We start from the raw sequence: 114,829 nt of genomic DNA on the forward strand, positions 1-114,829 counted from the left end.
CAGAAGAAGCACTACACATGGAGGAGATGAGCATGGCGATGGAGATCGAAGGCCAGGAGCGCATTGAAGCGCCGGTCGAGAAAGTCTGGGCGGCACTCAATGATCCCGACATCCTCAAGGAGTGCATCCCCGGCTGCCAAGAGCTTGAGAAGAAATCCGACACCGAATTTGCCGCCACCGTCTCGCTCAAGATCGGGCCCATCAAGGCCAAGTTCAACGGTGCGGTTGAGCTGACCAATCTCAATCCGCCGCACTCCTACACCATTTCCGGCGAGGGCAAGGGCGGTGTTGCCGGCTTTGCCAAGGGCGGTGCGGATGTCTCGCTTGAAGAGGATGGCCCGGAGGCAACCATCCTGTCCTACACCGCCAAGGCGGATGTCGGAGGCAAGATGGCGCAACTCGGCAGTCGCCTGATCCAATCGACTTCAAAGAAACTTGCAGCCCAGTTCTTCTCGGACTTCAACGAATGCGTCAGCGGCAAGTCGGCGGAAGAGGCTGTTTCTTAGGACACGCCCTGCATCGGGCCAGCTGTCACTTCACTCGAAAAGGATGGCCGGAGCCTGGGCGGCTTCACCTTCGAGGGCAAGCTGCTCCAGCACGCCGCGCGCGATTGACCGGTAGGTTCTGGCCTGTGCACCATCCGGATTCGAGTGAACGACCGGGTCGCCTGCATCGGAGAGTTCACGCACGTCCATGGTGAGCGGGACCTCACCCAGGAAGCGCACGCCAAGGCATTGCGCCTCCGAACGAGCCCCCCCATGGCCAAAGATGTCGTAGCGCTTGCCCGTGTCAGGGGCGATGAAGTAGCTCATATTTTCGACAATGCCGAGCAGCGGCACTTCGACCTTGCGGAACATGTTGAGGCCCTTTCGGGCATCGATGAGCGCCAGATCCTGTGGCGTGGAGACGATGACCGCGCCTGCAAGCGGCACCTGCTGCGCCATGGTGAGCTGCGCGTCACCCGTTCCCGGCGGCATGTCCACCACCATGACGTCGAGCTCACCCCAGGCGACATCCCGCATCATCTGCCTGAGTGCAGACATCACCATTGGCCCGCGCCAGATCATCGGCGCTTCTTCCTCGACGAGGAAGCCGATCGACATGACCTTCACGCCATATGCTTCCATCGGCTTGAGCGTCTTGGAATCGACCATCTCCGGCTTGCCCTTCAACCCAAGCAGGCGCGGCATGGAGGGGCCATAGATATCGGCGTCCAGGATGCCGACCTTCAAGCCTTCGCCCGCAAGCGCAAGCGCCAGATTGACCGCAGTGGTGGACTTTCCCACTCCGCCCTTGCCGCTGGCAACCGCAATAATCTTTTCGACACCGGGAATGCCCGCCTTCTGGCTGCTGCGTGGCTGAGGTGCAGGTTTGGGGTCGGGCCTGCGGGCAGGTTCCGTGCCCATGCCTCCGCCTTCCTTCTCAGCAGTCAGCGCGACCATCGCGCCCTTCACGCCCGGAATCTCCTTGACCGCATCTTCCGCAGCCGCCCGCAGCGGCTCGAGCTCCTTGGCACGTTTGGCAGGGACGGTGATGGAGAAGAAGACTTTTCCATCCGCGATGAAGATTTCCGAAACAAGCCCACGCGAGACGATGTCGCCCTCAAGACCGGGGTCCTTGATCGAGGACAAGCGTTCCAAAACTGCTTCGCGTGTGGGCTCAGTCATCATCCATCTCCTGCGTTGTCCTGCCAGATAAGGAGTTTTCACGCCGGAACCAAGCCTTCCCGCTGATGTGCTGAGAAAAATGGAACTTGATCCGGCTGCAGTCATTGAGATGGAAGGTGAGACTTGTACGGAGGGAGGCAGTTGTTTCGTTTCTCACGTCGTAGACTGCTGCTCGGCGCATCCGCCGGCATCTTGGCCGGTGTAAGCCCCGCCCTGCTTTCAAGCCGGGAATATTCGGGCGAGATGCCCTATCGCCCCGCACCCTTTCCCTCCCCCCGCGGATATGATCCGACACTTCGCTTTCTCACAGAGGAAGAGCGCGCATTTCTGACAGCCGCCGTCGATCGGTTCATTCCGGCCGATGAATGGCCGAGCGCCTCGGAGCTTGGGGTGGTGAACTTTATCGATCACCAACTGGCAGGCCCATTCGGGCGCGGTGCGATCTACTACACGAAGCCCCCATTCCTGAAAGGCAGCGAACAGCAGGGTTACCAATCAGGCGAACCCGCGCGGCTTTACCGGACCGCCATTGCCGAGATCGAGCAACGCGTTGTGGATAGCCACGGCGCGCATTTTGCGGAACTGGAGCCTGACCAGCAGGACGATATCCTCAGGCAGCTGGAAGAAGGCGAGATGGAACTTGGCGAAGCCAGCGCCACGGACTTCTTCACCATGCTTCTGCAGAACACGAAGGAAGGCTATTTCGGCGATCCCGTCCATGGCGGCAACCGCAACATGGAATCATGGCGCATGATCGGCTTTCCCGGCGCGCGCTACGACTACCGGCCATATGTCGACTGGTACAACAGGCGTGTCGAGCTCGAACCGGTGTCTGTTGCAGGCTTCACCCGATTTACCCCCGAAAGCAGGGAAGACTAGAGCATGGCACGCATAATGCCGCGCAAGGATGTGGTCATCGTTGGGCTTGGCTGGACCGGCTCCATCGTCGCGCAGGAATTGACCGAAGAGGGGCTTGAGGTTCTAGCCCTGGAGCGCGGCGTCTGGCGGGCAACCTCCGAAGATTTTGCCGTCACCAATGCGCAGGACGAAGTGCGCTACCGCTTTCGCCATGAGCTGTTCGAGTCGTTGAGCCGCGAGACTTTGACCTTTCGCAACAACACGAACGAGATCGCCCTGCCGATGCGTCAGCTGGGCTCGTTTCTGCCGGGAACGAATGTCGGCGGGTCCGGCGTGCACTGGAACGGGCAGACCTGGCGATTCCTGCCGTCCGATTTCGTCGCGCGCTCCCACAACGAGGAGCGCTACGGGGCACTCCCGGAAGACATGACGGTCCAGGACTGGGGTGTCACATATGACGACCTGGAGCCGCATTTCACGCAGTTCGAGTATCTGTGCGGAATTGCCGGCAAGGCGGGCAATATCAAGGGCGAAATCCAGCTCGGCGGCAACCCGTTCGAGGGCTGGCGCTCCACCGAGTACCCCACGCCGCCCATGGACATGGTCTATGGGCCGACGCTTTTTGCCAAGGCATCCGCGGAACTCGGCTATCACCCGTTCCCCGGTCCCTCGGCCAATATGAGCCAAGCCTACACGAACCCGCTCGGCGTTTCTCTGGCACCATGCACCTATTGCGGCTTTTGCGAGAAATTCGCCTGCGGGAATTATTCCAAGGCGACAGCAGAAACGACCATCCTCCCGGTTCTGATGGAGAAGGAAAACTTCACGCTGCGCACCGAGTCCATGGTGCTTCGAGTGCTGACCGACAAGCAGAAGACGCGCGCAACCGGCGTGGAATACATCACCGCGGAGGGGGAACTGGTCGAGCAACCGGCCGATATCGTTATCCTCGCCGCCTATATCACGCACAATGTTCACCTGATGCTCGTGTCGGGTATCGGGCAGCCCTACAATCCCCGCACCGGTGAAGGGCTCGTCGGCAAGAACTACGCCTATCAGACCATGTCAGGTGTGACGCTGTTCTATGACGACGATACCTGGTTCAACCCTTTCGTCGGCGCCGGTGCGCTCGGCATGTGCGTGGACGACTTCAACGGCGACAATTTCGATCACACCGGGCTCGGCTTCATCGGGGGCGGCTATCTTGCTCAGTGGCAGACCAACGGACGACCCATCGAGCACCAGCCGACACCAGAAGACACACCCTCATGGGGTGCTCGATACAAGAAGGCCGTCCGCGAGAACTACCAACACTCGATCAGCATCGGCGCGCATGGCGCCCAGATGAGCTACCGGCAGAATTATCTCGATCTCGATCCGACCTATCGCGACGCCTATGGCCGACCGCTTCTGCGCATGACCTTCGACTTCACCGAAAACGACTACAACATGTCGAACTTCCTCACCGACAGGTTGGTGGACATCGCCAAGGTGATGAACCCGAAGAGCTACAAGGTCAGCCGCCGGGAGGGCCCCTATTCCATCGTGCCCTATCAGACCACGCACAATACCGGAGGGCATATCATGGGCGCGAGCCCGGCCGACAGCGTCACCAACCGCTACAATCAGAGTTGGGACCTGCCCAACCTGTTCCTGATGGGTGCGGGCAATTTCCCGCAGAACCCCGGCTACAATCCGACAGGCACAGTAGCAGCGCTGGCCTACCATTCGGTGCAGGCCATTCGTGAGCAGTATCTGAGCAATCCCGGACCGCTGGTGCAGGCATGATGGTTAGATCAAGCAGCGTCATCTTTGCAGGAACAACGCTCGTTGGCCTCATGGCTTCCACCGCCGCCATGGCCGTCGATGCCAATGACTGGACCATGCGTCAGCGCGGACAGTATCTGACACGTGCCGGTGATTGCGCTGCCTGCCACACGGTCGACGAGAGCAAGCCGATGGCAGGCGATTACGCGTTGCCGACGCCGTTCGGCACGATCTACACGGCCAACATCACGCCGGACGAGGAAACGGGGATCGGTGCCTGGACCGCTGAAGATTTCTATCGCGCGATGAACGAGGGCATCCGACCCAATGGAGAGCGGCTTTATCCGGCCTTTCCATACACGCATTACACGGTCGTTACGCGCGACGACAGCAATGCGATCTTTGCCTATCTGAACTCGTTGGAACCGGTGCGCCAGCAGGTTCGCGAGCCCGATTTTCCCTGGCCCTTGAGCATGCGCTTTGCCCTGCGCGGATGGAACATGCTCAACTTCGAGGACAGGGAATTCGAACCGGATCCGGAGCGATCCGAAGCCTGGAATCGCGGGAAATATCTTGTGGATGGATTAGGCCACTGCGCCATGTGTCATTCGCCGAAGAACATCATCGGTGCGGTGAAGGAGGGCGACGATGCGTTTACCGGTGGCTATGCAGAGGGTTGGTGGGCCCCTTCCCTGACCAGCTCCGCTGACGACGGCATCGGCGACTGGAGCGACCAGCAGCTCTTCGAGTTCCTCAAGCACGGACGCAATGATCGGACCGCGGCCTTCGGTCCCATGGCCGAAGTGATCGAGATTTCGACGAGCCACATGACCGACGAGGATGTGCAGGCCATCGTCGAATATATCCGCTCGATCCCCGCGCAGGACACGGAAGAGCACGAACCTCTGGATGAGGATGAACCGGAGATGCTGCTCGGCCGCACCATCTACGAGGCACAATGCTCTGCCTGCCATGCCCCTGATGGCATGGGCATCCCCGGCCAGTTTGCGGCGCTTGCGAAATCCTCGCTCGCACAGTCCTCAAACGCCACGTCTCTGGTACGCATCATACTCGAAGGTGCACGAGCGGCGCAGACCGAACGCTACCCCACGCGCCACGTCATGCCCGCATTCGAGTGGAAGCTGAATGACGAAGAGGTTGCGGCCGTGGCGACTTATGTGCGCAATGCTTTCGGCAATGCTGCGACAGCCGTGTCTGAAGATTTCGTCGAAGACACGCGTGAGGATATCCGAAAGGAGCGCTGAGTTCCGAGGGATGCCCGATGCAGTAGTTCTCGGTGCTACTTCGAGGGCGCACGAGGCGTCGGTGCACGCAGCGGCATGCGCAGCGTGAAGCGGGTTTCCATTTCGTCGCTTTTGACACGCAAGGTGCCGCCATGCGCAACCGCGATCTCGCGTGCGATGTACAGGCCAAGGCCGAGACCCTTGTGGGTTCCCCCCGGCTCTCCACGCGAGAAGGGATGGAACAGCCTTTTGCGCACCTCCGCCGGAATGGGTTTGCCGTGATTGATGACGCTGAGCACCAACCGACCGTTCTCCTCGCGCGCCTCCAGCCTGACAGGACGTTCGGGATCGCCGTGAATGACAGCATTGCCCAGCAGATTTGAAACCATCTGTGCCAGGCGATGGCGATCACACTCCACGTCGCTGCTCAGTTCAAGCTTTACAACTATCTCCCGATCGGGATTGCTCGATGCGATCTCTTCGATGACCTGCTGCAGAACCGGTGTCAGCGGCCCTGGCGGACTCCGGTCCACGGGAATGCCCTCGCCCAGGCGACCGCGCGCGAAGTCCAGAACGTCGTCGATCAGCTCGACCATGCGGTTCGTGCTCTTGCCCACCAGGCTCAGCACCTGCTCTCCGCGATCGCTCAGCTGCTCGCGAGACAATACCCGCAGGCCCGAATCGATGGCCGCAAGCGGGTTTTTAAGGTCATGCCCTAGCACGGCTATGAACTGCTCGCGCAGGTCTCCCTGCTTTCGCTCACTCTGGAGCGCCCGTTCCAGCTTCAGCCGTTCGGCGACGGTTTCCTCAACGCGCCGTTCCAGCTCATTGTTCAGCTTTCCCAGCGCTGCATGGGCCTTCTCGGCGGCACGCCGTGCCTCCACCATTTCCCGCTCGTAGCGACGCCTCTCGGCGGCCTTGAAGACTGTAATGCGCGTGAAAAGCAGATTGCCCTGCGCATCCCGTCGCTCCATCGCATTGGCAAGCACGGGCAGGCGTTCGTCGTTGTTCGCCACCAGATCGACGGCAACCTCGTGGAAAAAGCCCTGCATGCGCAGCAGAGGGGCGAAATGCGTCTCGAAGAACATGCGACTCGGCACGCTCAGCATTTCATGGAAGGGTCGCCCCAGGATCTCCTTTGCCGACCTGTCCAGCCAGGTGCAGATGGTGGTGTTGACCTTCACCACGCGAGCGTGACGGTCCAGCGAAACATAACCGCAGGGGGCACGCTCGTAGAGATCCTCAAGATCTTCAGTCAAGCCGTCCGCCAATTGCCCGGTTGCGCTCAAAGGAAATTCCTCATTGCACTGATGACCTCATCGGGTGCGCTCAGATGCGGGCAGTGACCTGTCGCCTCGAGCAGCGCAAACTCGCTGTTTGGAAGCTTCTCGTGCACATATTGACCCACATGCGGAGCGGCGATCACGTCTTCCTCGCATTGAAGGACCAGCGTCCGGGTATTCACGCGCGAAAGGTCATCCCTGTTGTCGGAGGTGAAGGTGACGCGGGCGAAATGACGTGCAATATCGGGATCGGTCCTGCAGAAGCTGTTCACGAGTTCCTCGGAGAGTTCAGGCCGATCCGGATTACCCATGATCGTCGGTCCCATCGCTGCCGACCAGCCCATATGGTTGTCGTCGAGGAAATCGAGAAGCTCTTCGATCTGAGACTGCGAGAAGCCGCCCTTGTAGTCCCCTTCGTCGATGTAGCGAGGCGAAGGCCCTACCATGACTATGCTCTCAAACAGTGCGGGCGCCTTTATGGAGGCGAGAGCGCCAATCATGGCGCTTACCGAATGGCCAACGAAGATGACGTCATTCAGTTCCAGCTCTCGGAGGATCTCGACGACATCGTCGGCATAGCCTTGCAGATCAGCGTATTTGTCGTGGTCATAGGCGGAGAGATCCGACTTCCCGGCGCCGACATGGTCGAACAGGACGATCCTGTACTCGTCCTCGAATGCTGGATAGACCAGCCGCCACATGTTCTGGTCGCAGCCGAAGCCGTGGGCGAACATCATCGCCTTCTCGCCAGAACCGCGGACAGCCACGTTGTTGCGATGCAAAACCGACATAGGTGCCCCCTCGGCAGGTATTTGGAAAACGGTACCACGCAGGTTCCCTTAAAGCTATTATCCACCTGGATGAAGACGAAATCGGCAGGCCGTCCCCTCGATTTCCAGCCGCAGAACGGCTTGACAATCTCTCGTTCGAATGTTCACCATCGCGCCATTCCACCAGGGGTGCCCCGGCAAGGGGCTGAGATACTGTTGGCGGGGCTTGAAGCCCAATGCGCACAGTGACCCGTCGAACCTGATCCAGTTCATACTGGCGTAGGGACGGTGCAGATTGCCGATGCTGCCAATGCGGCAGAACCGACGCGGCCAATCCTCATCATTCCAAGCAGTACTGGGTCTTCATCGCGAGCGCGAAGGAGCCTCAACGCATGACCATCCACCAGAAAAGTGTGTCCCCCACGGTCACCACCGGACCACTTCCCGCCTCCACCAAGGTCTACAAACCGGGCAAGCAACACCCGGATATCCGCGTGCCGATGCGCGAGATCGCCGTTCATCCAAGTGCGGGCGAGCCGCCCGTGACGGTCTATGACGCTTCCGGCCCCTATACCGATCCGACAGCGGAAATCTCCATCGACAAGGGCCTGCCGCGCCTGCGCCAGAAATGGATCGAGGCGCGCGGTGACGTGGAAGCCTATGAGGGCCGCCACGTGAAGCCGGAGGACAATGGTTTCGTCTCGGGCGAGCGACTGACGCCGGAATTTCCCATCCGTCACCAGCCGCTGAAGGCAAAGGACGGCAAGGCCGTCACGCAACTTGCCTATGCGCGCGCCGGGATCATCACGCCGGAGATGGAATTCATCGCGATCCGCGAGAATCTGGGCCGCGAAGAAGCCAAAGCAGCCCTACAGCGTGACGGCGAAAGCTTCGGCGCGCATATTCCCGATCACGTGACACCGGAATTCGTGCGGCAGGAAGTGGCAGAGGGCCGCGCGATCATCCCCTCCAACATCAACCACCCGGAAGCCGAGCCGATGATCATCGGGCGGAACTTCCTCGTGAAGATCAACGCCAATATCGGCAATTCGGCTGTCACCTCCTCCATGGCTGAGGAAGTGGAGAAGATGGTCTGGGCCACCCGCTGGGGTGCCGACACGGTGATGGACCTTTCGACGGGCCGCAACATCCACAATATCCGCGAGTGGATCATCCGCAATTCGCCAGTACCGATCGGCACGGTGCCGCTTTACCAGGCACTGGAGAAGGTTGGTGGCATTGCCGAAGACCTGACATGGGAAGTCTATCGCGACACGCTGATCGAGCAGGCCGAACAGGGCGTCGATTATTTCACCATCCATGCAGGGGTGCGGCTTCACTATATTCCGCTGACCGTCGACCGTGTGACCGGCATCGTCTCGCGCGGCGGCTCGATCATGGCCAAGTGGTGCCTGCACCATCACAAGGAAAGCTTCCTCTACGAGCATTTCGAGGAAATCTGCGGCATCTGCCGCGCCTATGACGTTTCGTTCTCGCTCGGCGACGGATTGCGCCCCGGCTCCATCGCCGACGCCAATGACGCCGCGCAGTTTGCCGAGCTCGAAACGCTGGGTGAGCTGACCAGGATCGCGTGGGCGAAAGATTGCCAGGTGATGATCGAGGGCCCCGGCCATGTGCCGATGCACAAGATCAAGGAGAACATGGACAAGCAGCTCGACGTCTGCGGCGAGGCGCCCTTTTATACGCTTGGACCGCTCACGACCGATATCGCGCCTGGCTACGATCACATCACGAGCGGCATTGGTGCAGCCATGATCGGCTGGTTCGGCACAGCCATGCTTTGCTATGTGACGCCGAAGGAGCATCTGGGTCTTCCGGACCGCGATGACGTGAAGACGGGTGTCATCACCTACAAGATCGCGGCCCATGCCGCAGACCTTGCGAAGGGTCATCCGGCGGCGAAAATCCGTGATGACGCGTTGTCGCGCGCGCGCTTCGAGTTCCGCTGGGAGGATCAGTTCAACCTCTCGCTTGATCCGGAGACGGCGCGGAACTTCCACGACGAGACGCTTCCCAAGGAAGCGCACAAGGTGGCGCATTTCTGCTCCATGTGCGGGCCGAAATTCTGCTCCATGCGCATCTCGCACGACATTCGTGCCGAAGCGCAGAAGGAAGGCATGGAAAAGATGGCGGAGAAGTTCCGCAAGGGCGGCGATCTCTACATGCCGCTCGAAACAGCCGGCGCGATGAAGGAATAGGCGCCATGCGTGTTCTGGTACGCGGGGCCGGTGTTGCCGGCCTTGCGACCGCCTGGGAGCTGACGCACCGGGGCGCAGAGGTCACTGTGGTCGAACAGGCTGCCGACCTCACTCAGGCCGCATCCTGGAAGGCAGGCGGCATGCTGGCACCCTGGTGCGAGAGCGAGAGCGCGCCGGAGATCGTGGCTCGGCTCGGGGTCCGCGCGGCTGATTGGTGGGATGCAGCACTGCCCGGTCAGGTGAAGCGTTGCGGCACACTGGTGGTCGCGCAGCCGCGTGATGCGGGCGAACTGGAGCGCTTTGCTCGACGCACCGGCAGACACCATCAGTGGCTGGATGCGGACGGCATCGCGCGGCTGGAGCCTGCTTTGGGAGACCGGTTCCGTCGCGGCCTCCACTACGCGGACGAAGCCCATCTTGATCCGCGCAAGGCGCTTGAAGGACTGGTTTCGCAGCTGAAGTCTTTCGGTGTGGCCATCAATTTCGGTCAGGTTGAGGTGGCGGGACACTTCGATTTCGAGATCGACTGCACCGGCTTGGCCAGCCGCCAAACGGGCTTGCGCGGCGTGCGGGGCGAGATGCTGCTTCTGGCCACGCACGAGTTGGAGCTTACCCGCCCGGTTCGCCTCATCCATCCGCGCTTTCCCCTATACATCGTGCCGCGCGGCGACGGGCGCTTCATGGTTGGCGCGACCATGATCGAGAGTGCTGCGGATGGTCCGGCGACCGCGCGCTCAATGATGGAGCTCCTGAGCGCTGCCTATGCGATTCATCCCGGATTTGGCGAGGCTGGTGTGATCGAGACGGATGCGGGTGTGCGACCGGCCTATCCCGACAATGTTCCACGCGTCACGCGCGATGGCAAAACGATCAGCGTCAACGGGTTCTTCCGCCACGGCTTCCTGCTCGCACCCGCAATAGCGCAGCAGGCGGCGGATATGGTTTTTGCGACAACTCAGGCAAGGAGGCTTGCCCATGAAGCTCATCATTAACGGATGCGAGGCTCAGGTTTCGGCGACACGGCTGGACGCGCTCATTCGCGAACTCGACCACCAGGATCAATGGGTGGCAACGGCGGTCAACGGCACGATGGTGCCGCGCGACAGGCGTGACGCCCATGCGCTCAAGGAGGGTGACCGGGTCGAAATCCTGTCGCCCATGCAGGGAGGGTGAGATGCTGACCATCTACGGCAAAACACTGTCCTCGCGGCTTTTCCTCGGCACGGCGCAATATCCCTCGCCCGCCATTCTGGCCGATGCTGCACGGGCTTCGAATCCGGCAATGCTGACCGTTTCGCTTCGCCGCGAAATGGCGGGCGGCCAGACCGGCAGCGGGTTTTGGGACGTGGTGCGTGAACTCGGCATCGACCTGTTGCCGAACACGGCCGGATGCCATTCCGCAAAAGAAGCCATCACCACCGCGCAGATGGCGCGGGAGCTTTTCGGGACGGACTGGATCAAGTTGGAGGTGATCGGGCATCACGACATGCTTCAGCCAGACGTCTTCGGCCTTGTGGAGGCGGCGCGTGCGCTGAGCGCGGAAGGCTTCAAGGTCTTCCCCTACACCACCACCGATATCGGCGTGGCGGAGCGGCTGCTGGAAGCCGGATGCGAGGTTTTGATGCCGTGGTGCGCGCCCATCGGCTCGGCGCGCGGTCCGCAGGATGTGCAGGCATTGAAAAGCATGCGCGGCTATTTCCCCGATGTGCCGCTGGTGGTGGATGCCGGCCTTGGTCGCCCCTCCCATGCCATGACGGTGCTGGAGCATGGCTATGACGCCGTGCTTCTGAATACCGCGGTTGCAGGTGCAGACGATCCGGTCGGCATGGCGCGCGCCTTTGCACTGGCCGTCGATGCGGGCCGGCTGGCCTTTGAGAGCGGAATGCTGGAGCCACGCGACATGGCCGTGCCCTCCACGCCCACCTTCGGCATGGCGGAGTTCTCATGAAGCTCGACCCTTTTTATCTGATCGTCGACAGTGCCGCATGGGTGCGTCGGCTCGTGCCGCTCGGCGTGAAGCTCGTTCAGCTTCGCATCAAGGATATGGATGAGGTGCCGCTGCGCGAGGAAATCCGCGAGGCGCGGGAAATCTGCGCACGCCATCAGTGTCAGCTGATCGTGAACGACTATTGGCACATCGCCATTGAGGAGGCTTGCGACTTCGTTCATCTGGGCCAGGAAGACCTGGCCGATGCCGATCTGGACGCGATCCGCGCGCACGGGCTGAAGCTTGGAGTCAGCACCCATGATGATGCGGAGCTAGACACCGCGCTTGCCGCCAAACCGGACTATGTTGCACTGGGACCGGTCTACCCCACCATATTGAAGAAGATGAAATGGGCGCCGCAGGGGGTCCAGAAGATCGCCACCTGGAAAGCAAGAGTCGGCGACCTGCCGCTTGTGGCCATCGGCGGCTTGCGTCCGGAACGGCTGCCCGGCGTGTTCGCCAATGGTGCCGACAGCGCGGCGGTGGTGACCGACATCACGCTGAACCCGAACCCCGAGGCGCGCACGCGTGAATGGCTGGCGGCGACGGCTAAATGGCGGTGAAGCGGGTTCTCGTAATTGCCGGCAGCGACCCATCCGGTGGTGCCGGCATTGCACGCGATGTCGCCACACTGGCTGCGATCGGCGTCGAAGCAGCACCTGTCATCACGGCCATCACCGCACAGACACATGAGCGTTTTGCGGGCTTTGAAGCCGTGCGGCCGGAGATGGTGCGTGCACAGATCGACGCTGCGCTGGTCAGCGGTGGGATCGGTGCGGTCAAGATCGGGATGTTGGCAACGGCAGAGATTGCCGCGCAGGTGAGCGAAGCGCTCGCGAATTGCGAGAGACTCCCCGTCGTCCTCGACCCCGTGCTGGCCTCTTCATCCGGCGGCACCCTGCTTGACGAGGAAGGGCGGCAGGTGCTGCGCGAGCGCCTGTTGCCGCGCGTCTTTCTGCTCACGCCCAATCTCGGGGAGACCGCCATTCTGACCGGCATGCCCGCAGCCCCGACAGCGGCTGGCGCGAAGGCGCAAGCGGAACGGCTGCACGCGCTCGGCTGCCGCCGGGTGCTTGTGAAGGACGGACATGGCAGCGGCGAGCAAAGCAGTGATTTGCTTTATGTAGAGGGCGAACAGTCGGTCGCATTCTCGGCGCCGCGACGCAGTGGCAGTGCGCGTGGCACCGGCTGCACGCTTTCCAGCGCAATTGCCGGCCAGCTCGCCCGCGGCATGGCGCTGGAGGATGCAATTCGTGCGGCGCGCGCGCAGGTTCTGGCACGATTGCAGGCGGTCGCGCCCTAGCGCCAGATCGCGACCTCCTGCGGCTTCAGGCTTTTTTCGCCGAGAATGAGTTCTGCCCCTGATGGAACATCCCAGGCTTCCGTGCCGTAGTTGAAGGCGAATGTCAGCCCTCCCCTGCGCCTGATGCGGATATGCTCGGGCAGTTCCAGAAATTCCAGTCTAGCCTCCTGTGCAAGGTTGCGCATCAGCGAGGTCAGCAGAACCTCATCCGGCCAGCAGGCGAGATAGTAGACATTGCCCTTCTTTGTCAGTGCAGGGTCGCCCTTGGCAAAACGGGCCAAAACATCCGCGTCACTTTGCAGATATTCGCGCCAGCGAACCGCCCCACCCTTGATCGCACCTGAAACGTTCTCGCGCAGTCCCGGTCGCAAGGTGGACACCTGGGTGATGCGGTTGCCGGTCAGCTCCTGCAGGACGCCGGGTGCAAGATTTTCGGGGAAGCGGAAATTGCGATCACGCGACCCGCTGCGGGGTCCGACGAGCAATTTCGCATTCGTCTTTCGAAGTGCAGCGAGTGCCTTCTCGTCCACAATGGAAAGACACGGCACCACGACCAACGCATAGCCATCCAGCACTTCGCCGGGTCGCACGAAGTCGACATCCAGCCCCAGACGCCGCAAGGCCTCGTACCAGCGGAAGGCGAGCTCCTCATAGCGAAAGTCCTTGCCTTGCGGTTGAATGCGGGAGGTCCAGTCGGTCTGGTAGTCGAACACCATGGCCACGGGAGCGCGCTTGCTTGCCGGCAGATCGCCAAGCTTCCGGAGTTCGCGGCCAACCTGCTCTGCCTCGTGCCCGCCGACCGAAAGCTCGTCACCTTCCGGCAGATTCAGACCGGCATGCATCTGCTCCTGCGCGAAGGGCACCTGACGCCAGCGGAAATAGCTGACCACTTCCGCACCGTGCGCCAGCGCTTCCCACGTCCACAGACGCACCATTCCCGGCTTTGGCACCGGGTTCCACGGCGCCCAGTTCACCGGTCCGGGTTGCTGCTCCATCACCCAGAAATGTCCGCGCCCCACACCGCGATAGAGATCGTGGTGGAAGGGTGCGATATCAGGATGCGAGGTTTCCGCCCAGCGGTTTCGCTCCTCCTCGGAGAATGGAAACTTCTCGACGAAGCCGATGGGATAGCTGTCCCAGGAAGCGAAATCGAGATTGTCGCCCACCGCCCAATGGTCGAAGTCGAGCACGAAGCCCATGAAATTATGGGTGATCCAGCGCCCCGGCGAATGCTTGCGGATGATCTCGCACTGCATCCGGTCATAGGCCGCAATCTGTTCCGACTGGAAGCGCCAATAGTCGAGCCGCGCGGCGGGGTTGGCTTCGGTGACAGTGCGGACGGGGATCTCCACCTCGTCAAAGGAGCAAATCTCCATGGACCAGAAGACCGATCCCCATGCCTCGTTGAGCTGGTCGGGCGACTGGTAACGCAGGCGCAGCCAGCGGCGGAAAGCCTTCAGATCTTCCGGGCCATAGGAGAGCGCGGTGTCGTGGCAGCCATATTCGTTATCGGTCTGCCAGCCGGCCAATGCAGGATGTTCGCCATAGCGACTGGCGACTGCCTCGACGATGCGTGCGCTTTCGCGCCACCAGGTCTCGGAGGAAAAGGTATAGTGGCGGCGTGAACCAAAACCACGCACCTGCCCTTGCTCGTCATGGGGAAGAATGTCCGGATGCTCGTCCACCAGCCATTTGGGCGGTGTAGCCGTCGGGGTTCCCAGCACGATCTTGAGACCGTGACGCGCCAGCACATCCATGGCGCGGTCGAGCCAATCCCACTCGAAATGATCGCGGCGCGGCTCGATGCGCGACCAGGCGAATTCGCCAATACGCACATAGCGAATGCCCATTTCCGCCATGCGCTGCGCGTCGCGCGCCCAGACATCTTCGGACCAGTGTTCCGGATAGTAGCAAACGCCAAGCATCAGCGGGTCAGGTCTCCGGAGATGACGGCATTGCCGTCGCGGTCGAACAGGTGGCAGGCATTGGCAGGAATGCCGATGCGCAGGCTGTCGCCAGCGCGTTGCGGCGCCAGACCATCGGTCTTGACGACCATTACCGTCTCGTCGCGCAGAACGACGCGGAACATGGTTTCGGAACCGAGCCTTTCGCCCAGATCAACGCGACCTTCCACAACCGCGTCGGCTTTGCCGGAAAGGTCGACATGTTCGGGGCGGATGCCAAGGGTCATCTCGCCCCCGGCGATCTCAGCACCATGCGTGTCGAGCGTGAGGGTGGCTCCTCCGGGCAGCGCGACATTCACCTTGCCTGCCTCCGCCGGTGTTGCGCGCACGGAGATGAAGTTCATCTTCGGCGAACCGATGAAGCCGGCCACGAAGAGGTTCTTCGGACGGTGATAGAGTTCCAGCGGCGAGCCGATCTGCTCGATGCGGCCAGCAGACAGAACCACGATGCGATCGGCCATGGTCATGGCTTCGACCTGATCGTGCGTGACGTAAATCATCGTCGCGCCGAGGTCCTGGTGGAGCTTGGATATCTCCGCGCGCATCTGCACGCGCAATGCTGCGTCCAGATTGGACAGCGGTTCATCGAACAGGAACACCTTCGGGTCGCGCACGATGGCGCGGCCGATGGCGACGCGCTGGCGCTGGCCACCTGAGAGCTGACCCGGCTTGCGTTCAAGCAGCGGCTCAAGCTGCAACATCTTCGCCGCCATTGCGGTGCGCTCGGCGATCAGTTCCTTCGGATGACCGGTCATCTTGAGGCCGAAGCCGATATTCTGGCGAACCGTCATGTGCGGATAAAGCGCGTAGGACTGGAAGACCATCGCCACACCGCGTTCGGACGGCCCGATTTCCGTCACGTCCTCGCCGTCGATCAGCAGCGACCCGGAGCTTATCTCCTCAAGACCAGCGATCATGCGCAGAAGCGTGGACTTACCGCAGCCCGACGGGCCGACAAAGACGCAGAACTCGCCATGCTGCACGCCCAGATCAACGCCCTTGATGATCTCGACGCTTCCAAAACTCTTCCTGATCCCGCGCAGGCTAACCTCGGCCATATCTCAATCGTCCTCCCGGTCCAGTTCAAGAAGCAGTGCGCTTTCCGGCATCATCATTGGCAGCGGCAGCCCACCGCTTATTGCTGCATCAAGCGAGAAACTGATTTCGCCTGCGAGCAGCCGCCTCTGGTCGTCATGTATTCGGATGAAAGCCGGATGGTCCGGCATTTTGTTTGTGATGCGCCAGGCGCCACCGATGGTGCGCAGCTTCTCCGGCAAACGCAGTGGCGCAGGTTGCTCGCTCACTGCCTGCGTGGCTTGTGCGATGAACAGCACGATTTTCTCTTCACTTGCCGCCCCCCAGAGATACCGACCATCCAGCGGTTCGCAGAAGAAATTCGCACCACTTTCGTGAAGCACCGGGCGAAGCCTCTTGTGCGCCTCGATGAAGCCCGCCATCTCCGCGCGCTCGCCGTCGGTCATCTCCAGCGGATTGAGCTCCACCCCGAAATGGTAGGCCATCGCGACAATGGCGCGGAAGCTCAAGGAATGCCTGCGTCCCGTCTGGTGATTGGGCACGGCGGACACATGGGAGCCGATGATTTCGGGCGGCAGGAAACGGGAGATGCCGCGCTGGATCTCCAGCCGCTCCAGCGCGTCGGTACAATCGGAAGCCCAGACACGATGCGTGCGCGCGAGAACGCCGTAGTCGACGCGCCCGCCACCCGAAGCGCAGCTTTCGATTTCCACATCGGGATGGGCTGCGCGGATACTGTCCATGAGCGCATAGACCGCACGGATTTGCGCATCGGTTCGCGCGCGACCGTCACGACCCGCCGCATGGGTCAGATCGCGGTTCATGTCCCACTTGATGTAGGAGATATCATGCGTCGAGAGCACGGCATGCATCTTGTTGAAGATGTAGTCGGAGACCTCGGGCCGCGTCAGGTCAAGCACGAGCTGATTGCGCGAGAGCAGGAGCGGACGCCCCTCCGCCTGCAGGGACCAGTCGGGGTAAGCGCGGAAAAGCTCGGAATTCGGGTTGATCATCTCTGGCTCGAACCAGATGCCGAATTCCATGCCAAGGCCCGTGACATGGTCTACCAGTGGCTTGAGCCCCGATGGATATTTGCGCGGGTCGATATCCCAGTCGCCAAGGCTCGACGTGTCGTCGTCGCGGCGGCCGAACCAGCCGTCATCCAGCACGAAGCGCTCGATCCCCAGTTCGGCTGCAGCGCTCGCCTGCGCCTTGAGCGCATCCAGCTTGTGGTCGAAATAATTGCCTTCCCAGGTGTTGAGCGTGACCGGCCTCGGCTTCATGGCTTTGCCCGGCCAATCAAGCAGTTCCTCACGCACGAAGGCATGCAGGCTTGCAACATCCGCTCCCGCATAGGCGCGCGGGCTCTCGTATGTGTCGCCGGGGCCAAGCAGGCATTCGCCCGGCTCGAACAGTGCACCGAGATGGACAAGCCGCGCACCGTCATCCGCACAATCCACCGCAATCTGATGGTTGCTGCTCCACGCAAGGGTCAGTCCGAGCTTCAGCCCGCCGCTTTCAACGAAGAGCATGGGCGGCCGGTCATGGGAAGTGCGCCCGCGGCGGTTTTCCTGCACCCAGAGTGCCGTACCCAGCTTCTCGCGCCGTGTCTGGAATTCGCGCCCCCAGGACCCCGTGAAGTGCTCGATCCATGCCTGACCTGCCGGAAGGCGGAAGGTGCCTGCCATGCAGCGGTCAAGCTGGTAGGGCAAGGAGCCTTCGTTGGTCAGCCGCGAGGCCATTGATATCACGCCGCCGGCGTGGCTTGCGATCTCGATCTGGATCGCGATTTGCGCAACGGTATCTCGCGCAGACAGCCGCGTCCGGTTGCCCGTCTGCAGCATTTTCCAGTCGGAAAAATCGAGCAGGAAGTCACGCCCCTGGCGATGGCCTGTGATAGCCGGCCAGCCGAAAAAACCCATACCGCCGGTTGGCAGGATGACATTTGACGGCACCGCCTCGTCCATACCGTTGATGCGGCTTGCGCGGGTGATGGCTGCCAGAGGCTCATGCGCCTCGACGGCGTCGCCCAATGCGATGATTTCGGGCATTCCTGCCTCGTGCAGGCGCAGATTGAGCGCGAAGGGCGCTTCGCCCACGGTAATGATCTGGTTCATCCCTTGGTTGCCCCAAGTGTCAGCCCGGCGATGAAATGTTTCTGCATCAGGAAGAACATGGCGACCGGTGGCAGGGCGGCGATGATCGAACCTGCCGAGACGAGATGCCATGCGGCCACCCACTGGCCATTGAGCGAGTAAAGTCCTGCCGTCACCGGCATTGCGTGCTGGCCCTGCACAAGCACGGTTGCCCAGAAATAGTCATTCCACACGAAGGTGAAGACGAGGACAGCGAGTGCCGCGATGGCGGGCCGCATGAGCGGCAGAACGATATGCCTGAATATCTTCCACTCCGACACCCCTTCCACCCGCGCCGACTCGATCAGCGCAAAGGGCAGACCCTTGATGAAATTGCGCATGAAGAGCGTGCAGAAGCCGGTCTGGAACGCGATGTGGAAGAGTACCAGGCCGAGGGTGGTATCATAGAGCCCGGCGCGAAGCGTCATGTCACGCACCGGCACCATGAGGATCTGAAAGGGGATGAAATTGCCCGCCACGAACAGGAAGAAGATGCCGAGATTGAAACGGAAGCGATAGACCGCAAGTGCAAAGCCCGTCAGGCAGGACAGAGCGATTGCACCGATGACCGTCGGCACCGTCACCTTGAACGAGTTCAGGATATAGGTGGCAATCGGCGAGTTGGTCAGCACGGCCGTGTAGTTCTCGATGCCAGCAAAGCCCGAGGGGATGCCGAAATAGTTGCCGGCGGCGAGATCGCCCTGCGGGCGCACCGAGGTGAGCGCCACGCCGATCAGCGGCAGGAGCCAGAGAACGAGGGCCACGGGCAGAAGGACCTTGTAGGTGAGCCGCGCCCACGGGGCCGACTGCTGAATGGGTTTCGGGAACATGGTCAGATGTTCCTTTCCTGGTTCAGCATGCGGGTGATGAAGAAGGTGATGAACACCATCATGATCAGGAAAAGCACCACCGCGATCGACGCACCGTAGCCCATGCGGTAGCCATATTCGGACAGCGCCTGCTCGTACATGAAGTAGGAAAGCACCTGGCTCGAGCCATAGGGGCCACCAGCCGTCATGATGGACACGAGGTCGAAGGAGCGCAGCGATCCGATGACGGTGACGACAAGGGCAATGAAGGTCGCGGGGCGCAACTGCGGGAGAATGACATGCCACAGCATGGAGAAGCCCTTGGCGCCGTCCATGCGCGCAGCCTCCACCTGCTCTGAATTGATGTTGTTGAGGCCCGCCAGATACAGGATCATGCAATAGGCGGTCTGCGGCCAGAGGCCTGCCAGAATGATGCCGTAGGTGACGTAGCGTTCATCCGCCAGAATGGCGATCTCGTCGCCGGTCAACCATTCCAGAAAGACCGAGAGCGGCCCGAAGCCCGGTGCATAGAACCAGGTGAAGATGAGGCCCACCACCACCTGGCTGATGACGAAGGGGAAGAAGAACATCGACTTGTAGATGCGGATACCCGCGACGTTCTGGTTCAGGAACAGGGCAACCGCCAGACCTGCCGGGATCGACAGGAGATAGAGCACCAGCCACAAAAGGTTGTTCCACAGGGAAACATAGAAGGTGTCGTCGTCCAGAAGCTCGACATAGTTGCCCATGCCGATCCAGGACATCGCGCCCAGGCCATCCCAATCGTGAAAGCTGATCCAGAAGGACTCGACGATGGGAACGAGGACATAGATGAGAAACATCAAAAGCCCGGGGGCAAGGAACAGCCAAGGCGCCAGCTTGAGCCGGTTCGGCCTGCGCGACACGCGCTTGTGAGCAACGGCCTCAGTCACGACAACACCTGCATGATGGACATCTGGTCAAAAAAGCCCGGGCACTCATGACTAAGCATGAGCGCCCGGGTGGGAGGAACCTTACTTGTAGACGCGGGCGCGGATCTTCTCGAGTCGCTCGAGAATGTCGTCCACCTTGTCCGGCTTCACCATGAATTCCTGGAAGCCTTCCATGCCGGCCTTGGCCATTTCCGCAGCCGCATCGCGGTCGTAGAACTGCGCCAGCGCATGGGCTTCAGAGAGCATCTCGAAGCCCGCTTCAAGGAACGGGTCTGCAGGCTTCTCGGCCTTGTTGTTGACCGGAAGCTGCCCGAGGGTCTCGTTCATCTTGGTTTGCGCTTCGGGTGAAGCGAGATAGGCCAGGAATTTCTTGGCGTCTTCCTTGTTCTTCGCACCCGATGGAATGTGGAAGGTGTCCGTCGGCGCCTCTTCCGACATCGGGATGTCCGGATTGATCTGCGGGAACTGCAGGAAGCCGATCTGCTCTTCCTTCAGGCCGCCATCCTTCATGGTCGCGACCGCGAAATTGCCCATCAGATACATGGCAGCCTCGCCCTGCACGAGATGAGGGATCGCGTCCTGCCAGTCGATGGCCGCATGATTTTCGACGAAATAGCCAGGCTCAATCAGCTCTGCCCATTTCTCGAAGACCGCCTTCACGCGCGGGTCGGTGTAAGGCACCTCGCCCGAGGTAAGATCCATGTGGAACTCGTAGCCATTGACGCGCAGGTTCAGATAGTCGAACCAGCCGCCGGTCGGCCACAGTGCCTTGGTGCCGATGGTAAACGGCGTGATGCCCGCTTCCTTGAGCTTTGCGGAAGCTGCAAGCAGCTCGTCCCAGGTCTTCGGCGGCTCGATGCCCTGCTCTTCGAAGATGTCCTTCCGGTAGTAGATGCCCCACTGGTAGTAGGTATAGGGCACGCCCCACTTCTTGCCGTCGATGGTCATGGAGGCGGCGGCCGATTTCAGCTCCTCGTTCAGGCCGTTTTCTTCCCAGACATCGGAGACGTCTTCAAACAGGCCTGCATCGACGAAAGGCTTCATGCGGTTGCCGGCATACCAGGCGGCAACATCCGGCGGATTAGCGGTCAGGAAGTTGCGGATGGCAGACTTGTAGCCCTCGTGGTCGAAATTGTTCCACTTCACCGTGATGTCGGGATGAGCTTCCTGAAAGTCGGCGATCAGCTCTTCCATCGCCTTTTTCGGCGCCGGGTCAGACTGATCGGAATTGAGCACGATTTCACCGGCGAGCGCGGATGTCGACAACAGCGCCAGCGACAGGGCGAGGCCGCCCAGTTTCCTGATAGGGGTCATATTTTCCTCCCATGACCATGGTCAGTCACGAATGCACGAGCCGGAAGCACCTTGATGTCTTCCTCCTCTGGCTCTCATTGATCTTCCATCCCGATACCGTATAATTCTCCCGTTCTTTTGCCAAACTTTTCCGGGATCCTAAGATGGCGCCAGCAACTGCCGCACAACCACCGGACGAATCGGTTCCTATACATCCCGAACTCCATCCACGACATCCCGCGGTCATCTTCGGCGACCACCGATTTTGTGCAGGCGAAAGCCTTCATGTCCGGCTGATGGATGGCCCGCACATGCACAGCCAGGTGGAGATGAACCTGGTTCTGGACGGGGCGATGACCTATTGGTTCGACGGGCGGGAGCTGACAGTTCGTGCCGGCAGCCTGTGCATCTTCTGGGGCATGATCCCCCATCAGGTGATCGGGCGCCCGGAGGGCACGCGCTTCGTGTGCATCTATGTTCCCATGTCGATCTTCCTCGGATCGCCAGCGCTGCAGCGTTTCAGCGACGCTGTCTTTCGTGGCGCGGTGATCGAGACCTCAGAGTTGCGAACCTATGAGGAAGACATATTCCTGCGCTGGCGCGAAGAGCTCCTGAGCGGTGACCATGCGCTTGAGGAAATCGTGAAACAGGAGCTGACCGCCCGTCTCCTGCGGCTAGAGCGCGATGGCTGGCGTGATCTGCGCGAGGCCGGCTCTGCTCTCGCCAATGCGGGCGGCGCAGATGCAGCGCGCATCCAGCGGGTCGAAAGCATGCTGCGCTTCATAGCCGAGCACGCGACCGATGACATTTCTGCCGAAGATGTCGGGCGCTATGCCGGTCTTCATCCGAATTACGCGATGAGCATCTTCAAGGACACGATCGGTCACACGATCAACCAGGCGATCGTGCGCCACCGGCTGGACACGGCGCAGTCGCTGCTGATCTCCACCGATCTTTCGATCACCGATGTCGCCTTCGAATCCGGCTTCGGCTCCACCTCACGCTTCTACGAAGCCTTCGCCACCCGCTTCCGCGAAAAACCTTCCGCCTTCCGCAAACGCATCAGGGCCCGTGCAACGAAATCGGTGGAGTGAAGAAGCAGGCTCTGCGCTGGCGCACTTTGCCGGGTGAAGATGACAACTATATCTACGCTATAGCCCTCTAATCGAAGCACGAGTGAATGGCTCCAATGGGGTGGAGACGGGACTGTCTGCTTCCGGCTAAGACGACAGGATAGCTGACAGTCCTCGATTGGCGGCTTGGGCGCCAGCGCTGCCAGCGGACAGCCAGGGCAGTGGGCTCAGCTTCAGGCGTAGTTCGGAAGAGTTAGGGTCGCCAATGCGCTGGCAGGGCCGTCGAGTGAAGCGATAGCAGAGGGCCAGGCATCCACATCAACTGCAAGAGCGGTGCGAAGCCAGGCGAGGCTGAGCCGTCGCGTCGCCTCCAGAGCGTCGGGTGCTTCAGTTTCGGTTTCCATTGCATCCAACCCGGCAATGCCGCCCAGTCCGTGACCAACGCCATGCACAATAGCAAGAGCCTGTGCCCCCGGGCTGTCATGGAAGGCGTCAGCATGCCACTGCGGGCCACGTGATGTAAAGTGCGGGTTGTCGTCGGCGCCGCAGACCACAAGATTGGGCGATGTCATATGCGCAAAATCCACGTCGAAAAACGGAAAGCGTGCCGCACTTTGTTCGGTGAGTTCACGGCCACCACGACCAGGGGCTGCCAGCAGAACGCCCGCAGATATGCGCGGATCGGCAAAGCTCTCGCCAGCAAGCTGCGCTCCCAGAAGTAGACTGACTGTGTGGCCACCAAAAGAGTGGCCGGCGGCCGCGATACGCCGGTGATCAAGGCGACCTGCTAGTGCCGGCGCCTGCTGCTCCACCTCATCCAGGCGGTCGATAATGGCCGTCATCTCGGACACACGCTGGCGCCAGAAGTAGGGTGCACCGGGGGCATCATCTGGCAGGCCCGCGACCGGAGAATTTCCATGGGTTGGCTGGATCACAGCGAAACCGCGTTCGGCCCAGAATTGGGCCAGGGGGGCGTAGCCGTCCTTGGAGGGAACATATCGGGAAGGCCCGGCTCCGTGCGACAGCAGCACGATTGGCAGGGCAACGCCGCTGGCGGGTGCCGTCAGGCGCAGTTCAAGCGGTGTCCGTCCAGCCATGGGCAGGATGATCGGCGTGTAGGCCACGGTCAATCCGGCTCGGGGCGTGGGAATGGAACGCGATAGATTGATTAGATTATTCACGGTGTCATCCTGGTTGACGGCACTGCAAGCGGTCGACCCAAGGCTCGCTCCCTCAATTGCTGGTGCGGGAAGTTGATTGGCTGACGATTGTTTTGGCGTCGGCACCTGCGGGCATGCGCATTGGCGCATTTGGATCCGAAACCGCCCGCCACACAGCCTGCGCCACGTCGTCGGGCTGTGTTTTTTCGGTCGCGCTGCGCATCGTTGCTAAATAGTCCTGCACGAAAGCCTCATATGACGCCGGAACGTCCATGCCCATGCGCGCTACGGCATTCTTGCCAAAGGCGGTCGTCGGGGCTGAACCCGGCAAAACCAGTCGCGTCCGGATGCCAAACTGGGCCGTTTCGAGGGCCAGGCTTTCCGTGAACGCATTGATTGCGGCCTTGCTCGCGCTATAGACCGACAGCGCTGGGAACGGGCGCAGCGTGACGCTGGAACTGATGTTGACGATGACTCCTGCCCGGCGCGCGCGCATGCCAGGCAGGACAGCCTGGGTCATCGCCATCGTGCCCAGCACATTGGTCTCGAACAGTTCGCGAGCCTTGGCCATGTCCACGCCCTCCAGCACGTTCAACATGCCGACCCCGGCATTGTTGACCAGCGCATCGACAGCACCGGCGTCTGCGACGGCTTGCGCTATGCTGGTTTGGTCGGTGACGTCGAGCGGCAGGATGTGCAGCCGTTCATGTGCCGCCATTGCATTTGCGGCGGGCGCGCGCATCGTCGCAATGACGTCCCACCCTTGAGCAAGGAAGAGATGCGCGGTGGCGAGACCAAAACCCGTGGAAGCGCCGGTGATCAGAATACTGGGCATTGAGATATCTCCTGTCGTTGCTACGACGACAGATGGACAAGGAGCGCCGGACTTTCTATATTTCAAAGTCCAAATTGCTTCATCGAAAGTCCGAATTGAATAATTCTACGACAGATCCGCTTGGCAGCGTTGTCGCGCTGCTCAAGCCGCAGCCCTCCATCGCCAAGCTGGTCAGTGGCGGCGGGCGCTGGCGCGTCGAGCGCACGAACATGGCCAACCCGTTTTACTGCGCCATGTCGGAGGGGACCTGCCTTCTGACCATCCGAGACGGCGCGCCGATTGTTCTTGAGGCGGGGGACTTCGTGCTGGTGCCGGAAGTCTTCGATTTCACCATGACGAGCATCGACCCACCCCCAAGAGGCGCCCCAAGCCTGAGACTGGAAACCGGCCCAGGCGTATTCCAGCTCGGCGAACGGGACGCACCGACCGATGTGCGGTGCCTGGTGGGCCACTGCAGCTTTGGCTCGCCTGACCGCGAACTGCTGGTCTCGCTGCTGCCAACGGTGATCCATGTGCGCGCTCAGAGACGGTTGATCGCGCTGGTCCAGATGATTCAGGAGGAGACACAAAGTCAGCTTGCAGCACACGACATGGTGCTGCGGCACCTGTTGGAATTGCTGCTGATCGAGGCCCTTCGCTCCGTCGCTAGAACCACTGCAGAACCGGGCATGCTCCGCGGTCTGGCAGACCCTCAGCTTGCTTTGGCGCTGCGGCAAATTCATGCCAACCCCGCTGCCCACCTATCGGTCCAAGCCCTCGCCTCTGCAGCGGGCATGTCCCGCTCGACCTTTTTTGACCGCTTCCACCGCGAGGTCGGATCCGCGCCCATGAAATATGTAGCGGGGTGGCGCATGGCGGTGGCAAAGGACATGCTGTTGGACGGCAAAATAGCTATGTCAGAGCTGGCGCAGCGCGTTGGCTACGGGTCGGTCAGTGCGTTCAGTATGGCCTTTTTGCGCCATGTCGGCACCCCACCGGGCGCATTCGCCGCTAGCCGCCAGGCTGCATACGTCGCACCTCAATCAGTGCAGGGCCGATCTGCGAAATGATGCGCATTGCTCCATGGTGTGATGACGTCCAATGGCAGCTTTCCGGAACTGGAGATTTAGCTTTGTGTAGCCGACATGGGGTCGTGAGTTGCCTTTCGCTTGCCGTCAAGTTTTATCGGGCATTAGCTTGGTATCGGCGGTTTTGCATGTCGCTTGGTGGGCGGGCGGTGATTGGGGCCAATATCGCGCAGTGGAGGGCAATCGACGAAAGTTGGCGCACCCGACAGGATTCGAACCTGTGACCTCTGCCTTCGGAGGGCAGCGCTCTATCCAGCTGAGCTACGGGTGCATTGGCCGCGGGGGCGTTACGCGGCTTTCATAGCGGATGCTTGGCGATCCATCAATGCGGAAATGGCGCTTGCATTCCTCTTCGGACAGAGGGGAGCGATGCGGTCGTTTTTCGCGAGGCAACGTCGTGCCGCAATTTGCGGTAAGGCAACACGAAGGGCGTTGGAACGATTGGCCTGACTGCAAGGCGTCCTCCGTAGGCGCGGTGAAACGGTCTCGGCGGAGAACGCCTGCATGGTGAGAAGCCAGACCTATGGGGTGAGGTCCAGTGCCTCCACCACCTGGCTGTAAGGCAAACCCGCCTTGTCGTTAAGCCGCCGGACCTGCTCAATGTCGTTGCTTTCGAACAGGCACATGCAGCGACCATCCTCGGGAGCGAATGTCGAGCGAATATATGCGATCCGCTCTCCGTTAGCTGACATGTCGGCCGCTGTTGCAATTGCCGCCCTCTGCGCTCCTGCCAAGTCCTCCATACTGATACCCTTGAGGTTTCGTTCAACCATATAGACAGTCATTTTCATTCCTCCTCATGCTTGCGATGGATCGGATTGCACCACGTGTTTCGCCATGGCGGAAATGGCGTTTTCTCATTGATCCATAACTTACGGTTGGGTTCGGCTGTGATAAGCTCCTCAAGCGGTGGGATCGACCGAGGAGTTGATCATGGAGATGGCACAGATCCGATATGTGCTGGCGGCTGCCAAAAGCCTGAATTTCACCAAGGCTGCCGAGGAATGCTGTATATCCCAACCGGCTCTGACCAAAGGCATCAAGGCACTCGAGAACGAACTGGAAGCGGAGCTTTTTCATCGGGAGGGGCGCCGGATATTGCTGAGCGAGTTCGGTCGATCAATGCTCCCCCACCTGCAGCAGATCGTGGAGGAAACGGAAGCTGCGCGCGCGCTGGCGCAAAATTTCCGCCTGCTCAAGAAGATACCCATCCGCCTCGGCGTGCTCTCGACGGTTGGACATGTGCGGCTTTCCCGATTTCTCGCTCGCTTCGACAAGGAGAACCCGGGCGTTGAGCTGTCGGTAATCGAGGGCTCCGCATCAGGACTTTCCGACCAGTTGCTTGAGGGCGAACTGGACGTCCTGATCGCGACCAGGACAGCCGAACTGGAAGACCGCTTGCGCACACAGGATCTTTACAGGGAGCGATATGTTGTCGTTTTCCCGCCCGATCACCGACTTGGTGCACACGACGCGGTGAGTTTGGCTGATCTTGATGGAGAAGATTACGTGGATCGACTCTCCTGCGAGATGCGGGAGATGGTGATGTCCGCATGCCAGAGCGAAGGCGTCGAGCTCTACGCACGCTTTCGTTCCGAGAGAGAGGACTGGGTACAGGCCATGGTCCTTGCAGGGCTCGGATTTGCCTTCATGCCGGAGTTTTCGGTCAGCCTGCCGGGACTCATGCAACGCCCGCTGATCGAGCCGGAGGTAGAACGCCAGATAGCTGCCATGACTGCCCCGGGTCGAAAATTCTCGCCGGGTCTGGAATCCTTTTTCAGGGTGGCTAGCCGTTTCTCGTGGCCGGGCTGAACGAGGGTTAGCCGGGAGCGCTTTGGCTTTAACCAACAGCCAGATCGAGGGCCTTAGCTGCTTCTCTCATGACGCCCACGAGACGCTCGCGGCTGTCGTCGAAGGTCCGGTTGTCGGGGAACATCAGGCTGATGCCCCGGTTTGCGTCGGTCATGACCAGCGGCCTGACAACAACTTCCTTCCTGTGCACGGCCTGTCGGCGCGCGAACAGATCGGGGAGTACGGCTATGCCGGCGCCCGTGGCGGCCATCAGCAGGATTGAGTCGAGACTGGTGCCCTCATAGTCATCCGACACGATACCGCCGCTTAGGCCGGCCAGGCCGTAGACGATCCGCGCGAGGCGGTGCCCCGTGTCCAGGGTGAGCAAGCGCTGGCCAGTCAGATTGGCCGCCGTCACCTCGTCCATGGAAGCAATGGCATGGTCGGGCGAGGCGCACACCCAAAGCGGCTCCGTGAACAAAGGATACTGACGGGTGTTCGGATGATCCTCAGGGGTTGAGATAATGGCATCAAAGCGCCCGTTGCGGATGCCCTCATCCAGGTTCAGCGTGTTTTCCTCACGCACGATCACACGCAAGTCCGGCTCGTCGCGATGCAGGGATTGCATCACCTGTGGCAGGAGGTAAGGGCCAATTGAGGGAAGTGCACCCAGTCTCAGCCTTCCGCCAAAGGGCAAATCGGTGGCCATGACACTGCGAAGGCTCTCCACCTCGCTGATGATGCGCCGCGCGCGGTGAACGAATTCCAGTCCCTTGGCCGTTGTCTGGGCTCCGTTGCGCCCTCGCTTGAAGAGCTGCACGCCAAGATCGGCTTCCACTGCGGCGATCTGGCTCGACAGACTTGGCTGACTGACATGCAACGTCTCCGCGGCAAGACCAAACCCGCCGAGCTGGTGCACGGTGACGATATATTCAAGCTGTCGGAACGTCGGCCTCATTCATAGTCTCAAACTATATTTCGAGAGATAAGAAAGTATTTTAACTATGAATTGAGTTGCGGCAATAGCGCGGCATCGAAATCTGGAGCCTGCAATGTCTGCCGTCATCGACACGCTAACCGGTAACCTGATGGTGCCGACAATCCTCTTCTTCGTGCTGGGCCTCGTGGCTGCGGCCATACGCAGCGACCTTTCCATTCCGGAAGGTGCCGCGAAGTTCATGTCGCTCTATCTCCTTCTCGCGATCGGCTTCAAGGGCGGGCACAGCCTGGCGCAGCACGGGCTGCATGCCGATCTGCTTCTCGCCATCATGGCGGGCCTGGTCTTGTCTTTCCTTATCCCCTTTCTCGCCTTTCTGCTGTTGCGTGTCACGACCCGTCTCGACGCCTTGAACGCGGCTGCGGTGGCGGGACACTACGGCTCTATCTCCATCGTGACCTTTGTGGCGGCATCAAGCTTGCTGGAGCTCGCGGGGGTGAAGTTCGACGGCTACATGGTCGCGGTTGCCGCGAGTATGGAGGTGCCTGCAATTCTGTCGGCATTGTGGATCGCTCACCGCTTTTCTGGAGAAAGGGAAACGAAGGGGGTTCCTGCACGCGAGCTGTTTGCAAACGGGTCGGTACTACTGCTTACAGGGGCATTCCTGATCGGAGCCGTGACCAAGGAAAAAGGCATGGAGATGATCGCGCCATTCGTCGTCACGCCCTTTGTCGGCATCCTCTGCCTGTTTCTCCTGGACATGGGAATTTCTGCCGGACGGAGCCTCTTGCGCAACCGTCACATGCTGAATGCCGGGCTCTTCTCCTTCGGCCTGCTCATGCCTCTGATTGCTGCACTTTTCGGGTGGGCTGCCGGCTGGGCCATCGGCTTGCAGACCGGGAGCCTGTTCCTGTTGATGGTTCTCGCTGCCTCCGCTTCTTATATCGCGGTACCCGCAGCAATACGGATTGCGCTTCCAAGGGCGGAGTCGGGAATTTACCTGACGCTCTCGCTGGGTGTGACATTTCCCTTCAACATCACGGTCGGACTGCCGCTCTATCTGTGGCTTGCGGGCCTTGGCGCGCCGAGCTGACCACCCAAGGGTGCGAATTTCAGGGAGGCGGAAGAAGTGCGCCGCCTCTCTGTTGCAATTTTGGAGGGAGTAGCTCCGGCAGTCTCAGGCAGGCTCTGCGGACTTCCAATCGAGACGTTCGAGCTTCTCGCGGAAGGCAAATCGGACGAGATGGCTCTCGATCACGCCTTTGCCCCGGTCAAGGCTCTCTTCGTCCGGGGCGCTGAGAGCAAAGCGGATGCCGGTGTCGTCCGCGCTCATTTTGGCTGCAGCAGGCCCGAACGAACAGCGGCCGTTCCCGCCGTGCTCCGCGTCATATTCCACATCGATCTTGTGTGCGAAATGCTTGCAAAGCTGGATGAGGTATCTGCGCCCGTTTTCGGTCTGATAGCTGGCAGTGGCAGTAGGCATTTCGTGTGTCCGCCTTATTGTTGAGTAAGCAAATCATATTATTCTGGACTCGCAAATTGCAATGGGCTAAGCCGCGTAAAGTTGAAATTTCCAATCAAGTATAACGCTGACCCCGAAGGAGCTTGTCCATGAGAAGCCTCGTCCAGATTGCTGCCGCTGCAGTTCTTTTCGCAGTACCGGCACTCGCCGATACGCTGACGGTCGAAACGGCGCGAGGCCCTGCAGAAGTGCCCGCATCGCCGGAAAAGATCGCAGTCTTCGACCTTTCGGCGTTCGACACTCTGAACGCACTGGGTGTTTCGGTTGCCGGTTCGGTGGACAAGGCCTATCTGGGTCATCTCAAGGACGCGCATGAAAAGGCCGAAGTGGTCGGCTCGCTCTTCGAGCCGGACTTCGAGGCGATCAACGCGATGCAGCCGGACCTGATCATCGTCGGGTCGCGTTCCTCCGAACAGCTCGAGCCGCTTTCCAAATTCGCTCCGACCATCGACATGACCGTTTGGGGTGATGATCTCCTGGGTCTGGCGAAAGCCAGAATCGAAGCCTATGGCAAGCTCTTCGATCGTGCCGACAAGGCGAGCGCCCTCAGCGCGGAACTTGACGAAAAGCTTGCGAAAGCACGCGAGACCGTTGCCGGCAAGGGCAAGGCCATGATCGTCATGACCAACGGGCCGAAGGTCTCGGCCTATGGCAAGGGATCGCGCTTCGGCTGGCTGCATCAGGCACTTGAACTTCCCGAAGCGGTTGAAACCTCCAGCGAAAATTCGCATGGCGAAGCGGTTTCCTTCGAATTCATCCGTGATGCCAATCCCGACTGGCTTCTGGTAATCGACCGCTCGGTGGCAATCGGTGCGGAAGGTGCCCGCGCCGACGAAACGCTGGACAATGCCCTGGTGGCCGAAACCACCGCCTGGAAGAACGGTCAGGTGATCTATCTCAATGCTGCCGATCTCTACATTGCCGGCGGCGGTGCGCGCTCGATCATGAACACGCTCGACCTGCTCATCGAAGGCTTCAACAAGCCCTCCTGATCCATGAGCCTTCCCGTCCGGTCAGCAACGCTGCTCGCGCTTCTGGGGCTGGCAGCAGCCAGCCTCTTCGTGGGCGTCATCGACATGGCGCCCTCTCAGCTCTTGCGCGACAGCGAGGCACTCAAGCTGATTGCGATCAGCCGCCTGCCGCGCACGCTCGCGGTTATACTGACCGGTGCCTCGCTGGCTGTTGCAGGCGTCATCATGCAGATGCTTGCTCGCAATCGCTTCATCGAACCGACAACGGCCGGCACGGGGCAGAGCGCGGCATTGGGCATTCTGCTTGCCACGCTTTATGCGCCGGGCGCACCACTCGCTCTGAAAATGGGTCTTGCCAGCCTGACAGCACTTCTCGGCAGCGGCATCTTTCTTCTTATCGTGCGACGCCTGCCTGTCACCCAGCCGCTGCTCGTTCCGCTCGTCGGACTGGTCTATGGCGCGATCATCGGCGCAGGTGTCACGTTTCTCGCCTACCGGGCCGATCTGCTTCAATATGTCAGCATCTGGCTCAATGGCGAGTTTTCCGGCGTGATCGCCGGTCGCTACGAGTTTCTCTTTGTCAGCGGGGTTGCGGCGGTGATTGCCTATTTGGCTGCCGACCGTTTCTCCATTCTGGGGCTGGGCCGTGATGCCTCGATCAGCCTCGGCCTCAACTACAACCAGATGCTTCTTCTCGGACTGGTCGTGGTATCGGTCATCACCGCGCTTACGGTGGTCAATATCGGCATGATCCCGTTTGTCGGGCTCGTGGTGCCGAATATCGCAAGCCGTCTACTGGGCGACAATCTGCGATCAAGCCTGCCCTTCGTTGCGGCCTCTGGTGCGGGCCTTGTTCTTGTCTGCGACATTGTCGGTCGCATCGTGCGCCACCCCTACGAGATCCCGGTTGGCACGGTATTCGGCGTTGTTGGTGCCGTGATCTTCCTCTGGCTGCTTTATGCCAAAAGGCCTTCCCATGGCTGAGCGTCGGCTGGTCTGGCTTGCTGTTGGTCTCATCGTCGCAGTCCTCGTCTTCATGACCTGGGGGGCGCGCGGGAACTGGGGTTTCGTGTTCACCTTCCGCGGCACGAAGCTTCTGGCTCTTCTGGTGGTGGGCGCGGCGATTGCCGTATCGACGGTGCTGTTCCAGACCATCACCGCCAACCGGATTCTGACGCCTTCCATCATGGGGTTCGACGCGCTGTTCCTCCTGTTCCAGGCAGGGCTGGTCTTCGTGCTTGGCGGCTTCGGCGTGACGCAGCTTTCAAGCGGCCTGCGCTTCGCAATGGAGTTCGCGCTCCTGATGGGTGCTGCACTTCTCCTGTTCGGGACACTCATCGGTGCCGCGCGTCACGACATTCACCGACTGGTACTCACCGGCATCATCTTCGGCGTACTCTTCCGCAGTCTCACATCCTTTATCGAAAGGCTGATCGACCCGAACGAATTTGCAGTCGTCCAGTCCAGCAGCTTTGCAAGCTTCAACAGCTTCGATGCGGATCTTCTGCGCTATTGCGTGCCGCTTTGTGTGCTGGGAATTTCAGCCGCATGGCATTATCGCCGCGAGCTCGACGTGATTGCGTTGGGGCGCGACCATGCTGTCAATCTGGGGCTGAACCACAAGCGCGCGGTGCTCATCATCCTGATCATCATTGCGCTGCTAGTTTCGGTATCCACCGCGCTTGCCGGGCCGGTCACCTTTTTCGGCCTGCTGGTCGCCAGCCTCGCGCATCTGGTGGTGAGGTCGCACCGCCATGCCACGCTGCTGCCGGCCGCCAGTCTTTGCGCGGGCATTGTCCTGGTCGGCGGACAGGCCATCACCGAGCGCGTGCTGTCGCTTTCCGTACCGCTTTCAGTCGCCGTCGAATTCCTCGGCGGCCTCGTCTTTCTCACTCTTATCCTGCGGGGCACACAACGATGATCGAGATCGAGAATGTGAGCCATCACCACGGCCATCAGCAGGTGCTTCACGATATCAATCTGACGATTCCCAAGGGCGGCGTGACGGCGCTTGTGGGTCCGAATGGCGCTGGCAAATCGACGCTTCTGTCTTTGATGGCGCGCCTGCAGACCTTGCAAAGCGGTCGCATCCGCTTTGACGGGCTGGATGTGAGCAGAACGCGGGGCGAGGCGCTGGCACGCAAGCTTGCTATCCTTCGGCAGGATACACAGCTTGGCTCGCGGGTCTCCGTGCGCGACCTGGTCGGTTTCGGGCGTTTTCCGCATTGTCGCGGACGCATGGGCGCTGACGACCACGCTGCGGTCGATCAAGCTCTTGCCGCCTTTCAGCTCGAAGGGCTGAAGGAGCGCTTTCTGGACCAACTTTCAGGCGGGCAGCGCCAGCGGGCGATGGTGGCGATGAGTTTCGCGCAGGCGGCAGACTATCTCCTGCTCGACGAGCCGCTGAACAATCTCGACATGTCCTTTGCGCGCGGGCTGATGCATCAGCTCCGCACGCTCGCCGATGAGCACGGACGGACGATCATCGTGGTCATCCACGAGATCAATTATGCGAGCGCTCACGCCGATCGCATCATCGGGTTGCGAGACGGTCGACTGGTGGCACAGGGCACGCCGCCGGAGATCATGGAAGCCGACACGTTGAAGGCGATCTTCGGCGCCGAGCTTCGCGTTCAGGAAGTCGAAGGCAAGCGGATGGCGCTCCATTACGCGTGAGGCGGCTCGACCGGGCTTCATATCACCATTATACCGGTGTCATCTGCCGGTAACACAAAGCCCCTAGCTCACACGCATCCATCCAACAGACGGAGCGAACAGATGAACTCCCTTGCCAAGATCCTTATTGCCGGCGCATCGCTGCTCGCGACCGCTTCGGCTGCTTTCGCCATTGAGGGCAAGCTCACCCTCTACACCTCGCAGCCGAACGATGATGCGCAGCAGACCGTCGATGCTTTCATGGCAAAGTATCCCGATGTCGAAGTGACCTTCGTTCGAGACGGGACCACGAAAATCGTTGCAAAGCTGCGCGCGGAACTGGAAGCGGGAAATTCGCCCGCCGATCTGCTTCTGATCGCTGACAGCGTGACGATGGAAGGTCTGGCCAAGGATGGCTATCTGAAAGCTTATGAGGAAGCCGATGTCTCGGATTATGCCGACGAGATGCAGGACCCCGAGCGAATGTGGTTCCCCACCAAGCTGATAACCACGGGCATCATCTACAACACCAATGCACCGATGAAGCCCACCTCCTGGAAGGATCTCCTTGGCGAGGAAGCCAGGAACCAGGTTGCCATGCCCTCCCCGCTGACCTCCGGTGCAGCCCTGATCCACACCCATTCGATTGTCGAGACTCTCGACACGGGCTGGGACTATTACGAGCAGCTGGCGGCAAACGGCGCACAGGCTTCCGGTGGCAATGGCGGTGTTCTCAAGGCCGTTGCGGGCGGCGAAAAACTTTACGGCATGGTGGTCGAATTCCTGCCGATCCGCGAAAAGGCCAAGGGTGCTCCCGTTGACTTCGTCTTCCCCGAAGAAGGCGTGTCTGCCATTTCCGAACCCGTAGCCATTCTGGACGGAACGCAGAACGAGGAAGCCGCGCAAGCATTCGTCGATTTCCTGCTTTCCGAAGAGGGCCAGGAACTGGCAGCAAAACAGGGCTACATGCCAGCACTTGCCGACGTGGCGCCGCCGGAAGGATTCCCGTCTCTGGCAGAAATCAGTTTCCTGACGATTGACCCGGCCAAGGCACTGGAAAGCGCGGAAGCCGACAAGGAAAAGTTTGCCGAAATCTTCGGCCAGAACTGATCCTCTCGAGGCACGTGCTCGATGGCATTTCTCACCGATACGCTTCCCCTCCGTTCAAGACGGCGCAGGGCTGAAAGCTGGTACGAAATGGAAGGCGGCACGATCGCGATATTCGTGATCGGCGCCGTCGCCATCCTGTGCGTCGTGCCAATGCTGCAACTCCTGTTTGCTGCCGGTGGAGTGCTGCGGGACGGTTTGCCCCGTGCCGCGGACCTTCTGGCGAGTGCTAGCGTGTTGCGTGCCACTGGGAACAGCCTGCTCATTGCTGCCGGCTCCACGGTGCTCGCGATGGTGCTTGGCGTGGCCGTTGCGGTCATTCTCACATGCATGGAGATGCGAACCCGACGGTATCTCGGATTCCTGTTCGTCCTTTCGCTCATGGTGGCGCCACAGGTTTCAGCGCTGGCCTTCAAGACCCTTGCGGGACCCTCATCACCGATCCTGAACACGCTCGGCCTGGCTCCCGCGCCCGGCACTCCCAATCCGATGCTGGGTTTCGGCGGCATCATTCTCGTGATGGGCCTGCATCATGCGCCGCTGGTCGCGCTGACAGTCGCTGCGGGGCTTTCGCGTGTGCCGAAATCGCTGGTGGAAGCCGCTTTGCTGGACGGGGCCGGCGCTTGGACCGTGGTGACGCGGATCATCCTGCCGGTTGCGCGACTTTATCTTCTCTCCGCGGCACTTCTTGCCTTTGTGGCGGGTGTGGGCAATTTCGGAATTCCTGCGCTTCTCGGGCTGCCCGTGGGCGTCACGACCTTGCCAACCATGGTCTATAGGCAACTTGCCAGTTTCGGTCGCGGCGGCATCGAGAATGCGGCTCTGGTATCCATGCTCATCGCGCTCATAGCTGGCGCGGCGGTAATAGCTTCCGCCTGGATCATGGCGCGACGCGACGTTCGCACCGATGGCGAGCGTGGCCTCGAGCCCTTCATCGAAGACTTGAATGCGCGTCGGATATGCGAGGTGGCATTGTGGGTCATTTTCACCTTCGCGATCATTTTGCCGATAGCCTCGCTGCTCGCCACCTCGCTGGTTCCCGCCTATGGCGTTACACTGAACTTCGAGACGCTCACTTTCAGCCAGTTCACCGGGACGCTGTGGGATCAGGCGCTGGTACGACGGGCATTTGCCAATTCGCTGATCTTTTCAGGGTCGGCCGCCGTCATCCTGTCGGTTCTGGCGCTCTTCCTGGCCTATATCGTTGATCGAAGACTGTCGCGGATACGGCTGGCGATCATGCCTATTGTTGAAATGCCCTATGCCCTGCCCGGCGTGGTCGTGGCGATTGCCTGCATCCTGCTTTTCGTCAATCCGCTTCCGGTTGTCGGCTTTACGATCTACGGGACCGGCTGGATCATTCTCTTCGCCTATCTCGCATCGTTTCTCGCCATTGCGGTAAAACCCGTGATGGCGGCGGTCTCTTCGCTGGAACGCAGCGTGGAGGAAGCCGCAATCCTCGACGGAGCCAGTGTGGCGGATCGGCTGACGAAGATTATCCTGCCGATCGTTCTGCCATCGGTTGTTGCAGGCGGTTTGATGGCCTTTCTGATCGCCTTCAACGAGCTGACGATATCCGCGCTCCTGTGGTCGGCGGGTACGGAAACGCTGGGAGTGGCGCTGCTCAATCTCGAAGATGCCGGTCTTGGCACGGAGGCTGCCGCGCTGGCTGTTGTCGCGACATGTGTCGTTGCCGGACTGATGGCTGCACTCGAGGCAGCGCACCGCTTCTTCCCCGATAATGCGCTGCCCTGGCACCAGCTCTGTCCGCGCAAAACCTCCTGAGCCTGGCGGCGGGTCGCAGCAGGGTTAAGCAACTGTTGCCGCGCATTCCGGATTTCTAAATTTGCTCGCGGTCGTATCTTAATTTCCCAAGACTATACCTGTCGCTCTACAGTGAGTGGTGGCGTATGGGGCATAAACTGCAAACCATGATTTGGGGCTTGCACGGCAGGCTGGTTGACTACGCATGTGCGTCCGGGCGAGCAGACGAATATGGCCGCGAGATCGCGGGACGTTTCGTCACCCTGTTCCTTCTCGCGGCTCTCCTGATACCCTGGTTCATCTTCCAGTATTCCTATACCGGTTTCAATGAGGCCGCCTTGTCCCTGGCAATCGCCGGGATAGGCATGATGTCATCGTTTTGGGTCTTCAAATATACCGGCAACGTCGCCTTCACCCGGGACACTTTCCTGGGTGCATTTTTCTGCTTTCTGGTCTGGCAATCGTTCTATTTCGACGGATTGACACCGCCGGGTTCGGTCTGGCTGGTCGTCATGCCGGTGGTCAGCGTTCTTTTGGGGTCGCGACGTTCCGGCACGATCTGGCTCCTGATCTGCATCGCAGCGCTCTTCGTGTCCTATCTTGTGACCGACCAGTATCGGTTTACCGCGCATATCTACACCAGTCGCTACCAGCTCCTGCACACCATCAGCATCAGTTGCATGATGGTCGCGATATTCCTGTTCGTCAGCATGGTCGATGCCGCCCGGGCGAAAGCGTACCAGGCACTGGAAGAGACCGCGGCTTCGGTCCGGCTGCTGGCCGAAAGGGACGAGCTGAGCGGGCTGCACAACCGACGCTACTTCTATGAACGGCTCGAACAGCGACTGGCTCAGTATCCGCTCCAGGCCCATGCAGTACTCCTGACCGACCTCGACGGCTTCAAGGAAATCAATGACACGCACGGGCACCTGGTCGGCGACGAACTGATCAAGGCAGTCGCCAGCGCCTTCAGCGCAATCAGTGAAGGCGAAGATGCGGTTATTGCGCGTCTGGGCGGTGACGAATTTGCCATCCTGGTTTCAGGCGGGAATCTGGAAAATCGCGCTTCCCTGCTGGCACAGGCCCTGCTCGACCGCGTGCGTCACCCCTTCTATATGGCCGGCCACACAGCGCAAATCGGCGTCAGCATCGGCATTGCGGCGGCAGCCGAAACGGTGACCGCCTCGGAGCTTTTGCGGCGGGCTGATGTGGCCATGTATGCCGCCAAGCAAGGCGGCAAGAACCACTTCGTCATGTACGAGAACCGCCTGGACGCGCATCGCAGCCATCAGCTGCAGATGGCACAGGAGCTGGTTGAGGCAATGTCGGAAGGGAGGATCGAGGTTCACTACCAGCCGATCGTGGATGCCAAGACGCATGAGATCACGGCGGCAGAAGCCCTGGCACGGTGGACGCGCGCGGACGGCTCGAACATCTCGCCCGCGGAGTTCATCCGTATCGCCGAAGAAAGTGGCCTGATCAACGATCTTGGAGTTTACATCCTGAGACGCGCCTGCCGCGACGCGGTCGGATTCGGTAAACTGAAACTGTCGGTCAATCTGTCGCCGGTGCAGTTCACAAGCGAAAACCTCGTGGGCGACATCCTCGAAACGCTTCGCGAGACGAACTTCCCTGCCTCACAGCTTGAGCTGGAAGTAACCGAAACCTATCTCATCGAGCACCCCGAACGGGCGCAGCCGGTCATCGAGAAGCTTCAGGCCGCCGGCATCACGGTCACACTGGATGATTTCGGCACGGGTTATTCGTCCATCGGTTATCTGCGGCAGTACGGCTTTGACCGCATGAAGATCGACAGATCGCTGGTCAGCGGCATTGCTGAAGACGAATCCGCGCGAAGCATCATCCAGGCAGCCGCCATTCTCGCCGAGAGTCTTTCCCTCAAACTCACAGCCGAGGGTGTGGAAAGCGAGGAAGAAGCCGTGCTTCTGCGTCTGGCAGGCTGCAGCGAGCTTCAGGGATATTTCTTTGGACGTCCGCAGCCGGTGGAGAATTTCACGGCGCTCCTCGAGGCATCCCCGTCCCGGCGAAGCGACCACGCTGAAAGCCACCTGGCCTGAGCATCAATCTTCTTCCTTCAGTTCCCTTGCAATCTGTCCGTGATTGAGCACTGCAACGAGGAGCACGCCGCCGAGGACATTGCCGAGCAGCGTTGGCAGGAAGAAGTCGAATACATAGGCACCGAAGGTGGCGTCCTTCATCACGACGAGATAGGCGGCCTCCACCGACCCGACAATGATATGCGCCAGACCGGCTATGCCCACGACATAGGTCACGAGAATGATGACTAAGGGACGGGCGGCACCTGCAGACGGCAAGAGCCAGACCATCAGCGCGATAAGCCAGCCGGCGAATCCGGCCTTGATGAAAGTGGCTTCGAAGTCGTTTTCCAGCGCGTGACGACTGACCTCGAGAAATGCAATTCGCTCACTGGAATTGAAGGCGGGTGCTTCAGCGAGTCCGAGTGCGAACACCCAGGTGGCCGCGATATTGGCTGCAAGCACAAGCATCCATAGCGTCAGAACCTGACGAAGAGTCTTCAGATTCGGGTGATGCAGAAGGGGCAGTATCGGTGTGAGTGTATTCTCGGTGAACAATTGCTGCCGTCCGAGAATGACTATGAGGAAGCCGAAGGAATAGCCAAAGCTGGTCACAAGATCCCGCCAAGACGCGTCGGGGAGTTGCTCATGCAACAGACCTTCGGTCAGCAGGGACAGGCCCATGGACAGGCCGGCGGCGAAACCTGAAGCGAGCAAGGCGGAGACGGGTCGGCGGAGTTCGCTCTCCCCTTCCGCGCGAATGGTTTCGTGGATGAGCGCAGCGCTGGGACGGCCAGCCCTGTTTACGCTTTCGATTTCCTGCGGAGAGAGCCCCTCGAGAGAGTGGACCGAGAGTAGCCGGTCGGGCTTTGTTTCGCTGTTTTTCGCCATTCAGTACCGCGCCCCGATAATGCGGGGTCAACACCGCCTGGCGCGGTTGGTTCCCCGGAGCTCAACTTCCCGGCTCGCAGAGAGGGCAAGGCGGCATCCAGAACACCAGATCCGTAAGATGAACGCGCGCACGAACTTCCCAAACCGCAAATAGTTCGCATCGTCGGATTCACACTAGCGTGAGAGCGGATGTGAACGATTTTCGGGAACGTCGACCCATCCGTTTCGTTGTCCAGCCCGAGGGAACGGCGAACACCAAACGCCAAACAGATGAAACGGAGTTAGAAAATGAAAACGCTTGTTTATTCCACCGCCATTGCAGCACTTATCGGTGTTGGTAGCGCTTCCGCACAGACGTTCGAGCCAACCAACATGAACGACGATCCGACACCTTACACGCAGGAAATGGACACCACTGTCGGCAATACCCAGACCATGGGTGCACGCGTTGGCTTCTCGGCAGCATCCGGTTTCGGTCCCAGCGACCAGAATGACCAGCCGACCCCGCGCATCTTCGCGCATCAGAACGACGGCTATGCCGCCACGTCCGGCATGACGACCGCTTCGGTCAGTGCGCAGCCTTCTGTTGCCGAGCGCAATTTCGAGCCAACCAACATGAATGACGAGCAGACGCCGTACTGATCCGGTAAACGCAGATATCATTCAAAAAAAGCCGGGCGCATCGCGCCCGGCTTTTTTGCTGGCTAAGCATCAGGAAGATGCTGATTTCACTTAATTATTTTTCACAAGAACACAAAGCGTGACCAAATTTCCGGAACATCGTTGGAGTGTAATCGTTGGGGCGGCAGAGGGACAGCGAAACCTCAATGAGAGGAGACAAAGTCATGAAAAAGCTTCTTATGGCAACCACTGCAATGGTCTTTGCTGCCGGTACTGCGATGGCACAGGACGCCAGCAATCAGAACGATGAGCAGCTGCCGGATACGGTCCAGACCAATAGCACCCAGTCCGGCCAGAAATCCTTCGGTGCTGCGGCCGGTGGCACGACTGGTGCCGTTGCCGGCGCGGTTGTCGGCGGTCCGATCGGCGCCATCGTAGGCGGTTTTGCAGGTGCGGTGATCGGTGCCGAGACTGCAGTTCCGGAGCCTGCCGTGAATTACGTTGTCCAGAACCCGGTCAACCCGGTGGTCATTGATGCGGACATTTCCGCTGGTGCAACGCTGCCTGAAACGGTAAGCGTCCAGCCGATCCCCGAGCATCCGGAATTCGCCTATGTCTACACGGACAGCCGTCCGATCATCGTGAAGGCTGACACCCGCGAGGTCGTCTATTCGCCGGGTTATTCCGTACCAGAAGAGACGATCGCCTGGGTAAAGCAGAACCCGGCTGATCCAATCTCCGTGGATACCGACATCACCGTCGGCGCAACCCTCCCGGCAGAGGTGGAGCTGCGGACCATCCCCAATAGCTCGGCATACTCCTATGTCTGGCTGGATTCCGGTCCGGCTCTGGTAGACGCCAAATCCCGCACCGTGGTCTGGGTGCAGTAAAGTGAATTAGCATCTCGCCTCGAAGGAGATGCGGCCAAAGGCCCTGCTGCCCGGCAGCAGGGCCTTTTTCTGATCGATTGAAGTTCCCTCCGGAGATTGACCGCTCCTTCGCCACATGGTCAAACCTCACGCTACAATAAGAGTGTTTGGGAGGCCCAAATGGTGGAACGTGTCGAGATCAATGGACTGAAGGTTGCACGGGAGCTGCACGACTTCGCGGTGAACAAAGCGATGCCTGGCACCGGAGTGGACGTGGAAACGTTCTGGCATGCCCTCTCCGAACTTGTTCACAAGCTGGCACCGAAGAACCGGAAACTCCTGGAAAAACGCGAGAAGCTGCAGGCCCAGATCGACGAGTGGCACCGCGAGAACGGCGCCCCCTCCGACCTCGAGGCCTATGAGGCGTTCCTGCGGGAAATTGGCTATCTGCTGCCGGAAGGTGGGGACTTTAAGGTTCAGACCGACAATGTGGACCCGGAAATCGCCGAGATCGCCGGCCCGCAGCTCGTCGTGCCGGTGATGAATGCGCGCTATGCACTCAATGCTGCAAATGCTCGATGGGGCTCCCTCTATGACGCGCTATACGGCACCGATGCCATTCCCGAAGCGGATGGCGCGGAAAAGGGCTCGGGCTATAATCCTGAACGCGGCGCGAAGGTCATTGCATGGGGACGCGATTTTCTTGACGAAAGCGCCCCGCTGGACGGTGCAAGCTGGGCCGATGCGTCCGGCTTTTCCATCCAGGGTGGCAAGCTTGTTGTGAAGACGTCGGCCGGTGAAGTTTCGCTGCGCGATGAAGCGCAGTTTACCGGGTACAAGGGCGATGCCGCCTCACCTCATGCCCTCATGGTAAGCCGCAACGGACTTGCTGCCGGCATCACCATCGATCACGACCACCCTATCGGCAAGACGGACAAGGCCGGCATTGCCGATATTGTTCTGGAATCCGCACTTACCACCATCATGGACTGCGAGGATTCGGTTGCCGCCGTCGATGCGGAGGACAAGGTTCTGGCCTATGGCAACTGGCTCGGCCTGATGAAGGGGGACCTGCAGGAAGAGGTTTCCAAAGGCGGCAAGACCTTCACCCGCAAGCTCAATCCCGACTGGACCTTCAACGGGCCGGATGGGTCGGAGCGCAGCCTGAAGGGCCGCTCGCTCATGCTGGTGCGCAATGTCGGGCATCTGATGACCAACCCGGCCATCCTCGACCGTGATGGCAACGAGGTGCCGGAAGGCATCATGGATGCCATGTTCACCGCTCTCATCGCACTGCACGACATTGGCCCCAATGGCCGGCGCATGAACAGCCGCGAAGGCTCCATGTATGTGGTGAAGCCGAAGATGCACGGGCCGGAAGAAGTGGCCTTCGCCGTCGAGATCTTCTCGCAGGTCGAAGACGCGCTCGGCATGAAGCCCAACACGATCAAGATGGGCATCATGGACGAGGAACGCCGCACCACCGTCAATCTCAAGGAGTGCATCCGCGCTGCAAAAGAGCGGGTGGTCTTCATCAATACCGGCTTCCTCGACCGTACCGGCGACGAAATTCACACCTCGATGGAGGCCGGCCCCATGATCCGCAAGGGCGACATGAAACAGTCGACCTGGATCGCAGCCTATGAAAACTGGAACGTCGATATCGGCCTTGAATGCGGTCTTGCAGGCCATGCGCAGATCGGCAAGGGCATGTGGGCCATGCCGGACCTGATGGCTGCAATGCTGGAGCAGAAGATCGGACATCCTAAAGCCGGTGCAAACACGGCATGGGTGCCCTCACCCACCGCTGCAACGCTTCACGCCACGCATTACCACAAGGTCAATGTGCGCGAGGTCCAGGAAGAGCTGAAGAAGCGCGAGCGCGCCAAGCTTTCCGATATCCTTTCCATTCCTGTCGCCACACGCCCCAATTGGTCGGACGAGGAAATCGCGCAGGAGCTCGACAACAATGCGCAGGGGATCCTGGGCTACGTGGTGCGTTGGGTCGATCAGGGTGTGGGCTGCTCCAAGGTGCCGGACATCAACGATGTCGGCCTGATGGAAGACCGCGCGACCCTGCGCATTTCCGCTCAGCACATGGCCAACTGGCTGCATCACGACGTGGTCAGCAAAGAGCAGGTAATGGAAACGCTCAAGCGCATGGCGAAGGTCGTCGACGAGCAGAATGCGGGTGATCCGGCCTATCGCCCGATGGCGCCCGACTATGACAATTCCATTGCCTTTCAAGCGGCCTGCGACCTCGTCTTCAAGGGTCGCGAGCAGCCGAGCGGCTATACAGAGCCGGTTCTTCATCGCCGCCGCCTTGAATTGAAGGCTGCGGGATAACACATCGGCGCCCATGAATATTCTTGCCATCGACACTGCCGCCAATCTCTGTGCCGCCTGCGTCTATGATCGCGCCGCAGGCGAGGTCAAAAGCCGGGTGGTGCTCGATATCGGCAAGGGGCATGCGGAACATGTGATGGATGTGGTGGAGCGCGCCCTGCAGGAAAGCGGGCTCTCCTATCCCCAGATCAAGGCCGTGGCCGTAAATTCCGGCCCCGGCTCCTTCACCGGCGTGCGTGTCGGCATTTCCGCCGCGCGCGGGATCGGCTTGGCGCATGACCGCCAGACCTGCGGCGTGAACGCGCTTGATGCGCTCGCATTCGAGGCTCGGGAAAAATATCCCGGCCGCAGCATTCTTGTGGCTACCGGCAATCGCGATGAAAGCCTTGCCTGTCTGGGCGTAGACGGAACTTCCGAATTCCCCTTCGTGAACTACGAATTGCTCTCTGCCGATGAGGCTCGCGAGAAGCTGGAACGGGACACGATCCTTGTCGGCGATGGCGGCTGTCGCATTGCCAGGGCCCTCGGCCGTGACTGCGACTTCGACAGCGCAACGGCAGACATAACAAGCTTTGCCCGACTTGCTGCCAAGGCGCAGGGCACCATCCCGGCGGTTCCGCTTTATCTGCGCGACCCCGACGCAAAGCCGCAGTCAGAATTCGCGCTCGCGATCAGGGGCATCTGACGTGCTTTCCTTTGGCGGTTTTCGCAGACGCAGCTTCATCATCCGCGCCCTGGAGCGCGACGATTGCGCGCGTGTGTCGGAACTTCACGAGGAGAGTTTTGCGCGTCCGTGGTCGGAAGACGAGTTCGATGCACTTGTTACCCAATCCACCGTGTTCGGCTATGTCGCCGTACCCGAAGGTCGCCTAAAGGCGAAGGCGGAAGGTTTCGTGCTGGCGCGTCTTGCCGCCGGCGAAGCGGAAATTTTGACGATCTCGGTTTCGCGGTCGTGCCGCCGCAGAGGTCTTGGTCGCGATCTGATGGACGCGACCTTGCGTCACCTCCATCATGAGCGCGCCGAAGCGCTGTTCCTTGAGGTCGACGAGAACAATGTCGCGGCGCTCGCGCTCTATCGCCGTCTCGGTTTCCAGAAAGTGGGCGAACGGCCCGACTACTATGGCGAAGGTCAGGCGCGGCGAAGCAATGCGTTGGTGATGCGCCGGGATCTTCATCCAAGGCAGGGATGATGGAAGCTTTGGGCCTTTATGCGCGGCTTGTGCTGGTTGCGCTCTACACTCTGCCGCTCATGCCGGTGCAAAGGCTGGCGCTCAGATTTGGGTGGCCGGATGAACGGATCATCCCGCGCCTGTGGCACCGGATGACGCTTTGGGTGCTGGGCATACGGGTGCGCAAATTTGGCAAACCGGCGCTGAACGGCCCGCTGATGATGGCAGCCAACCATGTTTCCTGGACCGATATCGTCGTGCTCGGCTCCATTTCCGGCGTGCATTTCATCGCCAAATCGGACATGGCCTCCTGGCCCATCCTTGGCACTTTCGCACGCATGCAACGTTCTGTCTTCGTTGAGCGGGAGCGCAAGCGTTCCTCTTCAGAACAGGCGCAGGAAATCGCCGAACGCCTCTCGGGTGGTGATCCGATGGTGCTTTTCGCAGAAGGCACGACTGGTGACGGCAATGGGGTCCTGCCCTTCAAGACGACACTTTTCGGTGCAGCCCAACTTGCACTGCAAAAGCTCGACGACCAGCATGTGACCATACAGCCCGTCGCCCTCGCCTACACCAAAAGCCACGGGATGAATCTCAACCGCCGTGAGCGCGCCCAGATCTCCTGGATCGGCGATCTTGATCTCTGGCCGCATCTGAAGACCGTGCTCAAGGCGCGACCGCTGGAAGTCGAGGTTCGTTTCGGTGAACCTTTGAGCTTTGCCGGAGCAGGTGATCGCAAGACCGTTGCTCGTGAAGCCGAACGGCAGGTACGTGCAATGCTCAGGCAGGCGCTGCGCGGTCGTGACACCGCGCAACACTAGCTTCGTCATCAATCGAGGGTATCGACAGCTTTCACGATGACATCCGTGATTTCGGCAGCATGGGTAAGCGGGAGAAGGTGCCCACCGCCAACTTCCACCACCTGCGCGTCCGAGCGTTTTGACATGAAGCGCTGCAGATCAGGCGAGACGGTTCGATCTTCGGTCGCAATCACCGACCAGACCGGCAACTGCTTCCATCCCGCAACTTCCGCGGTTTCACTGAAGATGCCGATATTTGCCGCTGCTTGTGCGCGTTCCCAATAGGCTGCTTCTTCTGCTGCCAGCCCGTTTGCGACATCGCGCATCCACACCTCCTGCTTCAGCGTGAAATGCCCGTCCTCGCTGATGATCAAAGGGTCGGCGGACATGACCGGTGGGAACTTCGCATTCAGTTCGGCCAGGCTTTCGCCTTCTTCCGGCTGAAATGCAGCGACATAGATCAGTGCCTTTGTCGCCCCCTCCTTGGCTGCCTGGCTGATCAGCATGCCGCCATAGGAGTGGCCCACCAGCACATGCGGACCTTCAACGGTTTCCGTTACCCGCCTTGTTGCAGCAAGATCGTCCTTCATGGAGGTGAATGGCAGCTGCACGATCCTGCTCTCTATTCCCTCCGCCTTGAGGCGTTCCGAAACATTCCGCCATAACCCACCTTCCATGCCCAGTCCGGGCACAAGCACCACCGTCATGGCAGAGGCATGCGGCACCGCGAGGAGGGCATGGAGCAGCAGCATCCAGATCAGGGTCGCTTTTGGCTTCAGTGACAACATCTTGTTCTCCTTTGCAGTTGTGCAAAGTGATAGATCGACCTGCGTCTTATCAATATACTGATTAATGTGATTGACAGCTTCACCAGAGGTGATGAATGGACCGCCACGAACTTGCCGCTCTGCTGGTGCTGAAAGCGGTGGCTGATGCCGGCAGCTTCACGCGGGCAGCCAAGCGCCTCAACCGGGCCCAATCCGGCGTGAGCCAGACAATCAGCGAGCTCGAACAGCGGCTGGGTGTTCCACTTGTCGCGCGCACCACGCGCAGCCTTCGTCTGACCGATGCGGGCCAAGCCCTGCTTGATGAGGCGGGACCGGCCCTCGAGAGGATCGAGCACAGCCTGAAACAGATCCGTAACGCGGCGCATGAGCCTGCCGGGCGCCTTCGGATCACGGCACTTGAGCATCCTGCCAAAGTCATCCTCATTCCAGCCATCGCCGAACTGCGCAGACGCCACCCATCCATAAAGGTCGATCTGCATGTGAGTGACAGGAAGGTCGATATCGTCGAAGGAAAATTCGATGCAGGCGTACGTTTCTCCGACCATATGGAGAAGGACATGACGGCGATCCCGATTAGCGAGGACATCAAGGCCTGCGTGGTCGGATCACCTGCATATGTCGAGCGGATGGGTCTGCCAACGGAACTGCGGGAGCTGCTCTCGCATGACTGCATCGGCTACCGCCTTCCAACCCACGGCGAGCGATACCGCTGGCTGTTTAATCGCGACGGCAAGCCGGTTGAAGTGGATGTGGACGGTTCATTGACGGTGAATGGAACCGCCGCGCTTGTGGAAGCCGCACGGGCGGGCCTCGGCCTAGCCTATGTCTTCGAGCCATTGGTGCGCGCGGAGATCACCGCGGGGAGCCTCATCCCATGCCTGCAGCACTTCATGCCGAAATGGGGTGGATACAAGCTCTACTATCCACACAGGCGGCAAAAGTCGGCCGCGCTTCACGCATTTGTGGAGGTGCTGCGTGAACAGAGAAAGCAGGCAGAGCAAAAACCGTCTGTTTTTTGACATGTAAAAGCGTTAGGACACGCGGCATGGAACAGAATTCTTTGCATCATTCGGACGCCGCTGCCGCTGAAGGCAATGCCGGCGCGACTTCGGTGGCGGCTAAGAAGGTTTTCGTGAAGACCTATGGCTGCCAGATGAATGTCTATGACAGCCAGCGCATGGCCGATGCACTGGCCGCGCAAGGTTATGGCCCGACCGACAGCATCGAGGAGGCCGACCTCGTTCTGCTCAACACATGCCATATCCGCGAAAAGGCTGCCGAGAAGGTCTATTCGGAGCTTGGCCGAATCCGTCAGTTGAAGGATGAGCGCGCAGCCGAAGGCCGCGAGACGATTGTCGGCGTTGCAGGATGCGTTGCCCAGGCGGAAGGACGCGAGATCCTGCGCCGTGCGCCGGTGGTCGACCTCGTTATCGGACCGCAGACCTATCACCGTCTGCCCGAGGTGGTGAAGCGTGCGCGTGGCGGCGAGAAGATCGTCGAGACGGAATATGCGCTGGAAGACAAGTTCGAGCATCTGCCGGCAGCGCAGAACAAGGTGACGCGCAAGCGTGGTGTCACCGCTTTCCTTACCGTGCAGGAAGGCTGCGACAAGTTCTGCACTTTCTGTGTGGTTCCCTATACGCGCGGCGCGGAAGTTTCCCGGCCAGTCTCGCAGATCGTGGCGGAAGCGAAACGTCTTGCGGAAGCGGGCGTGCGCGAGGTCACGCTACTTGGCCAGAACGTCAATGGCTGGCACGGCGAAGGGGCGGATGGCCGCGAATGGGGTCTGGGCGAACTTCTGTTTCGCCTTGCCGAAATTCCCGGCCTCGACCGGTTGCGCTACACGACCAGCCATCCCCGCGACATGGATGACGCGCTGATTGCCGCCCATCGCGATCTCGACAAGCTGATGCCTTATCTGCATCTTCCCGTGCAGTCCGGTTCGGACCGCATCCTCAAGGCGATGAACCGCAAGCACACCCATGACGACTATCTGCGCCTGATCGAGCGCATCCGCGAGGCCCGGCCCGACATTGCCATGTCTGGCGACTTCATCGTCGGCTTCCCGGGCGAGAGTGAAGAGGATTTTCAGGAGACCATGCGCATCGTGCGCGAGGTGAACTACGCGCAGGCATTCTCCTTCAAATATTCTCCTCGCCCAGGCACACCCGGCGCCGACATGGATGGTCATGTTGCAGAAGATGTGAAAAGCGAGCGCCTGCAGAGACTGCAGGACCTCCTTTATCAACAGCAGCGTGAATTTGCCCAAAGCCTTGTAGGAAAACAGATATCACTCCTTCTGGAGAAGCCCGGTCGTGAGGCTGGACAGCTTGTGGGACGTTCTCCCTGGCTGCAGCCCGTAATTGTTGATGAAAGGCTGGGCGAAATCGGTCAGATTATAGATGTCAGAATCAGCAAGGCGGGGAGTAACAGCCTCTTTGCGGAGCCGGTCGCAGGCCCTATATCGGCAACAGAGGTAGCGTGACCCTTGTCACCGCGTCGAAGGGAACAAAGCGTTTGAATGCCAGCACCGAGCTGAAGAATACGCCTGTCGGGGCGTCGGATATGGCCCATATCGTCCTGACTTTCGATGACAACAAGCTCGCGGGCACGCTCTACGGCCCGTTTGACGAAAACCTGGCGCGCATCGAGCAGAAGCTCGGCGTCGATGTTTCCTCCAAGGGCAACCAGGTCGCCATCAAGGGCGAGCCAATCGCCGCCGAACAGGCCCGCCGAGCGCTCGATTATCTCTACGAACTCGTCCAGGGCGGCACTGAACTCACCCCGTCGGAAGTGGATGGCGCATTGCGTCTGTCGCTTGCAGCCGACGATCAGTTGAGCCTTCCAACCCTGGAGCGCAAGGGCAAGCTTGCTGCAGCGCAGATTTCCACGCGCAAGCGCACCGTCTATGCACGATCGGCCAATCAGGACGCCTATATGCGCGCGCTGGAACGGGCCGAGCTCGTCTTCGGCATCGGGCCTGCGGGCACCGGCAAGACCTTTCTGGCCGTGGCCTATGCCGCCATGCTTCTGGAACGCGGCATCGTGGATCGCATCATTCTTTCGCGGCCAGCCGTCGAGGCTGGTGAACGCCTGGGCTTTCTGCCAGGTGACATGCGCGAGAAGGTCGACCCCTATCTGCGCCCGCTTTATGACGCGCTTTACGACATGATCCCCGCCGACAAGGTGGAGCGCGCGCTTGCTGCCGATGTCATCGAGATCGCGCCGCTTGCCTTCATGCGTGGCCGCACGCTTGGCAATGCCGTTGTCATCCTCGACGAGGCGCAGAACACGACGCCGATGCAAATGAAGATGTTCCTCACCCGTCTGGGCGAGAACGGGCGCATGATCATCACTGGTGATCCAAGCCAGATCGACTTGCCGCCGAACACGAAGTCAGGGCTCGTCGAGGCGCTCAACGTGCTGCGCGATGTTCCCGGTATCGTGACGGTGAAGTTCAATCAGAAAGACGTGGTGCGCCACCCACTGGTGGCTGCCATCGTCGAAGCCTATGACCGCAAGGCTCCGGAGACCAATGGCTGAAGGCATTCTTGTTGCCTGCGCCGTTGAGGCAGGAGACTGGCCAGACGAAGCGGAGCTTGAAGCTTCTGCGCGGCGCGCTTTCGCGGCGGCGGCAGAGAAGACCGAAGCACCCTCTCTGTTCGAGGTCAGTCTGCTTTTTACCGATGACGCACATATCCAGGTGCTGAACCGCGATTTTCGAGGAAAGGACAAGCCGACCAATGTGCTTTCCTTTCCAGCGGCGAGTGGTGTATTTCCCGGCGACACCACGAAGGTGCTTGGTGACATTGTCATCGCACGCGAGACCGTGGAGCGCGAGGCGGAGGAAGAAGGCAAGAGCTTCGACCATCATTTGACCCATCTTCTCGTTCACGGTTTTCTTCACCTTTTGGGGTATGATCACGAGAGTGATGACGAAGCCGAGGAGATGGAGGCGATGGAACGTCTGATCCTGGCAGGTCTTGAGATCAGTGATCCCTATGCCTAACTTTGAGTTTTGAACCATCGAAAGACAATGACAGACACATCTATCAGCGCGCTTGGCGCGGTGCCTGAGAGCGAACAGGCGACACCTTCTCCCGATAGCGAAGAGGGGCCTAGTAGCAGTGCGCAGCGACAGCCCTCACGCCCCGGACTATGGCAGGCGTTGGGGAGCTTCTTCGGACTGCGCAACAATTCCACGATCCGCGAGGATCTCGCCGATGCCCTGGATGAGCATACGGCAGACACAACGGCCTTCTCGCCTGGCGAACGGGCGATGCTTCAGAACATTCTGCGCCTGCGCGAATTGCGCGTGGATGACGTCATGGTACCACGCGCCGACATCAAGGCGGTGGAGCTGAACACGACGCTGCGCGACCTGCTTCTTCACATCGAGGAATCCGGCCATTCCAGGTTGCCTGTCTATGGCGAGACGCTGGATGACCCGCGCGGCATGGTTCATATCCGGGATGTGGTGGGTCACCTCATTCGCACATCGCGCCATCGCAAGGGCCGCGGTCGCAATGCCAAGACTGCAGCCTCGCAACTTCTCGACCTGGGCCATGTCGATCTCGACCGCACGATTTCCGAATTGAACCTCGTGCGCTCGCTGCTCTTCGTTCCTCCTTCCATGCTTGCCTCGGACCTGATGGCGCGCATGCAGGCCGGGCGTATCCAGATGGCGCTGGTCATCGACGAGTATGGCGGCACCGATGGTCTCGTCTCGCTCGAGGACATCGTCGAAATGGTTATCGGCGACATCGAGGACGAGCATGATGACGACGAGCCGATGATCGAGCAGAAAGGCGACGGCATCTTCCTGGTCGACGCCAAGGCTGAGATCGATGATGTCGCCAAGGCCATCGGCGACGGCTTCAATGCCGGCGAACATGCCGAGGAAGTGGACACGATCGGCGGCATGATCTTCAACGCGCTGGGCCGCGTGCCTGCGCGTGGCGAGGTGGTGCAGGCCATTCCCGGCTTCGAGTTTCACGTGGTTGACGCTGACCCGCGCCGGGTGAAGCGTGTGCGTATCGTGCAGGGACGCGCTGCAGAGCGCCGTCGGCGCAACAAGGTGCGCGCGGGCGAGACCTGATCCATCTCCGCGGCTGATGCTGGCCGTTGGAGCGCTCGATTGAGGCTGATACATCTGTATGCAGCTGATTCGAGCCTGGATACTCATGGAAACTCTCGCCGATCGCGTAATTCTTCTGTCGGGGCTGAAGCGCTGGCTCCTGACGATCACCAGCGGTGCCGCATTGGCGCTGACACTTGCGCCCTTCGACTTTCCCGCAGTCGGCTTTGTTTCGTTCGCGCTTCTGGTCTGGGTGCTCGATGGCATCGCGGCTGAAAAGAGCCGGCTCCCGGCACTGAGCGCCTTTTTCGCAACCGGCTTCTGGTTTTCCTTTGGATATTCCCTCGCCTCCACATGGTGGCTTGCAATAGGAATGTTGCAAGGCGGCCCCGACCTCGCCTGGGCATTTCCTCTGGCCCTTCTTCTTTATCCGGCAATTTGCGGCGTCTTCTATGGTCTGGGCGCCGCGTTTGCCGGCATCATCTGGACGGAGGGTGTCGGCCGTCTTGCCGCCCTCGCCTTCTCACTTGCGGCTGCTGACTGGCTGCGCTCGGCACTGCTGCCGGGCTTTGCCTTCAATCCATTGGCCATGACAGCCATGCCTGCGCCCGTGCTCATGCAGTCTGCGAGCCTTATCGGAATGGCAGGAATGGCTGCGCTGGCCGTCTTCGTGTTTTCCGCCCCCGCAACGCTCGGACACGGAAAGCACGCGACTAGTTCAATCGGTCTAGCAATCGCGCTTTTGGCAGCCCATCTGGGATTTGGCATATTCGCGCTCGATCAGGCACATCCTGACGATCCGGCAACAGCAGCGCGCATCGTGCAAACAGCATCCTCAATAGATAAAATTATAAATAATGCAGACTATAATCTGAATGTTCTTATTTCTGCTCAAAGACAGTTCAAATCGACTAGCGACAAATCGACTGTAATCTTGTGGCCTGGCATTTCTCTGCCGACCGTTCTTACGCAAAACCCTGCAATTCTCGAAAAGATAGCTTCTTCTGTGAATAATCGCGAAGTTCTAGTCACTGGAACCTTTCGCACCGAAGAGGGTGATACACCGCGTCTATACAAATCGGTGGCTGTAGTTAATCACAACGGTGAGATTGTAGGGGCATCCGACAAGAAAACCCTTCTTCCAATCATCGAGCGAAATTTTTTCTCCGCATGGTTGCAGAAAAAAGATGAACCAAATGAAGCGGATAACCGGCCGAGCTTTACTGCCGGCGGGCCGCGACAAACACTCCCCTTGTCAACAAACGTGAAGGCTCTATCTTTGTTTGACACGGAAATTCTGCTTTTCAGGCGGGTTCTCGAGCAGGTGAAAGATGCGGACGTCATCCTTCACCTCTCCAACCCCGCGGGCAGAAGCACCAAACTGGGTACATATCAGGAGTTGCGTTACGCGCAGGCAACCGCAGCCCTGACCGGCACTCCGATCCTTCGCGCCAGCAACTCAGGGCTGTCGGCTGCGATAGACGGAAACGGGCGCATTCTGGAGTCAATCGCAATCGGAACAACAGGCGTAATCGACTTGCCTGCACTGCCGAAGCGTGCAAAAAGAATACTTATTGGGCAAAACGAAGTTCGTGAGGCTATTTTTCTCGCATTTCTTGGTGTTTTCGCCCTTGTAGCTTGGATCGTTGGTCGCACGAATTGACTTTTCAGCCGTGAGGCAAGCATAGTCAGGACGACCTGATTGAACGTTTAACTACCAACAGCGCAGGGCTCCGGCTCAGGCGCTTGCAATTTGGGAAGGCCGCTGGCGAACGGCGAGGATTAAATGGACAAGAACAACAAGAAGAAACCTAACCCGATCGACGTGCATGTCGGCAGCCGCATAAGGCTGCGGCGCAATATGCTTGGGATAAGCCAGGAGAAGCTTGGCGAAAGCCTGGGAATTACATTCCAGCAAATCCAGAAATACGAAAAGGGTACGAATCGCGTGGGTGCCAGCCGCCTTCAGGCGATCGCCTCCATCCTCAGCTCACCGGTATCCTTCTTCTTCGAAGGCGCACCGGGCGAAGATGGTCAGCCGGCTCCAGGCATGGCAGAGGACGGTGCATCCTATGTAACCGACTTCCTCAACAGCTCCGAGGGCATCCAGCTCAATCGGGCTTATGTAAAGATTTCCGATCCGAAGCTGCGCCGCAAGGTTCTCGATTTGGTGAAGGCGCTTGCCGACGCCGAGGAATAGCATTTCGATGTCCGCCGCATTGCCGGCGGACATGACGCTTTCGTGACGGGAAGGCGCAACATTCTGGTGTTTGCGCCATAACTTCTTGACCCTCTGACAGGCGATTGGCTAACACAGTGCGGCCAATTCACCGGCAGTCGAGCCGGACTTACTCAGAGGGGTTACCCGTGGCACGCAGCAACTATCTCTTTACAAGTGAATCCGTATCCGAAGGTCACCCCGACAAGGTGTGTGACCGGATTTCCGACGAGATCGTGGACCTCGTCTATCGCGAGGCGAAGAAAGAAGGCATGGACCCGTGGAAGGTCCGCGTTGCCTGCGAAACTCTTGCCACGACCAATCGCGTTGTGATCGCCGGTGAGGTGCGCGTGCCGCAGAGCCTGCTCAAGCGTGACAAGTCCGGCGAAATCTTGATGGATGCCAGCGGCAACCCGGTCATCAATCCTTCCAAGTTCCGTTCGGCTGCGCGCCGCGCGATCAAGGCCATCGGCTATGCGCAGGACGGTTTTCACTGGAAGACCGCGCGCGTGGATGTGCTGCTGCATGGCCAGTCGCCGGATATCGGCCAGGGCGTCGACAACGCTGCTGACAAGCAGGGCGAGGAAGGTGCCGGCGATCAGGGCATCATGTTCGGCTATGCCTGCCGCGAGACGCCTGACCTCATGCCTGCTCCCATCTGGTACTCGCACCGCATTCTTCAGTTGCTTGCAGAAGCACGCAAGGCCGGCGAAGGCGACGCGGCCCTTCTTGGACCCGACGCCAAGAGCCAGGTGACAGTGCGGTATGTGGACGGCAAGCCCTACGAGGCGACGCAGATCGTTTTGTCCACCCAGCACCTTGATGCGAGCTGGGACAGCAAGAAGGTGCGCGAGGTCGTCGAGCCCTATATCCGCCAGGCCCTTTCCGAAGGCGGCCTGAGTGTCGCCGACGATTGCAACTGGTACATCAACCCTACCGGTAAATTCGTGATCGGCGGGCCAGACGGCGACGCAGGCCTGACCGGGCGCAAGATCATCGTCGACACCTATGGCGGTGCAGCTCCCCATGGCGGCGGCGCTTTTTCGGGGAAGGACACCACGAAGGTTGATCGTTCTGCCGCCTATGCGGCGCGCTATCTCGCGAAGAATGTCGTTGCTGCCAATCTGGCGGAGCGCTGCACCATCCAGCTTTCCTACGCCATCGGCGTTGCGCAGCCGCTCTCTGTCTATGTAGACCTGCATGGCACGGGCAAGGTGAGCGAAGAAGAGGTCGAGATTGCCATCCGCGATGTCATGGACCTTTCGCCGTCCGGCATCCGCCGCCATCTGGACCTCAACAAGCCTGTCTATGCGAAGACTGCCGCTTATGGTCATTTCGGTCGCAAGCCGGGTCGTGACGGCTCCTTCTCCTGGGAGCGCATGGATCTGGTGAAGGCTCTCAAGAGCTCGCTCTCCAAGGCCGCCTGAGCCTATCCGCAAACAAGACGAACAGCGACGGCGCATCCGCGCCGTCCTTGAGGTAAGTGAAAATGGCCGAAGAGCATCCTGAGCGTTCAACGGAGGCGTTTTTCGGTCGCCGTCGCGGCAAGCGTCTGCGCCCGCAGCAGAACGAGGCGCTGAACACAGCGCTCTCCCGGCTGAAGATCGACCTGACGTCCCGGCCTCCTGCCCGACTGGAAGAGCTGTTTCCGGCAGCGGTGAAGAACGTGCGTCTGGAGATAGGGTTTGGTGGCGGCGAGCACCTGCTCAACGAGGTATCCCGTTATCCGGACACAGGTTTCATCGGTGTCGAGCCCTTCGTCAACGGCATGGCCAAGCTCGCTTCAGCCATTGAAGGCGAATTGCCACAAACGCTGCGCCTTTATGATGATGACGCCACGCAGCTTCTCGACTGGCTTCCGGAGAATGCGATCAGCGGTATCGACCTGCTTTATCCCGATCCCTGGCCGAAGAAGAAGCATTGGAAGCGGCGCTTCGTGAGCGCGGTCAATCTGGATCGTTTTGCGCGCGTGATGAAGCCTGGCGCGCGTTTCCGCTTCGCCTCGGATATCGACACTTATGTGAACTGGACGTTGCAGCACTGCCGGCGGCATGATGCCTTCGAGTGGCAGGCGCAGAGCGCGGAGGACTGGCATACGCCCTACGAAGGCTGGCCTGGCACGCGCTATGAAGCAAAGGCGATCCGAGAAGGCCGGAGACCGGCCTATCTCACTTTCGTGCGCATCGGGAGTTAGGTTCGGCTCAAGTTCGGTGCCCCCCGCCCTTGAGCCGAATACGACCGCTTAGTAGCGGTTGATCTGGCGAAACTGGTCCGGATCGATACCGAGACGGCTCAGATCGGAGCTGCGGGCAGGACGACGGTCACGGACAGCTGCCGAAACGGCCATTGCGCTGCCGACGAGATCGAAAAATCCACCGATACCAGAGAGTACCTTACGGGTGCGCATGGGTCTTCCTTCCAAGATTTGTGCGATGCAACATAAATAGGCGCTGCAAGGCGTTTGCGGAACAGACAATGCTGCAAGCCACCCATGCGTTTGGTGCAATGCACAATGGAAAGCAATGACAATTTGCACCCTTCGGGCATCCCGCTTGAATTGCGCAGCCGGAAAGGGTATACAGGCCTCAAATTCTTGGTCTGCATGGCGAAGAGTGGGTCCGACCGGTCCCGCTCTTTTTTGTTACCGGCAGGCCGCACACGCAAGTTCAGGGCCGGTACCGCATATGATCAACAAGCCAGTCGAAGACGATCGCATCATCAAGGAGACGGGAACCGATGCCCGTGTCGCAGGCATCGTTCTTCCCGTGCTGCAGGCAATGAACTACCGGCTGGTGCGGGTGAAGCTGTCCACGCAGGATGAGCTGACACTGCAGATCATGGCCGAACGACCCGATGGATCCATGACGGTTGATGACTGCGAGGAAGTCAGCCGCGCGATCTCGCCGGTTCTCGACGTCGAGGACCCGATCGACAGCGCCTACCAGCTGGAAATCTCGTCACCTGGAATTGACCGCCCGCTGGTCCGCGTTTCCGACTTCGAAGCGGCCATCGGCCACGAAGCGCGTATCGAGACCGATATCCTCGTCGCCAATCGCAAGCGTTTCCGCGGTCCCATCGTGGCATGTGACGGCGAGAAGGTGACGATCGAGAACGAGAAGGCCGGCGAAGGCGAGGAAGCCCGCGTTGAGATCCCGTTCGACACGATCGCGGAAGCCAAGCTGATGCTGACAGACGCTCTCATCAAGGAAGCGCTGAAGCAGGACAAGGAAGATCGCCGCCGGCGCAAGAAAGAGCGCCGCCGCGGCACGGACAATGATGCAGCCGGGACGGCTGAAGACGACAACTGAGTTTTGCGCCGGCTGAAGTCCGGCGGATACAAGCCCCAGGGAGACAGACATGGCAGTCAGTGCAAACAGGCTGGAGCTCTTGCAGATCGCCGACGCCGTGGCGCGCGAGAAGTCCATCGACAAGAAGATCGTGATCGCGGCCATGGCCGACGCGATCCAGAAGGCCGCGCGCTCGCGCTATGGTCAGGAGACCAATATTCGCGCCGACATCAATCCGCAGACCGGTGAGATGAAGCTGCAGCGCCTGATGGAAGTGGTCGAGACGGTCGAGGAACCGGCCCGCGAGATCGCTCTCAAGGATGCGCGCACCCGCAATCCGGACGCGCAGCCCGGCGACTTCCTCGCCGAGCAGCTTCCGCCCATGGATTTTGGCCGCATCGCGGCACAGTCGGCAAAGCAGGTCATCGTCCAGAAGGTGCGCGAAGCCGAGCGCGACCGTCAGTATGACGAATACAAGGACCGCATTGGCGAGATCGTCAACGGCACGGTCAAGCGCGTCGAATATGGCAATGTGATCGTCGATCTGGGTCGCGGTGAAGCGATCATTCGTCGCGATGAACTGATCCCGCGCGAAATCTTCAAATATGGCGACCGCGTTCGCGCCTATGTCTACGATGTTCGCCGCGAACAGCGTGGCCCGCAGATCTTCCTGTCGCGAACGCATCCGCAGTTCATGGCGAAGCTGTTCACCATGGAAGTGCCGGAAATCTATGACGGCATCATCGAGATCCGCTCGGTTGCCCGTGATCCGGGTTCGCGCGCCAAGATCGCAGTGATCAGCCACGATTCGTCCATTGACCCGGTCGGCGCCTGCGTAGGCATGCGCGGCAGCCGCGTCCAGGCGGTCGTCGGCGAGTTGCAGGGCGAGAAGATCGACATCATTCCGTGGAACGAGAATGCCGCGTCCTTCATCGTCAACGCGCTGCAGCCTGCAGAAGTCGCCAAGGTTGTTCTGGACGAGGATGCCGAGCGCATCGAGGTTGTCGTGCCCGACGATCAGCTTTCGCTGGCCATCGGCCGCCGCGGCCAGAATGTGCGCCTTGCCTCGCAGCTGACGGGCTGGGACATTGACATTCTGACGGAAGAGGAAGAATCCTCCCGCCGCCAGAAGGAGTTCACCGAGCGCTCCGGCCTCTTCATGGAAGCGCTCAATGTCGACGAGATGGTCGGTCAGGTGCTTGCTTCGGAAGGCTTCACCAGCGTCGAGGAACTGGCCTATGTCGATGCCGACGAAATTTCGTCCATCGACGGCTTCGACGAGGACACGGCCGTCGAGCTACAGACCCGTGCGCGCGAATATCTCGAACGTATCGAGGCCGAGCATGATGCCAAGCGCAGGGAACTGGGCGTCGAAGACGAACTGCGTGAGATCCCGGGCGTCACCACCGCGATGATGGTGGCCTTCGGCGAAGACGATGTGAAGACCATCGAGGACTTCGCCGGCTACGCTGTCGATGACCTTGTTGGCTGGAAGGAGCGCAAGGACGGAGAGACGACCTTCAATGAAGGTGTTCTCTCTTCATTCGATGTCAGCCGCGCGGAAGCCGAACAGATGGTTGTTGCCGCACGCCTTCGCATGGGCTGGATCACGGAAGAGGATCTCGCTTCTGACGAAGAGGAAGTTGAGGCTGAAGGCGAAGACGTTGAGGCAACCGAAGCCCCTGCTGCAGATTCTGCGGAAGGCTGAGGTGAAACAGTTTCGGAAGACAGGTCTTGCAGAACGCAATGAACGACCGCACATGTATTGTGACCCGGCAGAGCGACACGCCCGAGCGGCTTCTTCGCTTTGTCGAGGGGCCTGACGGCACGGTTGTTCCCGATCTCAAGCGTAATCTTCCGGGCCGCGGCTGCTGGGTGACACCGCGCCGCGATATTGTCGAGAAGGCAGTCGCGAAGAATCTTTTCGCACGGGGCCTGAAAGCGCCCGTGAAAGCGCCTTCAGACCTCGCCGAACAGGTCGATCGGCTATATGCTGCATCTGCTCTTGGTACGCTTGGCCTTGCGCGCAAGGCCGGTGCCGTGGCATTGGGTGCGGCGAAAGTGGAAGCATCGGTCAGAAGCGGCAAGGCCGCTGGCGTCTTGCACGCGATCGAAGCTTCTCCGGATGGCATCCGCAAGATTGCGGCTGCAAGAAAATCAGTCGCCCATCTCGGTGGGCCGCAGGTTCCTGCGATCAGGCTCTTTTCCGAACAGGAAATGAGTTTGGCAATGGGGGCCACAAATGTGATACATGCAGCCGTGCTCGGTCAGGGACCGGGAGAGGCTGCACTTAAGCGCATCACTGCATTGGCGGCTTACAGGGGTATCGAACCCGAGCCGGCTTTGCCGGGCGCGGCGGGCGCCATAGAGGATACGGAATGACGGATACGAAATCTGGTGACGACAAGACGCTGAGCGTCAATGCTAAGAAGACGCTGACGCTGAAACGGCCCGGCTCCGACCAGGGTACCGTGCGTCAGAATTTTTCGCATGGGCGCACCAAGGCTGTCGTCGTCGAGACGAAGAAGCGGAAATTCACGCGGCCCGATGAGCGCAGCGAAGCGCCGGCAGCGCCCGCGGCACCGAAGCCCCAGGCTGCAAAGCCTGCGCGTCCGGCTCCTGCTGCGCGTCCGGCTACACCCCAGCGCCCACGGCCACAGCAGCCACAGCGCTCCGGCGTTGTGCTGAACGAGCTTTCCCGCGACGAGATGGAAGCCCGCCGCCGCGCGCTCCAGGACTCCAAGGTTCGTGAAGCCGAAGAGCGCAAGCGCGCCGAGGAAGATGCCAAGCGCCGCGCGGTCGAGGAAGAGCAGCGCCGCAAGGAGCGTGAGGAATCCGCACGCCGTCAGGCAGAGGAAGAAGCTCGTCTGAAGGCGGAAGCCGAAGCCCGTGCCAAGGCCGAGGAAGAGGCACGCAAGCGTGCTCCGGAGCCTGAGCCGCAGCAGGCTCAGCCAACGCCGCCACCGGCAGATGATGATGATGATCGCAAGGGCCGCAGTGCAGGCCACGCGCCAAAGCGCGGCGCACCGGTCAAGCCGGAAGTTCCAACCCGTCCGGCTCCCAAGCCGAAAGGCGCCGATCAGCGCCGTCGCGGCAAGTTGACGCTGAACTCCGCGCTTTCGGATGACGATTCCCGCGGACGTTCGCTGTCGTCCATGCGCCGCCGGCAGGAGAAGTTCCGCCGGGCGCAGTCGCAGGAGCCGCGCGAGAAGATCGCTCGCGAAGTCGTTCTGCCAGAGACGATCACCATTCAGGAGCTTGCCCAGCGCATGGCCGAGCGTGCCGTGGATGTCGTGAAATACTTCATGAAGCAGGGCCAGATGATGAAGCCCGGCGACGTGATTGACGCGGATACGGCAGAGCTGGTCGCGGTCGAGTTCGGACACACGGTCAAGCGCGTCTCGGAATCCGATGTCGAGGAAGGTCTCTTCGACATTCAGGACAACCCGGACGATCTGAAGCCGCGTCCGCCGGTCGTGACGATCATGGGTCACGTCGACCACGGCAAGACCTCGTTGCTGGACTCCATCCGCAAGGCCAATGTGGTCTCTGGTGAGGCTGGCGGCATCACGCAGCATATCGGTGCTTATCAGGTGGAGCAGGATGGCCAGACCATCACCTTCATCGATACGCCCGGCCACGCGGCCTTCACCGCCATGCGTGCCCGTGGTGCGCAGGCGACGGATATCGCGATCCTGGTTGTTGCGGCCGATGACAGCGTCATGCCGCAGACAATCGAGTCCATCAATCACGCCAAGGCTGCGGGCGTGCCGATCATTGTTGCCATCAACAAGATCGACAAGCCCGAAGCCAATGCCCAGAAGGTCCGCACCGAACTCCTCCAGCACGAGGTTTTCGTGGAATCCATGGGTGGTGAGGTTCAGGATGTCGAGGTTTCCGCCATCAAGGGCACCAATCTCGACGCGCTTCTCGAAGCCATCATCCTTCAGGCCGAAATTCTCGAACTGAAGGCCAATCCGGACCGCACCGCGGAAGGCGTTGTCGTCGAAGCCAAGCTCGACAAGGGTCGTGGCTCGGTTGCCACGGTGCTCGTTCAGGCCGGCACGCTCAAGACCGGTGACATCATCGTCGCCGGTAACGAGTGGGGCCGTGTGCGTGCGCTGGTCAACGAGCGGGGCCAGCAGCTCAAGGAAGCCGGTCCTTCAACGCCGGTCGAGATCCTTGGTCTTCAGGGCACGCCGCAGGCTGGTGATCGCTTCGCTGTCGTGGAGAACGAGGCCCAGGCACGCGAGATCTCCGAGTACCGCCAGCGTGTGGCTCGCGAAAAGGCTGTTGCCCGCCAGGCCGGCCAGCGCGGCTCGCTCGAACAGATGATGTCGCAGCTCCAGACCTCGGGTCTGAAAGAGTTCCCGCTCATCATTAAGGGCGATGTGCAGGGTTCGATCGAAGCCATCGTTGCAGCACTCGACAAGCTTGGCACCGACGAGGTGCGTGCACGTGTCGTCCATTCGGGCGCAGGTGCCATCACCGAGAGCGACATCTCGCTTGCCGAGACTTCGGAAGCGGCCATCATCGGCTTCAATGTCCGTGCCAACAAGCAGGCCCGCGATGCGGCCGAACAGTCGGGCATCGAGATCAGGTACTACAACATCATCTATGACCTGATCGACGACATCAAAGCCGCCATGTCCGGCCTGCTTTCGCCGGAACGCCGCGAGACCTTCCTTGGCAATGCCGAGATCCTCGAGGTCTTCAACATCACGAAGGTCGGCAAGGTTGCCGGTTGCCGCGTGACCGAAGGCAAGGTCGAGCGTGGTGCAGGCGTACGCCTCATCCGCGACAACGTGGTCATCCACGAGGGCAAGCTGAAGACGCTCAAGCGCTTCAAGGACGAAGTGTCCGAGGTTTCGGGCGGTCAGGAATGCGGTATGGCCTTCGAGAACTACGAAGACATCCGCGCCGGGGACGTCATCGAAGCGTTCCGCGTGGAACACGTTCAGCGCACGCTCTGATCGGCTGATATTTGCGCCGGGTGGGTTCATCCGGCGTCCAATGCAGACTTGGCCGCAAGGCATGAAAAGGCGGGAAGAAATTCCCGCCTTCTGCAGATTGTGCAGCCTTGTCTGCGACGCTACTTGCACGAAAAACACAGGTTCAGGACCAGCTGACCATGCCCTCCTCCGCACCATCACAGCGCCAGCTGCGCGTCGGCGAACAGGCCCGACATGCACTCTCGGAAATGCTCCAGCGCGGCGAGATACTCGATCCTGCCATCGAGAATACCGTCATTTCGGTTTCCGAAGTCCGCATGTCACCGGATCTGAAGATCGCAACCGCCTATGTTGCTCCGCTCGGGCAGCAGGATGGCAAGGCTGTCGTTGATGCGCTCAACCGCAATGCCCGCTTCATTCGCGGTCGTGTCACCCCTGCCCTGCGGCAAATGAAATACATGCCGGAATTCCGTTTCCGGCTCGATACAAGCTTTGACAATTTCTCCAAGATCGACCGCCTGTTGCGCTCGCCGGAAGTGGCGCGCGACCTGGACGACGATGACAATGATGAGGGTCGGTCGGACTGATGGCGCGACGCGGTAAGAAAAAGGGCCGGCCGATTTCCGGTTGGATAGTGCTCGACAAGCCGGTGAAATACGGCTCCACCGATGCTGTCTCCAAGGTCAAGTGGCTGTTCCAGGCGCAGAAGGCCGGCCATGCCGGTACGCTTGATCCGCTTGCTTCGGGAATGCTGCCCATCGCGCTTGGCGAGGCTACCAAGACCGTGCCGTTCGTCATGGAAGGCGCCAAGGTCTACCGCTTCACCGTCGCGTGGGGTGAGGAGCGGACCACCGACGATCTTGAAGGTCCCGTGGTGAAGACCTCCGACAAGCGCCCGAGCGTGGAAGAGATCGAGGCCGTTCTGCCGAAATATACCGGCCTCGTCATGCAGGTCCCGCCACAGTTTTCTGCCGTGAAGATCGGCGGCGAGCGCGCCTATGACCTTGCTCGCGAGGGCGAGGAAGTCGAGATTGCTGCGCGGGAAGTCGAGATTGGCCGCCTTGAGCTCATCAAGGCTGAGCCTGACCGCGCGGAATTCGAGATCGACTGCGGCAAGGGCACCTATGTGCGCTCGCTTGCCCGTGATATCGGGCGCGACCTTGGCTGCTATGGCCATATTGCCGAGCTGCGCCGGACGGAAGTCTACCCGTTTGAGCCTGCGCAGATGGTTTCGCTTGAAACCCTCATCGAAGCCGAAGAGGCCGCGGAAGACGAGAATGCGCGTTTCGAGGCCATCGACCCCTATGTCATGGACACGGCTGCGGCCCTTGGCGGCCTGCCGGAGATCCAGCTTAGCGACGACGCTGCCCACCGTATTCGCATGGGTAATCCCGTTATCGTTCGTGGGCGCGATGCCCCGGTCGAAGCGCCGGAAGCCTGGGCCAGCGCACGCGGGAAGCTTATTGCCATCGGCCTCGTGGAAGCGGGAATGTTCAAGCCGAAGCGGGTCTTTGCCGAAGGATGAACCCGCTGATGCGCTCACATACTGAAAGATGCTTGCAACCCATCGGCAAGTTTAGCATTCAGTTGGATATGGCGACGCGGTGATCAGCAGGGGCGACGTGAAGACAAACAGTATGGGCCCCGAAAAGAACACGGGTGAAAAAGGCCGGTTTTGGTCGCTCGGCGGTCCAAAGCCAATCGGCATTTTCCTGTTCTTGCTGATTATCGTCACCATCATCCCCGCAATCGCCATCTCCACCGTTTTGCTCCATCGCAACGACATGGCGCAGCGCGAGGTGGTCAACACGCTTGCGGAAGCCATGGCCGGCTCCATCGCAGAGGCCGTCGACCGCGAGCTGTCGGGCATGATGACGACGCTGCGTGTGCTTTCCACTTCGCCGGCATTGGCGGAAGAAGATTACGAGGATTTCTACGAACGTGCGCGTTCCGCACTCGCGGGGACCGGCACCTATCTCATTCTCTTGAACCCGGAAATGGGTCAGATCATCAACACCCGCGTCCCGTACGGCACCGAACTAGGCCCTACTTCGCACCCGCAAAGCGCGAGGGAGGCATTGGAGAACCGTACCGGCACGATTTCCGGCGCCTTTTTCGGCAAGACCTCGGGCAAGTGGGTCTTCAATGTCGTGCTGCCCTACATTCCCGAACAAGGGAGGGAGGAGAAGGTCCTCATCATGACGCGTGATGCGGAGTCTCTGGCCGATTCTCTCTCACAGCAGATGTTGCGGGGCGGCTGGAATGCGTCCCTGGTGGACGCCGACGGCATCGTTCTTGCCTCTTCCTTCATGACCTCGAATATCGGCCAACCGTTTTTCCTCGAATTGCCGCCGGACAGTGGCGCGCCGATGACCGTTTTTCCCCGTGAGGGAAACGAGGTCACGTCCCACGTCGCCATCGTGGACGAATCCAACTATTCGGGCTGGCGCGTGGTGGTCTGGGCCTCGACCGCAACGATAGAGGAGCCGGTGCGGCAATCCCTGCGCATGCTCTTCATCGCGAATTTCGTCACGATCGCCATCGGCTTTGGCGCGGCGTGGCTTCTGGGCCGCCAGATCGCCGGCCCGGTGCGCAAGCTAGCGCGCGATGCAAGACGCCTTGGCACCGGCGAACCGGTTGAAGCGGTCGCCTACCCGATTGCGGAAGTCGCGACCGTTTCGACGGCACTTGCCGAAGCCGCGCGCGACCGCAAGAAGGCCGAGAACGATATTCGTCTGTTGATGCGGGAGGTGGCGCACCGCTCCAAGAACCAGCTCACGGTCGTATCTTCGATGGCCAAGCAGACGGCGCGCAGTGCGCGCACCCTCAAGGGCTTTCAGGACGCTTTCCAGAAGCGTCTGTTCGGGCTTGCCCGCTCTACCGACCTGCTCATTGCAGGCGGCGCGGCGGGCGTAGAGCTGCGCGAGCTGCTCCTGGCGCAGATCGAGCCATTCCGCCCGGTAAACGAGAAGCAGCTTTCCGTCTCAGGCCCTGCGTTCCGCCTCAGCAATCAGGCTGCCCAAACCATAGGCCTGGCCGCGCATGAACTTTCCACGAATGCTTCGAAATACGGAGCCTTCGCTTCTCCCGAAGGCAAGCTCTCACTATCCTGGACCGTCGATGACGAGTATCTGACGATCAACTGGAGGGAACAGGGGCTTTCACTGCGTCGCAGGCCCACGAGGCGCGGTTTCGGGACGGAGATCATCGAGCGCATGGTGGGCGGTACGCTGGATGCCGAAATCACCCGAAATTTCCATAGCACGGGTCTCGAATGCATCTTCAAGATCCCGCTGGAGCGGGTGCGCGCGGAAAGAACCGCGGGTGTCGGCCCCTTTTAACTGGCAATTTCAGGCATAATCGCTTATATGCGCGGCATCGTGGAGGCAGACCTCCTGCGATTGAATGGCCCTTGCTGGACGACATCCCGGCTATGGGCGACGACCAACTCCTCCCATCAGAAAGGAAACACGATGTCGATTACTGCCGAGCGCAAGCAGGAACTGCTCAAGGAATACGCTACCGCTGAGGGCGATACCGGTTCTCCGGAAGTCCAGGTTGCGATCCTTACAGAGCGCATTGTGAACCTGACCGAGCACTTCAAGGACCACAAGAAGGACAACCACTCCCGTCGTGGCCTCCTGAAGCTCGTCTCGCAGCGCCGCCGTCTTCTTGACTATGTCAAGAACAAGGACGAGCAGCGCTATCGTACGCTGATCGAGCGTCTCGGTCTGCGTCGCTAAAGGATGCTGCTGGCGGCTTTCCTTCAGGAGAGCCGCCAGCGCCCCTACCTCGCTTCATGCGGGGCAACCCGCCTTGCCGGATATGGTGTCCGCCAGGGCTTGACCGGACAGGTCATGGGGCAGGATTGCCGGATGCTTGTGCCGCCAGACGGGCGGCATTTTCTTCAAGCTTCCCGTTGTCTTGCCCGTGGCTCGTTCGAAACGGAAGCAACTGGCCTGATGACCCCGCAGATGCTGCGCGGGTGCAGAAGGCATTAAGGACAAGACATGTTCGAACATCATAAAGTTGAGATCGAGTGGGCAGGCCGCCCGCTGACGCTGGAAACGGGCAAGGTTGCACGTCAGGCAGACGGTGCAGTGATCGCCACCTATGGCGAGACGGTCGTTCTGGCCACTGTCGTTTCGCAGAAGGAGCCGAAGGCTGGCTTCGACTTCTTCCCGCTGACCGTCAACTACCAGGAAAAGACCTTCGCTGCCGGCAAGATCCCTGGCGGCTATTTCAAGCGTGAGGGTCGTCCGAGCGAGAAGGAAACGCTGGTTTCCCGCCTCATCGACCGCCCGATCCGCCCGCTCTTCGTCGAAGGCTACAAGAACGACACGCAGGTTGTCGCAACCGTATTGCAGCACGATCTGGAAAATGATCCGGACGTGGTGGCCATGGTTGCCGTTTCCGCAGCGCTTACGCTTTCCGGCGTTCCCTTCATGGGTCCGATCGGTGCGGCGCGCGTCGGCTACATCAATGGCGACTATGTCATCAATCCGCATATCGACGAGATGGAAGAGACCAAGCTCGACCTCGTCGTTGCCGGTACGCAGGACGCCGTTCTCATGGTGGAATCGGAAGCTCAGGAGCTTCCCGAAGACGTCATGCTCGGTGCGGTCATGGCCGGCCACAAGGCATTCCAGCCAGTGATCGACGCCGTTATTAAGCTGGCTGAAGTTGCCGCCAAGGAGCCGCGGGAGTTCCTCCCGGCCGATCTTTCCGAGCTTGAAGGCGAGATGCTGAAGGTCGTCGAAAACGATCTGCGCGAAGCCTACAAGATCACCGACAAGCAGGACCGCTACGCAGCCGTCGACGCGGTCAAGGCAAAGGTCAAGGAAACCTTCCTCCCCGAGGGCGAGGAAGAGCAGAAGTGGTCGTCCGAGCAAATCGGCACCGTCTTCAAGGCACTGCAGGCGAAGATCGTTCGCTGGAACATTCTCGACACCGGCACGCGCATTGACGGTCGCGATCTGAAAACCGTTCGCCCGATCGTTTCGGAAGTTGGCGTCCTGCCGCGCACCCACGGTTCGGCCGTCTTCACCCGTGGTGAGACCCAGGCACTCGTGGTTGCCACGCTTGGTACGGGTGAAGATGAGCAGTTCATCGACTCGCTCACCGGCACCTACAAGGAAAGCTTCCTGCTGCACTACAACTTCCCGCCCTACTCGGTCGGTGAGACGGGCCGCATGGGTTCGCCGGGCCGCCGCGAAATCGGCCATGGCAAGCTTGCATGGCGCGCCATCCATCCGATGCTGCCGGCGGCGGACCAGTTCCCCTACACGATCCGCGTCGTCTCCGAGATCACTGAGTCCAACGGCTCGTCCTCCATGGCAACCGTCTGCGGCACCTCGCTTGCCCTGATGGATGCAGGTGTACCGCTGACCAAGCCGGTCGCCGGTATCGCCATGGGTCTCATCAAGGAAGATGACCGTTACGCTGTCCTTTCCGACATTCTCGGCGACGAGGACCACCTCGGCGACATGGACTTCAAGGTGGCCGGTACGGATGAGGGCATCACCTCGTTGCAGATGGACATCAAGATCCAGGGCATCACCGAAGAGATCATGCAGGTCGCTCTCGACCAGGCCAAAGGCGGTCGTCTGCACATCCTCGACGAGATGTCCAAGGCCATTTCGGAAAGCCGTGGCGAGCTCGGAGAGTTCGCTCCGCGCATCGAGGTCATGCAGATCCCGACCGACAAGATCCGCGACGTGATCGGCACCGGCGGCAAGGTGATCCGCGAGATCGTCGAAAAGACCGGCGCCAAGATCAATATCGAGGATGACGGCACGGTGAAGATCGCTTCTTCCAACGGCAAGGAAATCGAAGCCGCGAAGAAGTGGATCCATTCCATCACAGCTGAGCCGGAAGTCGGCGAGATCTACGAAGGCACGGTCGTGAAGACCGCCGACTTCGGTGCATTCGTCAACTTCTTCGGTCCCCGCGATGGTCTGGTGCACATCTCCCAGCTCGCTCCCGAGCGCGTGCAGAAGACCACCGACGTCGTGAAGGAAGGCCAGAAGGTCTATGTCAAGCTCATGGGCTTCGACGAGCGCGGCAAGGTTCGCCTCTCCATGAAGGTCGTAGACCAGGAGACCGGCAAGGAACTCGAGAAAGAGAAGAAGGAAAACAAGGAAGACGCCGAAGGCTGATCCTTTCCTTCTGACCGAAGATCACGGGCGTGGCCAAGGCTGCGCCCGTTTTCGTATCCGATCCATTCTCTACGCTGCGGTGCCTTGCACCGCACCGCCCTTTCGAGGAAAGCCTCATGAGCGATACACCGCTGCCCACCCTTCACTTCCCCTTCGAACGCGACCTTCTGGACGCGCCGGAAGGACGGGTTCTGGTGCTGGGCGCACGGCAGGATTTTCGGCTGCCGGAGGGCTTTTCCGAAGCGCTAGTGGTTCAGGGGTTCCGGCCGGACTTCATCGCACTGGAGCGAGGCGGTTTTGATGTGCGCCCGCTGCCGGAGGGTGAAGACTATCCTTCAGCCCTCATCCTGCTTGGCCGCCACCGCGCCGAAAACGAGCAAATGCTGGCACAGGCTTTGCTGCGCGTGAAGGCCGACGGCCTGATCGTCGCGGCAGGCACGAAAAAGGATGGAGCGGCCAGCATGCGCAAGCGCGTGGAAGGGTTGCTGCCGATCGATGATCACGCATCAAAATTTCATGGCGTGGTTTTCTGGCTGCGCCGCCCGGTCGAGATTTCATCCGAGCTTCTCGACCAGTTCACACCGGCAGAGGAAGCAGCCGACTTCTTCACGGCTGCGGGCGGGTTTTCCGATGATGGGGTGGATCAGGCCTCAGCCCTGCTTGCGGATCACCTGCCGGAAGACATCAAGGGGCCGACCGCCGATTTCGCTGCCGGTTGGGGCTATCTCTCCACGCGCCTTGCCGCGAGGCATCCCGAAATTGCCATCGACCTATATGAGGCGCATCACGCTTCCCTGGAGGCTGCACGTCAAAACATGGAGCGGCATGCACCGCAGACCCAGGCGCGGTTCTTTTGGCACGACCTCGTGCAGGAGCCGGTCGAGGAGCGTTACAATTTCATCATGATGAACCCGCCCTTCCACTCCGGCAGCAAGGCCGTGCCGGACCTTGGCATCAACATGATCGAGGCTGCAGCCAAGGCGCTCAAGAGCGGAGGCCGCCTCTACCTCGTGGCCAATCGTCCCCTGCCCTATGAGGACGCGCTCCAGCGGCTGTTCCGCCAGTCGGGCGAGACCACCCGAGACAACAGTTTCAAGGTGCTCTGGGGCCGCAAATGAAAAAGCCCCGCAACCGGTGCGGGGCTTGATCATTCTCGGATGAGGCGGCGTGTCAGTCGCCAGCCTTTTCCTTCTCTTCGGCAATCTCGCCGGACTGTTTCAGCTCGTCCAGAACCGGCATGGAAACGATGTTGTAGCCGGAGTCCACATAGTGGATTTCGCCGGTTACGCCGGAGGACAGGTCTGACAGAAGGTAAAGCGCCGAGCCGCCGATCTCGTCGATATCCACCGTGCGGCGCAGCGGCGAATTGCGCTGCTGGTAGGTAAACATGTGACGCGCATCGGCAATACCTGCACCGGCAAGCGTGCGCACCGGACCAGCTGAGATGGCATTCACGCGTATATTGCGCGGACCGTAATCGTTGGCGAGATAGCGCACACTGGCTTCAAGCCCTGCCTTGGCAACACCCATGACATTGTAGTTCGGCATGACACGGACCGAACCGGCATAGGTAAGCGTCAGCAGGCTGCCGCCGTCATTCATCATGGCCGCGGCATGGCGTGAGACTTCCGTGAAGGAATAGCAGGAAATCACCATGGTGCGGATGAAGTTTTCCCGCGTGGTGTCCGCGTAAAGACCCTTCAGTTCGTTGCGGTCGGAGAAGCCGATCGCGTGAACGAGGAAGTCGAGCGAGCCCCATTCTTCCTTCAATGTCGAGAACACATTCTCGATGGAGGCGCTGTCTTCCACGTCGCAGGGCAACAGCAGCTTCGATCCTGCCTTTTCTGCCAGGGGCTTCACGCGGCGCCCAAATGCCTCACCCTGATAGGTGAAGGCGAGTTCGGCGCCGTGCTCGGCCAATTTCCTTGCGATACCCCAGGCGATGGAATGGTCATTGGCGACCCCCATGATGAGGCCGCGCTTTCCCTTCATGAAACCTTCCATCGAGCGTCAGTCCTTGTAACGCTGGAAGACCAGCGTGGCATTGGTGCCGCCAAAACCGAAGGAGTTGGACAGGACCGTGTCGATCTTGGCGTTGTCGATACGCTCGCGCACGACCGGCATGCCCTCGAATTCCGGATCATAGTTCTGGATATGGGCACTCTCGCCGATAAAGCCGGCCTGCATCATCAGAAGCGAATAAATCGACTCCTGCACGCCTGCCGCACCCAGCGAGTGGCCGGTGAGCGATTTGGTGGAAGCGATATGCGGCATCTTCTCGCCGAAGACTTCACGGATCGCGCCCATTTCCTTCGAATCGCCAACCGGCGTCGAGGTGCCGTGGGTGTTGATGTAGTCCACATCGCCCTTCACGGTGGACAGCGCCTGCTTCATGCAGCGTACAGCGCCTTCACCCGACGGTGCGACCATGTCGAAGCCGTCGGAGGTTGCGCCATAACCCACCACCTCGGCATAGATCTTCGCGCCGCGCGCCTTGGCGCGCTCAAGCTCTTCGAGCACCACAACGCCCGCACCACCGGCGATGACGAACCCGTCGCGGTCGACGTCATAGGCACGTGAGGCGACTGCCGGTGTGTCGTTGAACTTGGAGGACATGGCGCCCATGGCGTCGAACAGGTTCGACATGGTCCAGTCGAGATCCTCGTGGCCACCGGCAAACATCACGTCCTGCTTGCCCATCTGGATCAGCTCGGCAGCATTGCCGATGCAATGCGCAGAGGTCGAGCATGCCGACGAGATCGAGTAGTTCACGCCGTGGATCTTGAACCAGGTCGCAAGCGTCGCCGAAGCTGTCGAGGACATGGCTTTCGGCACGGCGAACGGCCCGATGCGCTTGGGCGAACCCTTTTCGCGCACGATATCGGCAGCATCCACGATCTGGCGCGTGGAGGGTCCGCCAGAGCCCATCACGATGCCCGTGCGCTCATTGGTGATGTCGTTCTGCTCGAGGCCGGAATCCTTGATCGCCTGCTCCATGGCGACGTGGTTCCAGGCACCGCCCTTGGACAGGAAGCGCATGGCGCGGCGGTCGACGACTTCGCTCGGGTCCAGTGTGGGTGCGCCCCACACCTGGCAGCGGAAGCCGTGCTCGGCGAAATCTTCCGAAAAGGTGATGCCGGACTTGGCATCACGCAGCGACTGCGTCACTTCCTCGGCATTGTTGCCGATGGAGGACACGACACCGAGACCGGTGACAACGACACGTCTCATGTAAATCTCCTTGTGCGGCGCGAAACGGTTGAGGCCTGCGGATCAGGCCTTTTCCTGCTTCGACAGACCAACCTTCAGGTCACTGGCGCGGTGGATGATCTCGCCATCGACCTTGAGCCAGCCATCGGCGATACCAAGCACGAGGCGGCCGCGCATGACGCGCTTGAAGTCGACGCCATATTCGACAAGCTTGTTTTCCGGCGTAACCATGCCCTTGAACTTCACGTCACCGGTGGAGATGGCCATGCCCTTGCCGGGCTCACCCAGCCAGCCAAGGAAGAAGCCCGTCAGCTGCCACATGGCATCAAGACCGAGGCAGCCCGGCATGATCGGATTGCCGGGGAAATGACAGGGGAAGAACCAGAGATCAGGCTTCAGGTCGAGCTCGGCACGCACGCAACCCTTGCCGAATTCGCCACCGGTTTCGCTGATCTGCGTGATGCGGTCGAACATCAGCATGGGCGGGGCGGGAAGCTGTGCATTGCCCGGTCCGAACAACTCACCGCGGCTGCAGGCAAGGAGTTCTTCGTAATTGTAGCTGGATTTCTGTTCTGCCATTGATCCCATCTCGTTACGGCCCGGTTATCGCTCCGGGCGTTTTCAATGTCGGGAATCCTCTATCACAGTCTCTTTTGGAGAGGAAACCGTCGCTGGAGCCTATATAGAGCCCTTTTTTGCATTCGCTGCATCCAAGTTGCGCTATTGATCGGAAGCATTGCGCGGAATATATGTGGTGCAGAAAAAAGGCGTGAAAGCGGTCGTCGTCCAAGACGAGACAGCTAGAAAGCAAAAGGTTTTCTTTGGTCGCTCAAAGTATTGCATATTCCGGCAGCACGGCAGAAGCACGGGTGCGCCAGGCTGGCCTGCGCCCTACGCGTCAACGCGTGGCGCTTGCGGAACTGCTGTTTGCCGATGGTGATCGCCACATCTCCGCCGAGGAACTTCACGAGGAAGCACAGCGTGCGGATGTGCGCGTGTCGCTGGCCACCGTCTACAACACGCTGCACCAGTTCACCGAGGCAGGCATGCTGCGCATCCTGCCGGTGGAAGGGTCAAAGACCTATTTCGACACCAACACCTCCGACCATCACCATTTCTTCGTGGAGGGGGAAAACCGGCTGGTCGATATCGACGAAGGTCCGGTCGCGGTGAGCAACCTGCCCTGCCCGCCCGACGGCATGGAAATCTCCCATGTCGACATCATGGTCAGGCTGCGCCCGAAGAAGCGCTGAGTGCAGTGAAGCAGACAACCATGGAAAAGCCCGGTCCAACGCCGGGCTTCTTGGTTTCCAAGGCCTAGTCTTCTATCGCCTCACCGGGGTAAACACCCCAGATGGAAGCCTGGCGCATCCAGCCCTTGTGGCCGTCGAAGCGCATGCGGCACCATGTGCCGTTGCACAGTTCCACCTCGCCGATGGCACCCGGTTCGATCTGCGCCAAGGTGCGCGCACCTTCCTGCGGATCGGCGAACAATGGCAGATCGGCCTGCTTGCCCTTGAACCAGGGAGCCGCGATCGCGGTGCGTTTGCCCGAAAGCAGCGCCTGGTTGATCCAGCCTTCCGCACCCTCAGCATCGCGCACGCGCCGCCAGTTGTCATATTCCTGAACGATCTCCATCGGCAGGCCGGACTTCACATACATCCAGTCCACCGAATAGTTGCGCCCCGGACCCACGCGCATATTCACGCGGCTCGATTTCAGCGAAACGAATCGCGGCAGCGGTAGACCGCTGGGGCCAAGTTTCACCGCTGAAGTCGTTTCGTTGGATACCTGAGCGTGAGCGGGAGCGGTGATCAGCAACGCTAGTCCCACCGCAACCAGCGAAAGACGAGAAAGCCCCATAAGCGGCATCTGACACTCCTTAACCCCGATACTGAGCTGCGAATGCGTCGGCCGTGACGCCCTGCAGCTTTACGCACCGACGACCACCTGCTTTTTCTTTGTCTTCGCGCACCCTGCTTGGTAGACATCAAGGCGCTTGGCGGACCAGGCGGTGACGGCAAGGTATGAAGTGTCGCCGATCTTGGTTAAAGAGGTCTCAACAGACGCGTTTCGAGGTATTCATGGCAGGCAGCAAGAAGCCCCTTGTCGTCATCACCCGCAAATTGCCCGATCAGGTGGAAACGCGGATGCGTGAGCTGTTCGATGCACGGCTCAATCTCGAAGACCGTCCCATGACCCAGCCGGAGCTGGTGGCCGCGATCCGCGAGGCGGATGTGCTGGTGCCGACCATCACCGATCGCATCGACGCAGCGCTCATCGAGCAGGCGGGCGAAAATCTGCGCCTCATCGCCAATTACGGCAATGGCGTCGACAATATCGATGTTGCCGCGGCGGCTGCTAAAGGCATCACCGTCACCAATACGCCGAATGTCCTGAACGAGGACACCGCAGACATGACCATGGCGCTGATGCTGGCCGTGCCGCGTCGCCTGACGGAAGGCGCCGCAATTCTCACCGATGATGGCAAATGGGCCGGCTGGTCTCCGACCTGGATGCTGGGACGCCGCATCTGGGGCAAGCGGCTTGGCATAGTGGGCATGGGCCGCATCGGCACCGCCGTTGCCCGCCGCGCGAAAGCTTTCGGCCTGTCCATCCACTATCACAACCGCCACCGCGTGGCGCCGATGATCGAGGACGAGCTTGAGGCGACCTATTGGGACAGCCTCGACCAGATGCTTGCGCGGATGGACATCATTTCAGTCAATTGTCCCTCGACACCGGCAACCTTCCACCTGCTGTCAGCACGCAGGCTTGCGCTTCTCCAGCCCAACGCCTTCATCGTGAACACCGCACGCGGGGATATCGTCGATGAAGACGCGCTGATCGCGATGCTGGAAGAGGGCAAGCTCGCCGGTGCCGGTCTCGACGTGTTCGAGCACGAGCCTGCCGTCAACAAGAAGCTCGTGAAGCTTGCAGCGCAGGGCAAGGTTGTCATTCTTCCTCACATGGGCTCGGCCACGATCGAAGGCCGCATCGATATGGGCGAGAAGGTCATCATCAATATCCGCACCCTGTTCGACGGACACCGCCCACCCGATCGCGTGATCCCGCGCAAGGTCTGAGCGCAATCACTGCGCAGAAGAATAGCTGATCGTCTCGAAACGTGCGGCAAGCGCGTCATATAGGAGCAGCCGCCCGATCAGCGGCTCACCGATGCCGGTCACGAGCTTGATGACTTCCATGGCCTGCAGCGAGCCCATGACACCGGTCAACGCGCCCACGATGCCCGCTTCCGCGCAACTTGGCACGGTGCCTGCCGGTGGCGGTTCGGGAAACAGGTCGCGATAGGAGGGCCGCTGTCTGCCCGTCTCGTCCTTTTCGTAGGGCTTCAACACCGTCAGGGAACCATCGAACCGACCGACAGCACTTGTCACGAGCGGCCTTTTTTCCGCAGCGCATGTATCGGCGAGGAGGTAGCGCGTGTGGAAATTGTCGGAACCATCGACCACTACATCGTATCCACGCACCAGATCAGCCACATTGACATCGCCAAGCCGCAGATCGTGGGCGATAAGGCTGACATGCGGGTTGAGCCGTGCAACAGCCCTGGCCGCACTTTCCACCTTCTTCTCACCCACGGCAGCAGTGTCGTGCAGGACCTGTCGTTGAAGATTTGAGAGTGAAACCACGTCGTCATCGACAACGCCGATCGTGCCCAGGCCGGCAGCGGCAAGATACATGATCACCGGCGCACCAAGGCCGCCGGCACCCAGCACCAGAACCCGCGCGCGCTTCATCTTCTGCTGCCCTGCCCCGCCGATTTCCGGCAGAACGATATGGCGCGCGTAGCGCTCCAGTTCTTGCGGGCTCAGGGTAGCATTGCTGCTTTCGCTCATGAGCGGTCCTCCGTCACGCTGCCGCCTGCAACTTTCAGGAACATTGCCTTGCCTGCCAGACTGTCGAACAGGCTCTCTTCCGTCCCCGTCATGAATGCCTGACAGTTGATCTCGTCAAGGATCGCAAAAAGTGCGGCTCTACGATCGGCGTCGAAATGCGCGGAGATCTCGTCCAGCAACAATATGGGCGCCGTGCCCGACATTTCGGCGATGAGGCGTGCATGGGCCAGGACAAGTCCCAGAAGCAGCGCCTTCTGCTCGCCGGTCGAACAGCGCTCGGCAGGCATGTCTTTCGGCTCGTGGCGCACCAGAAGCTCCGTGCGATGCGGCCCTTCCAATGTTCTTCCAGCCGCGCGGTCGCGCCAGCGGCCCTCTGCAAGGCGCGCGCGGAAATCCTCCTCCACATCAACAGCCGGTCGTTCACCGATCTGCGCATCCACCGGCCCTTCAAGCGCCAGAAGCGCCTTGGGAAAGGCGCCATCGGCGGGCAGGCGCGCTATCATGGCCGTGAGCAGGCGGATCATTTCGGCGCGGGCAGCTGCGATCGCGACCCCCGTTTCCGCCATCTGCGTCTCGATTGCCGCGAACCAGGCGTCATCGCGAACCTCGTCTGCCAGCAGGCGGTTGCGCTGACGCATGGCCTTCTCATAATCGAGCGTGCGCCGGCCATGGGTGGGGTCGATTGCCAGAACGAGGCGATCGAGAAAACGCCTGCGATCAGCAGCAGGGCCGGTGAACAGCGTGTCCATGGCGGGTGTCACCCACAGGACGCGCAGATATTCCAGCAGCACATCCGCATTGCGCGAAGGCTCGCCATTGATGCGCACACGCCGCCCGCTTTCGCCTTCGCCTGCACCCAAAGTACCCGTACCGATGGCACACCCGTCGAAGGGCCCGTGAAGCGTTGCATGGACTGCGAATCCGCTGGCAGCGCCAACGCGTGCCACCTCTTCAAGGGTAGCACGGCGCAATCCTCTGCCCGGAGAGAGAAAGGACACCGCTTCCAGAAGGTTGGTCTTGCCGGCGCCGTTCTGCCCCGTCAGCACGACAGGACCAGGCCGGAGCGCCAGCGACAGCGACTGGTAGTTTCTGAAGTCGGTCAGCGCCAGGCGGGAGAGATGAACCTGCTCTGGCCGCCTCGCCTGCTGATCCTGCGCGGGCCTGTCCGTCACACCCGCATCGGCATCAGGACGTAGAGCGTCGCGGTGTCGGACGTGTCCTGAATGATCGTCGGCGAACCGGCATCCGCCAGCAGGAACTTTGCATCGGAGCCGGACAGCTGGCCTGCGACATCGAGCAGGTAGCGCGCATTGAAACCGATCTCGATCGGGTCGGATTCGTAGCCTGCGGGAATTTCTTCCGTTGCGCTGCCAGAATCGGGATTGTTGACGGTGAGTGTCACCTGTCCTTCGGCGATCGAGAGCTTCACCGCACGGCCACGTTCGGAGGAAACCGTCGAGACGCGGTCCACTGCTGCCGAGAAGCTCTGGCGGTCGATGACCAGTTCCTTGTCGTTGCCGGTCGGGATCACGCGCTGGTAGTCGGGGAAAGTGCCGTCGATCAGCTTCGAGGTCAAAATGATCGCGCCGATGGTGAAGCGGATCTTGGTGTCGGAAAGCTCGACCGTGACAGCAATGTCGGGATCATCGACAAGCTTCTGCAGCTCACCCACGGTCTTGCGCGGGATGATGATGCCGGGCATGCCCTCGCAGCCGGCTGGCGCCTCGATCTCCGCCCTTGCGAGACGGTGTCCATCGGTAGCCACGGACCGAAGCTTGAGCTTTCCGTCCACTTCCACGGCGTGGAAGTAGATGCCGTTGAGATAGTACCGGGTCTCTTCGGTCGAGATCGCGAACTGCGTCTTGTCGATCAGATCGCGAAGATCCGACGATTCCATGCGGAACATGTGCGAGAAACCGCTGGCTGCAAGCTCGGGGAAATCGGCCTTGGGCAGGCATTGCAGGCGGAAAGAGGAGCGACCGGCAGCAACCGCCATCGCGTTTCCGCTCTCGTCGAGCTTGAGCATGACTTCCGAGCCATCGGGCAACTTGCGCACGATGTCATGCAGCAGATGCGCGGGAACCGTCGTGGCGCCGCCCTGCTCGACATTGGCGGCAGTGGCTTCCGTCACTGACAGGTCCAGATCGGTCGCCTTGAGTTCAAGGCTCTGCCCCTCGGCGGACAGCAGCACATTGGACAGGATCGGGATCGTGTTGCGCCGCTCGACCACGCGATAGACGTGGCTCAGGGATTTCAGAAGATTAGAGCGTTCCAGAATTACGCGCATGACCAGTCAATCTCGCCCTGTGAAAAATGCTCGGCCGGGCCGGAACGGCCCGCTTGCAGCGCACCGGACGGCACGCCGAATTTCGCTGCAAACTGACAGGAAATAAGAACGAAAGGCAAGCCCGCGCAAGTCGCGCAGGCTTCTGCCGCTTCGTTTCTGGGGAAAAGCCGGGGTGCCGTTTCAGCACCTCGGCTTGAAGCGTCAGGCCTGATCGCTGATCAGACGCTTCAGAAGCTCTATTTCCTGTGCCAGCTGTCCGTCGTCGCTCGACAGCCCCTCGATCTTGCGCACGGCGTGGAGCACCGTGGTGTGATCGCGTCCACCGAAGCGCCGGCCGATCTCCGGCAGCGAGCGCGGGGTGAGCACCTTGGACAGATACATGGCCACCTGGCGCGGCTTGACGATAGTGCGGGTGCGGCGGTTCGACAGAAGCTCCGTCTTCGACACATTGTAGTGACGTGCCACGATCCGCTGGATGTCCTCGATGCGCACGCGCTTGGGCTCACCTGCGCGGCAGACAGGCCCGAGGATCTCGTCGATGCGCTCAAGCGTGATCTGCGGCTCGAAGGAATGACGGAAGACCAGCTGGTTGAATGCACCCTCGAGTTCACGTCCGCTGCCGGTGACGGTGCGCGCCACGTGTTCGAGAACCTCGTCGGGAATATCCAGCGAATTGTCTTCGGTCTTCGCCGCGGCGAGTCGCTGCTTGAGCATGGCCAGGCGCAGCTCGTAGTCAGGTGCCGCGATTTCCAGAGACACACCGCCATTCAGCCGCGACTTCACGCGTGGCTCGAGCGATTCCAGCTCGGAAGCCGGACGGTCGGCAGCAACCACGACCTGCTTGGCGCTGTCGAGCAGCATGTTCAAGAGGTGGCAGAACTCGTTCTGGATCGACTTGCCCTGCAGGAACTGCATGTCGTCGATGATCAGAAGATCGATGTCGCGCAGCTGCTCCTTCAGGGTCAGCGCATTGTTGTCGCGGATCGCGGTCGCAAAGCGCCACATGAAATATTCCGCCGTCAGATAGACGACGCGAGCCTGCGGGCGACGCTCCAGCGAGGCAGCGGCAATGGCCTGCAGGATGTGGGTTTTGCCCAGGCCGACCGAGGCATGCAGGAAGAGCGGGTTGAAGCGCGCTGCAGCGGATGCGGATTCTGCGACAGTTCGCGCAGCGGCACAGGCAACGCGGTTGGACCCGCCTTCGATGAAGGATTCAAAAGTGTAGCGGCTGTCGAGGGGCGAGCCGAAGATGTTCGGGCGTGCAGACTGCTCCGCACGCGCAACCGGCGCTGCAGGGGCGCGATCGGTGCGGGTGTTGGGCAGGTTGTTCGCGCCAAGAGCCGTCTGCGGCTGTGACATCACCTTGCGGGTCGTTGCCTGCTTGGCGTCGCTGCGGGGTGCGGTGTGGCGGGTAGCCGTGCGCACCACGACCTCCACCTTGAGCACGGACTTGTCTTCACGCTGCCAAAGCTCGGTGATCAGGTCGAGATAGTGACCATTGATCCAGGAGCGCAGAAATGCCGTGGGAACCGAGATGCGCACGAGACCCTTCGAGGCCTCCGCCACCTTCATGCGACCGAACCAGCTCGAATAGACTTCAGTGCCCAGACGCGCCTTGAGCTGCGCCCTCACACGCTCGAAGACTGCTTCTGCATCTGCCGCCCCGTTCATTCCGTCGCCCTGCTTTTCTGCCTTGTTATAAGAGAACCCGCCCTCAGTCTCTCTTTCAGCGCCGCTTTGCATCCCTGTATCCCTGCTTCTTATAAAAGTCCTGAGATGGCTTTTCGCCAATCATCCCCGTGATCATGCCGCGAACGGCATCACCCAAATCGTCTCATTCCTCGCATCGTCAACCTCTATTCCCCTGCCGTCAGGCACGCAGAAGCTGCTTCCGGCGTCAACCAGAACGCGAATTTCCTCATTTTCAAAGCGTACCTATACGACCCCAACCCACATTCGTGAGCGCAAAACTTCTCCGTTGCGTGACCATATGACCACGCCACAACCCTCGCCTTTTTCTGGCTGTTTTTTCAGGCCACGGGCCTGCGCTCTCGATGAACAGACATTACCGAAAACCCTGTGGAAAGGGCAAGTATGTGGCTAACGCTTTTTTGGCTGAATCTTCTCATTGCGCGGCTCGTGAAATGCAACTTTTAGGCGCTTAGCACCAATAACCCTTTTGGATTCAAGGCCCTTTTCAAATCGTGACCTTCAGACAGCCAATCTGCAAAAAAATCTTAAAAAAGAGGCTTGACTCTGAGGGAGGTCACAGAGCGGTGCATGACTGTGCATCGGCTGTGGATAAACCTTAGCAAGCTTCTGTTATTGCTGTCTTATTTGGAATGAAGACGTTTTCGAAAGTGAGTCTTTAAGACAAGGTTCCTAGAGACTCGGATTAATATGCCAACAAAACAAACACCGAAAGCGCCGTCACGCCTGGAGCGTGGCGACGGGCAACTGGTTGAAGGCAAAGAAAAACCCGGCACCAGGCCGGGCTATTCGTCACACTTGAACACCAATCAGGCGTTCAGAGCCTTTACACGCTGTGCGAGTCGGGAAACCTTCCGCGAAGCGGTGTTCTTGTGCAGAACGCCCTTGGTAGCAGCGCGCATCAGCTCCGGCTGTGCAGCCTTGAAAGCTTCCTGTGCAGCCGTCTTGTCACCAGCGACCAGCGCTTCCTCGACCTTGCGCACGAAGGTGCGCACGCGCGAGCGACGGTTCTTGTTAACCGCAGTACGGCGGGCAATCTTGCGAACCGCCTTCTTGGCCGAAGTCGTATTGGCCATTAGGACCTCTCTCGTTCATCTGTCGCAACCGATCGGTGTCTCACCAGTCAGGTCGCATTATCGGGAAAACAAAAAGGGCAGCCAGCGGCCACCTCAGTCGGGCGGCTTATAGTTCACTCCCGACTGCGCGTCAACGATTGTCTTACCGGTTCTTGAATTGAGCCGTTCGCTTTTCGCTGAAAGCGGCCATGCCCTCTTTCTGATCATCCAGCGCGAACATGGCATGAAAGACCCGTCGCTCGAAGCGCACGCCTTCGGAGAGCGTCGTTTCATAGGCGCGGTTGACCGCTTCCTTGGTCATCATCACGGCCGGCATGGAGAATTCGGCAATCTTGCCGGCGACTTTCAAGGCCTCCTCCAGCAGTTCGCCCGCTGGCACGATGCGCGAGACGAGGCCACTTCTCTCTGCCTCTTCGGCATCCATCATGCGGCCGGTCAGGCACATTTCCATGGCCTTGGACTTCCCCACGAAGCGGGTGAGACGCTGCGAGCCACCCATACCGGGCATGACGCCGATCGTGATTTCGGGCTGGCCGAAGCGGGCATTGTCGGCCGCGATGATGAAGTCGCACATCATGGCCAGTTCACATCCGCCGCCCAGGGCGTAGCCGGCAACCGCAGCAATAATCGGCTTGCGCACACGTGTCAGTGCATCCCAGTCGGAGAACATGTCCTCCATATAGGTCTCGATATAGGTCTTAGGCTGCATCTCCTTGATGTCAGCGCCCGCCGCGAACGCCTTCTCGGAACCGGTGATGACGATAGCGCCGATCTTGGCATTTTCATCGAAGGCCTTCGCAGCGCGGACGATCTCGTCCTGCACCTGTGCATTGAGCGCATTCAGCGCTTTTGGCCGGTCGAGGGTAATCAGACCAACGCGGCCGCGGGTCTCTACCAGGATCGTTTCATATGCCATGGAAGTCCTCTCTCATTGCTGCGCTCATGGTTAGCTAACGCTGGCAGGACGGGCAATAGAAAGTGGAGCGGCCGTTCTGCACAACCCGTTTGACTGTGCCGTCGCAGGCTTCCCGCGGGCAGGCAACATTCTCACGGTCATAGACACGGAAGTTGTGTTGGAAATAGCCCAACGACCCGTCCGTTTGGGCATGGTCCCGCAAGGTCGAGCCGCCTGAGGCAATGGCTTCGGCGATCACCTCACCTATCGCAGCCGCCAACCGCTCGGCGCGCGGCGTGGGCTTACCTGCCTTAGTGACCAGTGTCTCCGCCTTGCGCCGTGGTGACAGGCCGGCCCGCCAGAGTGCCTCGCATACATAGATATTTCCAAGACCTGCGATCAGACGCTGGTTCATCAGGGCCGCTTTCAGTGTTGTTGTTCGCTGCGCGAACATGGTTGCCAATGCTTGGGCCGACAGCGCATTGCCCGTGGGCTCAAGCCCGAGATGGACAAGCAATGGATGTTCGCTGAGCTCCGCTTCATCTGCAGTCAATATGAAACCGAACCGGCGTGGATCATTGTAGACAACCCGCAACGGCGCGCCGTCAAAAGAACGCAGATGGAAGATCACATGGTCGTGTTTCTCATCGCGCGAGCGAACCATATGGAAGTCGCCCGGCACATGATCATCGTCGGCATACTGGACGCGGAAGGAGCCGGACATGCCCAGATGACAGATCAGAACCTGCCCGTTCTCCAGATGGATCAGCAGATATTTAGCGCGTCTGGAAAGAGCCGAGATCTTCTGGCCTGCAACCGAGTCCGCAAGGCCCGGCGGAAAGGGAAATCTCAAGTCAGGTCGCCGAAGCTCCAACCGCTCAAGGTGCGCATCCTGCATGGCAGGCTCCAGTCCTCGTCGGACCGTCTCAACCTCGGGAAGCTCAGGCATCTGGCGACTTCAGAAAGGATCGACCATGGCGGCCTGGGGCGAGCCCAAGATGTTCGGCCAGCGTTTCGCCAATATCGGAAAAGCTGGCGCGCATCCCGCGGGAACCCGGCGTGATATTCGGACCGACACCCAGGACAGGCACCTGCTCGCGCGTATGGTCGCTGCCCCGCCATGTAGGGTCACAACCGTGGTCGGCAGTCAGTAAGAGAAGATCGCCGCCCCGCAGCAGTTCAATTGCCTCCGGCAGGCGCCGATCAAATGCCTCGAGCGCTGCCGCATATCCCGCAACATCGCGCCTGTGCCCATAAAGCGAGTCGAAGTCGACGAAATTGGCAAACACGAGATCGCCGTCTCCAGCGTCTTTCATGGCTTGCAGGCTTGCATCGAAAAGCGCGTCGTTCCCCGACGCCTTGTAGAGCCTTCCCACACCCTGATGCGCGAATATGTCGCCAATCTTGCCGACCGCGCGTACCGTTCCCCCGGCATCGGTGACACGGTCCAGCAGTGTTGGCTCAGGCGGAGGCACGGAATAATCGCGCCGGTTGCCGGTCCGCTCGAAACGTTCGGCATTTTCACCGGTAAATGGTCGCGCAATCACGCGGCCGATCTTGTAGGGGTCAACCAATTCGCGCACGAGCTCGCACAGCGCGTAGAGCCGCTCGAGCCCGAAATGCTGTTCATGAGCTGCAATCTGATAAACGGAATCGGCTGAGGTGTAGCAGATCGGCTTTCCGGTGCGGACATGCTCCTCTCCCAGACGCGCTATGATTTCCGTTCCTGATGCGTGGCAGTCGCCCAGAATGCCCGGGAGTTTCCCCTGCTCGATCACCGCCTGCGTCAGCTCCTGAGGAAAAGTCGGGCTGGTATCGGGGAAATAACCCCATTCGAACGGCACCGGCACGCCGGCTATCTCCCAATGGCCGGAGGGTGTGTCCTTCCCGTTCGAGACTTCCTGTGCCGATGCATAGAGGCCAGCCGCACTTTCCGTATCCATCTTGATCCTGCCGGCTGCGATCTGTGCCGCAGCTTCAAGCCCCAGTTTGCCGAGATTCGGGAGATGGAGCGGCCCCTCGCGCAAACCTTCGCGGTCGGCCTTCCCTGCAGCGCAGGCAGCAGCGATATGACCATAGGTGTTCGCACCCTCGTCTCCGAACTGCACGGCATCGGGCGCATGGCCGACACCGAAGGAATCAAGAACGAAGAGGAAAGCGCGCGCCATGGCAAAGTTTCCGGAAACGAGGGTCGAGTTCGAACCCCTAAGTAGGCAGTGGCGGGAGACTTGGCAAACCACTTTGAAGCGCGACATGCTGCCTGTTGCACTCGAGATGATTAAGCCACCATAAAGTGTGGCCTCGATAAGATGATTTCGATGTCGACAGGAGCTTTTGAACTTGAAGCCACATTTTGCCTGCTCTCTGGCTGCTCTGGGCGCCTGCCTGGTCGTCGCGACGGGAGCCACTTCCGAACCGAAAAGCGATAACTGGCGTGAGGAGCTTTCAACCTTTCGGGTAGGGCTGGTGGAGGAGCATCCTCTGGCACAGGACCCGAACGCGATCGCGCGGGTCGAAAAGGCCTATTCCGACGCTTTGGGGCTGGAGGCCCGGATCTACGTCGCGCCCGACTACCAGCGCCTGATGCAGGCGCAGGCTGACGGCCGGGTGCTCTATGGCATCTACTCTGCCACCGCCTATGCGAAGGCAAGCCTCTTTTGCAATTGCGTGAAGGCATTCGTGGCGCCTCGCAGCGTGGACGGAGCCTCAGGCATCAGGAGCGTGCTCATCTTTCGAAAACCCGCTCCCGAAAGCATGGACGACATTGACGATTTCAGGATCGGCATCGGGCCGACAGACAACCTGACGGCCAATCTCCTCCCCATACGAAACATCGCTCCCGACGGGCTGCCGCTCTCGGGTGAGGAATCCTTCCTTACCAAGGCCGGCAGCGCCAGCGAACTTGAGCGCCTCTTCCTCAAGAAGGAGGTGGACGGGGTGTTCGGCTGGACGAGCGCAGGCGATGAAGAGCTAGCAGACGGGACCTTCAGCAGATTGCTTGAGCAGGGCACGACTGCGGATGAAAGCGAGATCATCTGGCAGTCCGAGACCATCCCGTTCGGGCCGCATGCCATGCGCAGCGACCTGCCGGAAGAGCTGTTCGATCTGGCGCAGGCTTTTCTGACGAAGTTGAAGGACGATGATATCGAGCTCTATGAGCTTCTCGAGCCCCTACGTCAGGGCGGGTTCAGCGAAGTGTCCCATGAGGACTACCGTCCGGTCATCGATGTGTTGGAGCGGTGAGGATGACGATCAGCAATCGCCGCAGGGCACTTCCGTGGACATGCGCGGGCGGAGATAGTAGCGCTCGCTCATATTGATGCTGTCAAAGGCGGCAACCAGACCGGTTGCTTTCTTGCCACTCGCCGACCAGGTGATGACCGGGGCATAATCAAGCGATGACTGGGCGCGGATCAGAAAGTTCCCCGGCACCATGAGAGCCTCCGGGATTTCGACCCTTGTACCCTTGTTCGGACCCTTGCCGAAGTTTCCATCCTTCATTCGACGCGACCAATCAACGAGAGCCTTGGGTGTCTTCTCATCGGTGATCTCGATCTGGATCACCTCGATCTCGATGTTCGAGCGACTATAAGGCTGGAGGATGGATTCCCCTATCTTCATGATCGCGTCTAGATCATTTCGGGTTACCGAATTGCTCTGGGTTACAAGGTCCGCCACCTGGCTCGCGACGCGACCAACCTTCTTGTTGGCGTCGATTGCCTGCGAGAATTCCATCGTCAAAAAATAGAGCGCCAGCATGACGGGCATGATGAAGGCGAACTCGATTGCCGCCACTCCGGCCGTTTCGCGACGAAAGCGCGATACGAGCCTGCGAAAAGCGCCGCAAGTTTCGCCTATGGCATTGAGCATCAACATCATTTCCTACTCCCGCCCCTGCCGGCCTAATTGAAAGGCTCGTTTCGCCAGGTATTGCTGGCGAACAACAGCGTCTTGCCATCAGGCAGGTTGGATACGCGCTTGCGCATGATGTCGGTAACCACCGGCCACCGATAGAAGACGCGAAGCATGTTTGGCGAAAGCGGACCTCCCGGATTTACATCGAAATCCGTCGTGTCGAGATCTCCGTTGGGGGTCCACTTGATCTTTTCTTTGGCTGCGGCTTCAAAGCTTGAATATTGCCTCAAATCGACTTCGAGACCCGGACATCCGGCGGAGACCAACAGTGAGATGCGATCGCAGATGAGAGATTGGATCTTGCCATCCTCGACATCCTCCAGCTTCAACTGACCGGTTCGTACCTGCCTTGCAATATCGGCCGTAGTATTCGCGATGAGCTGCTGCGCGGCGAAGGCGATACAGGATTCCAGGATTGCGAACAGAAGAAGGAAAAACGGGAAGGCGAGCATGGCGAATTCTATCGCCGCTACGCCATTGCGATCACGGTAGTATCGGCGCAGCAAAGCCATCGGCGTGATGCGCTGCCCGTTCCGGTTCTTGCCTACTGTGTTACCCATCGCCCCGGTCCTGTGGTCTTTCTAGCAGGGCATCATATGCGTGACGCGTTTATCTTAGGTTCTGCACGCGCTTCCAATTTTAAGGAATAACGCAAGTTTATGCTTACCCACGCGGCAGGTGCATCAGTTGCCGCCGAACTCCGCTTCCGACGCCCGTTCGGCCTCGGTCTTGAACGCACCCTCGCAGTAGGGCGTGCAGGAGAGGGTCTGTATGTCCGAGCGACGGAAAACGCGCACGGAATTGGCCGCCTGGCGCGAAACCGTCACCTGCTCGTCGACAATGGGTTGCCCATTTTCGTCGAGAACCACCATGTTGGTGACACCAAAGCCCCGACCGGTTAGCACGATCGTGTTCGCATCCTGAACGGTCGCATCGGCTATTTCAGGGTTGCCGATGATGACGGTGTCGGCTGCGCGGGCGAGCTTGACGATCTTCGCCTGATGCATGGTCACCCCTATGCCATTGGCCAGAGCCGAACCGGCAGAGACAACCAGAAGAGCGGCAACGGCCGCACTCTTTATATATAGAACAGTCTTCAACATTCGTGGCCACTCCCGCCAATGCCAGCCGCACGACCTTGAAGCCGCGCATCAGAACTCGAATGACATGATGCGGGAGAATGGTGAATCGGCAGTTAAACCGGCGTGATCCTTCCCATCCAGCTCATATTCGCCACTACTAAGTTTTTACCGACTTGTCCGGCACTTCGTTAACCACGGAAGCGGCATTGCGCGATTAGGAGTTCGGTAACCAGTTTTGTTAAGCCGGTTGCAAGGGCTCCCGCGTAGGTTGGCCTCATCCGATCGAGACAGAAGAAACTTCGACGGAAGTGCTGTTCAAACAACCTGGATTAGGAGTTCTCAAATGTCCAAGCTCTTCGCACGTTTCATGAAAGACGAGTCCGGCGCGACCGCCATTGAATATGGCCTGATCGCCGCTCTGATCGCAGTTGGTATCATCACGGCTGCCGGCCTTCTCGGTGACGAGATCGAAGCTACCTTTACCGACGTGACGACCGCACTCGAAGGTCGCAACAACTAAGCACAACAAGATGAGCCAGCCGCGCGCACTGTGTGCCGCGGCTGGTGTGTTTCAAAAATTGGTGCTTTCGAAGCATGCTCCAAGCCGCGATTTTCGTCATATTTCCATTCTGCATGGCATTCGCTGCTGTCAGCGACATGCTTTCCATGACGATTGCCAATCGCGTCTCGGCCTTCCTCATCCTTTCCTTTGCGATCCTGGCCCCGCTCACCGGTATGGAGTGGGCGCAATACGGGATGCATTTCGCGACCTTTGCGGCCTTGCTGGCCACCACATTCGCACTTTTCGCACTCGGCGGCATGGGCGGCGGTGATGCGAAACTGATCGCGGCGACCGGACTTTGGTTCGGTTTCTCTCCAGCCCTTGCCGAATATCTGATCTATTCGTCGCTTGCAGGCGGCGCACTGACGATGGCGATCCTCGTCTTCCGCAAATCAGGCATCAGCGTCATTGCAGGCAACAACCTCTTCCTGCGGCATTTCGCCGACAGTTCGGTGGGCGTGCCCTATGGCATCGCGCTCGGCCTTGGCGGCCTGATGGCTTTTTCGGGCTCTCCGCTTGTCGCCTGGGCTCTCGCCAGCCTTACGCACTAATCCCGATACTTCCCGGCAAATGAAAAGGCCGCAGCTGTTGCCGCGGCCCTGCTTTCCTTATGCGAGCGCGTGGACGCGCTTACCGGCATTCACCCCGGTGCAATACGCGGAAGTCCTGCGCGCGTGCCGAACAGGCATTGCCGAAGGTACGGATGCGGTTGCCGCGACGAGCGCAAACCGGTGCATATTCGCGGGTGCAAACGCGGTTCAGACGATCCGGCCGCTCCGACTGAGGCGGACGGCGGCGGCACTCGCCGGGATGGATCGGACGCCAGCCTTCAGCGCGTGCGGTGCAGGCATTTCCGAAAGTGCGCTGACGGTCCCCACGGACAGCGCAGACCGGCTCATATTGCTGGGTGCACATCTGCGGACGATCCGGACGTGGTGGCATCGGACGTACCGGCCCCTCGTCCACCACAACCGTACAGCTTGTGATGATGAATGCGGCTGCGGAAAGAACCGACAGCCTGATTGTGTTAGAGATCAGTGACAATGCTCATTCCCTCCGAAAAAGCCCGATAATGCCGAACCAACGGCGGGCTTGCAGGTTCCAAACTAGCGCAATCGTCCCAGAAGTTCACGATCAGGAAAGCAGGTGGTTAACACTTCCTGACGCTCCTGCCAGACACCGATTGAGCGCCGCGTCTTGAAACCCACCAAGCCATCGGCTCCGCCAACATCAAATCCCTGTGCCTCCAGACTGCGCTGCATGGTTGCCACCTGTCCCCGCGTCATGGCGTCTACCTTGCGCCACGGCGTCTGGAAGGTGATGTCGCCATACATGATCCGGTCGGCCGCATGACCGACAAAGAGAGCGTACAGATCGCTCTCATTATAGTCCTTTAAGCGATAGAAGTTCGGCGTGACGAGGAAGGCCGGGCCATAGCGGCCGGCAGGCAGCATCAGAAAGGCTTCGCCATTCAGTTCATGTGCGGGGAAGGCCTTGCCGCCGACACGGTTGATGCCGAAAGACTGCCACTCGCGAATGGTCCTTCCGCGATCGGGCCCTTCCAGAGCACAGGACACATTGTCCGGCAGCACCACTTCGAAACCCCAGTCACGCCCGCGCACCCAGCCATGCACCGCCAGGTAATTGGCGATGGAGGCCAGCGTATCGGCTTGCGAGCTCCAGATATCGGCACGCCCGTCGCCATCGCCATCGGCGGCAAATTTGAGATAGGAAGTCGGCATGAATTGCGGCTGTCCCATCGCGCCTGCCCATGACGACTTCATCTGGCGCGGATTGATGCCGGATTGCTGCACCATTTTCAGTGCAGCCAGTACTTCCGCGCGGAACATGTCCTTGCGGCGCGAGAGGAAGGCTTTCGTGCCCAGCACCTCAAAAGCGTCATGCGGGATCTTCGCGTTCCCAAAGCCGGATTCGCGTCCCCAGATGGCCAGAACGATACCGCGCGGCACGCCGTAGCGCTTCTCGATGGCGGCCAGAGTTGACGCATGGCGCGAGGCCATGCTGCGTCCACCGGAAACGACACCGCCAATATGCTGAAAATAGGCGGAAGGCGCGCGAAACTCCGCCTGGTGCTGTTTGCCGTCCACCGGCGCCTGCTTGCCGGGGATCTCCAGATCGGGCAGGTCAAGCTTCAGCCGCGTGCCCGCAAATGCCGCATTGAAGGTCGCCTGCGACACGCCTTGCGCGCGCGCAGCCGGCCACAGATCATTGGCCAGCCACTGGCGATACTGGTCTTCGAGCGAAGCCTTCGCCGGAGCGATGGCGGCAAGAACAGCAATGAAGGCGAGAAGCCCTGTCCTGAAGGACAGGCCAGGCAAGTTTTTCAGCATCCGGCACCCGTTTTGTCAGTCGAAGGCCGTGCGTGATTTCAAGGCTGCGGCCAGCGTTCCCTCGTCAAGATAGTCCAGTTCGCCGCCAACGGGAACGCCGTGAGCCAGGCGCGTCACCTTTACTTCAAAATCAGAGAGCTGGTCGGTGATGTAATGCGCCGTCGTCTGGCCCTCGACCGTGGCATTCACGGCAAGAATGATCTCGGAAACACCACCTTCTGCCACGCGGGAGACAAGGCTGCGTATGTTCAAATCATCGGGGCCCACGCCATCGAGCGGTGAAAGCGTGCCGCCGAGCACGTGGTAGCGCACATTCATGGCCGAAGCCCGCTCGAGCGCCCAGAGGTCAGACACGTCCTCCACAACGATCAGCGTCGCATCCTCACGCCGCGGATCGGTGCAGATGGTGCATGGATCACTGGTATCGACATTGCCGCAGCGCGTGCAGACCTTCACCTTCTCCGCCGCTTCCGCCATTGCGGCAGAAAGCGGAAAGAAGAGCTGCTCCTTCTTCTTGATCAGATGAAGCGCTGCCCGCCTGGCCGAACGCGGCCCAAGCCCCGGCACCTTGGCCAGAAGCTGGATCAGTCTTTCGATTTCGGGACCGGCGGTGGGTTTTGGCATGAGTCAGTAAGCAGTCGGTAGTGAGTAGTCGGTAGTGAAACGCGAGACGCCGCTACCCACTACTTACTACCAACTACCTACTAGTTCTCCTCAGAACGGCAACTTCATCCCCGGAGGGATCGGCAGTCCTGCCGTCATTTCCTGTGTCTTTTCCTGCATGGCTGCCTCGACCTTGGCCTTGGCGTCGTTATGCGCGGCGAGGATCAGGTCTTCGAGGATCTCGACATCGTCTTCCTTGAAGAGGGACGGATCAATTTCCAGCTTCTTCATCTCGAACTTGCCGGAAAGCGTTACCTTCACCGAACCGCCGGCCGCCTGGCCTTCGCCTTCCATCTGGGCGATTTCTTCCTGCATGGCCTGAAACTTGGCCTGCATTTCCTTCGCCTTGCTCATAAGACCCATCAGGTCGCGCATGGCTTATCTCCAGTCCTGCTTGAGTTCAGTCTTCATCGGCCTCGTCGGGATCGACAGGCACTTCGTCCTCGATCGCCGTTTCGGCTTCAACATCATCATCGGTGGCATCGGGGATGCGCACATCCAGCACCTTTGCACCGGGAAAGCTTTTCAGGATCGCAGCGACGGTCGGATCGGCCTTGGCATCGGCAATGACGGATTCGCGCCTGCTTGCCTCCTGATCGAAGAGCGTATCGCTACCCTCCTCGCGCGACAAGGTCACGATCCAGCGCCGGCCGGTCCAGTCCTTCAACCGGTTGGTGAGATCACCCAGAAGCGTTTTTGGCGCATCCTCGGTCAGATTGACCTCAAGCTTGCCCGGCTCGATCGAGACCAGTCGCACGCACCGCTTGAACTGCACCTTGAAGGCCATGTCCCGGTGCTTGTCGGCGAGGTTGGCAATGTCGGCCAGCGATTTCAGCGGAACCGCATCTGGTTGCGGCTCCGGCTCAGCCTGCGGTGCCGTGTGAAACTGCGGCGCCTGCTCGTCCTGCACAAGGCGCATGGTGCGCCCGTCGCTCGTGGTGGCCTGATAGTTCTGGCTCGCCACGGCCTGCGCACCGCCATTACCTGTATGGGCACCGCTGCCATTGCCGTTCAACCGCGGAGCTGGTGCGCCGCCTGCCGGCTGGTTCTCGATCTGCTTCAACGCCTCATCGAGCGTTGGCAGATTGGCGGCGTGAGCGAGCCTTATCAGCACCATTTCGGCCGCCGCGACCGGTCGGTTGGAATGTTGGACTTCCTGGATACCCTTCACCAGCATCTGCCAGGCGCGCGAGAGAACGCGTACCGACAGGCCTTGCGAAAACTCCAGCCCGCGCGTGCGCTCGTCAGGCGAAAGCGAGGCGTCATTGGCCGCTTCCGGCACGAAGCGGATGCGCGTGACGAGATGGTTGAACTCCGCCAGATCGGTCAGCACCGTCGCCGGATCGGCACCGGCGTCATACTGGTTGCGGAACTCTCCGAGTGCCGCAGCCACGTCGCCCTTCATCAGATGCTCGAACAGATCGATCACGCGGGCGCGGTCGGCCAGGCCCAGCATGTCGCGTACGGTTACAGCTGTCACCGCGCCGGAGGAATGAGCAATCGCCTGATCTAGTATGGAAAGCGAATCGCGCACCGAGCCCTCGGCCGCGCGTGCCACCATCGCCAGCGCCTCATCCTCGACACTCACACCTTCCTTGTCCGAAATACCCTTTAGATGCTCGGTCAGAAGGGCGGCATCCACCCGGCGCAGGTCGAAACGCTGACAGCGTGAGAGAACCGTGATCGGAACCTTGCGGATTTCGGTGGTGGCGAAGATGAATTTCACATGCGGCGGCGGCTCCTCAAGCGTCTTCAGCAAGCCGTTGAAGGCCTGCGTGGAGAGCATGTGGACCTCATCGATGATATAGACCTTGTAGCGCGCAGAAACCGGCGCGTAGCGCACCTGGTCGATGATCTCGCGAATATCATCGATGCCCGTATGCGAGGCAGCATCCATCTCGACCACGTCGACATGGCGGCCTTCCATGATGGCTTCGCAATGCTCGCCGGGAACGGTGAGATCGATGCTTGGCTGGTCGATCGTATCGGTCTTGTAGTTGAGGGCACGGGCGAGGATGCGGGCCGTCGTTGTCTTGCCCACACCGCGCACACCCGTCAGCATCCATGCCTGCGCGATGCGGCCGGTGGAGAACGCATTGGTGAGCGTTCGCACCATCGGCTCCTGGCCGATAAGCGTGGAGAAATCCTGCGGTCGGTATTTGCGCGCCAGCACCCGGTAGGCGGCAGTCTTGCCCTGTTCGCTCTGACCGGCGTCAGCCATGAAAAATGCGCGCTCCCGTGATCGACGAAAAGGCTTCGCCGCTTCTTGCCGCTCACAGTGTCCCTGTCGTGCGCGAACACGTCAAGACGAACCTCAAGCGAAATGGAAGGTGGGAGGCTGGCACGGTGACCCGTGCCGAGGCTCGTTAGGGCTGCTTCCTTCCGGACCTGACCCGGTTGGCGAGTGGCTCGTCCACCACCAACCTCCCGAGCCCCATATCGTCAATTCACGAACGGATTGCAAGGGGCTGTGATCGCGAGACGCAATGTCGCTTGCGACATCATGCCCATATTTCGCCACATAAACGAACCCATCATGGGCCTGCCCGGTGCGAACCAGCATTTCCCGCACCCAGGCTGATGTTCATCGAATTTGCTCCGGATTTTTTCGACGGAGCATCCCGACAGGAGTGTTATAGAGCCTGTGCACCCAGCATTCTGCCCCGACATCCACACAAGCACGCCCGGCAACATCATGTTTCTCGCTGTGGGAGGACTGGTGATCGGCCTCGCATTTTCCACGGCCGCCTGGCAGATCATCACGCGTGAAGGAATTTCGCGCTTCTTGTGGCTGATACCCATAGCCATGCTTCTGTTCGGCACGGCCGACATTCACTTCGACCTCACTTCCCCTGCTCCGCCAAGGGCCGATCCCGACGCGCTGCTCGGCGAGGTGCAACAGGCCTCGCTCCGCCTGGGGGTGTGGTTGCTTTATTCGGGGCTGCTTCTTGTCATCCTGGCGATGTCCACGCTGTGGCTCATTGAGCGATTGCGGGAGAGATCGCATAAAGGGCAGGAAAGCTGATCTCTGCCAGATCATCGCAATCACCGGGGGACAATCGACATGGGCGAAACAACCGCATTTCAGCTGGACGACCGGCTCGCCCGCGACAGTCACCCCGTCTCAAGGCTGGACCTGTGCGAGCTGCGCCTTGCGAATGACAGCCGCTGGCCATGGCTCATACTCGTGCCGATGGTCGCAGATGCGGTCGAAATTCATGATCTGAGAGAAGGTGACCAACTTGCGCTCGCACGTGAAACCGCAAAGGTGGCGCAGCTGCTCAAAAAGATCACCGGCTGTACCAAGATCAACAGCGGCGCACTTGGCAATGTCGTGCGCCAGCTTCATGTGCATGTGGTGGCTCGCAATGAAGGGGACCCGGGCTGGCCCGGCCCAATCTGGGGCCATGGCAAGGCTGAACCTTATGATGAGGCCGATCGTCAGAAGCTGATTGGCGCCATCCGCGAGAGTTTGTGACACTTGCCGCGCCTTTGCGCCTCTGATCTACCTTCCGCTTCAAGCAGGACGGAGTTTAACCTTGGATCACCGGCAGGATGTGAATGCGCCGAAGGCGTCCCTGAAACTCGCCTTCACGGGCAATCTCATCGATCCGCAGTCCGAATCGCGCAATGAGGAAAGCCTGCCTTCAGCACTTGCCGATCCTCGTGTGAGGGTGCTCGTGATGAGTGGCGGCCATCTCTTCATGAAGCAGTCCAGCGCAGGCGATGCTGCATGGCTCACGCTGGAAGATGCGCAAGGGCTGGCGGTTGACCTGGAACAGGCCATTTTCCTTGGAAACGACCCGGCTGGCCCGGTGGTCGCCGCAACGGCTGGCTTAGACCGGGAACAGCCGCCGGCAGATTTTACTGCGGTGCCGTTTCGCGCACTCTTCGTTGAGGGGCTGGTCGATGCTGCTGTTCTGGGCGCGGTCGCACAGGGGGCATCATTGCTTGCCTGGAACGACAATCATCGTTTTTGCGGCCGTTGTGGCAGCGAAACCTCATCGCGCACAGGCGGTTATCGCCGGCATTGCGAAGCTTGTGATCGCGAGCATTTTCCCCGCACCGACCCTGTCGCCATCATGCTGGCGGCACAGCAAGACCGCTGCATTCTCGGGCGCAGCCCGCATTTTGCGGAGGGGATGTATTCCTGCCTTGCCGGCTTCATCGAGCCGGGGGAAACAATCGAATCGGCCGTGCGGCGCGAGACTTTCGAGGAATCCGGCATCCGCCTCGGTGCAGTCGAATATCTGGCGAGCCAGCCCTGGCCCTTCCCCTATTCGCTGATGATCGGCTGCATCGGAGAGGCGATCAGCGAGGATGTGGACCCGGATACCGCCGAACTCGAGGACTGCCGCTGGTTTTCGCGCGAGGAAGTGCTGCTGATGCTCGAACACCGCCATCCTCACGGTCTGAAGCTTCCGCCACCCGGCGCCATTGCCCATTTCATCGTGGAGCAATGGGCGCGCGGCTGAACTATTCCTGCTCGTCGTCCTCACTCTGCGAATTGCGGAAGTCCCGACCTTCATAGACGCCCAGAATGCGCACTTCCCGGGAGAAGAAGCGCAATTCTTCCAGTGCCAGAGCGACATTGCGGTCGTCTGGGTGCCCTTCCACATCGGCATAAAAGAGTGATGAGAACAACTTTCCCCCCAGCTGGTAGCTTTCCAGCTTGGTCATGTTCACGCCATTCGTGGCAAAGCCGCCCATCGCCTTGTAGAGCGCGGCCGGCAGGTTGCGCACACGGAAGATGAAGGTGGTGACCATGAGCTGGTCGGCACTCTTCCTTTCGGCCCACTTCTTCTCCTTGGAGAGGACGACGAAGCGCGTGACGTTGTTTTCCGAATCCTCGACATTTTCCGCCACGATATCGAGACCGTAGAGATCGGCCGCCAGGCGCGGCGCCAGTGCGGCATTGGTGCGGATATTCTCCTCGGCCACCAGCTTCGCAGCGCCGGCCGTGTCGCCAGCCACCATTGGCTTCCAGCGGTTCTTGCGAATGATCTTGCGGCACTGGCCGAGCGCATGGATATGGCTGTGCACTTCCTTGATCTCGGACATGTCGACGCCCGGCAGAACCATGAGCTGGAAGTGGATGGGCAGGTAATATTCACCGACAATGTGAAGCCTGGAATGCGGAAGCAAATAGTGAATGTCGGCAACGCGACCAGCCAGCGTGTTCTCGATGGGGATCATCGCAAGGTCGGCCTTGCCACTTTCCACCGCGTTGAACGCATCCTCGAACGTGGCGCAGGGCAGCGGCTCCATGTCAGGGAACATGTTGCGGCAGGCCGTGTCGGAATTGGCGCCAGGTTCACCCTGGAAGGAAATGCGGTTCGTCTTCTTCTTCGCCGTCATGCTCAGCCCCTGCCACTCAAGATTTCGCGCGCCCGCTCCAGATCATCCGGCGTATCCACGCCGAGCGGAAGCGAGTTCACGATGGAAACGTCGATACGCATGCCCGCCTCCAGCGCGCGAAGCTGCTCCAGCTTCTCGCGCGTTTCCAGCGGCGACGGCTTGAGCGAGACGAAACGCTCAAGCGCGGCGCGCCGATAGGCATAGATGCCGACATGATGATAGGCCGGTCCCTCGCCCCAGGGTGCGGCGGCGCGGGTGAAATACAGAGCGCGCAGCCGGTCTTGCCCGACCCGCGACCCGATGATCTTCACCACATTCGGGTTTTCGATCTCGTTGCGGTCGGTGATCTCGACGCCAAGGGTGGCGATGTCCACTTCTTCATCGTGCAAGGGCGCAAGGCAGGCACGGATATCCGCTGCGGGAATCGTCGGCAGATCACCCTGCAGATTGATCGCGGTTGTCACCGTCGCGTCGGGATCGAGCACCTGCAAGGCTTCGAAAATCCGGTCGGATCCGGATTCGTGCCGGCCTTCCGTGACAAAGGCTTCCGCGCCTTCCAACCGGGCTGCCTCGGCGATTTCAGCCGTGTCCGTGGCAACCGCCACGCGCCCGCAATCAGCCTCCAGCGCGCGGGCAACCACCTGCGCAATCATGGGCTTGCCAGCAATGTCGGCCATGGGTTTTCCCGGCAGGCGGGTGGAGGCCATGCGGGCCGGGATCAATATGATATTGGACATAAAGATTATGACTGTGTGGAAAGTGGCAAAAGGTCTCAGTTGGAAACAGTCTTATATGTGTTGCAACATCAGAGCAAAAGACCTAGTTTCCGCGCGATTTTACCGGCAACGGGCCGAACGCGGGGGACACGAGAGTGGCATGAGGGCATGTCGCCTCGCCGCGGCGTCCGGAAAAGGGAGCCTCAGGGCGAATGGACTCGTTTGAACTCAACAAGATCATCGGCGGCTTTCTCGCCGTCGTTTTCGTAATCTTCTCCGTCAGCATACTGTCCGACACGTTTTTCGCGGCGCATGCGCCCGAAACGCCGGGCTATGCCATCGAGGTGCCTGAGCAGGCCGAAGGTGGTGGCGGCGACGAGCCGGCGGAAGAATCCGTACTGCCGCTTCTGGCTTCTGCCGATGCCGGCGCGGGTGAAGGCATCTTCAAGCGCTGCCAGGCTTGTCACACGGTTGAAGAGGGCGGCGCCAACAAGGTTGGTCCGAACCTCTATGACATCGTGAACCGTCCGGTCGCTTCGCATGAAGGCTTCGCATATTCCGCAGCGTTGCAGGAATATGCGCAGGGTGGTGAAGTGGTCTGGGATTACGACAATCTCGACGCTTTCCTTCTCAGCCCCAAGGGCCTGGTTCCCGGCACTGCGATGGCATTTGCCGGCCTGAAGAAGATCGACGACCGCGCCAATCTGATTGCCTATCTGCGTGAGCAGTCAGCAAGCCCCGCGCCGCTTCCCGAGCCGGAAGCAGCCGCCGAGGAAGAGGCTGCACCTGCAGAGGGCGAAGCTCCAGCCGAAGGTGAAGCCGCTGCCACGGATGAAGGCGAGGCAACTCCTGCAGAAGAAGCTGCACCAGCTGAAGGTGTCGACGCAGCGGCAGAGGAAGCTCCTGCCGAGGCAGAAGCTGCTCCAGCAGAAGCAGCCCCCGCCGAGGCCGAAGCCGAACCAGATGCTGATGCTGGCGCGGAAGAAGCACCGGCTGCAGAAACCGAAGAGCAGCCCGCTCAGTAGGCCTCTGGAAGATCCAGCCTTCGAAAACCCGGCCACAAGCGCCGGGTTTTCTTTTTTCTGCCAAGCGTTTGCCATCATGTCAGTTTCGACTACCTTCCATTGCTGAACAGCAAATGGAGGAGTGCCATGCGTCTGCTTTCCCTGCCTGCACTAGCGGCCCCGATTTTGGGCGGCTTTCTGTCCCTTGGACTTGTGACAGGCACCGTGCAGGCGCAAAACGAAGAGGAGTGGCTGACATCCAGTTCTCTCATCGACCCGGATGCGGAGCGAGAGCCGTTCGACCGCTACTCCTATGTGAATCCTGATGCGCCAAAGGGCGGCACGCTGAATTCGTCGGTCACGGGCACGTTCGACAGCTTCAATCCATTCGTGGTCCGCGGCACATCTGCTGCAGGCTTGACGACCTTCGGCGGGCTGCTGTGGGAGACGCTCATGCAGCAGTCTCTCGAAGAGCCGAGCACCAGCCACCCGCTGATTGCCGAGGCGTTCAAATATCCGGAAGATTATTCTTCGGCGACCTATCGCCTCAACCCGGAGGCTCGCTGGCATGACGGGGAGCCGGTCACGGCCGATGATGTCTCCTGGTCCCTCGAAATGCTCAAGGAGATCAGCCCCATGCACAATCGCTATTTCGCGAATGTGGAACGGGCTGAGATCATCTCGGATCACGAAGTGAAGTTCATCTTTGATCAGACCGGCAACAAGGAACTGCCCCATATCATGGGCGACCTTCCCGTTCTGCCGAAACACTGGTGGGAAGGCACCGACAAGGATGGCAGTCAGCGCGACGTGAAACAGCCAACGCTGGAGCCACCGCTTGGTAGCGGACCCTACCGGATTGAAAGTTTCGATCCCGGTGTGCGCATCACCTGGGAGCGCGTTGAGGATTATTGGGGCGAAGACCTTGCGGTGAATATCGGCCGTAACAATTTCGACCGCCGCGTCTACACCTATTTCACCGACGCCAATGCGGCCTGGCTTGCCTTCCAGAAAGGCGGACTGGAAGACATTCAGATCGAGAACTCCTCGCGCCGCTGGGTCACCGGTTACGATTTTCCGGCGGTGAACGAGGGCGACATCATCAAGCAGGTCTTTGACGATGGCGGCGTACAGCCGATGCAGGCCTATGTGCTCAATCTGCGAAAGGAGCGGTTTCAGGATCGCCGCGTCCGCCGCGCGCTCACACTCGTTTACAATTTCGAGGAGATGAACCGCACGCAGTTCTTCGGCCAGAACACGCGCACGACCAGCTTCTTCCACGGCTCGGAGCTCGCAGCCACAGGGCTTCCCGAAGGGCGCGAGATGGAGATCCTTCAAGAGTTCAAGGACCAGCTTCCGCCGGAGCTATTCACCGAAGAATACAAACTGCCGGTCTATGATGGCCCGCAGGCCGAGCGCCAATATCTGCGTGAAGCGGTGCAGCTGTTTCGCGAGGCCGGCTGGGTCATCCGCGACGGCAAGATGATGAATGAGAAAACGGGCGAACCCTTCACCATGGAGTTTCTGGGTCGCGGTCCGACCGATGAAATCATCGCGGGAGGCTTCATCCAGTCGCTGCGCAAGATCGGCATCGACGCCAGCCTGCGCATCGTGGACGTTTCGCAATACATCAATCGGCGCAACGAGTTCAATTTCGATGTCGTCACCGGCATTTTCGGTCAGACGCTTTCTCCCGGAAACGAGCAGCGCGAATATTGGGGTTCGGAAGCCGCCTCCATATCCGGCTCGCGCAATCTCGGCGGCATCCAGGACGAGGTGGTTGATGCGCTGATCGACAAGGTCATTTTCGCTACCGACCGCGAAGAACTGGTGGCAACCACGCGTGCGCTCGACCGTGTGCTTCTGTGGAACTACTTCATGGTACCGCAATATCACCGGCCGGTGATCTGGACAGCCTACTGGAACAAGTTCGGCATCCCCGAGGAGCAGCCCGAATATGCCGGCGTGGACCTGGACAGCTGGTGGATCGACGAGGAAAAGGAAGCGGCACTCGCCGAAAAATATCGCAGCCAGCAATGAGTTTGAGGAGATCGGCGGATGAGTGACCGTTTCGAGCTAAACCGTCGCCATTTCCTCTCCGGTTGCGGAGCGGCGGTGGCTTCGACATTCCTGTCAGCACCAGCGCTCGCCCAACTGCCAACAGACAAGGCGCTGTTCGGCCTTTCTGCTTTCGGGGAACTGAAGTACCAGCCGGGCTTTACCCATTTCGAATATGCAGCCCCCGAGGCGCCAAAGGGTGGCATGTTCCGCTTCCAGCCTTCCTACTGGTTCTTCAATCAGTCCACGCTCACCTTCAACACGCTCAACAGCTTTGTCCTTGGTGGCGATGCGCCGCCGCGCATGGAGCTGTGTTTCGACAGCCTGATGGTGCGCGCTTATGACGAGCCGGATGCGCTTTACGGGCTGGTGGCCGAGAGCGTTACCATTTCGCCCGACCGCAACAGCTACCATTTCAAGCTGCGGCCGGAGGCTCGTTTTCACGACGACTCCCCCCTCACCGCCCAGGACCTTGCGTTCACCTATGATCTTCTGAAGGAGAAGGGCCATCCACAGCTGCGCCTGCCGCTTGGAGTGTTGGAGGAAGCTGTGGCGGAAGGAGATCACGCGTTCCGGCTCACCTTCGATGGCTCCCAAAACGATCGAGCGATACTCGATTTGGTGACCTATCCTATCCTTTCAAAGGCGTTTTACAGCGAGCATCCCTTCGACAGTTCGCAGCTCAATGCGCCGCTTGGCTCCGGTCCGTACAAGGTCGGGCGGTACGATGCGGGCACTTTCATAATCTATGACCGCGTGGCCGACTATTGGGCAGCCGATCTGCCCGTCAACCGCGGCCTCTATCACTTCGATCAGATCCGCATCGACTTCTTCCGTGACCGCAATGCCGGTTTCGAGGCGTTCAAGAAGGGCGATGTGGAATGGCGCGAGGAGTTCACCTCCAAGGTCTGGGCAACCGGCTACGATTTTCCGGCCATCAATGATGGGCGCGTGGTCAAGAATGAAGTTCCCGGCGAGAAGCGGCCGGACATGCAGGCCTGGGCCTTGAACCAGCGAAGGGAGCGGTTTCAGGACATGCGTGTGCGCCAGGCAGTCAGCCTCTGCTACGACTTCGTCTGGACGAACCGCAATTTCTTCTACGGCATCTATGAGCGCAGCGAGTCGCCTTTTCAGAAATCGGACTTCATGGCGGAAGGCACGCCCAGTCGGGAAGAGCTCGCACTGCTCGAACCCTTCCGTGGTCAAATCCCGGAGGAAGCTTTCGGCAAGGCTGTGAAACCACCCGAGAGCGATGGCTCCGGGCGGGACCGCAACAATCTCCAGCGTGCCGGGGCACTTCTCGATGAAGCCGGCTGGAAGACGGACGGCACAGTGCGCCGAAACGCGAATGGTGAGCCGCTGACGCTTGAATATATCGTGCGGGACGAGGTTTTCGTTCGCGTGGAAACGCCCTTCATCGAGAATATGCGGCGCATTGGCATCGATGCCTCCATTCGCCTGCTGGACGCTTCACAGTATCAGGCCCGCATTGCCAGCTTCGATTTCGATATGGCAGGTCTGCGCCAGTCGCTTGGTGGCACCCCGGCCGTTGATGGCCTCAAGCAGCTCTTTCATTCCCAAAGTGCAGCAACCGACGGCACCCGCAACCTGCCGGGCACGCGCAGTGAAGCTGTGGATTCGCTGATTGATATTGCGGGCCAGGCGCAAACGCGCGCCGATCTGGTCATTGCGCTGCGCGCTCTTGACCGGGTGGTTCGCGCGCGGCACGACTGGATCATGCAGTTCCACTCGGCGAATCACCGCCTGGCCTATTGGGACATCTACGGTTTCAAGGAGCAAAAGCCTGACTATTTCTTCCCCGTGGAAATGCTCTGGTGGTACGACGAGGAAAAGGCACGTGCGATTGGCAAGGCCTGACAGCGTCACTCCTCTCTCAACTGCAGCAGAACCTGACGGAGCATATTGCTGATGGGCGCCTATATTCTCCGCCGCCTCCTCCTCATGATCCCGACCCTGATCGGCATCATGACCATATCTTTCATCGTGGTGCAGTTTGCGCCGGGCGGGCCTGTCGAGCAGGTCATCGCGCAAGTGACCGGCCAGGCAGGAGGGGCGGATTCGCGTATTTCAGGCGGTGGCAGCGACTTTGGTGCCGGACAGGAATTCGAGGCCTCCGGCGGCGGCGGCTCCAGCAAGTATCGTGGGGCGCAGGGGCTTGATCCCGAGTTCATCGCCTCGCTGGAAAAGCAGTTCGGATTTGACAAGCCAGCTCATGAGCGCTTCTTCATGATGCTGTGGAACTATGCGCGCTTCGATTTCGGCGAGAGCTATTTCCGCGACATTTCGGTGGTGGACCTGATCCTGGAAAAGATGCCGGTATCGATCTCGCTCGGCCTATGGATCACGCTCATCTCATACCTCATCTCCATTCCGCTTGGCATTCGCAAGGCGGTCAAGGACGGCTCGGCATTCGATGTGTGGACGAGTGGCATCGTCATTGTCGCCTATGCCATTCCCGGCTTTCTCTTTGCCATCCTTTTGATGGTGCTTTTTGCCGGCGGGTCGTTTTTCGACTGGTTCCCGCTGCGCGGCCTGACCTCGGAGAATTGGGAAAGCCTTTCCTGGCCGGCGCGCATCCTTGACTATTTCTGGCACCTGGCCCTGCCGCTGACGGCCATGGTGCTCTCGGCCTTTGCCACCACGACGCTTCTGACCAAGAACTCGTTCCTGGACGAAATCCGCAAGCAATATGTCATCACGGCACGCGCCAAGGGTCTGTCGGAAAGCCAGGTGCTTTATGGTCACGTTTTCCGCAATGCGATGCTCATCATCATTGCGGGCTTTCCAGGCGCCTTCATCTCGGCCTTCTTCACCGGCTCGCTTCTGATCGAAAGCATCTTCTCGCTTGATGGTCTGGGGCTTCTGGGCTTCCGCTCGGTGATTGACCGCGACTATCCGGTGGTCTTTGCCAATCTCTACATCTTCTCGCTGATCGGCCTCGTCGTCAGCCTGATTTCCGACCTCACCTATACGCTGATTGACCCACGCATCGACTTCGACCGGAGGGATGTGTGATGTCGGAATTTCAAGTCGAGGCAGAAGTCGAAAAGGTTCGCGATCAGGCACAACGCGGCTGGCTTTCGCCAATCAACAAGCGCCGCTGGGAAAGCTTCAAGGCAAACCGGCGCGGCTACTGGTCGCTCTGGATCTTCCTTATCCTCTTCGTGCTGTCGCTTTTCGCGGAATTCATCGCAAACGACAAGCCGGTGCTTGCCTCCTACAAGGGCGAGATCCTCGTTCCCGCACTTGTCGACTATCCGGAAGAGAAGTTTGGCGGCTTTCTGGCTGTCACCGATTACCGCGACCCCTTCATCCAGGAGGAGATCAAGGCCAATGGCTGGATGATCTGGCCGCCGATCCGCTATTCCTATCGCACAGTCAATTCGGAGATCCCCGAAGCGGCCCCTGCCAAGCCGTCCTGGCTCTATGACGAGGAAACCCGCTGCCAGCGCTATTCCGAGGGTTTGGAAGACCAGCGCTGTACGATGGGCAACTGGAACTGGCTCGGCACGGACGACCAGGCACGCGACGTTCTAGCTCGTGTCATCTATGGCTTCCGCATCTCCGTCCTGTTCGGCCTGATCCTGACGGCCGCCTCTGCCGTCATCGGCGTGACGGCGGGCGCGGTACAGGGCTATTTCGGCGGCTGGACCGATCTTCTCTTCCAGCGTTTCATCGAAATCTGGTCCTCCATCCCGGTCCTTTACCTCATCCTCATCATTGCTGCCGTCCTGCCGCCAGGTTTCTTCATCCTGCTTGGCATCATGCTGCTCTTCTCGTGGGTCGCCTTTGTCGGCGTGGTGCGCGCAGAGTTTCTGCGGGCGCGCAATTTCGAATATGTGAGTGCGGCGCGGGCGCTGGGTGTTCCCAACCGCACCATCATGTTCCGTCATCTCCTGCCCAATGCGATGGTGGCCACACTCACCTTCCTGCCCTTCATCCTGAATGGCTCGATCACCACGCTGACCTCTCTCGACTTCCTGGGCTTCGGCCTGCCGCCCGGCTCGCCTTCGCTTGGTGAACTCCTGCGTCAGGGTCAGCGCAACCTGAACGCCCCCTGGCTCGGCATCACCGGCTTCCTGAGCCTGTCCATCATGCTCTCGCTGCTGATCTTCATCGGCGAAGCCGTCCGCGACGCCTTCGACCCACGGAAGACGTTCAAATGAGTGGTGCCGTGTCAGAAACTCCCCTCCTCTACATTCGCGATCTTTCCGTCGCCTTCACCCAAGGGCCGCAGGAGACCTTGGCGGTGGACCGGGTTTCCTTCGACATCGCCAAGGGCGAGACAGTGGCGCTCGTGGGCGAATCCGGGTCGGGCAAATCCGTTACCGCGCTGTCGGTCCTGAAGCTTCTGCCCTATCCCGCGGCGAGCCATCCGACAGGCCGGATCATCTATGGCGGCAAGGACCTGCTTTCCGCTTCGGATGACGAATTGCGAAAGGCGCGCGGCAACGAGATCTCCATGATCTTTCAGGAGCCGATGACTTCGCTCAACCCGCTGCACACGATCGAGAAGCAGATCGGTGAGGTATTGAAGCTGCACCGCGGCATGGGAGAGAATGCCGCCCGTGCGCGCACGCTGGAGCTCATGAACCAGGTCGGCATCCGCGATCCGGAAAAGCGGCTATCCTCCTATCCGCATCAGCTTTCCGGCGGACAGCGCCAGCGCGTGATGATCGCCATGGCGCTCGCGAACGAGCCTAACCTGCTGATTGCCGACGAGCCGACCACGGCGCTTGATGTAACGGTGCAGGCGCAGATTCTGGAGCTGCTTGCGCGGCTGCGCAAGGAGAACGGCATGTCCATGCTGTTCATCACCCATGATCTGGGGATCGTGCGCAAGGTTGCCGACCGTGTCTGCGTGATGACGGGCGGCAAAATAGTTGAAAGCGGCCCCACGAAGGACATATTCGAGAACCCGCAGCACGCCTATACCCGCCACCTTCTTGCAGCCGAGCCCAAGGGCGAGCCGCCTGCGCTCGACACCTCCGCCGAGACCGTGATCAAGGGCGATGATGTCAAGGTCTGGTTCCCGGTCAAGAAGGGGTTCCTGCGCCGTACGGTGGACCATGTGAAGGGTGTCGATGGCGTCGACATTACCGTGCGCGCCGGGCAGACGCTGGGCGTGGTCGGCGAATCCGGCTCGGGCAAGACAACGCTTGGTCTGGCGCTGTCGCGCATGATCTCGTCCAAAGGCGAAATCCGCTATCGCGGCGAGAATATCGACACCCGCTCCTTCCGCGAGATGCGGCCCTTGCGGCGCGAGATGCAGATCGTCTTTCAGGATCCCTATGGCAGTCTCAGCCCGCGCATGTCGGTGGCCGAGATCATCCAGGAGGGGCTGAAGATCCACGAGCCGGGCCTTTCCGCCACCGAACGCGACCGGGTGGTGGTGGATGTGCTTCAGGAAGTGGGCCTTAAGCCCGAAACACGCTTCCGCTATCCGCATGAGTTTTCCGGCGGCCAGCGCCAGCGCATCGCCATTGCCCGCGCCATGGTGCTGAAGCCCCGCTTCGTGATGCTGGACGAGCCGACCTCCGCGCTCGACATGAGCGTGCAGGCGCAGGTGGTCGATCTTCTGCGCGATCTGCAGAAGAGGCACAATCTGGCCTATCTCTTCATCAGCCACGACCTGAAGGTGGTTAAGGCGCTCGCCAATGAGGTGATCGTCATGCGCGCCGGAAAGGTGGTTGAGGCCGGGCCTGCCGAGCAGATCTTCAATCACCCCAAGACCGATTACACCCGCGCCCTGATGGCAGCCGCCTTCGATATCGAGGCCGTGCCGGGCGGTGTCGTCGCCGACTAGCTTTCCAACCAACGAGGCCGATCATGAGCGAAGCCAAGGGCCGCGTGCTCCTCTCCATGACCAGCATGCACCCGAAACGCTGGTATGATCTACTGTCAGCGGACCGCGAGGTGGTTCTGGAACCCGATGGCGAGGCGGATCCAAATATCGATTACGCAGTGGTGTGGAAGCAGCCACATGGCGTTCTCAAGAAGCTGCCGAACCTGAAGGCCATCTTTTCGCTCGGTGCCGGTGTCGATCACATCCTGACCGATCCCGACCTGCCTGACGTGCCGATCGTGCGCGTGGTGGCCGACAATCTCACCCAATATATGCGCGAATATGTGGCCTGGCGGGTGCTCGATCATCACCGCATGGGTGCCACTTATCGCAGCCAGCAGCATGAACGCGTCTGGCATGAGCCGCCGCAGCCGCCGGCTGGCGAGGTCAATGTCGGTATCATGGGCCTTGGAGAGCTTGGCCGCGCGGCTGCGAATGCGCTTCTGGCACTGGGCTTTTCCGTCAATGGCTGGAGCCGGACGCAGAAGCAGGTGGAGGGTGTCGCGACCTTCCACGGGGAGGATGGGCTGACGCCCTTTCTTGCGCGCACCGACATTCTCGTCGTGCTCCTGCCGCTCACCCCCGCCACGCGCGGCATCGTGAATTACGATCTGTTGAACCGGCTGCGCAAGGACGGCCCGCTTGGCGGCCCGGCCCTCATCAATGCCGGTCGCGGCCAGCTTCAAAACGAGGCCGACATCCTGCGCGCGCTGGAGGACGGCGTTCTGAAGGAAGCAAGCCTGGACGTCTTCGAGGCCGAGCCGCTTGATCCCCAAAGCCCCCTCTGGTCACATCCGCGCGTCTTCATCACCCCCCACGCCGCCGCCAGTTCCGACCCCGCCCATCTTGCGCCTCTGATGCTGGAGCAGATGGACGCCTTCGAGCGTGGCGAACCGCTGCGGAACCTGGTTGACCGCGAGGCGGGGTATTAGGGGAGTCGGTAGTGGGTACTGGGTGGTGAATAGGGAATCGTGGCGCCACCTCTCCGTCATTCCGGCCGAGCGCAGCGAGAGCGGGAATTGTTGGGTTAGCGCGGCCGGTTTTCGCAGAAGGGGCCGTCGGCGCTGGCCGGCGGGGCGCGAGGGCCGGGCCGTGCTCTGCGGTCGTCTGCCAATGGGTCCCGGATAGCCTAGCGGCTTCCGGGATGACGGTGATGGTTGTCAGGGAGTGGATATGCCGCGCCCCTTCGCACCCCCCTCTGTCCTGCCGGACATCTCCCCCTCAAGGGGGGAGATTGGCTGGCATGATGTCTCGCCCGGCTATCAGAAGATGCGGCGGCATACCCGCATTCCAATCTCCCCCCTTGAGGGGGAGATGCCTGGCAAGGCAGAGGGGGGTGTTCCTGGCACCGCACTCTCAACAACCCACACCCAATCATCACCACGCCCGCGAAACCGCGTCTGGTTATTGTCAAAGAACCGGGAAGACGGGCGGCCACAGTGACGCCAGTCTGAATTTTGTATGTGCGACCCTGAGGCCGCCCGTCCGGCCGCTGTCCCACCGTCGGTCGGTCACTCCGGCACCGCCCGCTGATCCCGGCTGCACCTTCTTCAGGTGGTCTTTGCCAGGCAGGCGTTGCCTTCGCGGCTTCTCCGCAGCTTTCGCATCGTCTGTCACCCGATGCTACCGGCCGCCGACCTGTCGCGGGCCCTCACATGCTTCGGGTACCGAACCCGAAGGGGAGGCTGCCGCCGCCCTCCCCGACTGCCCGGTGCGCATCCGGGTTCCCGCGAGGGCGATAGCTGGAGTGTAGTGCGGGTGGCGATGGTGGGGATGGAATGAGTGAATAGTGAGTAGTGAATAGCGAATAGGGAGGACCTTCATCAGCGCCGTCATTTCATGGTTTGGCCATGGGTTTCAGGGCTTTGCGGGGATGAAGGGTGGTGGAGGGGGAGATGGAGTGCGTGCTGGGGCGGTCGGGATTTATCCTTGCTGTTCCGGCATGGATCCTTGGGTCGGGACGACACTTAAGTCACTCAACAATATCAAACTGGAACGCTAGTTATTTTTTGGAAAAGTATTCCAATACCTATTATACATAGCAGACTTATGGTCATTCCTACTACAAACATAACAGCTGAAGCTTTCTTTTCCTGAAAAGCCAAGCTGAGACGCACCAGTGATGCCTGAAAATCCTCTCGTTCAGGTATACTAATGTTTGCCATTATCTGTATAACCAGTGACACAAACCCCAAAATAGCCAAGGAGATCAGCAAATCATTCTGCACAGCACTGATAACTGCCTTAGCCCACAGCCAATCCTCAGACGGACTCACACCATCTCGAAATAAGCCGAAATATAAAAATAGTAATGCAAGTACTTTTTGGGAATATCCTGCGAAGCTTTCTAATTTTTTTCTTACTGAATTTTCTTCTTTTATTTCTACGATCGGCAACGCCGCCTCAAGCGATTTTCTTGTGGTGGGGATCGCGAAATAAACGTCTTTCCTCTGTTGCTCATCGAGCAAGTGCTTCCTAAAAGCCTCTAGATAGCTCAGAACGCCGATCGCTTTTCTAATCGACCTAACTGTATTTTGGCGACGCAAGGCTATCACCTTCCTCGCCAATGCATAATTTACTTCGCGTTTCCAATCTTCGCGATCTCTGTATACGTCTATTATGGTATCAGTTGTTGGTGAATGGAACTTATGAGTATGAAAAAGATCTCGTAGGAAAAAATATCCTTGCGAGGCCAGTATATGATCTATGTCTTCACCATTTTTGGTTGCATAAAATTCATTTTTTACATTCTCAACACCAATACTGACTTCGCCTGTTCTTTTTAAGGTAAAGTTTAGAGTTAGTATCGAATAACGCTGAAAGACTAGGGAAAAATGCTCTCGTAGAGCAGGCCAAGGTGCGTCAGCATCAAATGTCTCCATCTTCTCGCGAAGCCATTTCTTGACCACCTTTCGGTGAGCACGATCAAAAACTGCAATACTCCCACGCATCTCATCTTCTTCCGCCAACCTCTCCATCAGGCAGAAAAAGTAGAAATCACCCTCCTTCTGGAGGACGTACCTGTCGAACATCGATTTTAGGTACGTGCACCTACTGATAAGAGGGATAGTCGTGTCAGATAGATTGCGCTTCTGAAATCCTGCAAAATTCCGGCCACCTGAGCGGAGATGCGATTTGTAAACTACACGAGACGGGAAGGACGAGATACCAGATAAGGAAAAAGATAGCCGACCTATTACATTCGGTATCCACCCTTTGAATTGAGTACACATCAAAGAAGCGGTTCGATTAACTCGTCAGAAACGCGGCCTTGAGGCAGAAGTTTCCCCGTGCGCCGATCAATGGCGATACCTGCAGCTACTGCATAGTCGCGCTTGCCGCTCCTATATGCATTCACGTCGCCTTTTGCGATAGCACGAAACGAACTGCCGGAATGCGACCTTGCCGCGAGAACGTCATCTTTCTTGGCCACGCCTAGAAGAATCGACACTCGTACCAGCAACAGCCCAAATATTAGTCCAATCATACAAGTGACCAGACCAGCTAACGCAGCCAGTGTCATGCCAACCTCCGTTACCCCACCTGATTCGGCATCATATCACTCATGTCAACAACAATTTCAACTGCTGGTGGTTCCTTTTTTGTTAACAATCAAGCACAGCGTTTTTTTACCCCTCAATCGCCCATCTTGAGCGCCTGGATGAAGGCTTCCTGCGGGATCTCCACCTTGCCGAACTGGCGCATGCGCTTTTTGCCTTCTTTCTGCTTTTCGAGCAGCTTGCGCTTGCGGGTGACGTCGCCGCCGTAGCACTTGGCGGTCACGTCCTTGCGCAGGGCGGAAATGGTTTCGCGGGCTATGACCTTGCCGCCGATAGCGGCCTGGATGGGGATCTTGAAGAGGTGCTGAGGGATGAGTTCCTTCAGCTTTTCGCAAAGCGTTCTGCCGCGGCGGTCGGCCTGTGAGCGGTGAACGAGCATGGAGAGCGCGTCGACCGGCTCGGCATTGACGAGGATCGACATCTTGACCAGATCACCCTCGCGATAGTCGGTGATCTGGTAGTCGAAGCTGGCATAGCCGCGCGAGATGGACTTTAGCTTGTCGTAGAAGTCGAAGACGACTTCGTTCAACGGCAGGTCGTAGACCAGCATGGCGCGCGAGCCGGCATAGGAAAGATCGGCCTGGATGCCACGGCGCTCCTGACAAAGCTTGAGGATGGCGCCCAGATGCTCGTCGGGCGTGAGGATGGTGGCGCGTATCCACGGCTCCTCGATCGAGGCGATCTTCATCACATCGGGCATGTCTGCCGGATTGTGCAGCTCGATCTGCTCGCCGCTGGTCAGGTTCATCTTGTAGACGACCGACGGCGCGGTTGCGATCAGGTCGAGATCGAATTCGCGCGAGAGGCGCTCCTGGATGATCTCCAGATGCAGAAGGCCCAGGAAGCCGCAGCGGAAGCCGAAGCCGAGGGCGGCGGAGGTTTCCATCTCATAGGAGAAGGAGGCATCGTTGAGGCGCAGCTTGCCGACCGCGGCGCGCAGATCCTCGAAATCATCCGCATTGACGGGGAAGAGGCCACAGAACACCACCGGCTGGGCGGGCTTGAAGCCCGGCAGCGCATATGCGGTGGGGCGCTTGTCCTCGGTGATGGTGTCGCCGACGCGGGTGTCGGCCACTTCCTTGATGGAAGCGGTGATGAAGCCGATCTCGCCGGGGCCGAGGCTTTCGACCATGACCATCTTGGGCGTGATGACGCCGACGCGGTCGACCTGATATTTGGCGCCGGTGCCCATCATGCGGATGGTCTGGCCCTTTTTCAGCTCGCCATCAATGATGCGAACCAGAACGATGACGCCGAGATAGGCGTCGTACCAGCTGTCGACCAGCATGGCCTTCAGGGGCTCGGCACTTTCGCCTTCCTTCGGCGCGGGCAGGCGCGTGACGATGGCTTCCAGCACATCCTCGATGCCCAGACCGGTCTTGGCGGAAATCATCAGCGCGTCGGAGGCATCGAGGCCGATAACATCCTCGATCTGTTCGCGGATGCGGTCGGGCTCGGCTGCCGGCAGGTCAACCTTGTTCAGGACGGGCACGATCTCATGATCGTTGTCGAGCGCCTGATAGACATTGGCGAGCGTCTGCGCCTCCACGCCTTGGCTGGCGTCGACGACGAGCAGCGAGCCTTCGCAGGCGGCCAGCGAACGCGAGACTTCATAGGCGAAGTCGACATGGCCGGGCGTATCGATGAGGTTCAGCACATAGTGCTCGCCATCCTTCGCATCATATTCAAGGCGCACCGTGTTGGCCTTGATGGTGATGCCGCGCTCGCGCTCGATATCCATCGCGTCGAGGATCTGGTCCTTCATCTCGCGGTCTTCAAGAGACCCGGTCATCTGGATCAGACGGTCGGCGAGCGTGGACTTTCCATGGTCGATATGGGCGACGATGGAGAAGTTGCGGATGCGGGAAAGAGGCGTCTTTGTCATGTCCGCGCGTATAGAGCATTTATACGGGCGTTGGGAAGGCTCAAACGCGTTGAGCCCTGCCCGATTTTTACCGGCACTTAACCCTAGTCATAGGTCAGATCGCCCGCCTTGCCGCCGAAGACGCGGTAGGCATAGACCGTGTAGCCCAGGATGATCGGCAGAACGAATGCGGTGCCGATGAGGATGACGGCCAGGCTCTCGGTCGCGGCAGCAGCTTCCCAGATGGTCATCCGGTCGGGCACGACATAGGGGTAGAAGGAATAGGCAAGACCGCCGAAGCCCAGTGCAAAGATGGCTGAGAGCACGATGAAGGGCTTGAGCGAGTGCTCGTCCTCGTGGCCCGGCAGATGCACGCACATGCGCCACAGCCACAGGAAGAGGCCGAGTGCCGCAATGGGCAGGGGTGCAAGCCAGACAATCTCCGGCAGGGTGAACCACTTCTCGAAGATGCGCGGGCTTGCAAGCGGTGTGGCGGCGGACACGGCGGCCATGCCGGCGGCAGTGAAAACCAGCGTGCGACGCAGCCAGAACACGGCCTTTTGCTGCAGGTCCCCTTCCGCCTTGTAGATGAGCCAGGCCGATCCCATGGCCGCATAGGCGGCGGCGAGGCAGAGTGCGACGAGGGCCGCGAAGAGCATGGCGGCAATGCCCTGCTGGAGGCCCAGAACATAGATGCCGAGCATGTAGCCCTGCGCAAGCGCTGCGAGCAGCGAGCCTATAAAGAACATGCGGTCCCAGCGGTGCTTGCGGTGGATGGGCACCTTGGCACGGAAGTCGAAGGCGACACCACGCAGGATCAGCCCGACGAGAAGCAGGAAGACGGGAAGATAGAGCGCGGTGAGGATGACACCGTGCGCGATCGGGAAGGCCACCAGCAGCAGACCGACGGCGAGCACGAGCCATGTCTCGTTGGCATCCCAGAAGGGGCCGATGGAGGCGATCATGGTGTCCTTGTCATCCGTGTCGGCGGCGGCAAAGAGAATACCTATGCCGAGATCGAAGCCATCGAGAATGACGTAGAGCAGGATCGCAACGCCCATCAGGCCGGCGAAGACGAGGGGCAGAAGAGTTGGCCAGTCGATGCTCATGCTTCTGCCTCCACAGGCTGGTCGAGCGGGCGGTCCTTGACCGCGGGATCAGGTTCCTCGTCGCCTTCCTTCGATGCCTTTACGGCCATGTAGACCAGAACACCCAGATAGACGAAGAGCAGGACGGCGTAGAGCGCGAGATAGCCTGCGAGCGACAGCGCGACCTGGCCGCCGGTGACGGGGCCGACAGCCTCGCCCGTGCGCAGCACGCCGGTCACAAGCCAGGGCTGGCGGCCGATCTCGGTCACATACCAGCCGGCAAGCACCGCCACCCAGCCGGACAGGCCCATCGGCACGAGGCTATAGGCCACCCAGTTGGGCAGGACCTTGCGGCGGAAGAGATAGAAGGCGGCAACCCAGGAAATGACGAGCATGGCGATCCCCACCCCGACCATTATGCGGAAGGCGTAGAAGACGGGTGCGACCGGGGGATGCTCGCCCTCGAAATCATTGAGACCGGGAACGACGCCCGACGGACTGTGCTTCAGGATGATCGAGGCGACATTGGGCACCGCGATCTCGAAACGGTTCTCGCGCGCTTCCTCATCGGGAATGGCGAAGAGGACGAGGGGCACGTTTCCGCGCGTCTCCCAGTTGGCCTCCATGGCGGCGACCTTGGCGGGCTGGTGTTCGAGCGTGTTGAGGCCGTGCTGGTCGCCGGCGAAGATCTGCAGCGGTATGAGGATCGCGCCGAGCGCCACGCCTGTCTTCAACGCCTTCCACATGGAGGCAGAGCGGTCGCCGAGGACATAGCGCAGGGCCGAGAACCCGGCGACGAGGAAGGCGGCCGTCAGGCCCGAAGCCAGAAGCATGTGAACCAGACGCCACGGGAAGGACGGGTTGAAGACGATCTCGAACCAGCTTGTGGGATAGGCAACGCCATCGCGCATCTCGAAACCGGCGGGAGTGTGCATCCAGGAATTGAGCGCGAGGATCCAGAAGGCGGACATGGTGGTGCCGAAGGCGACGAGGAATGTCGCCAGCGTGTGCACGCGGTTGGAGACCCGGCGGAAGCCGAAAAGCATGATGCCGAGGAACACGGCTTCCAGGAAGAAGGCGGTCAGCACCTCATAGGCCAGAAGGGGGCCTGCGATATTGCCGACCTTCTCCATGAAACCCGGCCAGTTTGTGCCGAACTGGAAGCTCATGGTCACGCCGGAGACGACGCCCAGCGCAAAGGAAAGCGCGAAGACCTTCACGAAGGTGAAATAGGCGCGCATCCAGGCATGTTCGCCGGTGCGGTTGTATTGCAGCTTGAAGTAAAGCAGCACCCAGCCCAGCGAAATGGTGATCGCAGGAAACAGGATATGGAAGGAAATATTGGCAGCGAACTGAATGCGTGACAGCAAAAGCGGGTCCATCAGGACCTCCCGAACGTGTTCGACACGCACCCATTTAGGACTCCTTGTATAACAGATCAAAGTGGCGACATGCCGCTGCGTCATAGCGACACAATTATGCCGCAATGGCAGCCGGTTAACCGAAACTTCACCCAAGGGAAGCAATCTCGGATTGCAGGCTGACGCGGGGAGAGGTGTGTCAGCAATGCGGAGGGGGAAATATTGCTGTCTCAGCTTGCCACACGCCTTGGGCTCAAGAGCCGTTTTGCGCCTGCAAAAAGACGGGCGGGGCTTGCCGCTGCCGACCCTTCACTGACGATTTCGCGTGCCGTGCGAGGGCTTCGCCGACGCTATATCATGGTCATGGCCGCGCTGATCGTGCCGGGCATGCTCTTCGTCATTTCCGCGCATATGGTCAATCAGCGTTATGCGCAGGCGACCGAGATCGCCATGGTGACGGCCAAGGCGGAAGATGTCGTCAAGCGCATCAACCGCACGGCGCTTGAGATGAGCAGCGACCGATCCAGCGAATATGTATGGATCAAGACCGCGCTCAATGTGCAGGCGGACGAGCTGGAGGAAACCTGCATGCGCCTGGAAGCGTTGTGGGCCGAGCTCGACCTGCAGATGCGGGAAAAGATGACGGTCGTGACTCCCTACGGACCAAAGGCGCCTGCAGATGTCCTGGCAGAGTTCCACGGCAAGGTGGTCGAGGCCACGCAAACCAAGGTCAGCGAATGGCCCGGTGTGGGACGCAGGCTTGATGGTGACGTCACCTATCTGGTGGCGCCTGCGCTGTCGCAGCTTTCAGCCAAGCTGTTGAGCTTCAACAAGAGGCTGGCCGATCAGGTGAAGATCGCCATCAACATTCTAGGCCTGGTGCTTGCAGGCTTCGCGGCGGCCATATTGTTCCTGCTCTTCCTGCCCATGGAGCGCTCGATCCGCCATGCGCTGGCGCGGCTGAAGGCGGCGCTTGAGGATGCGAAGGCGGCGGACCGCGCGAAGAGCGAATTTTTGGCCAATATGAGCCACGAGATCCGCACGCCGATGAACGGGGTGCTGGGCATGGCCGAGCTCATGGCCAATACCGAACTCGACGCACGCCAGCGCACCTATAACGACGTGGTGCTGAAGTCGGGGCACGCGCTTCTGACCATCATCAACGACATTCTCGACTATTCGAAGATCGATGCGGGCCATGCCCAGCTTGAGCCGGTGCCATTCAACCTGGCAGAGGCGGTGGAAGACGTGGCCACACTGCTTTCCTCGCGAGCGTCGGAGAAGGATCTGGAGCTGATTGTCGACATTGCGCCGGACCAGCCGCATTGGGTGGTGGGCGATGCCGGGCGCATTCGTCAGATCCTGACCAATCTCGCCGGCAATGCGGTGAAGTTCACCGAGCGGGGCCATGTGCTGATCGAATTGATCCGTGAGGACAACGAGACGCTCTTCCGGGTTACCGATACGGGCATCGGCATTCCGGAAGAAAAGCTTGCGAGCGTCTTCGAAAAGTTCAGCCAGGTGGACGGCTCTTCGACCCGCCGACACGAGGGCACGGGACTTGGGCTCGCAATCGCCTCCAGGCTGGTGGAGATGATGGGCGGCGCCATCAAGGCCGAAAGCGAACTGGGCAAGGGCTCTACCTTCTCCTTCCGCATTCCGCTGACTGCCCATGAAGGGGAAGAGCAGGCCGACCCGGCGCTTTCGAAGGTCGAAGGCGCGCGCATCCTCATTGTCGATGACAACGAGATCAACCGCCGCATCCTGACCGACCAGACGCGCGGTTGGGGTTTTGAAAGCTGCGCGGTCGAAGACGGTGCGATGGCCCATGCCTTCATGCAGCAGGCCAAGATGCGCGGAGTGACCGTCGATCTGGTGCTGCTCGACTACCAGATGCCGCAGATGAGCGGGCTGGAGGTGCTGCGTGCGATGGGTGCGGAGGGATGGCTCGGTGACACCGCCGTTCTGCTTCTCACTTCCGTCGATGACACGCGCACCACGAGAGAATTGCGCGCGGCCGGGGCGAATTCCATCCTCACCAAACCCACGCGCTCCTCGCTTCTGCGCGAGACGATCTGTGAGGTGATTTCGGAGCATCGCAGCGGAAAGCCGCTTCGACAGCCTTCCGCGCCCGTGATCGCGGAAGCGCCCTTGGAAACCGCCGAATCCCATGCAGAGGAGCCGCAGACGCGTCTGGAGGCCCCTGCCCCGGTCGCGCTTCATCCCTCGACGCCGCAAAGGAGCGATGCCTCCACCAGGGATGGCACCCGCATACTGGTCGCTGAAGACAATGAGGTGAACCAGCTCGTGTTCCGGCAGATCCTTTCAGGTTTCGGACAGGAATTCAGCCTGGCGGAAAACGGCAGGGAAGCGCTTGAAATCTGGAAGCGCGACCGTCCGGCCCTGATCATCATGGATGTCTCCATGCCGGACATGAACGGACTGGAGGCGACGCATGCCATCCGCAAGATCGAAGAAGCCGAAGGTCTGGACCGCACCCCCATCATCGGTGTGACTGCTCATGCACTCAAGGGCGACCGCGAAAAATGCATGGATGCGGGCATGGATGATTATCTGACCAAACCCGTGTCACCCGGACGTCTGGAATCGAAGATACTCGAATGGCTACCGCGCAGCGCCAAGGCTGCCACCGCCTGAAACCTTGCCGCGCCCAAAGAACATGCCGTGCGCGAAAGGCGAGCTGATGCCGTGCAGCAGGATCGAAAGCGCGATCGTGACGACGGTGATGTCGGCGACCATGTCGGCTGACGCGAAGCCGGACTGCTCAACCACCAGAAGCAGATAGAGCACGGAGGCCAGTCCACGTGGGCCGAACCAGCCCATGAAAGCGGTTCCGCCCATCCCAATGCCGGAACCGATGGAGGCAAGGGCGACCGGCACCATCCGGATGAGCGTCAGGCTGAGGATCGCATAGACGAACACATCAAGCCCGTCGACCTGC

The 114,829-nt window shown here is 60.1% G+C and carries 107 protein-coding genes, 1 tRNA gene, 1 other RNA gene and 1 riboswitch (1 of these 110 only partly in view); of the genes, 62 read left to right on the forward strand and 47 right to left on the reverse strand.

Annotation, left to right across the window (positions count from 1 at the left end):
- The first annotated feature begins 32 nt into the window (after positions 1-32).
- Positions 33-506, forward strand: a complete 474-nt coding sequence (locus EL18_RS11215) for an SRPBCC family protein (RefSeq protein ID WP_036484620.1) — start codon at positions 33-35, stop codon at positions 504-506.
- A gap of 30 nt (positions 507-536) precedes the next feature.
- Here EL18_RS11215 and EL18_RS11220 read toward each other — a convergent pair whose 3' ends face one another.
- Positions 537-1,667 (reverse strand): Mrp/NBP35 family ATP-binding protein, encoded by a 1,131-nt coding sequence (locus tag EL18_RS11220; RefSeq protein ID WP_036484622.1) that lies wholly within the window; start codon positions 1,665-1,667, stop codon positions 537-539.
- A gap of 141 nt (positions 1,668-1,808) precedes the next feature.
- Between EL18_RS11220 and EL18_RS11225 the strand changes: the two genes are divergently transcribed.
- Genes EL18_RS11225 through EL18_RS11235 form a run of 3 tightly spaced genes read left to right on the forward strand, consistent with a single transcriptional unit; the run spans position 1,809 to position 5,557 of the window.
- Positions 1,809-2,546, forward strand: coding sequence for a gluconate 2-dehydrogenase subunit 3 family protein (locus EL18_RS11225; protein WP_036482996.1), 738 nt, complete (start codon positions 1,809-1,811; stop codon positions 2,544-2,546).
- Between the two features lie 3 nt (positions 2,547-2,549).
- Positions 2,550-4,313, forward strand: coding sequence for a GMC family oxidoreductase (locus tag EL18_RS11230; protein ID WP_036482999.1), 1,764 nt, complete (start codon positions 2,550-2,552; stop codon positions 4,311-4,313).
- Positions 4,310-5,557, forward strand: coding sequence for a c-type cytochrome (locus tag EL18_RS11235; RefSeq protein ID WP_051914054.1), 1,248 nt, complete (start codon positions 4,310-4,312; stop codon positions 5,555-5,557). The genes EL18_RS11230 and EL18_RS11235 overlap by 4 nt, the downstream gene beginning before the upstream one ends.
- A gap of 35 nt (positions 5,558-5,592) precedes the next feature.
- On the opposite strand, the gene EL18_RS11240 is transcribed toward EL18_RS11235, so the two are convergent.
- Complete coding sequence (locus EL18_RS11240; RefSeq protein ID WP_244444556.1) at positions 5,593-6,795, reverse strand: PAS domain-containing sensor histidine kinase; 1,203 nt, start codon at positions 6,793-6,795, stop codon at positions 5,593-5,595.
- Positions 6,796-6,821: 26 nt separating this feature from the next.
- Complete coding sequence (locus EL18_RS11245; RefSeq protein ID WP_036483005.1) at positions 6,822-7,610, reverse strand: alpha/beta fold hydrolase; 789 nt, start codon at positions 7,608-7,610, stop codon at positions 6,822-6,824.
- Positions 7,611-7,764: 154 nt separating this feature from the next.
- A riboswitch (TPP riboswitch) is annotated at positions 7,765-7,893 on the forward strand.
- Between the two features lie 88 nt (positions 7,894-7,981).
- Between EL18_RS11245 and thiC the strand changes: the two genes are divergently transcribed.
- The 6 genes from thiC to thiD are packed head-to-tail and all read left to right on the forward strand — an operon-like array spanning position 7,982 to position 13,098.
- Positions 7,982-9,808, forward strand: coding sequence for a phosphomethylpyrimidine synthase ThiC (gene thiC, locus EL18_RS11250; protein ID WP_036483008.1), 1,827 nt, complete (start codon positions 7,982-7,984; stop codon positions 9,806-9,808).
- Positions 9,809-9,813: 5 nt separating this feature from the next.
- Positions 9,814-10,800 (forward strand): glycine oxidase ThiO, encoded by a 987-nt coding sequence (gene thiO, locus EL18_RS11255; RefSeq protein WP_036483012.1) that lies wholly within the window; start codon positions 9,814-9,816, stop codon positions 10,798-10,800.
- Positions 10,784-10,981: a sulfur carrier protein ThiS gene (gene thiS / locus EL18_RS11260; protein ID WP_036483015.1), complete on the forward strand. Its 198-nt coding sequence runs from the start codon at positions 10,784-10,786 to the stop codon at positions 10,979-10,981. Before thiO ends, thiS begins: the two co-directional genes overlap by 17 nt.
- 1 nt (position 10,982) lies before the next feature.
- On the forward strand, positions 10,983-11,756 hold the full coding sequence (locus tag EL18_RS11265) for a thiazole synthase (protein WP_036483017.1): 774 nt from the start codon (positions 10,983-10,985) through the stop codon (positions 11,754-11,756).
- Positions 11,753-12,358 (forward strand): thiamine phosphate synthase, encoded by a 606-nt coding sequence (locus tag EL18_RS11270; RefSeq protein WP_036483019.1) that lies wholly within the window; start codon positions 11,753-11,755, stop codon positions 12,356-12,358. The genes EL18_RS11265 and EL18_RS11270 overlap by 4 nt, the downstream gene beginning before the upstream one ends.
- The gene (thiD, locus tag EL18_RS11275; RefSeq protein ID WP_036483021.1) at positions 12,349-13,098 is read left to right on the forward strand and encodes a bifunctional hydroxymethylpyrimidine kinase/phosphomethylpyrimidine kinase; all 750 of its coding nucleotides are present in this window, start codon (positions 12,349-12,351) and stop codon (positions 13,096-13,098) included. The genes EL18_RS11270 and thiD overlap by 10 nt, the downstream gene beginning before the upstream one ends.
- Here the strand turns inward: thiD and EL18_RS11280 are convergent.
- The 6 genes from EL18_RS11280 to EL18_RS11305 all read right to left on the reverse strand — a co-directional run bounded on the left by EL18_RS11280 (position 13,095) and on the right by EL18_RS11305 (position 21,287).
- Entirely contained in the window at positions 13,095-15,023 is a 1,929-nt protein-coding gene (locus tag EL18_RS11280) for a beta-galactosidase (protein ID WP_036483025.1), read from the reverse strand. The two genes, thiD and EL18_RS11280, sit on opposite strands and share 4 nt — an antisense overlap.
- Positions 15,023-16,120 (reverse strand): ABC transporter ATP-binding protein, encoded by a 1,098-nt coding sequence (locus EL18_RS11285; protein WP_036483027.1) that lies wholly within the window; start codon positions 16,118-16,120, stop codon positions 15,023-15,025. The genes EL18_RS11280 and EL18_RS11285 overlap by 1 nt, the downstream gene beginning before the upstream one ends.
- A gap of 3 nt (positions 16,121-16,123) precedes the next feature.
- Complete coding sequence (locus tag EL18_RS11290; RefSeq protein WP_036483029.1) at positions 16,124-18,214, reverse strand: alpha-galactosidase; 2,091 nt, start codon at positions 18,212-18,214, stop codon at positions 16,124-16,126.
- The gene (locus EL18_RS11295; protein WP_036483032.1) at positions 18,211-19,062 is read right to left on the reverse strand and encodes a carbohydrate ABC transporter permease; all 852 of its coding nucleotides are present in this window, start codon (positions 19,060-19,062) and stop codon (positions 18,211-18,213) included. The genes EL18_RS11290 and EL18_RS11295 overlap by 4 nt, the downstream gene beginning before the upstream one ends.
- A 2-nt stretch (positions 19,063-19,064) precedes the next feature.
- Entirely contained in the window at positions 19,065-19,973 is a 909-nt protein-coding gene (locus tag EL18_RS11300) for a carbohydrate ABC transporter permease (RefSeq protein WP_244444557.1), read from the reverse strand.
- An 81-nt stretch (positions 19,974-20,054) separates the two neighbouring features.
- Positions 20,055-21,287, reverse strand: coding sequence for an ABC transporter substrate-binding protein (locus EL18_RS11305; protein ID WP_036483034.1), 1,233 nt, complete (start codon positions 21,285-21,287; stop codon positions 20,055-20,057).
- A 143-nt stretch (positions 21,288-21,430) separates the two neighbouring features.
- On the opposite strand from EL18_RS11305, the gene EL18_RS11310 reads away from it, so the two are divergent.
- A complete protein-coding gene (locus EL18_RS11310; RefSeq protein ID WP_036483042.1) occupies positions 21,431-22,360 on the forward strand; it encodes a helix-turn-helix domain-containing protein in 930 nt (309 codons plus the stop codon).
- Positions 22,361-22,572: 212 nt separating this feature from the next.
- Here EL18_RS11310 and EL18_RS11315 read toward each other — a convergent pair whose 3' ends face one another.
- Both EL18_RS11315 and EL18_RS11320 read right to left on the reverse strand, forming a co-directional pair.
- Entirely contained in the window at positions 22,573-23,520 is a 948-nt protein-coding gene (locus tag EL18_RS11315) for an alpha/beta hydrolase family protein (RefSeq protein ID WP_036483048.1), read from the reverse strand.
- Positions 23,521-23,572: 52 nt separating this feature from the next.
- A complete protein-coding gene (locus EL18_RS11320) occupies positions 23,573-24,334 on the reverse strand; it encodes an SDR family oxidoreductase (protein WP_036483052.1) in 762 nt (253 codons plus the stop codon).
- 32 nt (positions 24,335-24,366) lie between these two features.
- Between EL18_RS11320 and EL18_RS11325 the strand changes: the two genes are divergently transcribed.
- Positions 24,367-25,383, forward strand: a complete 1,017-nt coding sequence (locus EL18_RS11325) for a helix-turn-helix domain-containing protein (RefSeq protein ID WP_081871160.1) — start codon at positions 24,367-24,369, stop codon at positions 25,381-25,383.
- A gap of 212 nt (positions 25,384-25,595) precedes the next feature.
- Here the strand turns inward: EL18_RS11325 and EL18_RS11330 are convergent.
- Positions 25,596-25,672 (reverse strand) — tRNA-Arg (locus EL18_RS11330).
- Between the two features lie 250 nt (positions 25,673-25,922).
- Entirely contained in the window at positions 25,923-26,186 is a 264-nt protein-coding gene (locus EL18_RS11335) for a DUF4242 domain-containing protein (protein WP_036484633.1), read from the reverse strand.
- A 148-nt stretch (positions 26,187-26,334) separates the two neighbouring features.
- Here EL18_RS11335 and EL18_RS11340 point away from each other — a divergent pair, with 148 nt between their 5' ends.
- Positions 26,335-27,213 (forward strand): LysR family transcriptional regulator, encoded by an 879-nt coding sequence (locus tag EL18_RS11340; protein WP_036483054.1) that lies wholly within the window; start codon positions 26,335-26,337, stop codon positions 27,211-27,213.
- Positions 27,214-27,241: 28 nt separating this feature from the next.
- Here EL18_RS11340 and EL18_RS11345 read toward each other — a convergent pair whose 3' ends face one another.
- Positions 27,242-28,150 (reverse strand): hydrogen peroxide-inducible genes activator, encoded by a 909-nt coding sequence (locus tag EL18_RS11345; RefSeq protein WP_036483056.1) that lies wholly within the window; start codon positions 28,148-28,150, stop codon positions 27,242-27,244.
- Positions 28,151-28,244: 94 nt separating this feature from the next.
- On the opposite strand from EL18_RS11345, the gene EL18_RS11350 reads away from it, so the two are divergent.
- Positions 28,245-29,222: a sodium-dependent bicarbonate transport family permease gene (locus EL18_RS11350; protein WP_036483059.1), complete on the forward strand. Its 978-nt coding sequence runs from the start codon at positions 28,245-28,247 to the stop codon at positions 29,220-29,222.
- Positions 29,223-29,306: 84 nt separating this feature from the next.
- Here the strand turns inward: EL18_RS11350 and EL18_RS11355 are convergent, their stop codons facing one another.
- Complete coding sequence (locus EL18_RS11355; RefSeq protein WP_036483064.1) at positions 29,307-29,612, reverse strand: DUF2218 domain-containing protein; 306 nt, start codon at positions 29,610-29,612, stop codon at positions 29,307-29,309.
- A gap of 128 nt (positions 29,613-29,740) precedes the next feature.
- Between EL18_RS11355 and EL18_RS11360 the strand changes: the two genes are divergently transcribed.
- The 7 genes from EL18_RS11360 (at position 29,741) to EL18_RS11390 (ending at position 38,226) form a co-directional block, all read left to right on the forward strand.
- Positions 29,741-30,643, forward strand: a complete 903-nt coding sequence (locus EL18_RS11360) for a siderophore ABC transporter substrate-binding protein (RefSeq protein ID WP_036483069.1) — start codon at positions 29,741-29,743, stop codon at positions 30,641-30,643.
- Positions 30,644-30,646: 3 nt separating this feature from the next.
- On the forward strand, positions 30,647-31,606 hold the full coding sequence (locus EL18_RS11365) for an ABC transporter permease (protein WP_036483073.1): 960 nt from the start codon (positions 30,647-30,649) through the stop codon (positions 31,604-31,606).
- Complete coding sequence (locus EL18_RS11370; protein WP_081871161.1) at positions 31,599-32,543, forward strand: iron chelate uptake ABC transporter family permease subunit; 945 nt, start codon at positions 31,599-31,601, stop codon at positions 32,541-32,543. Before EL18_RS11365 ends, EL18_RS11370 begins: the two co-directional genes overlap by 8 nt.
- Positions 32,540-33,298 (forward strand): iron ABC transporter ATP-binding protein, encoded by a 759-nt coding sequence (locus tag EL18_RS11375; RefSeq protein WP_036483079.1) that lies wholly within the window; start codon positions 32,540-32,542, stop codon positions 33,296-33,298. Before EL18_RS11370 ends, EL18_RS11375 begins: the two co-directional genes overlap by 4 nt.
- Before the next feature lie 102 nt (positions 33,299-33,400).
- Complete coding sequence (locus EL18_RS11380; RefSeq protein WP_036483082.1) at positions 33,401-34,387, forward strand: ABC transporter substrate-binding protein; 987 nt, start codon at positions 33,401-33,403, stop codon at positions 34,385-34,387.
- Positions 34,388-34,408: 21 nt separating this feature from the next.
- A complete protein-coding gene (locus EL18_RS11385) occupies positions 34,409-36,169 on the forward strand; it encodes an ABC transporter permease (RefSeq protein ID WP_081871162.1) in 1,761 nt (586 codons plus the stop codon).
- A gap of 146 nt (positions 36,170-36,315) precedes the next feature.
- Positions 36,316-38,226 (forward strand): putative bifunctional diguanylate cyclase/phosphodiesterase, encoded by a 1,911-nt coding sequence (locus EL18_RS11390; protein ID WP_051914058.1) that lies wholly within the window; start codon positions 36,316-36,318, stop codon positions 38,224-38,226.
- A 3-nt stretch (positions 38,227-38,229) separates the two neighbouring features.
- Here EL18_RS11390 and EL18_RS11395 read toward each other — a convergent pair whose 3' ends face one another.
- Complete coding sequence (locus EL18_RS11395) at positions 38,230-39,096, reverse strand: formate/nitrite transporter family protein (RefSeq protein WP_036483085.1); 867 nt, start codon at positions 39,094-39,096, stop codon at positions 38,230-38,232.
- Between the two features lie 288 nt (positions 39,097-39,384).
- On the opposite strand from EL18_RS11395, the gene EL18_RS11400 reads away from it, so the two are divergent.
- The 6 genes from EL18_RS11400 (at position 39,385) to olsA (ending at position 44,922) form a co-directional block, all read left to right on the forward strand.
- Positions 39,385-39,738: a hypothetical protein gene (locus tag EL18_RS11400; RefSeq protein ID WP_036483087.1), complete on the forward strand. Its 354-nt coding sequence runs from the start codon at positions 39,385-39,387 to the stop codon at positions 39,736-39,738.
- A 203-nt stretch (positions 39,739-39,941) separates the two neighbouring features.
- Positions 39,942-40,607: a DUF1236 domain-containing protein gene (locus EL18_RS17365; RefSeq protein ID WP_051914060.1), complete on the forward strand. Its 666-nt coding sequence runs from the start codon at positions 39,942-39,944 to the stop codon at positions 40,605-40,607.
- 159 nt (positions 40,608-40,766) lie between these two features.
- Entirely contained in the window at positions 40,767-42,932 is a 2,166-nt protein-coding gene (locus EL18_RS11410; RefSeq protein ID WP_036483090.1) for a malate synthase G, read from the forward strand.
- A gap of 13 nt (positions 42,933-42,945) precedes the next feature.
- A complete protein-coding gene (gene tsaB / locus EL18_RS11415) occupies positions 42,946-43,617 on the forward strand; it encodes a tRNA (adenosine(37)-N6)-threonylcarbamoyltransferase complex dimerization subunit type 1 TsaB (protein WP_036483093.1) in 672 nt (223 codons plus the stop codon).
- A 1-nt stretch (position 43,618) separates the two neighbouring features.
- Complete coding sequence (rimI, locus tag EL18_RS11420) at positions 43,619-44,122, forward strand: ribosomal protein S18-alanine N-acetyltransferase (RefSeq protein ID WP_036483096.1); 504 nt, start codon at positions 43,619-43,621, stop codon at positions 44,120-44,122.
- The gene (gene olsA, locus EL18_RS11425; RefSeq protein WP_036483098.1) at positions 44,119-44,922 is read left to right on the forward strand and encodes a lyso-ornithine lipid O-acyltransferase; all 804 of its coding nucleotides are present in this window, start codon (positions 44,119-44,121) and stop codon (positions 44,920-44,922) included. The genes rimI and olsA overlap by 4 nt, the downstream gene beginning before the upstream one ends.
- Positions 44,923-44,930: 8 nt before the next feature.
- Here olsA and EL18_RS11430 read toward each other — a convergent pair whose 3' ends face one another.
- Positions 44,931-45,689: an alpha/beta hydrolase gene (locus EL18_RS11430; protein ID WP_051914062.1), complete on the reverse strand. Its 759-nt coding sequence runs from the start codon at positions 45,687-45,689 to the stop codon at positions 44,931-44,933.
- Positions 45,690-45,784: 95 nt separating this feature from the next.
- Here EL18_RS11430 and EL18_RS11435 point away from each other — a divergent pair, with 95 nt between their 5' ends.
- From EL18_RS11435 to trmB, 9 genes are all read left to right on the forward strand, one after another.
- Entirely contained in the window at positions 45,785-46,708 is a 924-nt protein-coding gene (locus EL18_RS11435) for a LysR family transcriptional regulator (protein ID WP_036483100.1), read from the forward strand.
- Between the two features lie 26 nt (positions 46,709-46,734).
- Positions 46,735-48,174, forward strand: coding sequence for a tRNA (N6-isopentenyl adenosine(37)-C2)-methylthiotransferase MiaB (gene miaB, locus EL18_RS11440; protein ID WP_036483102.1), 1,440 nt, complete (start codon positions 46,735-46,737; stop codon positions 48,172-48,174).
- Positions 48,175-48,254: 80 nt separating this feature from the next.
- Positions 48,255-49,232, forward strand: a complete 978-nt coding sequence (locus EL18_RS11445) for a PhoH family protein (RefSeq protein WP_051914215.1) — start codon at positions 48,255-48,257, stop codon at positions 49,230-49,232.
- Complete coding sequence (gene ybeY / locus EL18_RS11450) at positions 49,225-49,698, forward strand: rRNA maturation RNase YbeY (protein WP_036483104.1); 474 nt, start codon at positions 49,225-49,227, stop codon at positions 49,696-49,698. Before EL18_RS11445 ends, ybeY begins: the two co-directional genes overlap by 8 nt.
- A gap of 27 nt (positions 49,699-49,725) precedes the next feature.
- Positions 49,726-50,787, forward strand: a complete 1,062-nt coding sequence (locus EL18_RS11455; protein ID WP_036483106.1) for a hemolysin family protein — start codon at positions 49,726-49,728, stop codon at positions 50,785-50,787.
- Between the two features lie 85 nt (positions 50,788-50,872).
- The gene (gene lnt, locus EL18_RS11460; RefSeq protein WP_161781994.1) at positions 50,873-52,429 is read left to right on the forward strand and encodes an apolipoprotein N-acyltransferase; all 1,557 of its coding nucleotides are present in this window, start codon (positions 50,873-50,875) and stop codon (positions 52,427-52,429) included.
- A gap of 123 nt (positions 52,430-52,552) precedes the next feature.
- A complete protein-coding gene (locus EL18_RS11465; protein WP_036483108.1) occupies positions 52,553-52,966 on the forward strand; it encodes a helix-turn-helix domain-containing protein in 414 nt (137 codons plus the stop codon).
- Positions 52,967-53,133: 167 nt separating this feature from the next.
- The gene (gene metK, locus EL18_RS11470; RefSeq protein ID WP_036483110.1) at positions 53,134-54,411 is read left to right on the forward strand and encodes a methionine adenosyltransferase; all 1,278 of its coding nucleotides are present in this window, start codon (positions 53,134-53,136) and stop codon (positions 54,409-54,411) included.
- Between the two features lie 62 nt (positions 54,412-54,473).
- Positions 54,474-55,178 carry a tRNA (guanine(46)-N(7))-methyltransferase TrmB gene (gene trmB, locus EL18_RS11475; protein ID WP_036483113.1) on the forward strand — a complete coding sequence of 235 codons (705 nt, stop codon included), beginning with the start codon at positions 54,474-54,476 and terminating at the stop codon, positions 55,176-55,178.
- 48 nt (positions 55,179-55,226) lie between these two features.
- Here the strand turns inward: trmB and EL18_RS18070 are convergent, their stop codons facing one another.
- Positions 55,227-55,391, reverse strand: coding sequence for a hypothetical protein (locus tag EL18_RS18070; RefSeq protein WP_200875517.1), 165 nt, complete (start codon positions 55,389-55,391; stop codon positions 55,227-55,229).
- A 277-nt stretch (positions 55,392-55,668) separates the two neighbouring features.
- On the opposite strand from EL18_RS18070, the gene rimP reads away from it, so the two are divergent.
- The 10 genes from rimP to EL18_RS11525 all read left to right on the forward strand — a co-directional run bounded on the left by rimP (position 55,669) and on the right by EL18_RS11525 (position 68,499).
- The gene (gene rimP / locus EL18_RS11480) at positions 55,669-56,292 is read left to right on the forward strand and encodes a ribosome maturation factor RimP (protein WP_036483115.1); all 624 of its coding nucleotides are present in this window, start codon (positions 55,669-55,671) and stop codon (positions 56,290-56,292) included.
- Between the two features lie 49 nt (positions 56,293-56,341).
- Positions 56,342-57,979: a transcription termination factor NusA gene (gene nusA / locus EL18_RS11485; protein ID WP_036483118.1), complete on the forward strand. Its 1,638-nt coding sequence runs from the start codon at positions 56,342-56,344 to the stop codon at positions 57,977-57,979.
- 38 nt (positions 57,980-58,017) lie between these two features.
- The gene (locus EL18_RS11490) at positions 58,018-58,653 is read left to right on the forward strand and encodes an RNA-binding protein (RefSeq protein WP_036483121.1); all 636 of its coding nucleotides are present in this window, start codon (positions 58,018-58,020) and stop codon (positions 58,651-58,653) included.
- Entirely contained in the window at positions 58,650-61,244 is a 2,595-nt protein-coding gene (infB, locus tag EL18_RS11495; protein ID WP_036483125.1) for a translation initiation factor IF-2, read from the forward strand. The genes EL18_RS11490 and infB overlap by 4 nt, the downstream gene beginning before the upstream one ends.
- A 158-nt stretch (positions 61,245-61,402) precedes the next feature.
- Entirely contained in the window at positions 61,403-61,810 is a 408-nt protein-coding gene (gene rbfA, locus EL18_RS11500) for a 30S ribosome-binding factor RbfA (RefSeq protein ID WP_036484652.1), read from the forward strand.
- Positions 61,810-62,748 (forward strand): tRNA pseudouridine(55) synthase TruB, encoded by a 939-nt coding sequence (gene truB, locus EL18_RS11505; RefSeq protein WP_036483128.1) that lies wholly within the window; start codon positions 61,810-61,812, stop codon positions 62,746-62,748. The genes rbfA and truB overlap by 1 nt, the downstream gene beginning before the upstream one ends.
- Before the next feature lie 97 nt (positions 62,749-62,845).
- Complete coding sequence (locus EL18_RS11510) at positions 62,846-64,564, forward strand: sensor histidine kinase (protein ID WP_244444558.1); 1,719 nt, start codon at positions 62,846-62,848, stop codon at positions 64,562-64,564.
- Positions 64,565-64,591: 27 nt separating this feature from the next.
- Positions 64,592-64,966 (forward strand): 30S ribosomal protein S15, encoded by a 375-nt coding sequence (rpsO, locus tag EL18_RS11515; RefSeq protein WP_081871165.1) that lies wholly within the window; start codon positions 64,592-64,594, stop codon positions 64,964-64,966.
- A gap of 267 nt (positions 64,967-65,233) precedes the next feature.
- Positions 65,234-67,381, forward strand: a complete 2,148-nt coding sequence (gene pnp / locus EL18_RS11520) for a polyribonucleotide nucleotidyltransferase (protein ID WP_036483137.1) — start codon at positions 65,234-65,236, stop codon at positions 67,379-67,381.
- 116 nt (positions 67,382-67,497) lie between these two features.
- Complete coding sequence (locus EL18_RS11525) at positions 67,498-68,499, forward strand: class I SAM-dependent methyltransferase (protein WP_036483140.1); 1,002 nt, start codon at positions 67,498-67,500, stop codon at positions 68,497-68,499.
- Between the two features lie 52 nt (positions 68,500-68,551).
- Here the strand turns inward: EL18_RS11525 and fabI are convergent, their stop codons facing one another.
- From fabI to fabA, 3 genes are read right to left on the reverse strand one after another with little or no spacing between them, the layout of a single operon-like run.
- Complete coding sequence (gene fabI / locus EL18_RS11530; protein ID WP_036483142.1) at positions 68,552-69,385, reverse strand: enoyl-ACP reductase FabI; 834 nt, start codon at positions 69,383-69,385, stop codon at positions 68,552-68,554.
- Positions 69,386-69,391: 6 nt separating this feature from the next.
- The gene (gene fabB, locus EL18_RS11535; protein ID WP_036483145.1) at positions 69,392-70,612 is read right to left on the reverse strand and encodes a beta-ketoacyl-ACP synthase I; all 1,221 of its coding nucleotides are present in this window, start codon (positions 70,610-70,612) and stop codon (positions 69,392-69,394) included.
- A gap of 42 nt (positions 70,613-70,654) precedes the next feature.
- Positions 70,655-71,170, reverse strand: coding sequence for a 3-hydroxyacyl-[acyl-carrier-protein] dehydratase FabA (gene fabA / locus EL18_RS11540; RefSeq protein ID WP_036484655.1), 516 nt, complete (start codon positions 71,168-71,170; stop codon positions 70,655-70,657).
- Between the two features lie 257 nt (positions 71,171-71,427).
- Between fabA and irrA the strand changes: the two genes are divergently transcribed.
- Positions 71,428-71,844 (forward strand): iron response transcriptional regulator IrrA, encoded by a 417-nt coding sequence (gene irrA / locus EL18_RS11545; protein WP_036484658.1) that lies wholly within the window; start codon positions 71,428-71,430, stop codon positions 71,842-71,844.
- A 64-nt stretch (positions 71,845-71,908) separates the two neighbouring features.
- On the opposite strand, the gene EL18_RS11550 is transcribed toward irrA, so the two are convergent.
- Complete coding sequence (locus tag EL18_RS11550; RefSeq protein ID WP_036483149.1) at positions 71,909-72,463, reverse strand: SH3 domain-containing protein; 555 nt, start codon at positions 72,461-72,463, stop codon at positions 71,909-71,911.
- A 212-nt stretch (positions 72,464-72,675) separates the two neighbouring features.
- Here EL18_RS11550 and EL18_RS11555 point away from each other — a divergent pair, with 212 nt between their 5' ends.
- Complete coding sequence (locus EL18_RS11555) at positions 72,676-73,677, forward strand: 2-hydroxyacid dehydrogenase (protein WP_036483153.1); 1,002 nt, start codon at positions 72,676-72,678, stop codon at positions 73,675-73,677.
- A 6-nt stretch (positions 73,678-73,683) separates the two neighbouring features.
- Here the strand turns inward: EL18_RS11555 and EL18_RS11560 are convergent, their stop codons facing one another.
- From EL18_RS11560 to EL18_RS11595, 8 genes are all read right to left on the reverse strand, one after another.
- On the reverse strand, positions 73,684-74,451 hold the full coding sequence (locus EL18_RS11560; RefSeq protein WP_036483156.1) for a molybdopterin-synthase adenylyltransferase MoeB: 768 nt from the start codon (positions 74,449-74,451) through the stop codon (positions 73,684-73,686).
- Complete coding sequence (gene recF / locus EL18_RS11565) at positions 74,448-75,623, reverse strand: DNA replication/repair protein RecF (protein ID WP_051914067.1); 1,176 nt, start codon at positions 75,621-75,623, stop codon at positions 74,448-74,450. Before recF ends, EL18_RS11560 begins: the two co-directional genes overlap by 4 nt.
- Entirely contained in the window at positions 75,620-76,738 is a 1,119-nt protein-coding gene (dnaN, locus tag EL18_RS11570; RefSeq protein ID WP_036483158.1) for a DNA polymerase III subunit beta, read from the reverse strand. Before dnaN ends, recF begins: the two co-directional genes overlap by 4 nt.
- 201 nt (positions 76,739-76,939) lie before the next feature.
- Entirely contained in the window at positions 76,940-78,409 is a 1,470-nt protein-coding gene (dnaA, locus tag EL18_RS11575) for a chromosomal replication initiator protein DnaA (RefSeq protein ID WP_425277140.1), read from the reverse strand.
- Between the two features lie 848 nt (positions 78,410-79,257).
- Positions 79,258-79,524 carry a 30S ribosomal protein S20 gene (rpsT, locus tag EL18_RS11580; protein WP_036483162.1) on the reverse strand — a complete coding sequence of 89 codons (267 nt, stop codon included), beginning with the start codon at positions 79,522-79,524 and terminating at the stop codon, positions 79,258-79,260.
- Between the two features lie 142 nt (positions 79,525-79,666).
- Positions 79,667-80,440, reverse strand: a complete 774-nt coding sequence (locus tag EL18_RS11585) for an enoyl-CoA hydratase (protein WP_036483164.1) — start codon at positions 80,438-80,440, stop codon at positions 79,667-79,669.
- A gap of 34 nt (positions 80,441-80,474) precedes the next feature.
- A complete protein-coding gene (gene mutM, locus EL18_RS11590; RefSeq protein WP_036483165.1) occupies positions 80,475-81,368 on the reverse strand; it encodes a bifunctional DNA-formamidopyrimidine glycosylase/DNA-(apurinic or apyrimidinic site) lyase in 894 nt (297 codons plus the stop codon).
- Entirely contained in the window at positions 81,361-82,587 is a 1,227-nt protein-coding gene (locus tag EL18_RS11595; protein WP_036483166.1) for a phosphopentomutase, read from the reverse strand. The genes mutM and EL18_RS11595 overlap by 8 nt, the downstream gene beginning before the upstream one ends.
- 172 nt (positions 82,588-82,759) lie before the next feature.
- On the opposite strand from EL18_RS11595, the gene EL18_RS11600 reads away from it, so the two are divergent.
- Positions 82,760-83,662: a phosphate/phosphite/phosphonate ABC transporter substrate-binding protein gene (locus tag EL18_RS11600; RefSeq protein WP_161781995.1), complete on the forward strand. Its 903-nt coding sequence runs from the start codon at positions 82,760-82,762 to the stop codon at positions 83,660-83,662.
- A 9-nt stretch (positions 83,663-83,671) separates the two neighbouring features.
- On the opposite strand, the gene EL18_RS11605 is transcribed toward EL18_RS11600, so the two are convergent.
- From EL18_RS11605 to EL18_RS11615, 3 genes are all read right to left on the reverse strand, one after another.
- A complete protein-coding gene (locus tag EL18_RS11605; protein WP_244444559.1) occupies positions 83,672-84,298 on the reverse strand; it encodes a TadE/TadG family type IV pilus assembly protein in 627 nt (208 codons plus the stop codon).
- 23 nt (positions 84,299-84,321) lie between these two features.
- Positions 84,322-84,894 carry a TadE/TadG family type IV pilus assembly protein gene (locus EL18_RS11610; protein WP_036483169.1) on the reverse strand — a complete coding sequence of 191 codons (573 nt, stop codon included), beginning with the start codon at positions 84,892-84,894 and terminating at the stop codon, positions 84,322-84,324.
- Between the two features lie 123 nt (positions 84,895-85,017).
- Positions 85,018-85,437 (reverse strand): pilus assembly protein N-terminal domain-containing protein, encoded by a 420-nt coding sequence (locus tag EL18_RS11615; RefSeq protein WP_036483171.1) that lies wholly within the window; start codon positions 85,435-85,437, stop codon positions 85,018-85,020.
- A gap of 322 nt (positions 85,438-85,759) precedes the next feature.
- Between EL18_RS11615 and EL18_RS17600 the strand changes: the two genes are divergently transcribed.
- Both EL18_RS17600 and EL18_RS11620 read left to right on the forward strand, forming a co-directional pair.
- On the forward strand, positions 85,760-85,936 hold the full coding sequence (locus EL18_RS17600; RefSeq protein ID WP_081871167.1) for a Flp family type IVb pilin: 177 nt from the start codon (positions 85,760-85,762) through the stop codon (positions 85,934-85,936).
- A 74-nt stretch (positions 85,937-86,010) separates the two neighbouring features.
- A complete protein-coding gene (locus EL18_RS11620) occupies positions 86,011-86,529 on the forward strand; it encodes an A24 family peptidase (protein ID WP_036483173.1) in 519 nt (172 codons plus the stop codon).
- A gap of 79 nt (positions 86,530-86,608) precedes the next feature.
- Here the strand turns inward: EL18_RS11620 and EL18_RS11625 are convergent, their stop codons facing one another.
- The 6 genes from EL18_RS11625 to ffs form a co-directional block, all read right to left on the reverse strand.
- On the reverse strand, positions 86,609-87,022 hold the full coding sequence (locus EL18_RS11625) for a Kazal-type serine protease inhibitor domain-containing protein (protein WP_051914071.1): 414 nt from the start codon (positions 87,020-87,022) through the stop codon (positions 86,609-86,611).
- 62 nt (positions 87,023-87,084) lie between these two features.
- The gene (locus EL18_RS11630; protein ID WP_036483175.1) at positions 87,085-88,329 is read right to left on the reverse strand and encodes a lytic murein transglycosylase; all 1,245 of its coding nucleotides are present in this window, start codon (positions 88,327-88,329) and stop codon (positions 87,085-87,087) included.
- A 15-nt stretch (positions 88,330-88,344) separates the two neighbouring features.
- A complete protein-coding gene (recR, locus tag EL18_RS17825) occupies positions 88,345-88,953 on the reverse strand; it encodes a recombination mediator RecR (RefSeq protein WP_036483176.1) in 609 nt (202 codons plus the stop codon).
- Between the two features lie 90 nt (positions 88,954-89,043).
- Entirely contained in the window at positions 89,044-89,367 is a 324-nt protein-coding gene (locus tag EL18_RS17830; RefSeq protein WP_036483179.1) for a YbaB/EbfC family nucleoid-associated protein, read from the reverse strand.
- A gap of 25 nt (positions 89,368-89,392) precedes the next feature.
- Positions 89,393-91,213 (reverse strand): DNA polymerase III subunit gamma/tau, encoded by a 1,821-nt coding sequence (locus tag EL18_RS11645; RefSeq protein ID WP_036483182.1) that lies wholly within the window; start codon positions 91,211-91,213, stop codon positions 89,393-89,395.
- 109 nt (positions 91,214-91,322) lie between these two features.
- An RNA gene (gene ffs / locus EL18_RS17610) (signal recognition particle sRNA small type) lies at positions 91,323-91,420 on the reverse strand.
- Positions 91,421-91,636: 216 nt separating this feature from the next.
- Between ffs and EL18_RS11650 the strand changes: the two genes are divergently transcribed.
- The 3 genes from EL18_RS11650 (at position 91,637) to nudC (ending at position 93,467) form a co-directional block, all read left to right on the forward strand.
- The gene (locus EL18_RS11650; protein ID WP_036483185.1) at positions 91,637-92,017 is read left to right on the forward strand and encodes a hypothetical protein; all 381 of its coding nucleotides are present in this window, start codon (positions 91,637-91,639) and stop codon (positions 92,015-92,017) included.
- Positions 92,018-92,056: 39 nt separating this feature from the next.
- On the forward strand, positions 92,057-92,470 hold the full coding sequence (locus EL18_RS11655) for an HIT domain-containing protein (protein ID WP_036483189.1): 414 nt from the start codon (positions 92,057-92,059) through the stop codon (positions 92,468-92,470).
- 61 nt (positions 92,471-92,531) lie between these two features.
- Positions 92,532-93,467, forward strand: coding sequence for an NAD(+) diphosphatase (nudC, locus tag EL18_RS11660; protein WP_036483191.1), 936 nt, complete (start codon positions 92,532-92,534; stop codon positions 93,465-93,467).
- Position 93,468: 1 nt separating this feature from the next.
- Here the strand turns inward: nudC and EL18_RS11665 are convergent, their stop codons facing one another.
- Together EL18_RS11665 and EL18_RS11670 are read right to left on the reverse strand one after the other, a co-directional pair.
- Positions 93,469-94,350 (reverse strand): prephenate dehydratase, encoded by an 882-nt coding sequence (locus EL18_RS11665; RefSeq protein WP_036483193.1) that lies wholly within the window; start codon positions 94,348-94,350, stop codon positions 93,469-93,471.
- 2 nt (positions 94,351-94,352) lie between these two features.
- Entirely contained in the window at positions 94,353-95,087 is a 735-nt protein-coding gene (locus EL18_RS11670; protein WP_036483196.1) for a 3-deoxy-manno-octulosonate cytidylyltransferase, read from the reverse strand.
- 191 nt (positions 95,088-95,278) lie between these two features.
- Here EL18_RS11670 and EL18_RS11675 point away from each other — a divergent pair, with 191 nt between their 5' ends.
- The 7 genes from EL18_RS11675 (at position 95,279) to EL18_RS11705 (ending at position 104,926) form a co-directional block, all read left to right on the forward strand.
- The gene (locus EL18_RS11675) at positions 95,279-96,091 is read left to right on the forward strand and encodes a c-type cytochrome (RefSeq protein WP_036483198.1); all 813 of its coding nucleotides are present in this window, start codon (positions 95,279-95,281) and stop codon (positions 96,089-96,091) included.
- A gap of 126 nt (positions 96,092-96,217) precedes the next feature.
- Positions 96,218-98,110 (forward strand): extracellular solute-binding protein, encoded by a 1,893-nt coding sequence (locus EL18_RS11680; RefSeq protein ID WP_051914073.1) that lies wholly within the window; start codon positions 96,218-96,220, stop codon positions 98,108-98,110.
- Between the two features lie 18 nt (positions 98,111-98,128).
- Positions 98,129-100,006, forward strand: a complete 1,878-nt coding sequence (locus tag EL18_RS11685; protein WP_036483201.1) for an extracellular solute-binding protein — start codon at positions 98,129-98,131, stop codon at positions 100,004-100,006.
- Positions 100,007-100,057: 51 nt separating this feature from the next.
- Entirely contained in the window at positions 100,058-101,164 is a 1,107-nt protein-coding gene (locus EL18_RS11690; protein WP_036483203.1) for a microcin C ABC transporter permease YejB, read from the forward strand.
- The gene (locus tag EL18_RS11695; protein ID WP_036483206.1) at positions 101,164-102,315 is read left to right on the forward strand and encodes an ABC transporter permease; all 1,152 of its coding nucleotides are present in this window, start codon (positions 101,164-101,166) and stop codon (positions 102,313-102,315) included. The genes EL18_RS11690 and EL18_RS11695 overlap by 1 nt, the downstream gene beginning before the upstream one ends.
- Positions 102,312-103,955 (forward strand): ABC transporter ATP-binding protein, encoded by a 1,644-nt coding sequence (locus tag EL18_RS11700; protein WP_425277141.1) that lies wholly within the window; start codon positions 102,312-102,314, stop codon positions 103,953-103,955. The genes EL18_RS11695 and EL18_RS11700 overlap by 4 nt, the downstream gene beginning before the upstream one ends.
- A gap of 23 nt (positions 103,956-103,978) precedes the next feature.
- On the forward strand, positions 103,979-104,926 hold the full coding sequence (locus EL18_RS11705; RefSeq protein ID WP_036483210.1) for a 2-hydroxyacid dehydrogenase: 948 nt from the start codon (positions 103,979-103,981) through the stop codon (positions 104,924-104,926).
- A 1,053-nt stretch (positions 104,927-105,979) separates the two neighbouring features.
- Here EL18_RS11705 and EL18_RS11710 read toward each other — a convergent pair.
- The 5 genes from EL18_RS11710 to EL18_RS11730 form a co-directional block, all read right to left on the reverse strand.
- The gene (locus tag EL18_RS11710; protein WP_152553000.1) at positions 105,980-106,963 is read right to left on the reverse strand and encodes a hypothetical protein; all 984 of its coding nucleotides are present in this window, start codon (positions 106,961-106,963) and stop codon (positions 105,980-105,982) included.
- A 263-nt stretch (positions 106,964-107,226) separates the two neighbouring features.
- Entirely contained in the window at positions 107,227-107,517 is a 291-nt protein-coding gene (locus EL18_RS11715) for a hypothetical protein (RefSeq protein ID WP_036483216.1), read from the reverse strand.
- A gap of 113 nt (positions 107,518-107,630) precedes the next feature.
- Positions 107,631-109,439, reverse strand: a complete 1,809-nt coding sequence (lepA, locus tag EL18_RS11720; protein ID WP_036483219.1) for a translation elongation factor 4 — start codon at positions 109,437-109,439, stop codon at positions 107,631-107,633.
- 83 nt (positions 109,440-109,522) lie between these two features.
- The gene (locus tag EL18_RS11725; protein ID WP_036483221.1) at positions 109,523-110,527 is read right to left on the reverse strand and encodes a cytochrome d ubiquinol oxidase subunit II; all 1,005 of its coding nucleotides are present in this window, start codon (positions 110,525-110,527) and stop codon (positions 109,523-109,525) included.
- A complete protein-coding gene (locus tag EL18_RS11730) occupies positions 110,524-111,888 on the reverse strand; it encodes a cytochrome ubiquinol oxidase subunit I (protein WP_036483223.1) in 1,365 nt (454 codons plus the stop codon). Before EL18_RS11730 ends, EL18_RS11725 begins: the two co-directional genes overlap by 4 nt.
- A 201-nt stretch (positions 111,889-112,089) precedes the next feature.
- Here EL18_RS11730 and EL18_RS11735 point away from each other — a divergent pair, with 201 nt between their 5' ends.
- Positions 112,090-114,525: a response regulator gene (locus EL18_RS11735; protein ID WP_051914075.1), complete on the forward strand. Its 2,436-nt coding sequence runs from the start codon at positions 112,090-112,092 to the stop codon at positions 114,523-114,525.
- On the opposite strand, the gene EL18_RS11740 is transcribed toward EL18_RS11735, so the two are convergent.
- Positions 114,493-114,829 carry the 3' end of a cation:proton antiporter gene (locus EL18_RS11740; RefSeq protein WP_051914077.1) on the reverse strand. Its footprint extends 902 nt past the window's final position, so 337 of the gene's 1,239 nt are visible here — the last part of the coding sequence; its start codon lies beyond the right edge, outside the window; it ends in the stop codon at positions 114,493-114,495. The genes EL18_RS11735 and EL18_RS11740 overlap by 33 nt on opposite strands.

Origin of the sequence: Nitratireductor basaltis (genome assembly GCF_000733725.1) — a bacterium.
GTDB lineage: Bacteria > Pseudomonadota > Alphaproteobacteria > Rhizobiales > Rhizobiaceae > Chelativorans > Chelativorans basaltis.

Coding starts and splice junctions, on each gene's coding strand:
- EL18_RS11730 (WP_036483223.1), bottom strand. CDS start 111,888: ATGGACCCGCTTTTGCTGTCACGCATTCAGTTCGCTGCCAATATTTCC.
- fabA (WP_036484655.1), bottom strand. CDS start 71,170: ATGGCAGAACAGAAATCCAGCTACAATTACGAAGAACTCCTTGCCTGC.
- EL18_RS18070 (WP_200875517.1), bottom strand. CDS start 55,391: ATGCGCACCCGTAAGGTACTCTCTGGTATCGGTGGATTTTTCGATCTC.
- EL18_RS11265 (WP_036483017.1), top strand. CDS start 10,983: ATGCTGACCATCTACGGCAAAACACTGTCCTCGCGGCTTTTCCTCGGC.
- fabI (WP_036483142.1), bottom strand. CDS start 69,385: ATGGAAGGTTTCATGAAGGGAAAGCGCGGCCTCATCATGGGGGTCGCC.
- EL18_RS11295 (WP_036483032.1), bottom strand. CDS start 19,062: ATGTTCCCGAAACCCATTCAGCAGTCGGCCCCGTGGGCGCGGCTCACC.
- EL18_RS11305 (WP_036483034.1), bottom strand. CDS start 21,287: ATGACCCCTATCAGGAAACTGGGCGGCCTCGCCCTGTCGCTGGCGCTG.
- EL18_RS11345 (WP_036483056.1), bottom strand. CDS start 28,150: ATGAGGCCGACGTTCCGACAGCTTGAATATATCGTCACCGTGCACCAG.
- EL18_RS11285 (WP_036483027.1), bottom strand. CDS start 16,120: ATGGCCGAGGTTAGCCTGCGCGGGATCAGGAAGAGTTTTGGAAGCGTC.
- EL18_RS11670 (WP_036483196.1), bottom strand. CDS start 95,087: ATGTCCAATATCATATTGATCCCGGCCCGCATGGCCTCCACCCGCCTG.
- EL18_RS11690 (WP_036483203.1), top strand. CDS start 100,058: ATGGGCGCCTATATTCTCCGCCGCCTCCTCCTCATGATCCCGACCCTG.
- EL18_RS11615 (WP_036483171.1), bottom strand. CDS start 85,437: ATGTTGAAGACTGTTCTATATATAAAGAGTGCGGCCGTTGCCGCTCTT.
- thiO (WP_036483012.1), top strand. CDS start 9,814: ATGCGTGTTCTGGTACGCGGGGCCGGTGTTGCCGGCCTTGCGACCGCC.
- EL18_RS11675 (WP_036483198.1), top strand. CDS start 95,279: ATGGACTCGTTTGAACTCAACAAGATCATCGGCGGCTTTCTCGCCGTC.
- mutM (WP_036483165.1), bottom strand. CDS start 81,368: ATGCCTGAGCTTCCCGAGGTTGAGACGGTCCGACGAGGACTGGAGCCT.
- EL18_RS11340 (WP_036483054.1), top strand. CDS start 26,335: ATGGAGATGGCACAGATCCGATATGTGCTGGCGGCTGCCAAAAGCCTG.
- lepA (WP_036483219.1), bottom strand. CDS start 109,439: ATGACAAAGACGCCTCTTTCCCGCATCCGCAACTTCTCCATCGTCGCC.
- EL18_RS11380 (WP_036483082.1), top strand. CDS start 33,401: ATGAACTCCCTTGCCAAGATCCTTATTGCCGGCGCATCGCTGCTCGCG.
- EL18_RS11680 (WP_051914073.1), top strand. CDS start 96,218: ATGCGTCTGCTTTCCCTGCCTGCACTAGCGGCCCCGATTTTGGGCGGC.
- EL18_RS11215 (WP_036484620.1), top strand. CDS start 33: ATGGCGATGGAGATCGAAGGCCAGGAGCGCATTGAAGCGCCGGTCGAG.
- EL18_RS11525 (WP_036483140.1), top strand. CDS start 67,498: ATGAGCGATACACCGCTGCCCACCCTTCACTTCCCCTTCGAACGCGAC.
- EL18_RS11320 (WP_036483052.1), bottom strand. CDS start 24,334: ATGCCCAGTATTCTGATCACCGGCGCTTCCACGGGTTTTGGTCTCGCC.
- EL18_RS11220 (WP_036484622.1), bottom strand. CDS start 1,667: ATGACTGAGCCCACACGCGAAGCAGTTTTGGAACGCTTGTCCTCGATC.
- infB (WP_036483125.1), top strand. CDS start 58,650: ATGACGGATACGAAATCTGGTGACGACAAGACGCTGAGCGTCAATGCT.
- EL18_RS11410 (WP_036483090.1), top strand. CDS start 40,767: ATGGTGGAACGTGTCGAGATCAATGGACTGAAGGTTGCACGGGAGCTG.
- EL18_RS11310 (WP_036483042.1), top strand. CDS start 21,431: ATGGCGCCAGCAACTGCCGCACAACCACCGGACGAATCGGTTCCTATA.
- EL18_RS11365 (WP_036483073.1), top strand. CDS start 30,647: ATGAGCCTTCCCGTCCGGTCAGCAACGCTGCTCGCGCTTCTGGGGCTG.
- EL18_RS11430 (WP_051914062.1), bottom strand. CDS start 45,689: ATGTTGTCACTGAAGCCAAAAGCGACCCTGATCTGGATGCTGCTGCTC.
- EL18_RS11370 (WP_081871161.1), top strand. CDS start 31,599: ATGGCTGAGCGTCGGCTGGTCTGGCTTGCTGTTGGTCTCATCGTCGCA.
- EL18_RS11490 (WP_036483121.1), top strand. CDS start 58,018: ATGAACGACCGCACATGTATTGTGACCCGGCAGAGCGACACGCCCGAG.
- EL18_RS11705 (WP_036483210.1), top strand. CDS start 103,979: ATGAGCGAAGCCAAGGGCCGCGTGCTCCTCTCCATGACCAGCATGCAC.
- EL18_RS17365 (WP_051914060.1), top strand. CDS start 39,942: ATGAAAAAGCTTCTTATGGCAACCACTGCAATGGTCTTTGCTGCCGGT.
- rpsT (WP_036483162.1), bottom strand. CDS start 79,524: ATGGCCAATACGACTTCGGCCAAGAAGGCGGTTCGCAAGATTGCCCGC.
- dnaA (WP_425277140.1), bottom strand. CDS start 78,409: ATGAACGGGGCGGCAGATGCAGAAGCAGTCTTCGAGCGTGTGAGGGCG.
- EL18_RS11350 (WP_036483059.1), top strand. CDS start 28,245: ATGTCTGCCGTCATCGACACGCTAACCGGTAACCTGATGGTGCCGACA.
- EL18_RS11630 (WP_036483175.1), bottom strand. CDS start 88,329: ATGCTGAAAAACTTGCCTGGCCTGTCCTTCAGGACAGGGCTTCTCGCC.
- olsA (WP_036483098.1), top strand. CDS start 44,119: ATGATGGAAGCTTTGGGCCTTTATGCGCGGCTTGTGCTGGTTGCGCTC.
- rimP (WP_036483115.1), top strand. CDS start 55,669: ATGATCAACAAGCCAGTCGAAGACGATCGCATCATCAAGGAGACGGGA.
- EL18_RS11695 (WP_036483206.1), top strand. CDS start 101,164: ATGTCGGAATTTCAAGTCGAGGCAGAAGTCGAAAAGGTTCGCGATCAG.
- EL18_RS11595 (WP_036483166.1), bottom strand. CDS start 82,587: ATGGCGCGCGCTTTCCTCTTCGTTCTTGATTCCTTCGGTGTCGGCCAT.
- EL18_RS17830 (WP_036483179.1), bottom strand. CDS start 89,367: ATGCGCGACCTGATGGGTCTTATGAGCAAGGCGAAGGAAATGCAGGCC.
- trmB (WP_036483113.1), top strand. CDS start 54,474: ATGGCCGAAGAGCATCCTGAGCGTTCAACGGAGGCGTTTTTCGGTCGC.
- EL18_RS11700 (WP_425277141.1), top strand. CDS start 102,312: ATGAGTGGTGCCGTGTCAGAAACTCCCCTCCTCTACATTCGCGATCTT.
- rbfA (WP_036484652.1), top strand. CDS start 61,403: ATGCCCTCCTCCGCACCATCACAGCGCCAGCTGCGCGTCGGCGAACAG.
- recR (WP_036483176.1), bottom strand. CDS start 88,953: ATGCCAAAACCCACCGCCGGTCCCGAAATCGAAAGACTGATCCAGCTT.
- EL18_RS11385 (WP_081871162.1), top strand. CDS start 34,409: ATGGCATTTCTCACCGATACGCTTCCCCTCCGTTCAAGACGGCGCAGG.
- rpsO (WP_081871165.1), top strand. CDS start 64,592: ATGCGCGGCATCGTGGAGGCAGACCTCCTGCGATTGAATGGCCCTTGC.
- EL18_RS11685 (WP_036483201.1), top strand. CDS start 98,129: ATGAGTGACCGTTTCGAGCTAAACCGTCGCCATTTCCTCTCCGGTTGC.
- thiC (WP_036483008.1), top strand. CDS start 7,982: ATGACCATCCACCAGAAAAGTGTGTCCCCCACGGTCACCACCGGACCA.
- EL18_RS11455 (WP_036483106.1), top strand. CDS start 49,726: ATGACAGACACATCTATCAGCGCGCTTGGCGCGGTGCCTGAGAGCGAA.
- EL18_RS11550 (WP_036483149.1), bottom strand. CDS start 72,463: ATGCCGCTTATGGGGCTTTCTCGTCTTTCGCTGGTTGCGGTGGGACTA.
- miaB (WP_036483102.1), top strand. CDS start 46,735: ATGGAACAGAATTCTTTGCATCATTCGGACGCCGCTGCCGCTGAAGGC.
- EL18_RS11555 (WP_036483153.1), top strand. CDS start 72,676: ATGGCAGGCAGCAAGAAGCCCCTTGTCGTCATCACCCGCAAATTGCCC.
- pnp (WP_036483137.1), top strand. CDS start 65,234: ATGTTCGAACATCATAAAGTTGAGATCGAGTGGGCAGGCCGCCCGCTG.
- thiD (WP_036483021.1), top strand. CDS start 12,349: ATGGCGGTGAAGCGGGTTCTCGTAATTGCCGGCAGCGACCCATCCGGT.
- EL18_RS11605 (WP_244444559.1), bottom strand. CDS start 84,298: ATGATGTTGATGCTCAATGCCATAGGCGAAACTTGCGGCGCTTTTCGC.
- EL18_RS11655 (WP_036483189.1), top strand. CDS start 92,057: ATGGGCGAAACAACCGCATTTCAGCTGGACGACCGGCTCGCCCGCGAC.
- EL18_RS11290 (WP_036483029.1), bottom strand. CDS start 18,214: ATGAACCAGATCATTACCGTGGGCGAAGCGCCCTTCGCGCTCAATCTG.
- ybeY (WP_036483104.1), top strand. CDS start 49,225: ATGGCTGAAGGCATTCTTGTTGCCTGCGCCGTTGAGGCAGGAGACTGG.
- truB (WP_036483128.1), top strand. CDS start 61,810: ATGGCGCGACGCGGTAAGAAAAAGGGCCGGCCGATTTCCGGTTGGATA.
- EL18_RS11400 (WP_036483087.1), top strand. CDS start 39,385: ATGAAAACGCTTGTTTATTCCACCGCCATTGCAGCACTTATCGGTGTT.
- EL18_RS11390 (WP_051914058.1), top strand. CDS start 36,316: ATGATTTGGGGCTTGCACGGCAGGCTGGTTGACTACGCATGTGCGTCC.
- EL18_RS11355 (WP_036483064.1), bottom strand. CDS start 29,612: ATGCCTACTGCCACTGCCAGCTATCAGACCGAAAACGGGCGCAGATAC.
- EL18_RS11665 (WP_036483193.1), bottom strand. CDS start 94,350: ATGACGGCGAAGAAGAAGACGAACCGCATTTCCTTCCAGGGTGAACCT.
- EL18_RS11375 (WP_036483079.1), top strand. CDS start 32,540: ATGATCGAGATCGAGAATGTGAGCCATCACCACGGCCATCAGCAGGTG.
- EL18_RS11335 (WP_036484633.1), bottom strand. CDS start 26,186: ATGACTGTCTATATGGTTGAACGAAACCTCAAGGGTATCAGTATGGAG.
- EL18_RS11360 (WP_036483069.1), top strand. CDS start 29,741: ATGAGAAGCCTCGTCCAGATTGCTGCCGCTGCAGTTCTTTTCGCAGTA.
- EL18_RS11715 (WP_036483216.1), bottom strand. CDS start 107,517: ATGACACTGGCTGCGTTAGCTGGTCTGGTCACTTGTATGATTGGACTA.
- EL18_RS11585 (WP_036483164.1), bottom strand. CDS start 80,440: ATGGCATATGAAACGATCCTGGTAGAGACCCGCGGCCGCGTTGGTCTG.
- EL18_RS11245 (WP_036483005.1), bottom strand. CDS start 7,610: ATGTCGGTTTTGCATCGCAACAACGTGGCTGTCCGCGGTTCTGGCGAG.
- fabB (WP_036483145.1), bottom strand. CDS start 70,612: ATGAGACGTGTCGTTGTCACCGGTCTCGGTGTCGTGTCCTCCATCGGC.
- EL18_RS11235 (WP_051914054.1), top strand. CDS start 4,310: ATGATGGTTAGATCAAGCAGCGTCATCTTTGCAGGAACAACGCTCGTT.
- EL18_RS11610 (WP_036483169.1), bottom strand. CDS start 84,894: ATGGGTAACACAGTAGGCAAGAACCGGAACGGGCAGCGCATCACGCCG.
- thiS (WP_036483015.1), top strand. CDS start 10,784: ATGAAGCTCATCATTAACGGATGCGAGGCTCAGGTTTCGGCGACACGG.
- lnt (WP_161781994.1), top strand. CDS start 50,873: ATGGAAACTCTCGCCGATCGCGTAATTCTTCTGTCGGGGCTGAAGCGC.
- EL18_RS11560 (WP_036483156.1), bottom strand. CDS start 74,451: ATGAGCGAAAGCAGCAATGCTACCCTGAGCCCGCAAGAACTGGAGCGC.
- EL18_RS11645 (WP_036483182.1), bottom strand. CDS start 91,213: ATGGCTGACGCCGGTCAGAGCGAACAGGGCAAGACTGCCGCCTACCGG.
- dnaN (WP_036483158.1), bottom strand. CDS start 76,738: ATGCGCGTAATTCTGGAACGCTCTAATCTTCTGAAATCCCTGAGCCAC.
- EL18_RS11725 (WP_036483221.1), bottom strand. CDS start 110,527: ATGAGCATCGACTGGCCAACTCTTCTGCCCCTCGTCTTCGCCGGCCTG.
- EL18_RS11620 (WP_036483173.1), top strand. CDS start 86,011: ATGCTCCAAGCCGCGATTTTCGTCATATTTCCATTCTGCATGGCATTC.
- EL18_RS17600 (WP_081871167.1), top strand. CDS start 85,760: ATGTCCAAGCTCTTCGCACGTTTCATGAAAGACGAGTCCGGCGCGACC.
- nusA (WP_036483118.1), top strand. CDS start 56,342: ATGGCAGTCAGTGCAAACAGGCTGGAGCTCTTGCAGATCGCCGACGCC.
- EL18_RS11465 (WP_036483108.1), top strand. CDS start 52,553: ATGGACAAGAACAACAAGAAGAAACCTAACCCGATCGACGTGCATGTC.
- EL18_RS11230 (WP_036482999.1), top strand. CDS start 2,550: ATGGCACGCATAATGCCGCGCAAGGATGTGGTCATCGTTGGGCTTGGC.
- EL18_RS11435 (WP_036483100.1), top strand. CDS start 45,785: ATGGACCGCCACGAACTTGCCGCTCTGCTGGTGCTGAAAGCGGTGGCT.
- EL18_RS11270 (WP_036483019.1), top strand. CDS start 11,753: ATGAAGCTCGACCCTTTTTATCTGATCGTCGACAGTGCCGCATGGGTG.
- EL18_RS11280 (WP_036483025.1), bottom strand. CDS start 15,023: ATGCTTGGCGTTTGCTACTATCCGGAACACTGGTCCGAAGATGTCTGG.
- tsaB (WP_036483093.1), top strand. CDS start 42,946: ATGAATATTCTTGCCATCGACACTGCCGCCAATCTCTGTGCCGCCTGC.
- EL18_RS11395 (WP_036483085.1), bottom strand. CDS start 39,096: ATGGCGAAAAACAGCGAAACAAAGCCCGACCGGCTACTCTCGGTCCAC.
- EL18_RS11445 (WP_051914215.1), top strand. CDS start 48,255: ATGGCCCATATCGTCCTGACTTTCGATGACAACAAGCTCGCGGGCACG.
- EL18_RS11325 (WP_081871160.1), top strand. CDS start 24,367: ATGGACAAGGAGCGCCGGACTTTCTATATTTCAAAGTCCAAATTGCTT.